Below are 91620 nucleotides of genomic sequence, written 5' to 3'. Positions count from 1 at the left end.
AGGCTTGTTATTTGAAGCAACAGCCTTTGGCTGTGGTTTCTTGAGAAAAACCCGATCAGCAATGGTCGGGTTTTTTTCGTCTGGTGGTTTTGCGGGGTGCTGCGGGTGGTTGTCGGCTGACGCTGCGCTAAGCCGACCTACGCCGGCCTGCGCCGACGGACATCGGCCGACATCGACCAAACCAGGTAGGTCGGATTAGCGCGCAGCGCGTAATCCGACAACATTGTTGGTATCGTGGGATCAGCTACCGCGATAGGTCGAGTATGACCACGGCGATACCACCAGCGGCACATGGTAGTTCTCATCCGTATGCGCAATGCCGAAGGACAGGGTCACCAGATCGATGAAGCGGGGCGAGGGCAATTCCACGCCTTGAGCGGCGAAGTAGTCCCCTGCGTTGAACACCAGCTCATACTGGCCCGCCTTCATGCTGTCGCCTTCCAGCAAGGGTGAACTACAACGGCCGTCGCTATTGGTCATATCCATCTTCAATAACACTTTGCCTTCCGGCGCGACTGAAAACAGGGCCACCTTGACGCCGGCTCCCGGCCTGCCGTGGGCGATATCGAGTACATGCGTGCTGAGTTTTCCCATTTGCTATCCTGTATATAGGGTGAGTGAATGTGCTTATCTTGCAAATCATATACCTGCATCAGCGGCTGGCTATATGATTGGGCATATAACCAACATTGTCTCCTATAGGCGAGCCACCGCATGAGTACTTATGAAAATTATCCGCGCGATTTGATCGGCTATGGCCGCACGCCACCTCACCCTCAATGGCCGGGAAAAGCCCGCATCGCCCTGCAATTCGTCCTCAATTACGAGGAAGGGGCGGAAAACAGCGTGCTGCATGGCGATGCCGCCTCGGAAACGTTTTTGTCGGAAATGATCGGAGCGGCGGCTTTTCCTGCGCGCCACCTGAGCATGGAGTCGATTTATGAATACGGTTCGCGCGCCGGATTATGGCGCTTACTGCGCATGTTCGAGGAGCGGCGCCTGCCGTTGACCGTGTTTGGCGTCTCGATGGCCCTGAAGCGCAATCCCGAGGCGGTGGCCGCCTTCCAGGAACTGGGCCATGAAATCGCCTGTCATGGCTTGCGCTGGATTTCCTATCAAAACATGGATGAAGCGACGGAGCGCGAACACATGCGCGAGGCCGTGCAGATCATCCGTGAATTGACGGGGGCCGCCCCGCAAGGCTGGTACACGGGGCGCGATTCGCCAAATACGCGCAAACTGGTGGTCGAGCATGGCGGCTTCCGCTACGACGCCGATTATTACGGCGATGACCTGCCATTCTGGGAAAAAGTGGCGTACACGGATGTGGCCGGCATGCCGGCCATGCAGCCCCAGCTGATCGTGCCTTATACCCTGGACACGAACGACATGCGCTTTGCCGCCATGCAGGGTTTTAATTCGGGCACACAGTTTTTCGATTATCTGAAGGATGCCTTCGACGTGCTGTATGCGGAAGGCGATCCGAACGGCTTGAACCAGCCCAAGATGTTGTCCGTGGGCCTGCATTGCCGCCTGGTGGGGCGGCCGGGACGGGCCGCGTCGCTGGCGCGCTTTCTCGACTATGTGCAGCGCCATGAGCAAGTGTGGATCACGCGCCGCATCGATATCGCCGAACACTGGCATGCGACGCATCCCTACATTGCCTGAGAGTGTCTGATAAGTATTGATATTGGATGATAAGTAAAATCAGTCTTTGCATATAGTTGTCCCATATGCCGGTGTTAATCTCCTATACTGGGACTATACCGAGGCCAGCATGTCAGAACCGATCCGCTTTTACTACCGTGGTGCCGTACAGGAAGTACGCAACGCCGCCCCTACGCAGACTGTGTTGCAGCACCTGCGCGAGGATTTGCATTGCACGGGCACCAAGGAGGGCTGCGCCGAGGGCGATTGCGGCGCTTGCACCGTCGTCATCGGCAGCCTGGTGGACGGCCAGGTCGAGATGAAGGCCGTCAACGCCTGCATCCAGCTCACGCCGACGCTCGATGGCAAGGCCCTGTTTTCCGTGGAAGACTTGCAACAGCCCGACGGCGCCCTGCACCCGGTGCAGCAGGCGATGGTCGAGTGCCATGGTTCCCAGTGCGGTTTTTGCACGCCCGGTTTCGTCATGTCCTTGTGGGGCATGTATCTGCAGAAAAACGGTGAGACGCCCACGCGCTGCGAAATCGACGATACGCTGTCGGGCAATCTGTGCCGCTGCACCGGTTACCGGCCCATCATCGACGCGGCCAGGCGCATGGGTGAGTTGCCGCATGTCACGTTTGATCGGGATGCCGTGGCGCAGCAATTGCAGGCGCTGCAGCGCGGCAGCCTGAGCACGTATGAACATGGCGGCCAGCACTTCCATGCGCCGCGCAGCATCGACGAATTGGTGGCGTTGCGCGCCGAAAAGCCGCAAGCCTGCCTGTTGGCCGGCTCCACCGACGTGGGCCTGTGGGTGACCAAGCAACTGCGCGACCTGGGCGACATCATTTATGTGGGCAATGTTGCCGCGCTGAAAACCATCGGCATCGTTGACGGCAAGCTGCAGATTGGCGCAGGCGCCAGCCTCAACGATGCGTATGCGGCGCTGTGCGAGCATTATCCGGAAGAGTTGTCGGAACTGTGGCAGCGTTTTGCTTCCTTGCCGATCCGCAACGCGGGTACTTTGGGCGGCAATGTGGCCAACGGTTCGCCCATCGGCGACTCGATGCCGTGGCTGATCGCGTTGGGCAGCGACATCGTGCTGCGCGGCCCGGCCGGGCAGCGCATCATGCCGCTTGAAAAGTTCTATTTGGGCTATCAGAAGAAAGACTTGCAGCCCGGCGAATTCGTCGAAGCCGTGCGCGTGCCCTTGCCCCGCGCCGAGGTGCATTTCCGCACGTATAAACTGGCCAAGCGCTTTGACCAGGATATCTCGGCCGTGTGCGCCGCGTTCGCCTTCCAGCTCGATGGCGAGCGTATCGTCGATGCACGCATCGCCTTTGGCGGCATGGCGGCCACGCCGCAGCGTGCTGCGCAAACGGAAGCGTTTCTGCGGGGACAGGCGTGGACGGAAGACAATTTACTCATCGCCATGCGCCTGCTGGCCGACGATTACGCGCCCCTGTCCGACATGCGCGCGTCGAACACCTACCGCATGACGACGGCGCAAAACCTGTTGCGCCGCTTCTGGCTGGAAACCCGTCCCGGTGCGCCATTGCCACCGACGTCCCTCAACGCCTACGCTTGCCGCGCCTGAAAGGACCCGCATGAACCATCCTGTCACGCCCGAATTGCAAGCGGCCGCCTGGGCCGCCGTGGGCAAGCCCAGCCCCCATGAATCGGCGCAATTGCATGTACTGGGGCAAGCCACCTACACGGACGATATCGCCGAATTGCAAGGCACCTTGCACGCGGCGCTGGGCCTGTCGCAAAAGCCGCACGCGCGCATCACAGCCATGGATTTATCGGCCGTGCGCGATGCGCAGGGTGTCGTCGCCGTCTACACGGCGCAAGATATTCCCGGCACCAACGATTGCGGTCCCATCATCCATGACGATCCCATCCTGGCTGCTGACCTGGTGCAATACGTAGGCCAGCCCATCTTCATCGTGGTGGCCGATACGCATGACCATGCGCGCCGCGCCGCCCGCCTGGCGCAAGTGTCCTATGACGAGTTGCCCGCGATCATGACGCCGCAGGCGGCCAAGGCCGCGCAATCGTATGTGCTGCCGCCCATGCAGCTGACACGCGGCAACTACCAGGCCGCGTTCGAGAAGGCGCCGCATGTGGTCAAGGGCCAGCTGTATGTGGGCGGCCAGGAACAGTTTTATCTGGAAGGACAGATTTCCTACGCCATTCCGAAGGAAGCGCAGGGCATGCTGGTGCTGTGTTCGACCCAGCATCCGAGCGAGATGCAGCACGTGGTGGCGCATGCGCTGGGCGTGCATTCGCACAATATCACCGTCGAATGCCGGCGCATGGGCGGCGGTTTCGGCGGCAAGGAATCGCAGTCGGCCCTGTGGGCGGCGGCCGCATCGATTGCGGCGTCCAAACTGAAGCGTCCCGTGAAACTGCGCGCCGACCGCGACGATGACATGCTGGTGACGGGCAAGCGCCACTGTTTTTACTATGAATACGAAGTCGGTTACGACGACGATGGCCGGATCCTGGCCGCCAAGGTCGACATGACCACGCGCGCCGGCTATTCGGCGGACTTGTCCGGCCCCGTCGCCACGCGCGCCGTCTGCCACTTCGACAACACCTATTATTTGTCCGACGTGGACATCCGCGCCGCCTGCGGCAAGACGAATACGCAGTCGAACACGGCTTTCCGGGGCTTCGGCGGGCCGCAGGGCGCCATCGCCATCGAGTACGTGATCGATGAAATCGCCCGCCATTTGCAACGCGATGCGCTCGATATCCGCCTGCTCAATTTCTATGGCCGCAACGATGCGGAAGGGCGCAACGTCACGCCGTACGGGCAAAAAATCGTCGACAACGTCATCCATGAGCTCGTCGCGGAACTGGAAGAGAGCAGCGACTACCGCGCGCGCCGCCGCGCCATCGATGCGTTCAACGAGGCCAGCCCGGTCTTGAAGAAGGGGCTGGCATTCACGCCCTTGAAATTCGGTATCGCCTTCAACGTCACGCATTTGAACCAGGCCGGCGCCCTCGTGCACGTGTATGTGGATGGCTCCGTGCTGGTCAATCATGGCGGCACGGAAATGGGGCAGGGAATCAATACCAAGGTCATGCAGGTGGTGGCGCACGAGCTGGGACTGGACCTCGAATGCGTGCGCGCCACGGCCACCGACACCAGCAAGGTGGCGAACACGTCGGCCACGGCGGCATCCACCGGCGCCGACCTGAATGGCAAGGCGGCGCAGGATGCGGCGCGCCAGATCCGCGAACGTCTGGCCGATTACGCGGTCAAACTGTACGGTGGCGACGCTGGCACTGTGCGCTTCTTCGACAACCATATCCACGTCCATGGTCACGTCGTGCCGTTTGCCGAGCTGGTGCAGAAGGCGTATCTGGCGAGAGTGCAATTGTGGTCCGATGGTTTTTATGCCACGCCCGGGCTGTCGTGGGATGCGAAAACGATGACGGGCCATCCGTTTTCCTACTATGCCTATGGCGCGGCCGTGGCCGAAGTGGTGGTCGATACCCTGACGGGCGAGTGGAAACTGCTGCGCGCCGATGCCTTGTACGATGCGGGCCAGTCGCTCAATCCCGCGATTGATCTGGGGCAAGTGGAAGGCGCGTTTATCCAGGGCATGGGCTGGCTGACGACGGAGCAGTTGTGGTGGAATGCGGCGGGCAAGCTGATGACGCACGCGCCATCGACCTATAAAATTCCCGGCATTTCCGATTGCCCGGAAGATTTCCGTGTGAAACTGTTCCAGAACCGCAATGTGGAAGACAGTATCCACCGTTCCAAGGCCGTGGGCGAGCCGCCGTTATTGTTGCCGTTTTCCGTGTTCTTCGCCATCCGCGACGCCATTTCCAGCGTGGGTCACCACACCGTGCAGCCACCGCTGAATGCACCGGCCACCAGCGAGGAAATCCTCAAGGCGGTCATGGCCGTCCAAGCGGCGCATGTCGGTGCCTAGGAGAAGAAGATGAGCGACTGGCTGACAGCGATGGACAATGACACGCAGGCATCCGTGCTGGTGACGGTGGCCCTGGTCGAAGGTTCCGGGCCGCGCGAGGCGGGCGCGAAGATGCGCATCACCCTCGATGGCCAGGTCGACACCATCGGCGGCGGTCACCTGGAATTGCGCGCCGTGGAAATCGCCAAGACCATGCTGGCCACGGGCGATACCCGCGTGCGGTTCGAACGTTTTGCGCTGGGCCCCAGCCTGGGCCAATGCTGCGGCGGCGTTGTTTATCTTGCCTTTGAACCTGTCGATGCCAGCTTGAACGATGTATTATCCGCCTTGCGCGAGCGTCGCCAGCAGGACAGCTGGCGTTTGACGGCGCTCGATGGCGAACCCGCCTCTGCGCTGTTCGATGCTGACGGTCGCTTGATCGCCGGCACGCCAGGCCAGGCGCCCGATACGTTTTCACGCGAGCGCGCAACCCATGTCGCGCAGGGGAGTGAAGGGCGGCGCTGGCTGGTCGATCGCTGCCTGGCGCCGCGCGCCCATCTGACCCTGTTCGGCGCCGGCCACGTGGGCGCGGCCATCGTGCGCGCGCTGGCCCACTTGCCCTGCAATGTCACCTGGGTCGATGAACGCGAAGACATGTTTTCCGCAGCGTTGCCTGCGGGGTTGCCCGATAATGTGCGCATCGCCGCCACCGACACGCCCGAGGAATTCGTTGCCATGGCGCCGCCTGGCGGCAGTTTTCTCGTCATGACGCATAGTCATGCGCTCGATCAACGCTTGACGCAAGCCATCATGGAGCGCGAGGATGCGGGCTGGTTCGGGCTGATCGGTTCGCACACCAAGCGCAAGCAGTTCGAGCACCGGCTGCAGGCGCACGGCGTGCCGGACGAGCGCATTGCGGCCATGGTGTGTCCGATCGGCATGCCCGGCATCCGCAACAAGGCGCCGGCCGTGATCGCCGCCTCCGTTGCCTGTCAATTACTGATGGTGTGGGAGGAAGCGGCCGCGGCCGCCTTGGCCGCACCGCTGCGGCTGGCTTCTGCCGGCGCGCCACCGCGCCGCCGGACACGCGCCGCCATTCATCCGTTATAGAAAGAAGTCATGCCGATTGTTCCTGCCACATTGCGAGCCTACCGAGCCAGCTTGCTGCACTTCCACGCCGATCCCGCTTTTAATGAGGATGCGCACGCCTGGCATGCGGATGGCTTGCTGATCGTGGCCGACGGCAAGATCGTCGCGGCCGGCGATTACGCGCAGCTGCAAGCCACTTTGCCGCCTGGCACCGAGATCGTCGATTACCGGGACAAGCTGATCGTGCCGGGTTTCATTGATACCCATCTGCATTTCCCGCAGACGGAAATGATCGCCTCGCCCGCGCCCGGTTTGCTGCCATGGCTGGAAACGTACACCTTCCCTACCGAGCGCGCGTTTGAGAATCCCGAGCATGGGCGCGATGTCGCCGAGTTCTTTCTCGATGAACTGCTGCGCTGCGGCACCACGACGGCCATGGTGTATGGCAGCGTGCATCCGCAATCGGTCGATGCCTTCTTTGGCGCCAGCGAGGCACGCGGCTTGCGCATGGTGGCGGGCAAGGTCATGATGGACCGCAACTGCCCCGAGTTCCTGCGCGACACGGCCGAGTCCGGCGCACGTGAAAGCGAGGAATTGATACGCCGCTGGCACAAGCACGGCCGCTCGCTGTATGCGATCACGCCCCGCTTCGTGCCGACATCGACAAATGAACAGATGCACCTGGCGGGCGAGCTGGCGCGCGCCTATCCGGATACCTATCTGCAAACCCACGTGTCGGAAAACGAGGATGAATGCCGCTGGGTGCGTGAACTGCATCCGCAGGCGCGCAGCTACCTCGATGTGTATGACCACTACGGCATGCTGCGCCCGCGCGCCATGTTCGGCCACTGCATCTGGCTCGATGAGCGCGACCGCGCGCGCATGGCTGAAACGTCCTCGGCGGCCGCCATTTGTCCTACATCCAACCTGTTCCTCGGTAGCGGCCTGTTCGATTTCGAGCGGGCCGACGCGGCGCGCGTGCTGCTGTCGCTGGCGACGGACGTGGGCGGCGGCACCTCGTTCTCGATGTTGCAAACCATGAACGAAGCCTATAAAGTAGCACGCTTGAAAGGCAGCTACCTGCCTGCCTTGCGCATGTTTTACCTGGCGACCCTGGGCGCCGCGCGCGCCATGCAGCTGGAAGGCACCCTGGGCAATTTCACGGCAGGCACGGAAGCGGACTTCATCGTGCTCGACAAGCAAGCGACGCCGCTGCTCGAGCGCCGCACGGCTGGCTGTCAAAGCCTGGAGGAATTGCTGTTTGCCTTCGCGCTGCTGGGCGACGACCGCGCCGTGGCCGCCACTTATTCAGGCGGGCAATGCGTGCATGTGCGGGGGCAGGGCTGACCTACCCGTTGTTCAACACGAATTATCCTGAGCGAGAACGCGAATGCACAAGAAACTCACTGGCCTGGCGCTTGGCGCCGCGCTGGCATTGACCGGAACGGCGCAAGCCGCCAAGGCCGTGGCCACTCCGTCTTCCAACGAAGCGGCCACGGCGCGCCATTTTGCCGCCCTGGTGTCCGGTGCACAGCCGAAGACAGCCGAGTTGAGCCTGTTCTTTTCCATGATGCCCAAGGGCGGTGATTTGCATCACCATTACTCGGGCGCCATTTATGCCGAGCAATTTCTCGACTGGGTCGACAAGGAAAACTATTGCGTCAACAAGACAACCTACCGTATCGAAAGCAACAAGGACGTCGTGGCGGCCGAGCGCGCCAAGCCGGCCGCACAGCGCAGCTGCCTGTCGTCCACGGAAGTGTTTGCCGATGCGGGCCTGTATGCGGAATTGCTGCAGCGCTGGTCGACCAAGGATTTCTATAACCACGGCGCCATCCAGACGCCGCCGGACCGTACCTTTTTTGACACCTTCGGCTACTTCGGTCCCGTGGCATCGACGAATACGGCCGACGGCCTGAAAACCCTGAAGCAGCGTGCCATCGCGGAAAACCTCAGCTACATCGAGACGATTTTCGAGCTGTCGCCCTTCGTGCAAAACGCGCAGTTCGACCAGCAAGTGCTGGCGCCGGGCTTGCCGCCGGCCGCGTTGCAAGCGCTGCTGGCCAAGTGGACCGCCAGCCTGGACCAGGACGCCAGCTTCCAGAAAAGCATCACCGCCTACAACGACAATGTGAACGCCAGCAGCGCCGGCATCGACGATGCGCACTTCACCATGCGCTACCAGGCGTATGTGTTGCGTTTCCTGTCGCCATCGCAAGTGTTCTCGTCCATGGTGGCCGCGTTCAAGGCGGCCAGCCTCAATCCGCTGCTGGTGGGCGTGAACATCGTGGGCCAGGAAAGCGTGAACGTGTCCATGCGCGATTACAGCTTGCACATGGAAATGTTCAAGTTCCTCAAGACAAAATATCCGAACGTCAAGATCGCCCTGCACGCGGGCGAGCTGGCGCTGGGCATGGTGCCGCCGGAAGGCATGGCTTTTCATATCGCCGAAGCCGTCGATGTGGCGGGCGCCGACCGTATCGGCCACGGCATGGATATCGCCTACGAGCACAATGCGCTGGCGACCATGCAAAAGATGCGCGAGCGGGGTATCCCCGTGGAAGTGAACCTGACCAGCAACGATTACATCCTTGGCATCAAGGGCCAGGCGCATCCGGTCACCCTGTACCGCAAGTATGGCGTGCCGTTCGTGATCTCGACGGACGACGCGGGCGTGTCGCGCAACACCTTGTCGAATGAATACGTGCTGTTTGCCAGCCAGTACAAGACCGATTATGCGGAAATCAAAAAGCTGTCGTATAACAGCCTGCGCTATTCCTTCCTGGCGGAAGCGGACAAGCAGCGTTTGCTGAAAGCGCTCGATGCCCGTTTCACCCGGTTTGAAGCGCAAATTGCCGCGGCCGACAAGGCAGGCAAGAGCGGCAAACCGTAAGTTACGCGACGTTCCCAACTGATACTCTCAGGGCGGCCGGATCTTCCGGCCGTTTTCCATTTCTCCCCTCCCTTTCTTGCAATGTGTTTTTGTTAATGTTGTGGCGGCCATGCGACACAATTAACAGCAGATACACGACTTTATCCAATTTCCTGGATGAATCAATTTCAAGTACATATTGCTCATTTATAATCTCGCGCCATAAGCCCGAACGCTGTCAGCACGATATCAATCCAGCTAGTTACCCCATGCTATTTATATTTTAAATATATAAATATGTAAAAAAAATCGTATTTGTCATCCATTTTTTGATGATGCATAGTGAGATGAAGATGATATTAAAAAGTCACAATTCATCTGGGCGATATCGTAAGAAGATGGGTATTTGCAGTAAATAAAGGTGAGATGCAGAGTGAAACAAACAGTCGCGCAGCTAAATGACGACATTCTTCTGCATTTTGCCGCCGTGTCACAGTCTTGAAATATTTAACAATTACACTCGCGGCTTGCCATGTTGGCCGGCTAAGCATGTGGGATGAATGACACAGGTGCTAGCGCCCTGGATCATACGGATCGGTAGCAGTTTTTTTCCACCGTTATTGTCTGGATATAAATAGTTGTGATGTGTGGAGCGGCGTTTTGTGATGGTCTTGTCAGGACCGCAGCCAGTCCCGCCGGCGTAACAGTTGCAGCATCGTAAAGAGGAGATCTTGTGTTTGTGTTGCTGTGCGGCGCAGCCGGACGGTGGGCAATCCAGGATGTTCAAAAATAATAGTCTTTTCTGGGGTTAAAGATGATCAATCACAAGCGACTTCGGCTAACGCAAATCGCGTTCAGCCTGTCTATTGCACTGGCGGCGGCACCATCGTTCGCACAGAACACTACGTCTTCCATCGGCGGCCGTATCTCGGCCACCGACGGCAAGCCGGCAGCTGGTGCCACCGTTACCATCGTGCATACCGAATCGGGTTCCGTCAGCAATGTGACGACCGATGCGGAAGGCCGCTACGTCGCCCGCGGCTTGCGCGCCGGCGGTCCATACACCATCACCATCACCAAGAATGGTGAAGTGGAAAAACGCGAAGGCGTGTACGTGCAGCTGGCGGAAACAGCCAATGTGGACGCGACCCTGGGCGCCCAGATGCAAACCGTGAACGTCACGGGCACGGGCGCACGCGCACAGATTTTTAACCGCAGCAACATGGGTGCGGGCACCAACATTGGCGCGAACGAATTGGCCATGCAGGCGTCGATCCAGCGCAATCTGCAAGATTACGCCCGTTCCGATCCGCGTGTTTCTCAAACGGACAAAGAGCGCGGCGAATTGTCCGTTGCCGGTCAAAACTCGCGCTACAACTCGATGACCATCGATGGCGTGGCCGTGAACGATACGTTCGGCCTGGAATCGAACGGCAGCCCGACGGCCAAGCAGCCGATCTCGATCGATGCGATCCAGTCGGTGCAAGTGAACGTCGCCAACTACGACGTGACGCAAAAAGGCTATACGGGCGCCAACATCAATGCCGTGACCAAGTCCGGTACCAATGATGTCAAGGGCAGCGTCTATTATGTGTTCCGTAATGACAGCATGGCCGGTGACCGTTACGACAACGTCAAAGACAGCTATTACGCACCTGCGCCGTTCCGCGAAACGACCAAGGGTGTTTCCGTCGGCGGCCCGCTGATCAAGGACAAGCTGTTCTTCTTTGCCAACAAGGAAAAGCTGGAAAGCACTCGCACTGCGCCAAACTTTGGTCCCATTGGCAGCGCGATGACGAACGTCGGTATTACCGAGTCCGCTATTGCCGCTTTACAGACGATTGCCAAGGATAAGTACAACTTGCCAGTCGGTACCACGGCCGTCCCCGCAGGCACGAAGTTGACGGTAGATGATGTCTTGCTGAAACTGGACTGGAACATCAACGACAACCATCGCGCGATGGTTCGCTACTCCAAAACCGATCAATCCGAGCCGATGTTTACCGGTGTATCGGATAGCGGCATCGCCTTGAACTCGGCCTGGCGCTCGCAGGAAAAGTCGATCGAAACCATCGTCGGCCAGTGGTTTGCCGACTGGACGCCAAATTTCTCGACGGAATTCAAAGTATCGTCGCGCGACTATGAAAGTCTGCCGAAGAACAATTCCACCCTGCCAACCATGTCCCTCAAGTTTACGGGGGATGTGCCGGCAGGATCGCCTGCAGGCGTGTCGACCAAAGACCGCTACCTGAACTTTGGTACCGACCAGTCGTACCAGTTCAACGTCTTGCGCACCAAGACCAAGGATGCCTACCTGGGCGCCAACTGGGCCTTGGGCGATCATGAAGTCAAGTTCGGCACCGACTTCAGCAAGAACGATGTCTACAATGCGTTCCTGCAGAACATCAACGGCAACTACACCTTCGGCTGTATCAATAATGTCGGATACTCGTTTGTCAAACCGAACCCTGACGGCAGCACTACTTTCAACTGCAACAGCTCGGCCGCTCTTCAGGAACAAGCCGTACTGGAAAATTTCCGTACCGGACGCCCGAGCTCTTACCAGGTGCAAGTACCGTTGCCAGGTGGCTCGCTGGAAAACGCCATTGCTGATTTCAGCCTGAAAAACTATGGCTTCTTCGCTCAGGACGTATGGACCGTCAACAAACAGTTGACCGTGCAGTATGGCGTGCGTGTCGACAAGGCCGGCATCAGCGACCGTCCGCTGTATAACGCTGCTGCGGCTGCACCTATGGTGGCTGCCAACGCGCAGACGGGCAAGGCACAAAGCGGTGGTTTTGGCCTGAACAATACGCAAACCATCGATGGTCAGACACTGTGGCAGCCACGTGTGGGCTTCAACTACAAGTTTGACAGCGCCCGTCCTACCCAGTTGCGCGGCGGCGTCGGCCTGTTCCAGGGCGCGGCAGCCACGGTCTGGATGTCGAACCCGTTCGCCAATCCTGGCGTGGCAACCCGTATCGTCGGTTGCGGCACCAGCGGCTTCAAGGCTTGCCCATCGGTAGGTGGCTTGTTCAATCCTGATCCGAACACCCAGCCGACGAACTTCCCTGATGCCGCCCCTGCAGCCAACGTCGACTTCCTGTCGCCTAACCTGCGCCAGCCATCGATCTGGAAGGGCAACCTGGCATTCGAACATGAGTTGCCATGGATGGGCCTGGTTTTCGGCGCGGAATACCTGCGCACGCAAAACAAGGATGCCATTTACTATGAGCATCTGAACCTGGGCGCGGCGACGCGTACCGGTACCGATGGCCGTGCGTTGTACTATTCGAACACTGCCTACAATACGAACTGCTGGACTTCCACCGGTGGCTTGTCGTCGACCAATGCGGGTTGCGCGGGTTCCTTCGCCAAGGCACTCAAGAACCCTGCGTTCAACAACGTCATGGTTGCGCAGAAAACGGACAAGGGCGCGGGTAATCTGGTGACGCTGTCGGTCAGCCAGCCGATGACCAAGGGCTTTGGCTGGTCGGTTGCCTACACCTATACGGATGCAACGGAAGTGTCGCCGCTGACCTCGTCGGTATCGACATCGAACTTCAACGCCCGTTCGATCTTCAATCCGAATGAAAACGTCGCCGCCAATTCCGGCTACCTGGTGAAAGACCGCTTCAATGCTGTGTTGAACTTCCAGAAACGCTTCTTCGACAACTACAAGACCAGCTTCGGCCTGTTCTATGAAGGCCGCAAGGGCAAACCATACAGCTGGACCTACAGCAATGACTTGAACGGTGACGGCGTCAGCGGCAATGACTTGATGTATATCCCATCGAAACCAGGTTCGGGCGAAGTGGTATTCCGTGGCGATACGGCAAACAACCATGCCAACGAAGATCGTTTCTGGGCATTTGTTAACGCAAACGGCGACCTGCGCAGTTCGAAAGGCGGCGTGGTGAAGCGTAACGACAGCTTCTCGCCTTGGACCAACAGCTTCGATATGCGTGTCAGCCAGGAAGTCCCAGGCTTCTTCAAAGGCAACAAAGGCGTGTTCACGATGGACTTCTTCAACGTGGGCAACATGATCAACCGCAAGTGGGGCCGTATCAATGAAATGGCTTTCCGCTCGGCTGGCGGTCAAACGCGTAACTTTGTTGATTTTGCCGGTCTCGATGCTCAAGGTCGCTACATCTACCAAGTGCGTGACAAGGTAGAAGACTACACCGTGCGTCAACAAAAGGGTGAGTCCCAATGGGCGATCCAGGCGACGGTCAAGTACGAGTTCTAATCTCGACGCTTGATTGACGTTCCGAACGGCTGGTGGCGACACCGGCCGTTTTTTCGTTTATGTTGTGCTTTCTGGTAATACTCTGATGGGCTTGCGGCGCACGGCGTCCCCCCGGATGAGACGGCTTTTTTGAATACTGATAACCATGTGGGGACCATGAAACATCATCCGACACCACTGGCCGCCGCGGCGGCCCTGACTGTGCTGCTGGCCGCCTGTGCCACGCCTCCCGCGCCTAGCGCGACGCCCATCGATATCAACCTGGTCGCCCTGAACGACTTCCACGGCAACCTCGACCGCAGCAAATTCACCTACACGAGCGCCGCCGATGCCGGGAGCAAGACGGTGCAGGCGGGCGGCATCGATACCCTGTCCGGCGCATTGACAGCGTGGCGCCGCGAAGATGCGCAGCTGATTTTTGTCGGCAATGGCGACCTGGTCGGCGCCAGCCCTGCCATGTCGGCGCTGTGGGCGGACGAACCGAGCATCGTCGCCATGAACATGCTGGGCATGAAAGCCAGCTCCGTCGGCAACCATGAATTTGACCAGGGCAAGGCGGAATTGCTGCGCCAGCAGCGCGGCGGTTGCGAGTCCTCGCGCGCCGACAAGGCCTGCAAGTTCACGCCCGACTTCAAGGGCGCCAGCTATACCTATATGGCGGCCAATGTCATCGACACGCAGACGGGCAAGTCCCTGCTGCCCGCCTACCGCATCGAAGAGGCGCATGGCGTCAAGGTGGGCCTGATCGGCGCCGTGCTGAAAGATACGCCGTCCGTTGTGACGGCCGCCGGCATTGCCGGCCTGCAGTTCGGCGATGAGGCCGACGCCATCAACGCCACCTTGCCGCAACTGCGCGCGCAGGGCGTGGGCGTGTTCGTCGTGCTGCTGCACCAGGGCGGCGAGACGAAGGAAGCCGTCGACCAGCCCGACTGCAGCCACCTGAAGGGCGAAGTGGTCGACGTGGTCAAGCGCCTCGACCCGGCCATTCAACTGGTCATCAGCGGCCATTCGCACCAGGGCTATCTGTGCCGCGTCGAGGGCCGGCTGGTGACGCAGGCACAGATGGGCGGGCACATGTTGACGCGCATCAAACTCAAGGTCGATCCCGTCAAGAATGCCGTTGTTGATGCCAGCGCGCAAAACGTCGTCATGTTGCCAGGCATGTATGAGCCGGACCCTGCCGTGGCAGCCTACCTGGAATCGGTCAAGCAGCGCAGCGCGGCCGAATTGTCGCGCCCCGTCGCCGCCATCGCCGTGCCGAACGTGGGCCGTAGCACCAAGGGCGGCGGCGCTTCCGCGCTGGGCGACCTGGTGGCCGACAGCACCCTGTTCGGTGCACGCGCTGCCGGCGCGCAAATCGGCCTGATGAACAATGGCGGCATCCGCAAGGACCTGGAAGCGGGTGCCGGCCTGATGACGAATGTGGGTCAGAACCAGGCAGTGGTGCCGTTTGGCAATACGCTGATCGTCGTGAGTTTGTCCGGCGCGCAAATCCGCACCTTGCTCGAGCAGCAATGGCCGGGCGCCGAAGCGGAGGAGAACAATCTGCTGCAAGTGTCCGAAGGTTTTACTTATCGCTGGGACAGCACGCGGCCGCAGGGCCAGCGTGTGCTGCCGGGCAGCATCATGCTCAATGGTATTCCTCTGGAAGACAATCAACAATACCGTGTCGCCGCCAACAGTTTCCTCGCCGGCGGCGGCGACCGCTTTACCGTGCTGGCGGCCGGCACGCGCCGTCTGGACACGGGCGTGCGCGACATCGACGCCTTCAGCGATTACCTGATCGCCCGCGCGCGGGCCGGCAAGCCCGCTGGCAGCGCCACGGCGGCGGGCCGCATTGTGCGCGTCAAATAATCTACAAGGAATAACCATGCGTCATTTATCTGTTTCCCTGCTCGTCACTACCCTGTTCACGGGCACGGCCCACGCCGATTTCACGATACCCGGCTTTGAGCTGGTGCACACCTCGCCCGTGGAAACGAGCTTGACCAATCCCGACCTGCGCGAGCCCGTCGCCGTGTGGAGCGAGCTGTTCGATTCGGCCAAGAAAGAGATCGTCATCGCCCAGTTCTATGCCGTCAGCAAACCGGGCACGGCCTTTGAAAAGGTGCTGGCCAGTTTGACGGCCGCCGGCCAGCGCGGCGTAAAGATCCGCTTCCTGCTGGACCAGAAGGGCGTGGGCCTGTCGGAAGCGGCGACCATCGCCCGCATCAAGGCGATTCCCAACCTGGACTTGCGCCTCATCGATTTCAATAAAATCACGGGCAACGGCATCGTGCACGCGAAATACCTGGCCGTCGATGGTGAAGTCGCGTACATCGGCAGCCAGAACTTCGACTGGCGCTCGTTCGAGCACATCCATGAAACGGGCTTGAAGATCACGGAACCCGCCATGGTGGGCCAGGTGCAGGCGATTTTTGAACAGGATTGGCAAGCCCAGGCGCTGACGTCGCAAGGCAGCCGCGCCACGGTGCTCAACAGCAAGGTCGTGCCGGCCAATTACGCGCAAAACGCTTTCCTTCTGGCCAGCCCGAACGCCTACAACCCGGCCGGCGTGGGCGACTCGGAAACGGGCTTGCCCGCCCTGCTGGCGGAAGCGAAAAACGAAGTGCGCATCCAGTTGCTCGACTATGCGCCGCTGTCGTATGGCCCGAACCGCACGCGGCCGTACTACGCCGTGATCGACAACGCCGTGCGTGCGGCCGCCCAGCGTGGCGTCAAAATCAAGCTGATGGTGTCCGCCTGGAATACGGAAGCGCCCGCCATCGCCTACCTGAAAAGCCTGGCCCTGGTGCCGAACGTGGAAATCCGCATCGTGACGATTCCCACGGCCTCGACGGGTTTCATCCCGTTTGCGCGCGTGATCCACAGCAAGACCATGAGCATCGATGGCAAGCTGGCCTGGGTCGGCACGAGCAACTGGGCGGGCGGCTATTTCGATTTGTCGCGCAACCTGGAAGTGGTGCTGCGTAACGATGCCATGGCGCAGCGCATTGCCGCGCTGCATGAGCAGACGTGGAGCTCGGCGTATGCGCAACCGATCGACATCAACAAGCGGTATCCGAAGCCGGCGAAAGCCACGCCGCAAGCAAAGGAATAAGCATGAAGAAACTATTCTGCGTGCTGGCGCTGGGCGCCGCATTCGCTTCCAGCAATGTGCTGGCCTGGGGCAACGATGGCCACCGCGCCGTGGGCGCCATTGCCGATCAATTGCTCAAAGGCAGCGCGGCCCAGGCTCGGCTGGAGAAATTGCTGTTGCCGGGCGAAAGCCTGGAAAAGATCGCCAACTGGCCCGATTGCGTGAAGGGCACGTATTGCGGCCCGCAATCGCCGGAGATGTTGAGCTATGTGGCGGCGAATCCCAAGCATGGCGAATATCACTACACGAACGTGCCTTTTCAACATGCGCATTACCACGACCATGGCGTGGGCACGGCCGATGACGATATCGTGCAGACGCTCAAGCGGGCGATCCTGGTGTTGCAGGGCAAGGCCGATGCGGCCAGCAATCCGCACGGCTTCAGCCAGCGCGAAGCCTTGATCCTGATCACGCACCTGGTGGGCGATATCCACCAGCCGCTACATGTAGGCAATGCATTTCTCGGCAAGGATGGCCAGTTCTTCGTGCCCGCCACGCAGGCGCAGATCGACGACGTGGCCATCTTCAATGCGCGCGGCGGCAATGACTTGCTGCTCGACGATGCGAAGATGACGGCCTTGTCGGATGCCGTGATTCCCGCGCCGCTGCCGGCGGAAGCGGGCGATGCCAAGCCTGCCAGCAGCTATCCGAAGTCGCCCACCAGGCCCCTGCATTCGTACTGGGACACGACCGTGGTCGATTACGCCATGCGCCGCCTCAGCACGCGCACGCCGCAGCAGTTCGCGCGCACCGTGATCGCCAGCGCGCCCGTGGTGAGCGCCAACAGCGGCGACCCCGCCACCTGGCCGTATCAGTGGGCCGATGCCGCGCTGGCGGCGTCAAAGCTTGCTTTCACGGATGTGGTGGCTGGTCCCGCCACGCAGCAGACCAGCCGCAAGGGCGAGGTCTACAACGTCTGGACCCTGACGGTGCCGGACAATTACCCGGTACCGAGTTCTGCGCTGGCGAAGCAGCAGCTGACCGAGGCGGGCTATCGCCTGGCCGCCGTGCTGCAGGCGATTTGGCCACAGTAAAGATGTCATGTGAAAGCGGCCTGCGGGCCGCTTTTTTCATGCCAGGGTGATGGCGATTCCCATCTCGCGGAAGGGCGCGACCAGGGCGTCTTCCACGTCGCGATGCACGATGATATCGTTGACCTGGCTCATGGGTGCGATTTGAAACGGCGAAGCCGTGTTGAACTTTTCCGACGAGGCAAGCACGACGGTGCGGTTTGACGCCTCGCTCAGTGCGCGTTTCACGCACGCTTCTTCATAGTCGCCCGTGGTGATGCCCGCTTGCGGATGCAGACTGGATACACCCATGAAATACAGGTCGGCGCGGATGCGACCGATGGCTTCCACGGTGGCCGCGCCGACGCCCACGATCGAGTGCTTGTACAGGCGCCCGCCCAGCATCAGCACCTCGATGAACGGGTGATGCACCAGCTCGACGGCAACCGAGGGGCTGTGCGTGACGACGGTGGCGCGCAAATCGCGCGGCAGCTGGCGCGCCAGCTGCACGGCGGTCGTGCCGCCATCGAGAAACACCACTTGCCCCGTTTGTATCATGGCGCCTGCCGCGCGTCCGATGGCGGGCTTGGCTTCGGGCGAAATCTGTTCGCGGGCCGCAAACGGCGCCAGCGCGGGCGAACTTGGCAGCAAGGGGAGGGCGCCGCCGTGCACGCGTTCCAATAACCCTTCTTTCGCCAATTCGCGCAGGTCGCGCCGTATCGTGTCTTCCGACAAGCCCAGACTATCGCTGACGGCCTTGGCGACGATCTGCCCTTCGCGCTGGAGCAAGTCCAGCAGGTATTGTTTGCGTTGATGTGTCAGCATGGTTTTTCTTGAGTGTTCTTGCATTTTCTTGATATTGCACGAGTTTGCATGATAAAGTCGGCTAAGGCAAGCACATGTAAACACAAGGAGACACTATGCGCGAAGAAAATAGCAAGCAGGAACGGGTCCGCATCCAGCAGGTGCAGACCCTGTCGCATGACTGGTATCTGCTGCAAAAAACCACGTTCGACTATCTGCGCCACGATGGCGAATGGCAGACGCAGACGCGGGAAACCTATGACCGCGGAGATGGCGCCACCATCCTGCTCTACAACAAGGCCAAACGCACGGTGATCCTGATCCGCCAGTTCCGCTTTCCTACCTACCGCGAAGGCCACGACGGTTTTCTCATCGAGTCGGCCGCCGGATTGCTGGAAGAGGCCAGCGCCGAGCAGCGCATCCGCGCCGAAGTGGAAGAAGAAACGGGCTATACAGTGGGCGACGTGCACAAGGTCTTCGAGGCCTTCATGAGTCCCGGCTCCGTGACGGAGCGCCTGCATTTTTTTGTTGCCGAATACGATCCGGCCAGCCGCATCGGCGACGGCGGCGGCCTGGCGCACGAGGGCGAAGACATCGAGGTGCTGGAGTTGCCGCTGGCGCAAGCGCTGCGGATGGTGGCCGATGGGCGCATCTGCGACGGCAAGACCATCATGCTGCTGCAGCATGCGCAGCTGCACTTGATGCCAGGCAAACGGGCGCTGCAGATTCTCGTTGCCGGCCCCTACCGCTCCGGCACGGGCGACGATCCTGCCCTGATGGCGGCGAATGTGGCGGCCATGGAAGCCGTCTGCCTGCCGCTGTATGTCAAGGGACACATGCCCGTGCTCGGTGAATGGCTGGCCCTGCCCATGCTGGCGCTGGCCGGTTCCACCCGGGTGGGCGATGCCGTGTATGAAGACCTGTTCCACGCGCATGCGACGCGTTTATTGAGCCACTGCGATGCCGTGCTGCGTATCGGCGGTGCGTCTGGCGGAGCGGACCAGATGGTGGCCGTGGCGCAGGATCTCGGTTTACCCGTGTATTGCTCGCTGGACGAGATTACCCAGGCGTAAAAAAAGCGAAGCCCAAAGGCTTCGCTTTTTGTCATTTTAGGGAGCGCCTGAAAAATGCCCAGGGCTAGGCGTCTTGCCGAAGGCAGTACGAATGTACGACGAGGCAAGGCAACGACGCCATGGGTATTTTCTCAGGTGCTCTTAACGGGACTTGACGAAGGGGATGCCGATGGCTTTCGGCGCGATGGATTTCGCCATCAAGCCCGCCAGCACGATCACGGTGACTACGTACGGCACCATTTGGATCAAGGAGCCGGGGATGCGGCCCACGACGGGCAAGTCCACGCCTTCAATCTGGATCTGGATGGCGGCGAAGAAGCCGAACATCAGGCAGCCGAGGAAAGTGTAGACGGGACGCCAGTTGCCGAACACCATGGCCGTCAGGGCCAGGTAGCCGGCGCCGGCCGACATGTCGCGCAGGAAGAATCCGCTTTGCACGATGGCCAGATACGCGCCCGAGAACGAGCACAGGATGCCGGCCACCAGCATGGCCAGGTAGCGCGTCGCTTCCACGCTCACGCCGGCCGAGTCGGCCGCATGCGGGTTTTCGCCGCAGGCGCGCAGGCGCAGGCCGAAGCGCGTGTGGTACAGCAGCCAGTGCACGAGCGGAATCAAGAGGAAGGCCACGTAGACGAGGATGGAATGGCCGCCGATCAGATGGGCATACACCCAGCCGATGAACGGAATGTGTTCCACGTACTGCGTGCCCGGCAAGACGACGTCGAACAGGCGCGCCGAGCCGAGGTCGGGCGTGCGGCCGCCTTGCTGGAAGAAAAATTGCGCCAGCACGAAGGTCAGTCCGCTCATGGCGATGTTGATCGCCATGCCGGCCACCAGCTGGTTGCCCTTTTGCGTGATGCTGACGTACGCCTGCAGCAGGGCCAGGGCGACGCACACGAGCATGCCGGCCGCCATGCCGTAATACGGGTTTTGCGTCGTGTAGGCCACGGCGGCGGAAGCGAAGGCGCTGGCCAGGATCTTGCCTTCCAGGCCGATGTCGATCATGCCGCTGCGTTCGGCGAACAGGCCGGCCATGGCGGCAAAGATCAGGACGGGCGCATTGCGCACGGTCGATACCAGGATGCTGGCGAATTGAAAGTCGTCGAGTGTCATGGTGTTAGCCTTTGGTGCGCTTGAGCAGGGCGGAAATGGCCGGTGCGTAGAAGTTTTCCATGGCGCCGCAGAACAGGATGATCAAGCCCTGGATGAAAATGAAAGTTTCAGTTGGGATATTCGGTTTTTCCAGCGACAGGTCGAAGCCACCCTGGATCAGCGCGCCGAACAGCACGGCGGACAAAAAGATGCCGACCGGATGCTGGCGGCCCATCAGGGCGATGGCGATGCCGATGAAACCGGCGCCGCCCACAAAATTGAGCGACAAATAGTGCGTCGAACCCATGATGGAATTGACGGAGCCGAGGCCCGCCAGCGCGCCCGAGATCAGCATGACGATGATGATCATCTTGCTGATCGACACGCCCGCATAGTGGGCCGCGTGCTTGTTGAGGCCCGTGGCGCGCAGCTTGAAGCCCCACGACGAACGCCATACCATCACGCCGTAGATCACCAGCGCGGCGATCGCCAGGATAAAGCTGATGTTCAGCGGCGTGTCGCCCAGCGACGGGAACCAGGTGGAGAGGCGCGGCATTTCGCCGCTTTCCGCAAACACGCGGCTGGCCGTGTTCTGCTCCCCCGGCGGAATCAGGTACTTTACGATAATAAAATTCATCAGGCTGGCGGCGATGAAGTTGAACATGATGGTGGTCACCACGATGTGGCTGCCGCGCTTCGCTTGCAGATAGCCGGGCAAAAAGCCCCACAAGGCGCCGAACAGGGCCGCGCCGATCATGGCGGCAGGAATCAAGAGCCAGGCGGGCAGGGTCTGGTCGAAGGCCAGCATGGCCACCGTCAAGCCCAGGCCGCCGATATACATCTGGCCTTCGGAACCGATATTGAACAGGCCGGCCTGCATGGCCACGGAAACCGACAGGCCCGTGAAAATGAAGGTGCTGGCGTAGAACAGCGTGTAGCTCAAGCCTTCCGGATTGAGGATGGCGCTGTGGACCAGGATCGACAGCGATTCGGCCGGGTCTTCGCCCAGCATATAAATCACCAGGGCGGCGACCAGCAAGGCCGACAGCAGGTTTAACATGGGCATGACAAAGGCTGTCGCCCAGCGTGGCAAGTCGTTATTCATGATTTATGCATTCCCCCCATCAACAGACCGATGCGGGTGGTATCGAATTCTTCAATTTTCAGTTCGCCGGTGATGCGTCCGCCGCACATGACGAGAATGCGGTCGGCCAGCGCCCGCACTTCTTCCAGTTCGACGGACACCAGCAGGATCGCCACGCCCGCGTCGCGCAGGGCCAGCAATTGCGTATGGATGCTTTCGATGGTGCCGATGTCGACGCCGCGCGTGGGTTGCCCCACCAGCATCAGTTTCGGCTTGGCCAGCACTTCGCGCGCGATCACCACCTTTTGTTGGTTACCGCCTGACAATAAGCCGATGCGCAGGTCCGGATTGGCCGGGCGCACGTCAAACGTTTTCAGCAGTTCCGCGCAGCGGGCGCCGATGGCCTTGAAGTTGAACAGGCCCCAGCGGTTTTTCAGGTGGTCCTGGTAACCGAGGATGGTGTTTTGCATGACGGAAAAATTCTTCACCACGCCATCGCGCAAGCGGTCTTCCGGAATGTGGGCGATGCCCAGCTCGCGGAAGGCCAGCGGCAAGCCGTCGGCATCGTGGCGCTTGGCAAACGGCAAGTCCTTGTCGAGAAAACGCAGCTTGCCCGAAGTGGGCAAGCGCATGCCCGACAGAATTTCCAGCAGCTCGCTCTGGCCATTGCCGGAAACGCCCGCGATGGCGACGATTTCGCCGGCGCGCAAGTTGAAACCTATGTCGGCCAGCAATTTGACTTGCTGCGCGTCGGCCAATTGCAGATCAGCCACTTCCAGTACCGTGGCGCCCGGATTGTACGGTGCGCGCGGCAAGTGGCTCTGGATGGGGCGGCCCACCATCATGTTGGCCAGTTCCTCTTTCGAGGTGCCGGCCGTTGCCACGGCGCCCACCACCGTGCCGCCGCGCATGACGGTGACGTTGTCGGTGATTTCCAGGATCTCTTGCAGCTTGTGCGTGATCAGGATGATGGTCTTGCCCTGTTCCTTGAACAGGCGCAGGATTTCAAACAGCGAGGCCGTTTCCTGGGCCGTCAGCACGGCCGTCGGCTCGTCGAGGATCAGAATATTGGCGCTGCGGTAAATCTGCTTGAGGATTTCCACGCGCTGCTGCGCGCCGACGGACAAGTCTTCGATCTTCGCCAGCGGGTCCACGTCGAGGCGGTAGCGCGCGCAAATCTCGCGCAGCTTCGCTTCCGCTTCCGTGCGGTGGCTGGCCAGGCGAAAACCGCCTTCCGTGCCCAGCATGATATTGTCGAGGACGGTGAAGTTCTCGACCAGCATGAAGTGCTGGTGCACCATGCCGATGCCGAGGTTGATCGCTTCCTGGCTGTTGCGGATAGGCTGTACTTTCCCGTCGAGCAGGATTTCTCCGCCGTCGGCACGGTAGTACCCGTACAGGATGCTCATCAAGGTCGATTTGCCGGCGCCGTTCTCTCCCACCAGGCCGTGGATACTGCCCTTGGCGATGGAGAAGCTGACGTCGGCGTTCGCCTTCACATGTCCAAACTGCTTGGAAATGCTGCGAAATTCTACTGCTGGCTGCATAGGTTCATAACTGGATAGTTTCATGGAAACGCGCCGCGCGGAGACAGGCCCCGGCGGCGCGCTAAAAGATACGGAGAAAAATTAAACCGGGCAGCTGCTGCCGACGCGGTAATCGATCACTTTGATCTTGCCATCGATAATGTCCTTACGCGCACCCAACACGCGTTTTTCGATTTCCGGCGTGATCAGCTTGCGGTTGTTCTCATCGAGGGCCCAATCCACGCCGCCCTCTTTCAAGCCTTTATAGCTGACGCCGCCCTTCCAGGTGCCGTTCTTGACTTGCATGAAGCTGTCGTAGACCGTGTTGTCGACGCGCTTGACCATCGAAGTCAGGATGCTGCCTGGATACAAATGGTTCTGGTTCGAATCGACGCCGATCGCCAGCTTGCCTTTTTCCTTGGCCATTTGCAGGGTGCCCATGCCGCTGCCGCCGGCGACGGCGAACACGACATCAACGCCGCGCTCGAATTGCGAGCGGGCCAGTTCGCCGCCCTTGGCCGGGTCATTCCAGGCGCCGGACGTGGTGCCGACCATGTTTTGCGTGATTTCCGTCTTCGGATTGACTGCCTTGACGCCTTGCGCGTAGCCGCAGGCGAAGTTGCGGATCAGGGGAATATCGATGCCGCCGATGAAGCCTACTTTCTTGCTTTTGCTGGCCATGGCTGCAGCCACACCGACCAGGTAGGAGCCTTCTTCTTCCTTGAAGACGACGGAGTTGACGTTGCTGCCGGCGGCCTGGCCGTCGATCAGCACGAATTTTACGTTCGGAAATTCCTTGGCGACCTTTTGCACGGCTTGCGTTTGCGCAAAGCCGATGGCGGCGATCATGTCGAGTTTCTTGCGGGCCAAGCCACGCATGACTTGCTCGGCTTGCGTATCGCTCGATGCCTGGACTTCGATGAAGGAAATGCCCGTGTCTTTTTTGAAGCGCGAGGCGCCTTCGAAAGCGGATTGGTTGAACGACTTGTCGAACTTGCCGCCCGCGTCATACACGACACCCAGTTTTGGGGTAGCCGCGGACGCTTGAGCAGTCAGAAATACGGCTGCGATCGTCAAACTAAATTGTGTAAGTTTCATGAATTGGCTCCTGGAAGATCGATATTGTATATTTTTTATAGGTGAAACATATAATTTGGGGCCGATTTAGCCTGTTTTTGATGCACGAGGTGATAATTCCTTATCAACATTGCACTGTATCGCACAAGATCATTGCTGACCTCGCGTGCTTTCATGTCGACAGTGTGATGCTCATGCAACAGTCGCGCCCCGTCTCTTTTATAGGTACAACATCGAATGGGGCTGCCGGAGCGGGCTGGGATGCGCCGTCAGTGGACGGGCAGGGCAGACACGGAACCGGCGCCGCGATGGGCGTCCGAATCACTATGCATCATGCCAGATATGTATGACAAATACGTTTTTGTTTAGCTATTTATATGATTGCCATATAAATTAGAATGCAAACCCAAAACGAAGGGCTGGGGTCGGACGGGGACGCCGAGTCCCTGAGGGTCCGACCCCGGTCTTGCTGCTTTTCGGGTTGGCGTTGCTTGCTGACGCTTGAGGCTTTGCCTCAATTAGCTGGGGGATTGATGATATTCAGGAAAGCCCGCACGACGGGAGCGTCGTCGAGCGTCGTGTAGCTGATATACAAGTTGGCCGACGGCGGATTGGTCTTGATCGGCAGAAATACCACGCCGGGCCAGCCGATGCGGCTCGTCGTTTCCGGCACCAGGGTCACGCCCAGGCCCGCGCCCACCATGGCCAGCAGGGTCTGCGGTTCGCTTGCTTCCTGGAAGATCATGGGTTCGAAACCGGCATTGATACAGCATTGCACCAGGTAGCGGGGAAACGCGGACTTGTCGAGGTTGAGGGTCAGCATCGGCTCGTGGGCGATGTCGATCAGCTCGATGGCCGTGTTTTTCGCCAGCGGATGGTGTTCATTGACGGCCACGCAGACGTTTTCGCGGAAGCACAGTTCCTGGCGCAGATTGTCGTGGCGCAAGTCGTCGTCGTTGAGCTTGGGTTCGCGCCAGAAACCCACGTCGATCTGTTTGGCGCGCAAGGCTTCGTATTGCACCGTGGGACCGAATTCATGGATGGTCCAGGTGACGCGCGGAAATTTGGTCTGGAATTCTTCCAGCAGGCTGGGGATGGGGCCCCACATGGCCGAGCCGACGATGCCCACGCGCAAGCGGCCCACTTCGCCGCGGTCGATCTGGCGGATGGTATCGATGGTCATGCGCATCTTGGCCAGCAGCTCGGCCGCCTCGTTCATCAACGCCTTGCCCGCCACGGTCAGCTCGAACGTGCGCGTGGTGCGCGCAAACAGGCGCACGCCCAGTTCGCTTTCCAGTTTCATGATCTGCTGGCTCAGGGGCGGCTGCGAGATATGCAGGCGCTCGGCGGCGCGGCTGAAGCTTTTCTCCTCGGCAACGGCAAGAAAATACTTTAACTGTTTCAGATCGATGGACATGCTTTCCTTGGCGTTGCGTGGTGCCTGGCGATGGAACGGCGCGCGGACCGGTAACGGCGCGCGCGCTTTCTTTACAGCAGTCCTATTATCGTGCCACGACCGCCTGCATGGCAATGGCCAGTGCGGTGCCGACTTGGGCATTGTGTTTGACCAGCGCGATATTCGTCGCCAGGCTGCGGCCATCCGTCAGCTGCTTGATGCGCGACAACAGGAATGGCGTGACTTGCTTGCCCTTCACGCCGCCCGCGTCCGCTTCCTGCAAGGCTTGCGTGGTGATCGCATCGATTTCTTCCTTCGGCATCGCTTGCGCGGCCGGCACGGGGTTGCTGACGATCACGCCGCCTTTCAAGCCCAGCTGCCACTTGGTGCCGATGAAGGCGGCCTGTTCCTCAGCCGTGTCGAGGCGGAAATCGGCCTTGAAGCCGCTTTCGCGCGTGAAGAAGGCGGGGAATCCTTCCTGGCCCACGCTGATGACGGGCACGCCGTGGGTTTCCAGGTATTCCAGGGTCAGGCCGATGTCGAGGATGGATTTGACGCCCGCGCAGACGACGGCCACGGACGTGTGCGCCAATTCCTGCAAGTCGGCGGAAATGTCGAAGCTCGTTTCCGCGCCGCGGTGCACGCCGCCGATGCCGCCCGTGACGAACACGGCAATGCCGGCCAGTTCCGCGCAGATCATGGTGGCGGCCACGGTGGTGGCGCCCAGTTTGCCCTGCGACAGGACGAACGGCAGGTCGCGGCGGCTGACCTTCATGGCGTCGGGCGAGGTGCCCAGCAATTCCAGCTGCTCGGGCGACAGGCCCACGCAGATCTTGCCGCCGATGATGGCGATGGTGGCCGGCACGGCGCCGCCGTCACGGATGATCTGTTCCACTTCGCGCGCCATTTCCACGTTTTGCGGATACGGCATGCCGTGCGAAATGATGGTCGATTCCAGCGCCACGATGGCCTTGCCGGCGGCGCGCGCGTCGAGCACTTCTTGCGAGAACGAGAGGAAATTATTCAGTTGCGTCATATGTCAATCCTGTTGAAAGAGGGTAGGGGGAGGCGGCGCCAGGTCGGCGTCGTCGATGTCGTCGAGGGCGCCGGCCGAAATCAGGGGCGAGACGGTGGCAGCCGATTCCAGGGTCATGGCCGCCAGCTTCAGGCCGCGCCGGCAAGCCAGTTTCAAGTCGCTGATGTCGTGGTACAGCGACCAGCAGACGGCGGCGGAAAACGCGTCGCCTGCGCCCGTCACGTCGACGGCGTCCACTTCGCGCGCGGCCAGGTGCACGATGGGTGCATCAAGATGGTCGCCATCCGTGAAATACACGCCTTCGCCGCCGCAGGTGACGATCACCTGACGCGCCCCCTGGCGCTGTACTTCGCGGCAGGCGGCGCGCACCTCGAACGCCGTCGGCAAGGCGCGCGCCACGCGCGTTTCCAGTTCGCCCCGGTTCAGGATCAGCAGGTGCAAGCCCGTCAGGTCTTGCGGCAGGTGCGCCATCTTCGGCTGCGAAACGGCGACGATGACGAGCGGCGTCGCGCGGGCCGCGTCCTGGCGCGCATCGGCCAGCAGTGCCTGCACGCTGTCGTGGCCCAGGTTCAGGTCGCAGACGGTGAGGGCGGCGGCCGCGCGCTGCGGCTGGCGGCTGTGCAAAAAGGCCGGTGTCAGCTGTTCGTACAGCTGCATGTTGGCCATCGCCAGCAGCATTTCGCCATGTTCGTCGAGCACGGCCGTGTAAGTGCCGCTGCTGGTGTTGCTTAAATGCAGGCTGCCGCGCATGTCGATGCCCGCGTCTTCCGCGTGCGTTTGCAGGGCGTGGCCGGCCGCATCGTCGCCCAGGGCCGTCAGCAGGGCGACGGGAATCGACAGCCGGGCCAGGTTTTCCGCGATGTTGCGGCCCACGCCGCCAAACACTTCTTCCGAACGCACGGGGTTCGAGGTGCCCATCTGCAGGGTCGCCAGCGTGCGCATCTTGCGGTCGAGGTTGGCGGCGCCTATGCACAGCACGGGACGGCTGTCGGGCAGCACGTAGGCGCGTCCCAGCAGGCGTCGCTCGCGGATCAGCCCGGCGATATGGCCGGCGACGGCCGAGCGCGACAAGCCCAGCTCGCTCGCCAGGTCTTGCTGCGAGATGAAGGGGTTGTTGCGGATCAGCGCATATAGCTGGTCTTTTTTATTGGTATCGGTCACAAGTTTTCGCTGAAGGTTTAAACATTTGTTTGCGACTTTAAACATTTGTCTTTCTGATGTCAAGCGCGCATAAAAAACCTTCGTATGGAGCTTGTATGCATGCATTTCCCGGCCATGGCGGGCCTGGGCTAGCCTCGACTATAATATCGGCCATTTATATTTGAATTGTATAAATGGGCAAGAAAAATGGTATTTGCCATACATATTCCGTTTGATGCATAGTGGCGGCAAATACAGCCATACGCATTTCGATATACCAGTAACACCATACATACCCGCTACCTGGGCCGCATTCCATACCGGGCACGGCCGCGCAGGCAGCAACCAATCATCATTAGTCAATCAGAGGATAACCATGTCGAACAACACCCCTTTCCACGCCGCCGAAATCATCCGTGCCCGCGCTCCTGAAAATTTCAAGCCGCGCGTGGCGATGATCCTCGGCTCCGGCCTGGGCGTGTTGGCCGAGCAAATGACGGACGCCGTCAGCATCAGCTTTGACGAATTGCCGGGTTTCCCGATCAGCACCGTGCACGGCCATGCCGGCGAACTGGTGGTCGGCACCTTGTCGGGCGTCGCCGTCGTCTGCATGAAGGGCCGTGGCCATTTCTATGAAGGCTATGGCATGGGCGTGATGACGAGCGCCATCCGCACCCTGAAACTGCTGGGCTGCGAAATGCTGTTCGTTACCAACGCCGCCGGTTCCCTGCGCCCTGAAGTGGACGCCGGCAGTCTGGTGGCCATCAGCGACCATATCAACCTGTTGCCAGGCACGCCGATGGTCGGCCCGAACGACGACCGCTTCGGCCCGCGCTTCTTCAGCATGGCCAACGCCTACGATGCGGATCTGCGCAAGCTGGTCAAGGACACGGCAGCCTCGAATGGCATCACCCTGCACGAAGGCGTGTTCGTCGCCTACCCTGGCCCGAACTTCGAGACGGCCGCCGAAATCCGCATGATGGCCCGCCTGGGCGCCGACACGGTCGGCATGTCCGTGGTGCCGGAAGTGGTCTCGGCCCGCCATTGCGACCTGAAAGTGGTGGGCGTGTCCGTCATCACCAACCTGGCCGAAGGCATGTCGCCATTCGCCCTGTCGCACGAACAAACCCTGAAATACGCGGCCATCGGCGCGAAAGACCTGGTCAAGCTGATTCTGGCTTTCCTCTCCAAAGTAGCTGAAAAGCCGCAAGCCTAAGCACTTTTTTATGCAGCAGCGGCGCGCCGGCCATCGGCGCTGCCGCGCGGCAGGCCGGGAAAATCCGGCCTACACTGACCGCATCATCTTTGCATCACTCCATAAAGCGAGCCTTATCATGTCACGCGCATTTATCCTCCTGCTTGATTCCTTCGGCCTTGGCGCGACGCCAGACGCCGCCAAGTATGGCGACGCAGGTGCCAATACCTTTGGCCACATTGCCAGCACTGTCGCCAAAAGCGGCAAGACCTTGAAACTCCCGAACATGGAACGCCTGGGACTGGGCGCCGCGGCGCACCTGGCCAGCGGCGAATGGGCCGCGGGCTTCGACCAGCGCGACGGCTTCACCGGCGCCTACGGCGCGGCGCGCGAGCGCTCCACCGGCAAGGACACGCAGAGCGGCCACTGGGAAATCGCCGGCGTGCCCGTCGAATTCGACTGGGGATATTTTCCCCGCACCACGCCGTCGTTCCCCGCCGACCTGACCGACAAACTGAAAGCCCTGTCCGGCGTGCCGGGCTTCCTCGGCGACTGCCATGCCTCGGGCACGGACATCATCAACAAGCATGGCGACGAGCACGTCGCCACCGGCAAGCTGATTATCTACACCTCGGGCGACTCGGTGATGCAGATCGCCGCGCACGAAGAATCGTTCGGCCTCGAGCGCCTGTACGAAGTGTGCGAAATGGCCTTCAAGCTGGTCGAGCCGTACAACATCGGCCGCGTCATCGCCCGTCCGTTCACGGGCAGCAACGGCAACTACACGCGCACTTCCAACCGCCACGACTATGCGGTGGCGCCGCCAAGCAAGACCCTGCTCGACCACGTCAAGGATGCGGGCGGCGAAGTCGTCGGCCTGGGCAAGATCAGCGACATTTTCGCCACCCAGGGTATTTGCAGAGTCGTGAAGGGTGTCGACAACATGGCGCTGTTTGAAGCGCTGTTGAAGACGGCCGATGAAGTGCAGGACAAGTCGCTCACTTTCGTCAACTTCGTCGATTTCGACCAGGCATTCGGCCACCGCCGCAACGTCGAAGGCTATGCCGACGCGCTGCGCGAAATGGATGCGCGCCTGCCGGAATTCATGGCCAAGCTGAAGGAAGGCGACCTGGTCGTGATCACCGCCGACCATGGCTGCGACCCCACCTGGCACGGCTCCGACCACACCCGCGAACACATTCCGATGATCTTCTTCGGTCCCGGCGTCGCCCCGCGCGCGCTGGGTATTTCCGAGACGTTCTCCGATATTGGCCAAACCCTCGCCAAGCACCTTGGCGTACCACCACTTGCTAATGGAACCAGCTTGTTATGACACTCATGCACCCCGAATTCAAGCGTAACGAGGCCGTTGGCCTCGACCTGGGCTGGATCAACCAGATCCGCGTCAACCGCGCCGCGACGGACCGCCGCGCGGCCAGCCTGGCGAACCGCCGTACCGTGAAAAAGGAATACCAGGCCGCCTGGCTGGTGAAAGCCATCCAGATGATCGACCTGACCACCCTGGGCGGCGACGATACGCCGGGCCGCGTGGAGCGCCTGTGCATGAAGGCCATGCGCCCGTTGCGCGCCGACCTGATGGACGCGCTGGGCCTGACGCAGCTGAGCACCGGCGCCGTGTGCGTGTACCACGAGATGATTCAACCGGCCGTGAAAGTCATCCAGGGCCGCTTGCCCATCGCCGCCGTGTCGACCGCCTTTCCGGCCGGCCTGACGAACATGGAAACGAAGCTGCGCGAGATCGAACTGTCGGTCGCCGCGGGCGCTTCGGAAATCGATATCGTCATCACGCGCCAGCATGTCCTGAACGGCAACTGGCAAGTGCTGTATGACGAAATGCTGGCTTACCGCAAGGCGTGCGGCGAAGCGCACGTGAAGGCGATTCTCGCCACGGGCGACTTGCTGACCATGGAAAACGTGGCCAAGGCGTCGTGGGTGTGCATGATGGCGGGCGCCGATTTTATCAAGACGTCCACCGGCAAGGAAAGCGTCAACGCCACCATTCCCGTGGCCCTGACGATGGTGCGCACGGTGCGCGAATACTATGAACAGACGGGTTTCAAGGTGGGCTTCAAGCCGGCCGGCGGCGTCAGCTCGGCCAAGAGCGCGCTGCAATACCTGACCCTGATGAAGGAAGAGCTGGGCAACGAATGGCTGCAGCCGCACCTGTTCCGCATCGGCGCTTCCAGCCTGCTGACCGACATCGAGCGCCAGCTCGAGCACTACGTCACCGGCAGCTACTCGGCCAATCATCGTCACGCACAACCTTAAAGAACAATCGTCATGCCAACAATTAACGAGATTCTCACTACTATGGACTACGGCCCTGCTCCCGAAAGTCAAAAAGAAGCGCAAGCGTGGCTCGACGGCCACCAGCGCAAGTTCGGCCTGTTTATCGACAATGCCTGGAGCGAGCCGGCCGAGCTGTTCGCCTCGACCAATCCGGCCGACGGCACGCAGCTGGCCGAGCTGACGCAAGCCACCGATGCGGACGTGGAACGCGCCGTGGAAGCGGCCCGCCGCGCGCTGCCCGTATGGCAAGGCATGGGCGGCCATGGCCGCGCCAAGGTCATGTACGCGCTGGCCCGTCTGCTGCAAAGGCATTCGCGCCTGTTCGCCGTGCTGGAAACCCTGGACAACGGCAAGACCATCCGTGAAACGCGCGATATCGACCTGCCGCTGGCCGCGCGCCATTTCTACCATCACGCCGGCTGGGCGCAGCTGCAGTCGGAAGAATTCGCCGACTACCGCGCCGTGGGCGTGGTGGGCCAGATCGTGCCGTGGAATTTCCCCCTGCTGATGCTGTCGTGGAAAATCGCCCCGGCCCTGGCGGCCGGTAACACGGTCGTCTTCAAGCCGGCCGAATTCACGTCGCTGACCGCCATGCTGTTCGCCGAATTGTGCGTGCAGGCGGGCGTGCCGGCCGGCGTGGTCAACATCGTCACCGGCGACGGCAGAGTGGGCTCGGCCATCGTCAACCACCCCGGCGTCGACAAGATCGCGTTTACGGGTTCCACCGAAGTTGGCCGCTTGATCCGCGAAGCGACGGCCGGCAGCGGCAAGAAGCTGTCCCTCGAATTGGGAGGCAAGTCGCCGTTCATCGTCTTCGAAGACGCGGACCTGGACGGCGCCGTGGAAGGCCTGGTCGATTCGATCTGGTTCAACCAGGGACAAGTGTGCTGCGCCGGCTCGCGCCTGCTGGTGCAGGAATCGGTCCAGGAGCGCTTCCTGAACAAGGTACGCGCCCGCATGGAAAACCTGCGCCTCGGCTCGCCTCTGGACAAATCGATGGACGTGGGCGCGCTGGTCGACCCCGTGCAGCGCCAGCGCATCGCCGCGCTCGTCGATTCGGCCCGCGCCGAAGGCTGCGACGTGTGGCAGCCCGCGTGCGAACTGCCGGCTGACGGCTCGTGGTTCCCGCCTACCCTGATCACGGGCGCGTCGACATCGGCCGCCGTGGCACAGGCTGAAATCTTCGGCCCCGTGCTGGTGGCCATGAGCTTCCGCACGCCGCCTGAAGCGGTGCAGCTGGCGAACAACACGGTGTACGGCCTGGCCGCCAGCGTGTGGACCGAGTCGATCAGCCTGGCCCTCGATATCGCGCCCGCCATCAAGGCCGGCGTGGTGTGGATCAACAGCGCCAACCAGTTCGATGCGGCCTGCGGCTTCGGCGGCTACCGCGAATCGGGTTTCGGCCGTGAAGGCGGCCGCGAAGGCATGCTGGAATACATGACGGCCCTGGCCGAAGATGCGCGCCCGGCCTTGCCGGTGGTGGAAGCGAAAGCCAAGGCCAACGTGAAGCCGGCGGCAGCCGACCCCTTCGCCATCGACCGCACGGCCAAGATGTACATCGGCGGCAAGCAGGCGCGCCCTGACAGCGCCTACAGCGCGCCCGTGTTCGGCGCGAATGGCGCCTTGCTGGCCGAAGTGGGCGTGGGCAGCCGCAAGGACATCCGCAACGCCGTCGAAGCGGCCCATAAAGCGTCCGGCTGGACCAGCGCCACGGCGCACAACCGCGCGCAAGTGCTGTACTACATCGCCGAAAACCTGGCGGCGCGCGCCGACGAATTCGCCGCCCGCATCGCCGCCATGACGGGCAGTAAAAATCCCGAGAAGGAAGTGCAGGCATCGATCGAACGCCTGTTCTACTACGCCGCATGGGCCGACAAGTACGACGGCCTGGCGCACCAGCCGCCCACCAAGGGCATCACCGTGGCGCTGAACGAAGCGGTCGGCGTGATCGGCATCGTCTGCCCGAATGAAGCGCCTTTGCTCGGCTTCATCTCGCTGGTGGCGCCGGCCATCGCGCTGGGCAACCGCGTGGTGGTGGTGCCGTCGGAAGCGCATCCGCTGTCCGCACTGGACCTGTACCAGGTCTTCGATACCTCCGACCTGCCGGGCGGCGTCGTCAACATCATCAGCGGCAACGCCGACGAACTGGCGCGCACCCTGGCCACGCACGCCGACATCGACGCCGTCTGGCGCCATGACGGCTCCGCCGACGGTTGCGCGGAAGTCGAGCGCCTGTCGGCCGGCACCCTGAAGCGCACCTGGGTCGGCGGCGCGAAGGGCCGCGACTGGTACAGCGCCGCGCAAAGCGGCGGCCGTGCCGTGCTGGCGCATGCGTCGCAGGTGAAAAACGTGTGGATTCCTTACGGCGTTTAACTGACTGATCGTTGGAATTGCAAAGCTGGGGTCAGACCCGTCGGGGGGATACGCCATTGGGCGTATCCCGATCCCGCAGGGACTGACCCCAAACCTATTTTTATTGGAGTTATTCCATGTTTTTGACCCAGGAAATCATCCGCAAGAAGCGCGACAAGGGCGTCCTGAGCGCCGAGGAAATCCAGTTTTTCGTACGCGGCATCACTGACGGCAGCGTCAGCGAAGGGCAGATCGCGGCGCTCGGCATGGCCGTCTATTTCAACGACATGAACATGGACGAGCGCGTGGCGTTCACCCTGGCCATGCGCGATTCCGGCCAGGTGCTGGACTGGCGCTCGCTGAACCTGCCGGGCCCCATCGTCGACAAGCATTCGACGGGCGGCGTGGGCGACGTGGTCTCCTTGCTGCTGGGTCCCATGGTCGCCGCGTGCGGCGGTTACGTGCCGATGATCTCGGGCCGCGGCCTGGGCCACACGGGCGGCACCCTCGACAAGTTCGACGCCATTCCCGGCTACTGCACGGTGCCGGACAATGCACTGTTCCGCAAGGTGGTGCAGGAGATCGGCGTGGCCATCATCGGCCAGACGGCGCAGCTGGCGCCGGCCGACAAGCGCTTCTACAGCATCCGCGACGTCACCGCCACGGTGGAATCGGTGGCGATGATCACCGGCTCCATCCTGTCGAAGAAACTGTCGGCCGGGCTGGACGCGCTGGTGATGGACGTGAAAGTGGGCACGGGCGCCTTCATGCCCACCTACGACAAGTCGGTGGAACTGGCCGAGAGCATCGTCGCCGTGGGCAATGGCGCGGGCATGCAGACGTCGGCGATCCTGACGGACATGAACGAGTCGCTGGCGCCATACGCCGGCAATGCGCTGGAAGTGCGCGGCGCCATGGATTACCTGACGGGCCGTTCGCGTCCCGCGCGCCTGCACGAAGTCACCCTGGCGCTGTGCGCCGAGATGCTGGTGCTGGGCGGCCTGGCCGCCACCGAAGAGGAAGCGCGCGTGAAATTGACCGCCTCCCTCGATTCGGGCGCGGCGGCCGAGCGCTTTGCGCGCATGGTAGCGGCCCTGGGCGGTCCGGCTGACCTGGTCGAGAACCCGGACAAACACCTGGAACAGGCACCGTTCGTCGTGCCGGCACCGGCGCTGTCGGCCGGCTTTGCCAACGTGCGCGATTGCCGCGCCATCGGCCTGGCAGTCGTGGCATTGGGCGGTGGCCGCCGCCGTCCGAGCGACAGCATCGATTTCGCCGTCGGCCTGACGGACCTCGTGGGCCTGGGCGAGCAAGTGGCCGTTGGCCAGCCGCTGGCCATGGTGCACGCGCGCACGGAAGAGGCGGCGCAGCAAGCCGTCAAGGAAATCCAGGACGCGTATGCAATCAGCGCCGTGGCGCTGGCGGGCAATCCGGTGATTTATCGTACCATTCGACCGTAGTTGAAAACTGGGGTCAGACCCCCGTTTGTGATGGCGCTGAGCTATGTGTGAGCGGTGTTGAGGGTCTGACCCCGGCCTTAATGATTTCAAAGGTATAACAGAAAAAATGAACAACCAAGAACTGATCGCCGAAGCCAACGCCGGCCGTGAACTGGCCTACGCGCCATACTCGCGTTTCAAGGTGGGCGCGGCGCTGCTGTGCAAGGATGGCCGCGTCTTCCGCGGCTGCAACGTGGAAAACGCCGCGTATGGGTTGTGCAACTGCGCCGAGCGCACGGCGTTTTTCAGCGCCATCGCGCATGGCTGCAAACCGGGCGACTTCGCCAGGCTGGCCGTTACGGGCGACACGGCTGAACCGATTTCGCCATGCGGCGCCTGCCGCCAGGTGATCTTCGAGATGGGCGGCGCCGACCTGCCCGTGATCCTGACGAACCTGAAAAACGATGTCATGGAAGTGACTGCGGGCTGGCTGCTGCCGCACGGCTTCGGCAATTCCGACCTGGACATGAAGTAACAGGATCCGCTTGAACAAGACGATCGACATCCAGGCCGCCGTGGCGATAGCCGCGGCCGAAGCCATGGCGGCGAAGACGCAGGGTACTTTTGGCGTGGGCGGCGTGCTGCTCGACGGCGCCGGCAACGTGCTGCAATCGATGCATAACAACGTCGTGCGCCAGGGGCTGGTGTTCGACCCCACGGCGCATGGCGAGCGCCAGCTGGTGGACTGGTATTTCGCCGAGCGGGCCAAGGGCGCGCTCTTGCCGCCGCCGGGCGAACTGACCATCGTCACTTCGCTCGACCCCTGCTGCATGTGCACGGGGGCGATTCTGGCGGCAGGCTTCAACGTGGTGGTGGCCGCGCCCGACGTCAAGGCGGGCATCAATTACGATGGCAGCGCCACGTTTACGGCCTTGCCGGCGCCGCTGCAGGCGCAGGCCGGCCGCAGTTTTTGCTATCCGGCCGTGCGCGGCGCCACCGAGTATGCGCGCCTGCCGTCCGGCGCCGCGCCCAAATCTTTTTTCATCGGCAAGAGCATCCACGAGGCGACGCAGGCACTGTGCTCGCTCGTGTTCGAAGCGACATCGGCGCAGGTGATGCAGCTGCTGAACGCCGGCGACGACGTGCCCCTGCGCGATCCCGCCGCCTTGCCGCCCGAGCATGTCGTGGTGCGCGCCTTGCGCCGCCGCTATCCCGACGCCCTGACTTACCGCTGCGACCCGCACGCGCCCGACGCGGGCCTGGCGCCATTCCTGCAGGCGGCCATGGAGCAGGACGCACGTGATGGCGGCCAGGGCGATGCGGCCGCCTTGCTCGATTCCTTCGGTAACCTGCTGCTATGCATGCCGGGTCAGTTGAGCCAGTCGGCCATACGCACGCCGTTCATGGAATGCACGCGCCAGTACGCGCAGCTGCGTTTTGAATTGATGGCGAATGCGGCGCCGGCGCTGCAGGAGGAAATCAAAAGCTACCTGGGCCACCCCAAGCACGGCACCTTCGTGCTGGCCATCGGCCCGGACGACAGCGCCGCCAGTTTCATGACCCTGGGTGCCTACGGCTCCACCATGGAAGGGGCGCTGCCGGAGAATAATCCCGCACAGTTCCAGTACGTGCGCCCGGCCATGGCGCAAGACGCGCTGCTGGCGCTGTGCGAGTCGATGCCGCCGCTTTACCGCAAGTTGATACGCATCCGGCCGCGCCAGGTGGCGGACCAGGCCCTGGTTCAGGCGCTAGGCTAGTCTAGGCGTCATCGTCCGGCAGGTTCTTCAGCAGGAAGTCGCGCACGTTTTCGCCTGCCACGCGGCGGATCTGCGCTTCCGACAGGCCAGCATCCAGCAGCGCCTGCGTCAAGCGCGGCAAGCCGGCCGCGTCGATGGCCGTGGTGACGGCGCCGTCGAAGTCCGAACCATAGGCCACGTGTTCGGCGCCGATCAGCTTGACCGTGTACTTGATGGCGCGCGCGATCGAGGCCACGTCCTTGCCGCAGACGGCCGTATTCCAGAAGCCGATACCCACCAGGCCGCCCTGGGCGGCGATGCGTTTCAGCTGGGCGTCGCTCAGGTTGCGCCCGTTGGCGCAGGTGCCGCGCACGCCCGTGTGCGACACCATCACGGGGCGTTTCGCCAACGTCAGTACGTCGTCGATGGTGGCCGGCGAGGCGTGCGCCAGGTCGACGATCATCTTGCGCTGCTCCATGGCGCGCAGCCATTGCTTGCCCAGCGGCGTCAGGCCGCCTTTTTTCAGGCCGTGCTGGGAGCCGGACACTTCCGTGTCGAAGAAATGCGTGGGCGCGGCCATGCGGTAGCCGGACCGGTACAGGGTGTCGAGATTGTCCAGCTTGCCTTCGAGCGCATGCGCGCCTTCCAGTGTCAGCCAGCCGGCTAGCAGGGCGGGGTCTTTTTCGCGCGCGGCGATGAAGCTGCGCAACTGGGCGCGGCTGCCGATGACGCGCACCTTGCCATGGCTTTTTACCGCTTGCTGGCGCAGCTCGTCGGCCTGCCAGGTGGCGCGCGCCAGCAGGCTGTTCCACGTGGTGGGCGGCAAGCCTTGCGCCACCACCAGGGCCGTGATGTTGTCCGTGTCGCTGCCATTGCGCTCGATATTCATCTTGCGCGGCGTCTTGGTGACGACGGAAAAGGCTTGCAGCGCCACGTTGGCCCGCTGCAGGCGGGGAAAGTCGACGTGGCCGCGCTGGCTGTCGCGGTTCAGGTCGCGTTGCCACAGCAGGCTGTCGGCGTGCAGGTCGGCGATCCACAGGCTCTGGTGCAGGGCCACAGTGGCTGCCGACGGCGCCTTGCCGGACGGGGCATGAATGCGGTTGAGATGTTCGTCGACGAGGACGGGAGCGGACAGGAAACCGCCGATCAGCGCAAGGCTGGCGGCGGTGAGGGTAGCGACAATCATTGTTCTCCGTTTTACCATGGATCGTAGGTGCCCAGGCTCCAGATGTGGCCTTCCGGGTCGCGGCAGGTAAAGCCCCGTCCGCCGTAATCTTCATCCTTGATGTCGAGCACGATCTCGGCGCCGGCTTCGCGCGCGCTGCGGTAGACGGCGTCGGCGTCGTTGACGACCAGGTAGCAGTTTTGCGTGTTGGCGCCGCCGATGTCGCTTGGCAGTTTCATCAGCCGGCCATAGTCGCTGTCGAGTGCGGGTGCCACCATGACCATGCCATTGCCAAAGCTCAGTTGCGCATGGGCGACACCACCATTGCCGTCAGGCACGATCAATTGTTTTTCGAAACCGAGTGCCTTGCACAGCCATTCGATGGCGGCGGGCGCGTCGCGGTAGCGCAGGCAGGGAATGGTCGTATTTACTGTAGCTTTTGCTGTCGTGGTCATCAGAAAACTCCTATGGCTGAGGGGGAGTAGCTTCGATCATGGATACTGCGTAGCGTTCCGTATCAAATCCCTCCATTTGGATGGTTTTGATGCCCGTCAGTGCCGCGCCCATCCATAGTGCCATAGAACCATCATTGCACTCTTGCCACGACGCAAATTTTTATTGCGGCGAATGCTGCGAAGCCGACGCTTTCTGATCTGCGCCGGCATCGTCGTTGTTGCTTGCCCATCTCAGCAGCATGACGAGGGCAAACAGCATGATGGCCAGCGGCAAGATGGTGATCAGGAACGCCAGGCCCAGGCAGCAGACCAGCAGCATGGGCCAGGACATGGTGCGCAAGGCAGCCATCCCCTGGCGCGCGTAAGCGCACAGCTCGTTCCAGAAAGCGCTGAAGGAAGTGCTGCCCGGTGCCGAATTGATGTCTTTCATGCCGTTCTCCTGTCGTGTGGGTGCCGCTGCCGTATGCATGCTGGCAATGAAACCACTATAGGCAAATCCTTGCTGCCGGGTATGGCGTATGCGACGAATGGCAGGAATGGCGGACCGAACGGCGACAGGCAACGACAAACGGTTACTCGAAGACCTTCAGTTTCAGCTGGAAACTGAGCGCGCCATACAGGCGGTCCTTGTAAGACGGCACGATGGCGATATTCACGCCCACGCGCTGGTATTCATAGCTGATGGTGGGGACCAGGGCCGGGAACCAGCCGCCATCGCGCATCTTCGGATAGCCGCTGAAGCCGCCAACGACGGCGCCGATGCGCAGCGGGCCCACCTTGATCGGCTGGTAGTACACGCCCAGGTAATTCGAGTAGGCGCGGTCGCTATTGTAGAAGCGGCCGGCCGTGGCCGACGCGACCGTGGAGAAGCGATATTCGGCGCCCAGGCCCGGATTGCTGTCGTTCAGGTTCTTGTCGCGCTGAAAGTGATACGAATAAAAGCCCGCGTTGAGCCAGGTTTCGCTGAGCGGCTGGTTGTCGATCATGTTAAACACGTCGGCTTGCGCGCCGCAGGCATATGCCAGCATCAGTGCGCCTAGGGACAATCGTTTCATGCGTGCTTCATCCTTATGATTTCATACTTCGTGGGCTCGCCTGGTCTGGCGCTGCCGCGATCGTATCACCAAGTTGGCTGCGCTTCTAAGCAATATTGAAAGTGCAGAACAGACGCCTGTTTGCCCGTCTGTTTTCAGCGTCAGCCGGATGGCTGGGGCGTTCTCCGGGCAGCGCCAGGAGAATGATTCCCGCCGAGCAACTATGTTTTCATTATTGTTACAAAAGTTGTTGGTTTGCGACATATCAAAGCGAATGGATATGATATTCTGGCGTCAAGTTAATTTTCTTTTTGGAAATAAAATGTCAATCATGCCTAAATCATCATTCGTTCTCGTTTTGTCGACCGTGTTTGCCGCCGGCGCCGCGCAAGCCGGTGTTGTCGATTTGGGCATCGGTGGCGCCAATTTGTATTCCCTCAGTAACTTCAGCGCGTCCGGCAGCGATGTCGAAGGCGGCGTGCTGGTGGCCGGCAATCTGACGGCATCGAACTATTCGGTCAATGACAAGAACAAGGATGCCTACGTCACGCATGGCAACACCGGCTATGCGCTGGTGGTTGGCGGCAACCTGAACTACAGCTCCGGCTCGATCAAGAACGGCAATTACTATGTGGGCGGCAGCACGACGACGAGCAGCGTGGGCCTGAACACGGCTAGCAAGACCACGGTGTCGCCCGTGTCGTTCGCCACGACGTCGGCGCAGCTGAAAAACACCTCGACCTCGCTGGCCAACGTGGCAGCGACGGGCAGCAGCTCGGTGGCCTATGGCGGCATGACCCTGAAGGGCGGCACGGGCAATGTGCAAGTGTTCGACCTGACTTCCGCGGCGCTGGGCTCGGTGAACAACTTCAAGTTCAGCAATCTGCACACGAACGACACCCTGATCCTCAATATCAGCGGCACGAATGTGAACCTGTCCGGCGGCTACGGCGATTTCAGCAAATACAATGTGCTGTACAACTTCTATGAAGCGCAAACCATCACCTTGAACGGCGTGGGCCTGTACGGCAGCGTCCTGGCGCCGCTGGCGACCCTGGCCGGTGGCAATGGCCAGATCAACGGCAGCGTCGTGGTGGGGAACTGGGCCTCGAACATCCAGGTCAATGCGAACCATTATTTCAACGCTACCAACGTGTCCGGTTATGTGTCGGCCGTGCCGGAACCGGAAACCTATGCGATGCTGCTGGCAGGCCTGGGCATGATCGGCTTCATGGCGCGCCGCCGCAAGAACAAGACGGCTGCGTAAGCGTTCGCGCCGTTCAGAAAACCGCCTGTCGAGGCGGTTTTTTTTCGTCCGCTGGCGGCATGGCCACCGCCGCCAGCACCATGTGCGCGATCAGGGCTTCCGCATCCTCATAGTCCTTGCGCGTGAGCTGCTTGCGTTCCAGCACCAGGGCCATCTGCGCCGAAAAATCCGCATACGATTGGGTCATGGCCCAGATGGCGAACATCAGGTGCGTGGCGTTGACGGGCGCGATCCGGCCGGCGGCGATCCACGCTTCGAAGACGGCGATATCCTTGCGCAGCAGGGGCACGACCCGGTCGCGTATCTGCGCGCCGTACAGGGGCGCGCCATTGATCACTTCCAGCGCATACACGCGCGAGGCCCATGGCTGTTCGCGCGAAAAACGCAGCTTGGCGCCGATATACGCGCGCAGCACGTCGCGCGGCTCGTCGTGTTCATTGGCCAGCATGTCCATGCGCGCCAGCCAGTCGTCTAGCACGTCGTCGAGCACGCGCTGGTACAGCAGCTGCTTGGACGGGAAGTAATACATCAGGTTTTGCTTCGACAGGCCGGCCCGCTCGGCGATGGTGGCGATCGAGGCGCCCTCATAGCCGCATTCCGCGAACGCGCGCACGGCTTGCTCCAGGATGTCCGCTTCCAGGCGATCGCGGTTTTGCAAACGCCGGCCGCCGGCATTTTTCACGGAAAGGGCAGGGGATTTGTCGCTGGCCATGGCGGTTTCTTTAGCGTGGGCGTATCGATTGCAGGAATGCCTGCAGCACGGGGGTATCGGTGTAGGCCACGTTGAAGCGGAACCACACCGTCTCGGGCGCGCGCAGCATGAAAAATTCGTTCGGCGACAGCAGGATGCCCGCCTTCAAGGCCATGTCGGCGATGACCTTGCCATTCCATTCCGGCGTTTGCACGTCGGGCCAGCCTGCGCTGACGAACATGCCGCCGCGGGGCCGCGCCACGGGCGCCATGCCCGTTTGCGCCAGGCAGTCGATGCTGCGCTCGCGGGCCGCATCGAGTTGCGCCACGAGCCGTTCGACCATGCGCTTGTAGGGCCGCGCGCAGATGGCGTGGTAGACGGCGCGCTCGTTGATTTCCGACGTCGTCAGTCCCGCCAGCATTTTGACGCGCACCAGTTCGGCCACCAGCGGCGGCGAGGCGCAAATCGATCCCACGCGCAGCACGGGCGACAGAGTCTTGGAAAAACTGCCCACGCGGATCACGCGGCGCAAGCCGTCCATCGCCGCCAGCGACGCTTCGCCGCGCGCCGCCAGTTCGCGGTAGATATCGTCTTCCACCAGCCAGAAATCGAATTGTTCGGCCAGCGCCAGCAGGCGGTGCGCCTGCGCCTGGGTGAGCGATGTACCGAGCGGATTTTGCAGCACCGTGTTGACGAACATGAGCTTCGGCTGGGTGCGCGCGGCTTCAACGGCCAGCGCATCGAGATCGAGGCCCGCTTCGCCGCGGTGGACGCCCACGGGGATGCAGCCATGGTGGCGTATCAGCGACTGCAGGTTGCTGTAGCCGGGGTCTTCCACCAGCACCGTGTCGCCCGGCTTGGTCAGGCTGCGCAGGATCAAGTCAAAAGCATGCGTGGCGCCGTGCGTCAGCAGGACCTGGTCCGGCTCGACCTGGAACAGCTCTTCCGACAGGCTGCTTGCCAGGTGCTGGCGCAGCGAGGGAAAGCCGAGAGGGTGGCCATAGCCGCGCAGGCGGCTGGCGGGAATGCGCATGGCCTGGCGCACGGCGTCGAGCACGGTCGCTTCGCCATACATCTCGGGCGGCAGCCAGCCCGCCCCCACGGGGAGGGCGTCGGACACGCCCGAATACAGGTCCGGCGTGAGGGCGTCGATGGCCGTGGGGCTGGCGTGCACAGCCAATTGCGGCGAGGCGGCGATATCGTGGCGCGCGACGAAATAGCCGGAACCGCGCCGCGACGACAGCAAACCGAGGTTGACCAGGCGGTCATACGATTCGACGACGGTAAACGTCGACACGCCATTGCAGCGGGCGAACTGGCGCACGGACGGCATGCGCGTGCCGATGCGCAGGGCGCGGCTGCCCACCATGACGCTGATGGCGATGACGATCTGCTCGACCAGGCCGCCCTTTTTCTGGCGGTCGATGTCGAGCACGGGCCAGCCGCTGGCTTGCTCGGGAGCATCGTCTGTGCTGTCGCTGTGCTTCACGGTGGCTCCTTATGCTGCCTTGCACAAAAAAACTGTAGTGGTTTTTCGACCTGTACGGTTGGGATACTTTGCCGTTTGTGTATCTGTGCCATTGGGGATGGCCTGTCTATTATTACATCAGCTTTTTGCCAACTGGTAAATTATTTTACGCTTCGTCAAAAACGATCCTGGCCCCCGCGCCAGCCCATTCCAAGGAGAAGGTCATGAACGAAACAAGGCCGGAATCGATGTCGGCATTCTGGATGCCGTTTACGAACAACCGCGATTTCAAGGCCAACCCGCGCCTGCTGGTATCGGCCGAAGGCATGTATTACAAGGATGTCGATGGCAACGCCATCCTCGATGGCACGGCGGGCCTGTGGTGCGTGCCGTGCGGCCATGCGCAGCCGAAAATCGTCGGCGCCATCCGCGACATGGTGGGCCAGCTCGACTTCGCCCCCACTTTCCAGATGGGCCATCCGGCCGCCTTCGACCTGGCGGAAAAACTGATGGACTACACGGGCCACAAGTTCGGCCATGTGTTTTATACGAATTCCGGCTCCGAAGCCGTCGATACGGCGTTGAAGATCGCGCTGGCCTACCACCGGGCGCGCGGCGAGGGCGCGCGCACGCGCCTGATCGGCCGCGAACGCGGTTACCACGGCGTCGGTTTCGGCGGCATTTCCGTGGGCGGCATCGGCGGCAACCGCAAGACCTTCGGCCCCCTGCTACCGGGTGTTGACCACCTGCCGCACACGCACAACCTGGATAAGAACGCCTACACGGTGGGCGAACCCGAATACGGCACCCACCTGGCCGACGAGCTGGAACGCATTATCGCCCTGCACGACGCCTCGACGATCGCCGCCGTCATCGTCGAACCGGTGGCCGGTTCCACGGGCGTGCTGATCCCGCCGAAAGGCTATCTGAAACGCTTGCGCGAACTGTGCACCAAGCACGGCATCCTGTTGATTTTCGATGAAGTGATCACGGGTTTCGGCCGCATGACGACGCCTTTCGCCGCCGACTATTTCGACGTCGAGCCGGACCTGATGACGACGGCCAAGGGCCTGACCAACGGCATGGTGCCGATGGGCGCCGTGTTCAGCAAAAAGTATATCCACGATGCCTTCATGGATGCGCCACCGGGCATCGAACTGTTCCACGGCTATACGTATTCCGGCCACCCGCTGGCCTGCGCCGCCTCGCTGGCCACCTTGCAGGTGTTCGAGGAGCAGGACATCCTGGGCCACGCGAAAGCGATGCAGGCGTACTGGAGCGACGCCGTGCATTCCTTGAAAGGTTTGCCGCACGTGATCGACCTGCGCAGCATCGGCCTGATCGCCGGCATCGAGCTCGATCCCATCGCCGGCAAGCCCGGTACGCGCGCCTTCAGCGCCTTCAAGCAGGCCTTCGCCGACGGTGTGCTGATACGCACGACGGGCGACATCATCGCGCTGTCGCCGCCGCTGGTGCTGGAGAAGCAGCATGTCGACGAGCTGTTCGGCAAGCTGGCCACGGTGCTGAAGAACCTTGATTAAGCCCCGGGGTCAGACCCGCCGGGTCTGACCCCAGAATTTGCCCTTGGGGTAAAGAGAGGAAATAACGTGAACCAAATTAACACACAGCTCGACACCATCACCCACTACATCAACGGCGCCAAAGTCGACACCCAAAGCGGCCGCTACGGCGACGTCTACAACCCGGCCCTGGGCGAGCCTGTGGCGCGCGTGGCGCTGGGCACCGTGGAAGACGTGGACGCGGCCGTGCAGGCGGCGGCGGCCGCCTTTCCCTCGTGGTCGGCCACGCCGCCGCTGACGCGCGCCAGGGTCCTGTTCCGCTACCTGCAGCTGTGCCAGCAGCACACGGATGAATTTGCCGCCATGCTCACGCGCGAGCATGGCAAGACCTTTGCCGATGCGCAGGGCGAAGTGGCGCGCGGCATCGAGATGGTGGAATTTGCCGTCGGCATACCGCAACTGCTGAAGGGCGAATTCACGGACCAGATTTCGCGCGGCATCGACGCCTGGTCCATGCGCCAGGCACTCGGCGTGGTGGCCGGCATCACGCCATTCAATTTTCCCGTGATGGTGCCGATGTGGATGTTCCCGGTGGCGATTGCCTGTGGTAATACCTTTGTCTTGAAACCGTCCGAGCGCGATCCGTCCGCGTCCCTGCTGCACGCGAAACTGCTGAAAGAAGCGGGCTTGCCCGACGGCGTCTTCAACGTGGTACAGGGCGACAAGGTGACGGTCGACGCCTTGCTCGACCACCCCGTGGTGCAGGCGATCAGCTTTGTCGGCTCGACGCCGATCGCGGAGTATATCTATGCGCGCGGCAGCGCCAGCGGCAAGCGTGTGCAAGCCCTGGGCGGCGCGAAGAACCACATGGTGGTGATGCCGGACGCGGACATGGAGATGACGGTCGACGCGCTGATCGGCGCGGCTTACGGATCTGCGGGCGAGCGCTGCATGGCCATCTCCGTCGTCGTGGCCGTGGGCGACGCGGGCGACAAGTTGATCGATGCACTGGCAACGCGCACGGCCGCACTGAAAGTGCGCGACGGTATGGAAGATGGTGCGGAAATGGGCCCGGTCGTGTCGCTGGCGGCCAAGCAGCGTATCGAAAAACTGATCGCCTCGGGCGTGGAGCAGGGCGCGACTTTGGTGGTCGATGGACGCAACCATGTGGTGCCTGGCCGCGAGAACGGTTTCTTTGTCGGCGGCACCTTGTTCGATCACGTCACGCGTGACATGAATATCTACAAGGAAGAGATTTTCGGCCCCGTGCTGTGCGTGCTGCGCTGTCCAGACGTGGTGCACGCGGTGGAGCTGATCAACGCCAACGAGTATGGCAACGGCGTGGCCATTTACACGCGCGATGGCGGCGTGGCGCGCGAATTCGTGCGCCAGATCCAGGTCGGCATGGTGGGCGTCAACATCCCCTTGCCCGTGCCGATGGCCTTCAACAGTTTTGGCGGCTGGAAGCGCAGCATGTTCGGCGACCACCACGCGTATGGCCCCGAAGGCGTGCGTTTCTACACGCGCCACAAGGCCGTGATGCAGCGCTGGCCGAACACGGCAAGCGCTGGTGTGGAATTTGCTTTTCCCCAGATGAAGTAAGGGTTTTAAATCAAACATCGGCCGCACAAAAAAAGGAAACCGCGATGATCGAGTCCTTGAGTTATTTACCGCATCCCGCCCTGCCCAACGAGGAATTGGCGGGCCACTTCACGGACCTGGCACCGCCCCTGACGGCGCGCCAGGCCGTCATCGAAAGCGCCCGCTGCCTGTATTGCTACGACGCGCCGTGCAGCCGTATCTGTCCGTCGGAAATCGACGTGGCCAGCTTCATCCGCAACATCCACGACAAGAACATCAACGGCGCCGCCGCCGGCATCCTGAAGCAGAACATCCTGGGCGGCAGCTGCGCGCGCGTCTGCCCGACGGAGATTCTGTGCGAAGACGTCTGCGTGCGCAACCACGACGCCGAAGGCCAGCCCGTCAAGATTGGCCTCTTGCAGCGCTATGCCGTCGACCACATGCATTTTACGGCGCACCCTTTCAAACGGGCGGCCGCCACGGGCAAGACGATCGCCATCGTCGGCGCGGGACCGGCGGGACTGTCGTGCGCGCACCGCCTGGCCATGCTGGGCCACGACGTGGTGATCTTTGAAAAAGAGGGCAAGGCGGGCGGCCTGAATGAATACGGCATCGCCAAGTACAAGCTGACGGACGATTTCGCGCAAAAGGAAATCGACTTCCTGCTCGATATCGGCGGCATCGCCATCCGATGTCGCCAGGCGCTGGGTGAAAACGTGCAGCTGCGCGACTTGCATGCGCAGTACGACGCCGTCTTCCTGGGCCTGGGCCTGGGCGCCAGCCGCAAGCTGGGCTTGACGGGCGAGGAGGCGCCGGGCTTGCTGGCCGCCGTCGACTACATCGCCGCGCTGCGCCAGGCGGACGACCTGACCGCGCTGCCCGTGCCGAAACGCGCCATCGTCATCGGTGCCGGCAATACGGCCATCGATATGGCCGTGCAGATTCAAAGGCTCGGCGCCGAGGAAGTCACGCTGGTGTACCGGCGCGGCTTCGACGCCATGACGGCCACCCACCATGAACAGGAGATCGCCAAGGCGAACCAGGTGCGCATGCTGACGTGGGCCCAGCCGCAGCAGGTGCTGCTCGATGGCGAGGGCAAGGTGGCCGGCATGCGTTTCGAAAAAACCGCCATGCAGGGCACGCGCCTGGCTGGCACGGGTGAGACCTTCGACGTGGCGGCCGACGCCATCTTCAAGGCCATCGGCCAGAGCCTCGACACCGAGGTGCTGATTGACCCGATGGCGTCGTTGCTGCAGCGCGAAGGCGACAAGATCGCCGTCGACGCGGGTTTCCGCACGGTGCTGCCGGGGATCTACGCGGGCGGCGACTGCGTGGCGCCGGGGCAGGACTTGACGGTGCAAGCCGTCCAGCATGGCAAGCTGGCCGCACTGGCCATCCATTCCGATTTGTTGAATAAAGTGGAGGCTGCATAATGGCTGATCTCAGCATCGAATTTTGCGGCATCAAGGCGCCGAATCCCTTCTGGCTGGCGTCCGCACCGCCGACCGACAAGGCGTATAACGTGGTGCGCGCCTTCGAGGCGGGGTGGGGTGGCGTCGTGTGGAAAACGCTGGGTGAAGACCCTGCCGCCGTCAACGTCTCGTCGCGCTATTCCGCCCTGTACGGCAAGAACCGCGAAGTGGTGGGCTTCAACAACATCGAGCTGATTACCGACCGCTCTCTGGAGATCAACCTGCGCGAAATCACGCAGGTGAAAAAGGATTGGCCCGACCGCGCCATGATCGTCTCCCTGATGCTGCCTTGCGAAGAGCACTACTGGGCCGACATCCTGCCCAAGGTCGAGGCGACGGGGGCAGACGGCATCGAGCTCAATTTCGGCTGCCCGCACGGCATGCCGGAGCGCGGCATGGGCGCGGCCGTGGGCCAGGTGCCCGAGTACGTGCAGATGGTGACCGCCTGGTGCAAGAAACACAGCCGACTGCCCGTCATCGTCAAGCTCACGCCCAACATCACGGACGTGCGCATGCCGGCGCGCGCGGCCAAGGCGGGCGGCGCGGACGCCGTCTCGCTGATCAACACCATCAACTCGATCACCTCGCTGGACCTGGACCGCATGGTGGCCTTGCCGATTGTCGGTGGCGCCAGCACGCACGGCGGCTATTGCGGCGCGGCCGTGAAACCCATCGCCCTGAACATGGTGGCGGAGATCGCGCGCGATCCGCAGACGCGCGGCTTGCCCATTTCCGGCATCGGCGGCATCGGCAACTGGCGCGACGCGGCCGAATTCCTCGCCCTGGGCGCCGGCTGCGTGCAGGTGTGCACGGCCGCCATGCTGCATGGCTTCCGCATCGTCGAAGAAATGAAGGATGGCCTGTCGCGCTGGATGGACGAGAAGGGCTATGCACGCATCAGCGATTTTTCCGGCAAGGCCGTGGCCAACACGACGGACTGGAAATACCTGGACATGAATTACCAGGTGATCGCGCAGATCAACCAGGACGACTGCATCAAATGCGGCAAGTGCTACGTGGCTTGCGAAGATACGTCGCACCAGTCGATTGCGCAACTGATCGACGCGGCCGGTACGCGCACGTATGAGGTGATCAAGGAGGAATGCGTGGGCTGCAACCTGTGCGAAATCACCTGCCCGGTGCAGGGCTGCATCACGATGGTGCCGCAGGCGACGGGCAAGCCGTACATGAACTGGACGCAGGATCCGCGCAACCCCAGGGCATTGGCGGAATCGGTATAGGGCACGTTTTTTGCGTACGCATATTTTATAAACAGTTGCCCAACTTTGCAGTAAGCTAGGCCGCAGCCGTTTTTAAAACGCCCAACCTCCCAACCGATGGAGCAACCCTGTGAACCACGACTATTCAGGCAACACGCAACTCTGGAATGAAGACCTGGCGCCCACCACGGCGGCGCAGCGCACCTGGCGCTGGTATCACTTTGCCGCGCTGTGGGTGGGCATGGTGATGTGCATTCCCGCCTACACCCTGTCGGCCAGCCTGATCGACAGCGGCATGTCCGGTTACCAGGCCGTGCTCACGGTCTTTCTCGCCAATGCCATCGTGCTCTTGCCCATGCTGCTGATCGGCCATGCGGGCACCAAGTACGGCATCCCGTATGCCGTGCTGGCGCGCGCCTCGTTCGGCACCATGGGCGCGCGCCTGCCGGCATTGATGCGCGCCATCGTCGCCTGCGGCTGGTACGGCATCCAGACCTGGTTCGGCGGGCAGATGATCTACACGCTGATGGGCGTGCTGATGGGCCATGAACTGGGCGGCGAGAAGATCGCGGGCCTGGGCATCAACGGTAGCCAGTTGCTGTGCTTCCTGGCCTTCTGGGCCATCCAGTTCTATTACATCCTGCATGGCATGGAATCGATCCGCAAGCTCGAAACCTATACGGCACCCCTGAAAATCCTGATCTGCTTCGTGCTGCTGTACTGGGTGCACAGCAAGGCCGGCGGCGTGGCCAGCCTGCTGGACCAGCCATCGCAATTCATCCCCGGCGGTAAGAAGGCGGGCCAGTTCTGGAGCGTCTTCTGGCCGTCGCTCACCGCCATGGTGGGTTTCTGGGCCACCTTGGCATTGAACATTCCCGACTTCACGCGCTTTGCCAAGACGCAGCGCGACCAGATCGTGGGCCAGTCGGTCGGCTTGCCCGTGCCCATGGGTTTGCTGGCCATGCTGGCCGTGATCGTCACTGCCGGTTCGGTCGTCATGTACGGCAAGGCCATCTGGGACCCCGTCGACCTGGCCAGCCGCATGACGGGGGCCGCCGTGCTGATCGCCCTGATCATCCTCCTGATCGACACGGTCAGCGTCAATCTGGCGGCCAACCTGGTGGGGCCGGCCTACGACTTTTCCTCGCTGGCGCCGAAGCAGATTTCGTACAAGATGGGCGGCTACATCACGGCCTTCATCGCCATCGTCATGATGCCGTGGAAGGTGCTCGAGTCGACGCAGGGCTATATCTTCACTTGGCTGATCGGCTACTCGGCCCTGCTGGGCCCCATCGCCGGCATCCTTATCGTCGACTATTACTTTGTGCGCAAGACGCAGCTCGACGTCAAACAGCTGTACCGCGACGACGGCGTCTACTCGTATGGCAATGGCTGGAACATGGCGGCGCTGATCGCCTTTGTCATCGCCGTGCTGCCGAATATCCCGGGCTTTTTGAACGCGGCCTTTCCCACGGCGTTTCCCGGCGTGGGCGAAGGCTTTAAAACCATCTACACCTACGCCTGGTTCGTGGGCGTGGCCATCGCCGCCGTCGTCTACGGCGTCATGATGAAGGGCAAGGTAGCTGCGCGCGTGCAGCAGGCGACGCAGTCCTGATCTTTTCGAGAAGGAGACAAGATGACTACACTGATACGTGGCGGTACCGTCGTCAACGCCGACCGCGCGTTTCGCGCCGATGTGCTGATCGAGGGCGACACGATTGCCGCCGTCGGCGAGAACCTGGCGCTGCCGGCCGGCGCCACCGTGATCGACGCGGGCGGCCTGTACGTGATGCCGGGCGGGATAGACACGCACACGCACATGAACCTCCCTTTCATGGGCACCGTGACGGCCGACGATTTTTTCACGGGCACGGCGGCGGGACTGGCGGGCGGCACCACCACCATCATGGACTTCGTCATCCCCGCGCCGAAGCAGTCGCTGATCGAGGCCTATCACCAGTGGCGCGAGTGGTCGGCCAAGGCGGCTGGCGACTACACCTTCCACGTGGCGATCACCTGGTGGAGCGAACAGGTACATGAAGAGATGGGAGTGCTGGTGCGCGAGCATGGCGTGAACAGCTTCAAGCATTTCATGGCCTATAAAAACGCCATCATGGCCGACGATGAAACCCTTGTGAAAAGCTTTACCCGCTCGCTGGAACTGGGGGCGCTGCCCACCGTCCATGCGGAAAACGGCGAACTGGTTTTCCAGTTGCAGCAAGCCCTGCTCAAAAAAGGCATCACCGGGCCGCAGGCGCACCCGCTGTCGCGCCCTCCCGCCGTGGAAGCGGAGGCGGCCAACCGCGCCATCGCGATCGCCAACGTTTTGAATACCCCCGTGTACATCGTGCACGTCTCGTGCGCGGAGTCGCTCGACGCCATCACGCGGGCGCGCGCCAATGGCCAGCGCGTGTATGGCGAGGCACTGGCGGGCCACCTGGTGATCGACGACAGCGTCTACCAGGGCGATGATTTCGACTACGTGGCAGGCCACGTCATGAGCCCGCCGTTTCGCGGCAAGCACCATCAATCGGCACTGTGGCACGGCCTGCAAAGCGGCAACCTGCACACGACGGCCACCGACCACTGCACCTTCTGCGCCGAGCAGAAGGCGGCTGGCAAGAATGACTTTACGCGCATCCCGAACGGCTGCGGCGGCGTCGAGGAACGCATGGCCGTGGTGTGGGATGCTGGCGTCAATTCGGGCATGCTCACCCCCTCAGAATTCGTCAAGGTGTCGTCCACCAATGCGGCGCAGATCTTCAATATGTATCCGCGCAAGGGCGTCATCGCCGCAGGCAGCGATGCAGATATCGTGCTGTGGGACCCGCAAGGCACGCGCACCATTTCCGCCGCCACCCAGTTCGCCAAGGGAGGCTTCAATGTCTTCGAAGGGCGCACCGTGCGCGGCATCCCCAGCACCACGATTGCCGCCGGCAAGGTGGTGTTCCACCAGGGCGAACTGACGGCCGTCGAAGGGGCGGGGCGCTATATCGAGCGTCCCGCGTTTGCCGCCACGACCGCATAAGGAGTTGACGATGGATGCATTGCGTATCAATGGTGAGCGCCTGTGGGCAGCCCTGATGGAACTGGCGCGTATCGGCGCGACAGCGAAGGGCGGCGTCAAGCGCCTGGCCCTGACGGATCTCGACAAGGAAGGCCGCGACCTGGTGGTGCGCTGGGGCCGCGAGGCGGGCATGAGCATCACGATCGACCAGATCGGCAATGTGTTCATGCGCCGCGACGGCATGGACAATACCTTGCCGCCCGTGATGACGGGCAGCCACATCGACACGCAACCCACGGGCGGCAAGTTCGATGGCAATTACGGCGTGCTGGCGGGCCTGGAAGTGGTGCGTACCCTGAACGATCTGAAGATCAAGACGCAGGCACCGATCGAAGTGGCCTTCTGGACCAACGAGGAAGGCTCGCGCTTCGTGCCCGTGATGATGGGCTCGGGCGTGTTTTGCGGCGCCTTTTCGCTGGAGACCGCGTATGCGGCCAGGGACACGGAAGGCAAGACCGTGGGCGAGGAGCTGGCGCGCATCGGATACAAGGGCGAGCAGGTGCCGGGCGACCATCCCATCGGCGCCTATTTTGAAACGCATATCGAACAGGGCCCCGTGCTGGAAGACGCGGACACGGTTATCGGCGTGGTGCCGGCCGTGATGGGGCTGTCCTGGTACGACTGCGTGGTGACGGGCATGGAAGCACATGCGGGCCCCACGCCCATGGGCTTGCGCAAGGATGCGCTGCAGGTGGCCACCACCATCATGCAGGAAGTGGTGGCGATTGCCAACCGCTACCCGCCGTACGGGCGGGGCACGGTGGGCATGGTGCAGGTCTTCCCGAACAGCCGCAACGTGATCCCCGGCGAAGTCAAATTCAGCATCGACCTGCGCAACGTGAACGACGAGCTGCTCAACACCATGCACGGCGAGATCACGGCTTTCATCGATGCCACGCGCGAAAAAACAGGCTTGGGCATTTCACTGGAAAGAGTCTCCTACTACCCGCCATGTCCGTTCCACCCCGACTGCGTGGGCGCCGTGCGCAACGCCACGGCCAAACTCGGCTACTCCGTGATGGATGTGGTGTCCGGTGCCGGCCACGACGCCATCTACGCAGCCCGGCTGGCCCCGGCCGGCATGATCTTCGTGCCGTGCAAGGACGGCATCAGCCACAATGAAATCGAGGACGCCAGGCCCGAGCACCTGGAAGCGGGCTGCAACGTGCTGCTGCACGCGATGCTGGAGCGGGCCGTGGCCGTGTAGCCACGACCGCTATCCCTGCGGCTTGGGCTGGAAGTTGCGCAAAAACGCCAGCAGCGCGCGCGCCGCGATGTCGGCGTCGTCGGCCGTCATGGTTTCCAGCGGGTTGTGGCTGATGCCGCCATTGCCGCAGCGGGTAAACAGCATGGCCACGTCGGTGATGGCGGCCATGGCCATGGCGTCGTGGCCGGCGCCCGACAGCAGCGCATACGGTGCGATGCCGACGGATTCCACGGCTTGCGCCAGCTGCGCCATCAGCCACGGCGCGCATGGCGCCGCGCGCGCCGACAGCAGCAGTTCCAGCTGGTAGTCGATCTGGCGCCGCGCGCAGATGGCGGCGATGCCATCCAGAATATCGTCGACGGCTGCCTGGCGCACGGCGTCAACGGCCGCGCGTATATCGAGCGACAGGGTGCAGGCGCCGGCGATCACGTTGACGGAGCCGTTGGGCACCTGCAGCTGGCCCACGGTGCCCACCAGCGCTTCGCCGTGGCTGCAGCGCTGTTCCACCAGCAGGATGATTTCGGCGGCCGCGCTGGCCGCGTCCTTGCGCATGGTCATGGGCGTGGTGCCCGCGTGGCTGGCCACGCCGCCCAGGCTGACCAGGTAGCGCGAGCTGCCGGCGATCGCCGTGACGATCCCCAGCGGCAGGTCGCGCTCAAGCAGCACGGGGCCCTGTTCGATATGCACCTCCACATAGCCGAGCAGGCTGGCCGGATCGCGCGCGATGGCGCCGATGGCGCTCGCCTCGTGGCCGGCGGCGGCCAGCGCGTCGCGCATGCTCACGCCATCCGCATCCAGCTGCTCCAGCAGCGACACGTCGAACTTGCCTGTCACGGCCGTGCTGCCCAAAAACGTGCTCTTGAAGCGCACGCCTTCCTCTTCGGCGAAACCGACGACCTCGAAATGAAATGGCAGTTTTTCGCCCCGTTCGTGCAGGTGGCGCACGACGGCGATCGGCAGCACGATGCCCAGCCGGCCATCGTACTTGCCGCCGTTGCGCACCGTGTCGTAGTGCGATCCCGTCATCAGGGTCTTCGCGCCCGGTGCGTCGGACAGATAGCGCCCGACGACATTGCCGACGGCGTCGATGTGCACCTGCATGCCCGCGTCCCGCATCCAGTCGGCCAGCTGCGCGGCCGTTTTGCGGTGCGCCGGCGTCAGGTAGGCGCAGGTCAGGTTGTAATCGCTGTCGCTCCAGCCGGCCAGCGTTTCCGCCTGCTGCATGATGGCGGGGCCGAAGTCCAGGCGCACGTCGAGCAGGTCGTTCAGGCGCAGTTCGGCGATGCGCTTGATCTGCCGCAGCGATTCGGCCAGTTCATCGGCGCGCCGGTTTTTCAGGCGCCGCGCAAACGTGGCGATGATGTCCTGGCGCGTCAGGCCCTCGCCCGTCGGACCCTTGACGGCCAGGATGAAGGGAAAGCCGAACTTGGCGTTGTATTCGCTGTTGAGGCGCTGCAGGGTGGCGAATTCATCAGGGCTGCACAGGTTCAGGCCCGACTTGGCCTGTTCGCGCGTCGATTCCGCCGTCAGCTGCCCGGCGATGGCGGCCTTGCCGGCCAGCTCGGGGTGGGCGCGTATCAGTCCCAGCTGCTCTTCGGGCGAGGCTTGCGCCAGCACGCGCTGCAGCTCCGTCTTGAGGGCCGTCTGGCTGGCAAACGGCCGGGCGGCGGCCGCGCGCTGGGCGATCCAGGGCGAGTGTTCGTAGATGCCATGCAGGTGCGCGATAAAATCGGCCTGGCTGCCGGCGTTCAGGTCTGAAAGGGTGGTCATGGTTTTCCGATCATGCAAGCGGTGATGATAGCGCCCCGTTCCTGCCTCCATTATATGCGCGCGTTGATAGCGGCTATCGCTGCACCAGCGCCTTGGCCGCTGCGCTGACCTGGTCGCGCAGCCATTTGTGTTCGGGCGCCTGGTGCACGCGCTGGTGCCACAGCTGGTAAAAGCGCATCGGCGGGAATTTCAAGGGCACGGTATACGTTTTCAGCGGCAGGGTCTTTTCATAGAAGCGCATGAATTGCCGGCCCGTGGTGAGCACCAGATCCGTCTGCGTCAGCATGTAGGGGATCAGGCCGAAATACGCCGACTCCACCACCACGTTGCGCTGCAGGTTTTGCCGTTCGAGGAAGGAATCGATCACGCCGTGGTAGCCGGGCATCATCTGCGACGGTGCCACGTGGGGCAGGCTCAGGTAGTCGTCGAGCGTCATGGCGTCGCTGGCCGTACGGCGCGCATAGGCGTTTTCCGCATGCATGGCGCAGATGATGGGGTCTTCGAACAGCTTCGAGATGTGCAGGTGCGCGGGCGGCTCGTCCCAGTTGGCGATCACCAGGTCCAGGCCACCATCGGAGAGCTGGCGGATATGGTCGATGCCCGGCCCCAGGCTGTGCAGCACGACGCGGCTTTTCGGCGAGCCGCGGCGCAGCAGGGCCACCACGTTGGGCAGGAACTGGCTGTCCAGGTAGTCGGGCGCGGCGATATGGAAGGTGCGCGCCTCTTCCTGCGCCACGAACGGCGTCTTCTTGACGAACAGGCTTTCCGTCTGGTCGAGGATGCGCTTGGCCGGATTGAGCAGGCTTTCGCCATGCTGGGTCGGCACCATGCCGCGCGCGCCGCGCACGAGCAGCGGGTCGCCCGTCAATTCGCGCAGCTTGCGCAGGGAGGCGGAAATCGAGGGCTGCGGCTGATTGAGCTTGAGCGCCACGCGCGAGACATTCTTTTCCACCAGCAGCAGGTAGAGGATGCGGATCAGGTGCAGGTCGAGGTGTTGCGGCAGGCTGGACATGTGGCGGCGGCTCTGTTGTATATCGATTTGAATATGTCAAATATACGATATTTTTCATGTGATGGGCGGTAAATCCGTTTATCTTGTGTAGATTGGCACGAATATGGGTTCGGTCTGACTAGAGGAAATTTATGGAAGTATTTGCCTACCTGATTCCGTACGGCCTGGAGTGGCTGAACCTGATCGTCCGCTGGCTGCACGTCATCACGGGCATCGCCTGGATCGGTGCTTCCTTTTATTTCGTCTGGCTCGACAATTCCATACGTCCACCCGCGCCCGGCTCCGAGCTGGCGAAGAAGGGCGTGTCGGGAGAATTGTGGGCCGTGCATGGCGGCGGCTTCTATAACCCGCAAAAATACCTGGTGGCGCCCGCGGAACTGCCGAAAGAGCTGCACTGGTTCAAGTGGGAAGCGTATTCCACCTGGCTGTCCGGCTTTGCGCTGCTCACCATCGCGTATTACTTCAATGCGCAGGCCATGATGATCGACAAGGCCGTGGCCGATATCTCCAGCGGCCAGGCCGTCGGCATCGGCATCGCCACCCTCGTCATCGGCTGGACCGTGTACGACCTGCTGTGCCGCTCGAAGCTGGCGCAATATGAACTGTGGTTCGGCGTGACGGTGTTCGCGCTGATCGTCGGCGCCGCGTACGTGCTCACGCATTTGCTCAGCGGGCGCGCCGCCTACATCCACGTGGGCGCCATGATCGGCACCATCATGGTGGCCAATGTGCTGATGCTGATCATTCCAGGCCAGCGCAAGATGGTCGAGGCCATGGCCGCCGGCAAGCTGCCCGATCCCAAACATGGCCTGAAAGCCAAGCAGCGCAGCGTGCATAACAATTATTTTACGTTACCCGTGCTGTTCATCATGATCAGCAACCACTACGCGATGACTTACCGCAACGACCACGCGTGGCTGGTGCTGGCACTGATCATGGCGGCCGGCGTCTTCATCCGCCACTTCTTCAACCTGCGCCACAAGGGCCGCGTCGAGTGGCGTTATCCTGCCCTTGGCGTGGCCCTGCTGGTGGCCGTGGCCGTGGCCATCGCGCCGAAAGCGCCCGTGGCCCTGGCGGCCGCGCCGGCGGTGGACCCGGCGGCGCAGTTCACGAGCGTGCACGCCATCATCGCCCAGCGCTGCGCCACCTGCCATTCGGCCCAGCCCACGCAGCCGGGCTTCGCCACGGCGCCGGCCGGCATGATGCTGGATAATGAGACGCAAATCCGCCAGCACGCGGCGCAAATCTACAAGCAGGCCATCGAGCTGAAGGCCATGCCAATCGGGAACCTGACCAATATGACGGAGGCCGAGCGCAGCGAACTGGGCGCCTGGCTGCAACAGACCATGCAAGGAGCAAAATGACTACGCACGCAGAAAAAATCACGGCCTGGATCGACGAGCACTTCGACGAGGAGATCGCCTTTTTACAGAAGGTGGTGCAGCAGCCGACGGATACGCCGCCCGGCAATAACGCGCCCCATGCGGATCTGGTGGCGCAGCTGCTGCAGGCGTATGGCTGGAACGCGGAAAAACACGCCGTGCCGGCGGACCAGGTCGAGGCGTACGGCATGCAGAGCATCACCAACCTGATCGTGCGCCGCCCGTATGCGGCAGGCGGGCCGACCGTGGCCCTGAATGCGCATGGCGACGTGGTGCCGCCCGGCGACAACTGGACGTATCCGCCGTACGGCGGCCAGATCGACGGCGGCTATATCTACGGCCGCGCGACGGCCGTGTCGAAAGGCGATTTCGCCACCTATGTGTTTGCCGCGCGCGCGCTCGAAGCGCTGGGCATTCCCCTGAAGGGGCAGCTGGAACTGCATTTTACCTACGACGAGGAATTCGGCGGCTTGCTGGGGCCGGGCTGGCTGCTGGAACAGCAGCTGACGAAGCCCGATTTCGTCATCGCCGCCGGTTTCAGCTACGGCATCGTCACGGCGCACAACGCCTGCCTGCAGCTGGAAATCACCGTGCACGGCAAGTCGGGCCACGGCTCGATGCCGGAAACGGGCCACGATGCGCTGCAGGCGGCCAACAAGATCCTCAACGCCATTTACGGCCAACTGCCGGAACTGAAAAAGATCAAATCGAAAGTGGCCGGCATCGACTCGCCCACCATGCTGGTGGGCCGCATTGACGGCGGCACGAATACCAATGTGGTGCCGGGCAAGGTCGTCATGAAGATGGACCGCCGCATGATTCCCGAAGAAGACCCGGTGGCGGTGGAAGCGCAGGTGCGCGCGCTGATCGAAGACGCGGTGCGCGGCGAGCCTGGCATCCGCATCGAGATCCGCCGCCTGCTGCTGTCGCATGCGCTGCGGCCCTTGCCCGGCTCCGAGCAGCTGGTCGGCAGCCTGCAGAAAAATGCGCAAGCGATTCTGGGCGAGACGATACCCGCCGTCGGCACGCCCCTGTATGCGGATGCGCGGCTGTATGGCGAACATGGCATTCCCGCCGTGCTGTATGGCGCCGGCCCGCGCACGGTGCCCGAGTCGAATGCGAAGAAGGCCGACGAGCGCCTGGTGCTCGACGACTTGCGCAAGGCCAGCAAGATCGTCGCCCTGACCTTGCTCGATTTCCTGGCGCAGAAATAGGGCGGGGCGCTTTGGCTTACAATGGGGCGACCACACTCTAGGTGAAGAAGAGCTCCATTGAATACCCGTTTTCTCGAAGCGTTTGTCTGGGCTGCGCGGCTGGGCAGCTTCCGCACGGCGGCCGACAAGCTGCACATCACGCAGGCGGCCATTTCCAACCGCATCGCCTCGCTGGAGCAGGATTTCGGCACGCGATTGTTCGACCGCGATGCGCGTGACATCCGCCTGACCTTCGCCGGGCGCAACCTGCTCGTGTACGCCGAGCGCATGCTGGAACTGTGCCGCGACATGTATGCGGCCAATTCCTCGCCCGCGCAGATCACGGGCGAAGTGCGCATCGGGGTCATCGAAACCATCGTGCATACCTGGCTGATCCCGTTCCTGCAGCGCGTGCAGGAGCGCTATCCGGGCATCGAAATTCAATTGACGTCGGAATCGACGCGCCGCCTGCACGAACAGCTGCAGCAGGGCGAACTCGATATCGCGCTGCAGACGGACATGCTGACGGGCGACCATATCCGCAGCACGGGCAGCGGCGCCATCGCCATGGGCTGGGCCGGCAGGGCCGCCGACTGGCCCGACACGGGCGTGCCGTTCACGGTGGCGCAACTGGCGCAGCATCCGATCATCACCATGAACCGCGGTTCGCAGCCGCATTCCGCCTTGAAGGCGCTGTGCCAGGACGAGGGCGTGCAGCTGGGAAGGGTCCATTGCGTCAGCTCGATTTCCGCCATCGTGCGCCTGGTCAAAGCGGGCTTCGGCATCGCCGTGCTGCCGCTGGCGCCCCTGCGCGAGGAAATCGAGCAAGGCAATATCGCGCTGATTCCCTGCGCCAGCAGCCTGGCGCCGCAGCGCATCGTCATCAGCTACAGCGAAGACATCACGACGGAAGCGATTCAACTGGTCGCCATGCTGGCATGCGAAGAGGCGGCCAGGTTCACGCTGGCGCTGGGCGAGGAATATGGTGCCGGGTGATATCACGGCGTAGGTCGGATTAGCGCCCCGGCGCGTAATCCGACAACATTGTTGGCCCGTCCCCAACGCGACCCACAAGAAAAACTTATCAGTCGCGTTCAGAATAACCCGTTTGCCAAGTGATGGCGTGCCACCTATTCTGGGTTGGCACTCCACTTACAACGCAAACGGAACCCTCATGACGACGTCCACCACCACCTTGCCCGGCATCCTGTTCGTCTGGACCAGCGCCGACCCGGAACACGAGCTTGATTTCAACCGCTGGTATGACCGCGAGCACGTGGAAGAGCGCGTGCGCATTCCCGGCTTCGTCAGCGGCACGCGCTACCAGAGCGTGCGCGGTCCGCGCAAATACCTGGGCCTGTACCGCACCGTGTCGCTCGCCGCCTTCCAGACGCCCGACTACTTCAAGGCCTTCGGCCAGCAGACGCCATGGTCGCTGACGAACTTGCAGCGCATGGTCGACCCGATGCGCCGTGTATGTGCCATCGAGGCGGAAACGGGCATGGGCACGGGCGCCTGGCTGGCCGTGCTGCGTCTGGGCGCGCCAGCCATCGGCCAGGACGCGCAAGCCGTGGCCGGCTTGGCCACGCTGGGAGCGACGCTGCTGCAGATCGACGGCGTCATTGCCACGCGCTTGCTCACGCCCGACGCCAATCTGTCCGGCCCCCTGCCGGAGGAACGGACGGAGGGCCGCGTGCTCGATCCGATCTTCCTGATCGACGCATCGTCCGAAAGTGCCGCCGTGGCGGCCGCCGATGCCGCCAGCGCGGCGCTGGGGCTCGACGGGGAACAGGCAGCCATCCTGCAACTGTCCTGGCAGCTGCGCGAGGCGGACCTGCACGCTGCCTGACGCGCCGCAAGCGCATCTTGCCGGCACTGATAACACGAGACACGGGCCACGGCGCAGGGCAAAGCATCCTGCGCCGGGCCTGCAATAAAACTGACGAGAGAGGTAGGCTATGACCACATATACGAACGCCGCGCATCCGGCAGCCCAGGCACCGGGCGAGAAGGCCACGACGGCCAAGACGGGCCGCCTGGCCACGGCCAGCATGGTCGGCACGACCCTGGAATGGTATGACTTCACCGTCTACAACACCATGGCCGCGCTGATCTTCAATCACCTGTTCTTCCCTTCCTTCGATCCGCTGACGGGCACCATCCTGGCCTTTTCCACGTATGCCGTCGGCTATATCTCGCGTCCGATCGGCGGCGTGATCTTCGGCCACCTGGGCGACAAGCTGGGACGCCGCTGGGTGCTCGTGGTGACCCTGATGCTGATGGGCGTGACGACGGGCCTGATGGGCCTCTTGCCCACGTACGCGACGGCCGGCATCTGGAGCCCCGTCCTGCTGGTGGCGCTGCGTTTCGTGCAGGGCATCGCTTTGGGCGGCGAATGGGCCGGTGCCGTGCTGATCTCCGTCGAACACGGTGCGCCGGACAAGCGTGGCCGCAACGCCTCGTGGACGCAGGTGGGGCCGTCGTTCGGCACCTTGCTGGCAACGGGCTGCATCGGCCTGATCACCTATCTGCTGCCGCATGAAGCGTTCATGGACTGGGGCTGGCGCATGCCGTTCATCGCCAGCCTGCTGCTGGTGGCGTTTGGCATGTGGATACGCAGCGGCATCGAGGAAACACCGCTGTTCAAGGAACTCGACCAGCAGGATGCCAAGGCGGAAGCGCCGATCGGCGACGTGCTGCGCCTCTACTGGCGCCGTCTGCTGATCGCCGGCGGCGTGCGCATCGGCTCGGACGTGCTGTATGCGCTGGTGGTGGTGTTCACCCTGACGTATGTGACGACGGTGCTGCATCTGTCATCGACCCTGGCGCTCACCGCCATCATGATCGGCACGGCTTGCAATGCGCTGTCGGTGCCGCTGTTTGGCGCGCTGTCGGACAAGATCGGCCGCCGCCCCGTGTATGCGCTGGGCGCAGCGCTGGGTCTCGTGTGGGCGTTTGCCTTCTTCACCTTGTTAGACACGGCCAGCCCGGCCGCCATCGTCACGGCCGTCGTCGTGGGCCTGGTCATCCACGCCATCATGTACGGCCCGCAAGCGGCCTTCGTCATCGAGCAATTCCCGACCAAGGTGCGCTATGCGGGTTCCTCGCTGGCCTATACCCTGGCCGGCGTCATCGGCGGCGGCTTCGCGCCGCTCGTCATCGCCAGCCTGTATCGCTCGTACAACAGCACCATGGCCGTCTCGCTGTACGTGGCGGCGGCCTTGCTGATCACCGGCGCGGCAGTGTTTGCCGCACGCGAAACGGGCCGCGGCCCCCTGGAGGAATAAAATCATGACGACATTGCATTTTCAACTGGCCGGCCACGGCCCCGTCACCTTCGACATCGATAACTTGATCATCGCCGGCTGGACGGGCCGCGACATGGCGATGGTGGAACACCACATCGCCGAGCTTGAAGCGATCGGCGTGGCGCGCCCGAAAAGCGTGCCCACGTTTTACCGCGTGGCGGCGGCGCTGCTGTCGAGCGACGCGGCCATCGAAGTGCCGGGCGGCGACTCGTCGGGCGAAGCGGAATTCGTGCTGTTTTCCACGGAATACGGCCTGCTGGTGGGCATCGGTTCCGACCACACGGACCGCAAGGTGGAGAGCTACGGCGTGACGGTATCGAAGCAGATGTGCGGCAAGCCCGTGGGCGACACCCTGTGGCGTTATGCCGACGTGGCCGGCCACTGGGACCAGCTGCAGATGCGCTCCTGGCGCGAACGCGCCGGTGTGCCGGCCCTGTACCAGGACGGCCCCGTGACGCGCATGCTGTCGCCGGAAGACCTGATTTTGCGCTACACGGGGCAAGCGACGCTGCCGGTGGGCAGCGCCATGTTCTGCGGCACGCAGCCGATCATCGGCGAGATGGGCCATGGCGACGCGTTTGAGCTGGAGCTGTATGATCCAGCCTTGCAGCGCCGCCTGCAGCACCGCTATGCCGTGCAAACCCTGCCCGTGGAAGGATAAGAGAATGACCGAACTGACCAAGACCATCCGCGAACTGGCGGCCGACCTGGCCGCTGGCCGCATCACCAGCGTGGCACTGACGGAGCGGATGCTGGCGCGCGCCGAGGCGCACCGGGCGCAGGGCGGCCATGCCTATGTCAGCCTTGATGGCGAACAGGCCCTGGCCGAGGCCCGTGCCAGCGATGCGGCGCGCGCCGCCGGCATCATTGCCTCGCCGCTGGCCGGCATCCCCATTTCGATCAAGGACCTGTTCGACGTCAAGGGGCAAACCAGCAGTGCCGCCTCGCTGGCGCTGGCCGACGCGCCGCCCGCCGTGGCCGATGCGCTTGCCGTGGCGCGCCTGCGCGCAGCCGGCGCCGTTCTGCTGGGCCGCACCAACATGAGCGAATTCGCGTTTTCCGGCCTGGGCTTGAATCCCCATTACGGCACGCCGCGCAATCCGCACGACGGCGCGCGAGTGGCCGGCGGCTCCACCTCGGGCGGCGCCGTCACCGTGGCCTTGGACATGGCGGCCGGCGCGCTGGGCACGGATACGGGCGGCTCGATCCGCATTCCATCGGCTTTTTGCGGCCTGACGGGCTTCAAACCGACGGCGGCGACTGTGCCGCTGGCAGGCACGGTGCCCTTGTCGCGCTCCCTCGATTCGGCCGGCCCCATCGCCCGCAGCGTCGATTGCTGCGCCATTTTGTATGCAGCGCTGTCGGGCCATGATATCGGCGCGCAGGCGCCGGCACTGAAAGGCTTGCGCTTCGGCTTTACCCTGGACTACGTCGGTACGCACGTGGCGCCGCAGGTGCAGCAGGCTTTCGACGCCGCGCTGGACAAGCTGCGGCAAGCCGGCGCCCTGGTGGAACAGTTCGATTTTCCCGAATTGCTGGCGCTGCCGACGATTAATGGCGGTGGCGGCCTGGTGGCGGCGGAAGCGTGGCACTGGCACAGGGCGTTACTGGAAGAGAAGGGCGCGCAGTATGACCAGCGCGTGGCGGCGCGCATCCGCCGCGGCCAGCAGCAGGGCGCGTTTGACTACATCGACCTGCTCGATGCGCGCGCGCGCCTGATCGCCATCGCCCGGCGGCGCCTGGCGCCGTTCGATGCCTGGCTGATGCCCAGCGTGGCCATTCTGGCGCCGCAGGTCGCGCCGCTGGAAGCAGATGACGCCACCTTCTTTGCCACGAACGGCCTGGTGCTGCGCAACGCCAGCGTGATCAACTTCCTCGACGGCTGCGCGCTGTCGCTGCCTTGCCATGCCGACGGCGAGCTGCCCGTGGGGCTGGGCATCTGCGGCCTGGCCGGCGCCGACGATACGGTGTTGCAGATCGGCCGCGCCGTGGAGGCGTTGTTGCGGGGGAGTGGAAAAGAATAGTGCCGTAGTGCAGGAAAATGCCAATTCTGTCATGATGGCTGGCATTGACATGGGATAGTCGCGCTGCGGGCGCCGGCAAACTTCACACTGTGCACCGATACGACCTGATTAGCTGTCATGACTGCGGCGTGCTGTACCGCAAACGTCCGCTGCGTCCCCGCGAAAAGGCGCGCTGCATCCGTTGCCGCTCGGTGCTGTACCGCGGCGCCCACGCGCGCGGCGCATCGGCCGAATTGAGCAAGGTGGTGGCGCTCACCCTGGGCGCCGCCTTTGTCTTCCTGATTGCCCAGTTTTTCCCTATCGTCGAACTCGACGTCAATGGCCTCACTTCCAGTGCCACCTTGCTCGGCTCCATCCGCGTGCTGTGGTACGAGCAGATGCACATCGTGGCGACGATGGTCTTCCTGTTTACCATCCTCTTTCCCGCCATCGAACTCGGTTCGCTGCTGTATGTGGCGCTGGGCTTGCGCGGCGGCGTCAAGGTGCCCGGATTTAACCGCGTGCTGCGCGCCGTGCAGACGGCGCGCGAATGGGGCATGACGGAGGTGCTGATGATCGGCATCCTGATCACCGTTGTCAAGATGACCAGCCTGGCCACGGTGCTGCCGCAACCGGGCTTGTTCGCGTTTGGCGCGCTCACCGTGCTGCTGGCCATCGTCGTCTCGTTCGACCCCAAGGCCCTGTGGAACCTGGGCGACGACCTGACCCGGCAAGCGCTGCCCGGCATCCGCTACAAGGCTTTCGCGCCCGGTGAAAAGGTGGTGCCCTGCCATGCCTGCGGCCTGGTGGCGCCGCCCGTGGGCACGGGCAGGCACCTGGCGTGCGTGCGCTGCGGCACGGCCCTGCACGTGCGCAAGCCGGACAGCATCAACCGCACCTGGGCCTTGCTGATCGCCGCCATGATCCTCTACATTCCCGCCAACCTGCTGCCCGTGATGGTGACGCAATCGCTGTTCGGCGCGCAGGACGACACCATCATGAGCGGCGTCGTGCTGTTCTGGACCAGCGGCTCGAAGGGCCTGGCCATCATCATTTTCATCGCCAGCGTGGTCGTGCCCATGCTCAAGCTGGGCGTGCTGGCGCTGCTGGCGTTTACGGCGCAGCGGCGTTCGCGCTGGCGGCCGCGCCAGCGCACCATCTTGTACCGCATGGTCGAATTCATCGGCCGCTGGTCCATGCTCGACATCTTTGTCGTCACCCTGACGGTGGCGCTGGTGCGCTTCAAGTCGCTGGCCGTGATCACGGCGGGACCCGGCGCGCTGGCCTTCGGCGCCGTGGTGGTGCTGACCATGCTGGCGGCGATGCAGTTCGACCCGCGCCTGATCTGGGACCCCGTCGACGGGCAGGTGCCTGGCGAGGAAGAACCCGTGGTGGTGGCAAATACCGGAAACAATACAGTGATTGGAGAACAGCATGTCTGACAAAGAAGCGGGCGGCCTTGCCGAAACGGGTGGCCAGGGCGTCCCCCCGTTGCCGGAACCCGATGTGGAACAGGGCAGCCGCTGGCTGCCGTCGCTGGTATGGCTCATTCCGCTGCTGGCAGCGCTGATCGGCGCCGGCCTGGCCGCCAAGTCCATCCTCGACCAGGGACCCACGGTGACGGTCAGCTTCAAGAGCGCCGAAGGCCTGGAGCCGGGCAAGACCAAGGTCAAGTACAAGGATGTCGACATCGGCCAGGTGCGCGCCATCACCCTGGGCGACGACTTGAGCAAGGTACTCGTGACGATCGACATGAGCAAGGAAGCGCGCCGTTTCGCCACCGCCGATTCGCGCTTCTGGGTGGTGCGCCCGCAGATCGGCGCCAGCGGCGTGACGGGCCTGGGCACCTTGCTGTCGGGCGCCTACATCGGCGTCGACACGGGCAAGTCGGAGCAGAAGAAGGAGAGCTTCATCGGCATGGAGAGTCCGCCCGCCGTGGCAGGGGACCAGAAGGGCAAGCTGTACACCCTGCATGCGGACAGCCTCGGCTCCGTCGACGTGGGCTCGCCCCTGTTCTTCCACCGCCTGAGGGTGGGCAAGGTGGTCAGCTTCGCGCTGGACAAGGATGGCAACGGCATCACCATGTCGGTCTTCGTGAATGCGCCGTACGACCAGTTCGTCGGCAAGGATGCGCGCTGGTGGCATGCCAGCGGCGTTGACGTGCGCCTCGATTCCAACGGCTTCAAATTGAATACGCAATCGCTGGCTGCCATGCTGGTGGGCGGCATCGCCTTCGAGGCGGAAAACGGCCGCAAGCCCGTCGAACCGGCGCCGGCCGGCACCAATTACCGCCTGGCGGCCGACGAGGCGAGCGCCATGCGCGAGCCCGATGGCGAGGCGATCACCACCGTGTTCTATTTCGACCAATCGCTGCGCGGCTTGCAGCCTGGCGCCACGGTCGATTTCCGCGGCATCGTGCTGGGCGAGGTGCGTTCGGTCGGCATCGAGTTCGATCCCGTGAAGAAGAACTTCCGCATGCCCGTCACCGTCAACCTGTACCCGGCCCGCCTGGGCATGCGCTTCAAGGCCGCCGTCGACGATGAGGAAGGCTCGGCCGGCCACCAGCTGCTCGAACGCATGGTCAGCCGCGGCTTGCGCGCGCAGCTACGCACGGGCAACCTGCTGACCAGCCAGTTGTATATCGCGCTGGACTTCTTCCCGAAAGCGCCGAAGGTGGCGCTCGATCCGAACAGGTATCCGCTGGAAGTGCCGACCGTGCCGAACACCCTCGATGAATTGCAGACGCAGATCGCCAGCATCGCCCGCAAGCTCGATCAGGTACCGTATGCGGAGATCGGCAACAACCTGAACGCCACGATCAAGCAGGCCAATACCCTGTTCAAGCAGCTCGATGGCCAGGTGGTGCCGGAAATGCGCGATACCCTGACGGCGGCGAAACAGACGTTCGGCACGGCCGAACAGGTGCTGCAAAAGGATTCGCCGCTGCAGTCGGACGTGCGCCAGGCCCTGCAGCAGCTGACGCAGACCCTGCAATCGCTCAATGCCCTGTCGGATTACCTGGAACGCCATCCCGAGTCCCTGATCCGCGGTAAAAAAGGAGATGAAAAAAAATGATGAAGCCGATGTTTTCCGCGCTGCTGGCGGCCAGCCTGCTGGGCGCCTGCTCCACGCCCCAGCCCGAGCATTTCTATACGCTGAGCGGCGGCGCCGACGCGCAGCCGGCCAAGCCCGTGAAATACTATGTCGAGGTGCTGGCCGTCAGCGTGCCGCAGCAGGTGAGCCGCAACCAGTTTGTCGTGACGGCGCCGTCGGGCCGCATCGAATTGCTGGAGCAGCAGCGCTGGGCGGGGCCGCTGGCCGGCGAGATCGGACAGGCCCTGTCGACGGCCGTGACGAACGACCTGGGCGCCATCGACGTGTTCCGCACGCCGCATCCGGACAATCTGCCCGTGTACCGCATCAGCACCAATGTGCAGCGTTTCGAGTCCGTGATGGGCCAGTATGCGCTGATCGATGCCGTGTGGAGCGTGCGCCAGCTGGCCAGCGGCAAGGTGGTCACTTGCCGTACGATCGCCAATGAAAAGGTGGGCGCCGGCTATGATGAACTGGTGCTCGGTCACCGCCGCGCCGTGAACCGCATCGCCGCCGATGCGGCCAGCGTCGTGCGTGCTTTTGACAACGGCAGCGCCGCCTGCCCGGCCGCCTGAGCCCCTTTCCGCTACCCAGTCCCGGCGGCCGCTGGTAAAATGCGGCCATGGGAATGACCTTGTTCACGCGCCGCTTTGCCGCCTGGATCGCCTGTTTCGCGATCCTGCTGGCGGCGCTCGCGCCATCGATTTCCCGGGCCGTCGCCAACGCCAAGCAGGAATCCGGCTCCGGCTGGGCGGAAATCTGCTCGGTGGCCGGCATCCGTTTTGTGCAGCTTGATCAGGCCGATGACGGCGCCGCCGATGGCAAGTCCGGCGGCAAGGCCATGCAGATGGAGCATTGCGCCTTCTGTTCCACGCATGCGGGTTCCGTCGGCTTGCCGCCGGCCAGTCCAGTGCTGCCGCTGCTTGTGGCCAGCGGCACGGCCATCTTCCCGGCCCTGTACTACCAGTCCCCATCCCCGCTGTTCATCTGGTCCACCGCGCAGTCGCGCGCGCCGCCCGGTCTCATTTAAGTTTTTGCATTTTCAATGCTGGCGCTGTCCACCTTGCGGTGTGACGCCCCGCATCCGCACACTTAAACGAGAATCACATGAACAAGAAATTATTGATGCTGGCGGCAGCCATTGCCCTGGCCTATCCCTGCGCGCAGGCGCAGCAACTTGACCACGCCATCGACACGGTCGTCGTTTCCGGCTCGCGCGCGCAATCGTGGCTGTCCGAGACGCCGCAGGCGATCGGCGTCGTCAATGCCAAAACGCTGGAGCGCGACAAGCCCAGGACCATGGGCGATATCCTCAACCGCATCGCCGGCGTGTACTGGAATGACCTGGGCAACGAGCAGCACAGCATGAGCATCCGCCAGCCCATCGGCACGAATGCCGTCTACCAGTACCTGGAAGACGGCATACCCATCCGCCCGCTGGGCGTCTTCAACCACAACTCGCTCAACGAGATGAACATGGCGGGCGCCAGCGGCGTGGAAGTGGTGAAGGGCGCCGCCTCGTCGCTGTACGGCAGCAATGCCGTGGGCGGTGCCGTGAATTTCCTCACGGCCGGCGCCAGCGCCACGCCGACGGCAAGCGCGGGCGTGCGGCGCGACAACGTGGGCGGTTTCACCCGCTACGACACGGCCGCCAGCGATACCTGGGGGCCGCTGGGACTGCGCTTTTCCCATTACAGTTCGCGCCGTTCGCGCGACAACTGGCAAGAGTACAGCTATGGCGACAAGGATTCGTTCTCACTGCGCGCCGACTATGCGCTCGGCCCTGCCTCGCAGCTGCGCGCCACCCTCGTGCATACGGATCTCGATGCGGCCATGACGGGCAGCCTGTTCGAGAACGATTACCGCAGCAATCCCGGCAAGAGTCTCAATACATTCACCTACCGCAAGGACAAGACCACGCGCATGAACCTGGCGTGGGAGGGCGCGACGACAGCCAATGGCACGAGCACCGTCACGGTGTTTACGCGCAAGAACGACCATGGGCAGCTTCCCGCGTATTCCATCGGCAGCTGCGCGGGCATGCTGTGCAAGGGCGTCATCAACAACAACCATGTCGATTCGCTGGGGCTGGACGTGAAACACCAGCAGGAATTCGCGTGGCTGCGTTCGCGCCTGGTCGCCGGCGTGTACGTGGACAAGAGCGACAATCCCTTTGTCAGCGACAATCTCTCCATCGTGCGCGATGCGGCCACGGGCCGCTATCTGCGCTACACCCTGGCCAATGCCAGCAACCCGCAGGGCGTGCGCGACTACCAGACGGACATCTTGAACACGGCCGTCTTCGCGCAGTGGGAATTTTCTCCGCTGGCGGGCACGCGCGTGGTGCTGGGTGGACGCTCGGACGCCATCCGCTACGACTATCATAACAATCTGGCGCCCGGCGGCAGCGTCAACTACGGCGCGCCCGACGAGTCGCGCAGTTTTTCCCATGTGAGCCCGAAGCTGGGCGCCACCTACGCCATCGGCCATGCGGGCAGCGCATATGCCAACGTCAGCCAGGGCTTTACCCCGCCCGAAGTGAGCCAGCTGTATGGCAAGACGGGCATCGCCGACCTGCAGCCGTCCGTCTACAACAACTATGAACTGGGCTTGCGCTGGGCCTTTTTGCAGGGCCGATTGAAACTCGACACGGCACTGTACCGGCTCGACGGGCGCGACACCATCGTCAGCTACACGCTCTCGCCGGGCAACAGCGAAAACCGCAATGCGGGCCGCACGCGCAGCGAAGGGCTGGAGCTGGGTTTGAACTACGACAGCGGGTCGTTCGACGCGCGCTTCGCCACGGCCATCGCGCGCCACCGCTACCTGCGCTACCAGGTCTCCAGTACCCTCGATTACAGCGGCCGCATCATGCCGCAGGCGCCGCGCGACATCACCTCGTTCGAGATCGGCTACAAGCCCGTGACGGGCGCGCGTATCGCGCTCGAAGCCGTGCATCAGGGCCGCTACTGGATGAACAACGCCAACACGCTGGAGTATGGCGGCCACGCGCTGCTGAACCTGCGTGCCAGCTACCGGCTCGCGCGCGGTCTGGAAGCGTGGGCGCAGGTGCGCAATGTGGCCGATAAGCGCTATGCCGATTCGGCCAGCAGCAGCTATGCGGGCACGGGCAGCTATGCGCCGAACAGCCAGAACCAGTACACGCCCGGTGCGCCGCGCAGCGTGATGCTGGGCCTGGCCTATACCTATGACGGACTGTGAGGATGGCCATGGACGACGCAACTTTTCTTGTGGCACGGCGCAAAAGCCTGTACTGGCGCATCCACTTCTGGGCCGCGCTGATCGCCTCGCCGTTTGCGCTGGTGGCCACCCTGACGGGCATTTTGTATGTGTTCACGCCGCAGATCGAGGCGCGGCTGTACCAGCACCTCGACCATGTGGCGCCGCAAGCGTCCATGCTGCCGCTGGACGCCGCCGTGGCGGCAGCGGAGCGGGCGGCCCCGCATGGCTGGACGGTGCAGCACGTGGTGCCGCCATTCCAGCAGGACGACGCGGTGCAGGTGGCGTTCGCGCCGCCCGGCGGCGCGCCCGATGAACATGCGGGCCATGGAGGACATGCCGCACCGGTCAAGCCGAAGTTCGGCCTGCCCGCGCAAGCCGTGATCGTCTACGTGAATCCGTATGACGCGCGCGTGCTGGGCAGCCTGGCCAGCAGCGAACGTTTCGGCAACTGGGCGAAAAAGCTGCATTCGCGCCTGCTGCAAAACGATGGCTGGCGCTGGATGATCGAGCTGGCCGCCAGCTGGCTGACGGTGATGCTGGTGACGGGCGTGGTGCTGTGGTGGCCGCGCGGCGCGCAATCGGGCTTGCCGAAGCGGGGCGCGCAGGGCCGCAACGGCTGGCGCCAGTGGCATGCTTTTCTCGGCGTGGCGCTCGGCATCGTCAGTGTCGTGATCCTGACGACAGGATTGACGTGGAGCCAGCAGGCGGGCGGGCGCATCCGCACGCTGCGCGACGTCAGCGGCCAGGCGCCGCCGCCCGTGCCGCGCGGCCTGCACTCAAGCGAAGAGGGCGCTCCGCTCGACTGGCAGGATGCGTGGCAAGTGGCGCGCAGTCACGCGCCCGCCATCGCCGTGCAGCTGACGGCGCCGGCCAGTCAGGACGATGTGTGGCGCGCCACCATGGCCGACCGCAGCCAGCCCACCTTGCGCTTCGACCTGCAATTCGACGCCTACAGCGGCAAGCCTTTGTACTATGCGGGCTGGGACGCGCAGACGGCGTTCGGCAAGGCCACCGCCATCGGCATCCCGTTCCACCGCGGTGAATTCGGCTGGTGGAACCAGGCCTTGCTGCTGCTGTTCGGCGCCAGCGTGCTGTTTTCGCTGGTGTCGGGCTGGGTGATGTTCTTCAAGCGGCGCCTGCCGGGCTCGCTGGGCTTGCCCAAGCTGCTGCCGGGCGCCTGGACCTCGCCGTCCGCGCTGGCCTGGCTGGTGGCGGCCGGCATGTGCGCGCTGATGCCGCTGCTGCTCGTGTCGGGCGGCATGCTGGTGCTGCTGGAATTGGGGCTGGCAAAATGTGGGCCGCGTGTCGGCCGCATGTGGCTGCGCTAGAATAAGGGATGCGGCCAGGCTCGTTGCCAAGGGCCGCGCCTTTGTAATGGCTGAACCATGGTATTCATCGATTTTCCCGCCTTGTCCGCACTGGCCGCCGCGTCGGCCGGTGTCACGCAAAAATGCAGCTGCTGCACCGTTCCGCTCGATGCCTGGCAGCGGCTGCCCACGTCGCTGGAACTTGACCGTTTCGAGGAGGTCGGCACCCTGCGCGCAGATCCGTACGAGGAACCGACGTTTGACGAGTACCACCCGCACGGCACGCGCTACGACAGCGTCGACGCGCCCATCGCGCCGCGCTTTTATCCCGCGAACCTGAGCCAGGTGGCCCGCTGCCTGAACTGCGGCCGCCACTACCTGCGCTACAACGAGGCGGGCGGCTATTTCACGGAGCTGCGCATCCGCGCGCTGCGCCCGGCATTGCTGGCCGATGCACCGCTGTCAAAGTGAGCGCTACAGGCTTTCCTTGACGTGCGCGATGCCGTGTTCATCGTAGATCGAGTACACGGCAGCGAGAAGGTTTTCCAGTTCCGGCGAGCGGTCCATATGCCGCATGCTGAATAAAATGGGCGAGAACGCATGCTTGTCGTCCAGCTTGCGGTACACGACGTTTCGGTGATGCATGGCCTGCACGCTTTCCGGCACGATGGAAATGCCCTGGCCGGCCGCCACCAGTCCCATGGAAATCTGCAGCTCGCGCACTTCCGTGACGGGACCGGGTGTGACATTGCCTTCGCTGAACATGGCCAGCACCTGGTCGGCAAAGCTGGGGCGCGGCGCTTTCGGATACACGAGCAGGGTCTCGTGGATCAGGTCTGTCAGGCGCAAGCCGCCTTCCCCCTTGGCCAGCCGGTGGCCGGGCGGCAGGGCCACCACGAGCCGCTCTTCGCGCAGCAGGATGCGGCGGATGCTGGGGTCTTCGCTTTTCAAGCGTCCGAAACCCACGTCGATGCGGCCTTCCTTCAGGGCCTTCAACTGCTGCACCGTCGTCATTTCATGCAGGGTCACGTCGACCTCGGGATGGCGTTCGCAAAAGCGGTGCACGATGTCGGGCAATTCCCCATACAGCGTCGAGGCGACGAAGCCGATCGACAGGGTGCGTTCCAGCTTGCCCACGCGCTGCGTCATCGCCTGCAGGTCGCGCACCTGGTCGAGCAGGGGGCGCGCATGGGCGAGGAAAAACTCGCCCGCTTCCGTCAGCCGCAAGGGCCGCGACCCTTTTTCGATCAGCGCCACGCCCAAGGTTTCTTCCAGCTGCTGCATCTGCCGGCTCAGCGGCGGCTGCGCGATATGCAGGCGCGCGGCGGCCCGAGTGAAGTTCCTTTCCTCTGCGACCGCAACGAAGTAGCGCAAGTGCCGTAATTCCATCTTCATACCTTTCAGGTATAGGTTTGATACCAACTCGGTGTTGGACGCGGGGGCATTCGGGGAATATCGTGTCACCACTCCACAGAATTATACGGAATAAATATGATTCAAAATATCGAGACCTACCTGGTCGATGTGCCAACCATTCGCCCGCACCGGATGTCCGTCGCCACCATGAATACGCAAACCCTGGTGCTGGTGAGGCTGCGCTGCGCCGACGGCATCACGGGCTGGGGCGAGGCCACCACCATCGGCGGCTTGAGCTACGGCGGCGAAAGCCCGGAAAGCATCAAGACGAATATCGATACCTATATCGCCCCGCTGCTGGTCGGCATGGAAGCGAGCGAAGTGGCCAAGGCCATGGCCCTGGTGCGCAAGGTCATCCAGGGCAACCGCTTCGCCAAGTGCGCGATCGAGACGGCGCTGCTCGATGCGCAGGCGCGCCGCCTGAACGTGCCGCTGTCGGAATTGCTGGGCGGCCGCGTGCGCGATGCGCTGCCCGTGGCCTGGGTGCTGGCCAGCGGCGACACGGCGCGCGATATCGCCGAAGGGGAAAAGATGCTGGACCTGCGCCGCCACCGCATCTTCAAGCTGAAGATCGGCCTGCGCGACGTGATGGACGACGTGGCCCACGTGCTGGAGATCAAGCGGACGCTGGGCGAACGGGCCAGCGTGCGGGTCGACGTCAACCAGGCCTGGAGCGAGACGGACGCCGTGCGCGGCATCGCCGCGCTGGAAGCGGGCGGCATCGACCTGATCGAACAACCGGTGAAGGCGGGCAACCGTGCCGCGCTGGCGCGCCTGAAGCGGCGCTTCGATGTGGCCATTATGGCCGACGAAGCCTTGCACGGCCCCGCCGATGCGCTGGCGCTGGCGCAGGCCGATGCGGCCGACGTGTTTGCCGTCAAAATCACCCAGTCGGGCGGCTTGCTGCCCGCGCTGGAAGTGGCCACCGTGGCGCGCCTGGCCGGCGTCGGCCTGTACGGCGGCACCATGCTCGAAGGCGGCGTCGGCACGGCCGCCACGGCCCACGTGTGCTCGACGTTTGCCGAACTGGCCTGGGGCACGGAATTGTTCGGGCCTTTGCTGCTGACGCAGGAAGTCTTGCGCGAACCGCTCGTGTACCGCGACTTCATGCTGCAGGTGCCGACGGGCCCGGGTTTGGGCGTCGAGATCGACCTGGACAAGCTGCGTTCCATGCAACGCCAATAAGGAGAAACCATGTTATTCCATGTACGCATGAACGTGAACCTGCCGTTGAACATGCCCGCCGAGCAGGCGGCGCAGCTCAAGCAAACGGAAAAGGAACTGGCGCAGCGCCTGCAGCACGAGGGCAAATGGCGCCACCTGTGGCGCATCGCCGGCCAGTACGCCAACGTCAGCGTCTTCGACGTGGACAGCGTGGACGAGCTGCATAATTTGCTCACTTCGCTGCCGCTGTTCCCCTACATGCAGATCGACGTGATGCCGTTGTGCCGCCATCCTTCGTCGGTGCGCGGCGACGATTCCTGAGGAGACATGCAATGACGCAGATAGGCAACGACACTGCCGGGAAAACGTGCGAGGTCGACGGTATCGGCCTGCATTACCGCACGGATGGCGAGCGCGGCAAGCCCTGCCTCGTCCTGTCGAATTCCCTCGGCACGGATCTGTCCATGTGGGATGCGCAGGCGGCCGCGCTGGCGGGCGACTTTTTTGTCGTGCGTTACGATACGCGCGGCCATGGCCAGTCCGCCAGCGCCGGCGCGCCGTTCGGCATCGAGCGCCTGGGCCTGGACGTGGTGGCGCTGCTCGACCACCTCGATATCGCGCGCGCCGCCTTCTGCGGCATTTCCATGGGCGGCTTGATTGGCCAGTGGCTGGGCATACACCAGCCGCGGCGCTTGACGCAGCTGGTGCTGGCAAATACGGCGGCGCGCATCGGCGGCGCCGCGCCGTGGCAGCTGCGGGCGGAACAGGTGCGCCGCGACGGCATGGCCGCGGTGGCCGATGGCGCCGCCGCGCGCTGGTTCACGCCCCAGTTTATCGCGCGTGAAGCGGACACGGTGGCGCGCCTGGTGGCCACCTTGCGCAGCCAGGATGCCGGTGGCTACGCGGCCTGCTGCGACGTGCTGGCCCAGACGGACTTGCACGCCGGCGTCGGCACGATCAGCGTGCCCACCCTGATCATCGCGGGCGAGCACGATCCCGTGACCACACTCGACGACGGGCGCTGGCTGCAGCGGCAGATCGCGGGTGCCCGCCTGGCAAGCGTGCCCGCCTCGCATATCTCGAACGTCGAAGCGGCGGACTTGTTCACGGCGCAGTTGCGGACCTTTTTGTTGTGAGGCTTGCTGTACCGTATAGGTATGGCAGGAATTTGACTTTCCCCTGAGCACCGCCACCGGCTCGTCCGGCATGCGGCAGGGGAAGCTTTCTTGAAAAATAATAATAAGAAAAGCAGACTTGGAGTAGACGGATGGAAAACAGATTGATCATCATCGCTGCGATCACGGTGGGCTATTTCGCCCTCATGTCGTACATTACCTACAGCGTGCGCAAGCATGCCAACAGCGCCGAGGGCATGACGGCGGGCGGGCGCAATTATCCCGCTTACCTGATCGGCGCGCTGTTATTGTCGGAATTCATCGGCAGTTCGGTCAGCATCGGCACGGCCCAGAAGGGCTATGAACTGGGCATTTCCGCCGCCTGGAATCTGGTGGCGCTGTCGCTGGGCTTCTTGCTGCTGGCCATCGTGCTGGTCAAGAAATACAAGGAAAGCGGGCAGTCGACGATTTCCGGCATCCTGGCGCAAACGTACGGCGAACCCGTGCGCTATGCGGCGTCCATCCTCACCATCGTCGCGCTGAGCATCGTCGCCGTGGCCCTGTATGCGAGCGGCGGCGCCGTGCTGGCGGCCGTGCTGCACATCAACAAAACGGTGGCCATCTTGCTGGTCGGCGCCATCACCGTGATCTATGTCAGCCTGGGCGGCATGCGCTCGGTCGTGTACACGAACTTTGCCCACTCCATCGTCAAGTACCTGGGCGTGATCCTGGCGCTCGCGTATGCGCTGGAAGCCTCCGGCGGCATCGGTGCGCTGCAGGCGCAGCTGCCCGCCAAGATGTTCAACTGGGTCGAGATCGGCTGGGGCCAGATCATCGCCTGGATGATCGGCGGCATCGGTTCCATCTTCGCCACGCAATACGTGATCCAGGCCCTGGTCAGCACGGACAACCCTGCCGTGGCCAAGCGCGCCTGTTATTACGTGTCCTCGCTGATGATCCCGTTCGGCCTGATGGCGGCCCTGATCGGCATGTGCAGCGCCGTGCTGTATCCGGGCATGAAGTCGATCGACGCGTTTCCGACATTGATCGCCCACATGCCCGCGTTTTCCGCCAGCATCATGATCGTCGGCCTGGCCGGCGCCCTGTTCGGCGGCATTTCCGCCACCACCCTGGCATCGGCTACCCTGGCCATGAAGGATTTTTATGATCCCTGGTACAACAAGGCGAAGAATGACGCGAAATCGCTGATGTTCCTGCGCATCGCCATCGTCGTGGCCGGCCTGCTGCCGCTGGTGCTGGCGCTGTATGCGGAAAAACTGCTGATGATCGCCTTCCTCGGCAAGGCCCTGCGCGCCACCCTGGCCGTGCTGGTGCTGATGGCCTTCTATGCGCCGAAATTCGGCACGCCGCGCGGCGCCTTCGTCGGCGTGATCGTTTCCGTGATCGCCACCATCGGCTGGTTCCTGGCGGGCAATCCGTATGGCGTCGACAGTTCCTACCTGGCGCTGGCCGGCCCGCTGCTGACCATGGGCATCAGCCACCTGTTCAAGCCGGCGCACGCTGTGGCGAAGCCGGCATCGTCGTCGCGCCTCTAGGTCAGACCAGTCCTGTCATGTAATAGATGGCAATGACGAGGAACACGGCCACCGTTTTGATGACGGTGATGCCGAAAATATCGCGGTAGGACTGGCGGTGCGTGAGGCCCGTGACGGCCAGCAGGGTGATCACGGCGCCATTGTGCGGCAGGGTATCCATGCCGCCGCTGGCCATGGCCACCACGCGGTGCATGACTTCGAGCGGGATATGCGCCTGTTGCGCGGCCTGGATAAAACTGTCCGACATGGCGGCCAGCGCAATGCTCATGCCGCCCGATGCCGAGCCCGTGATGCCGGCCAGGGTCGTGACGGAGACGGCCGCGTTGACGAGGGGATCGGGTACGCTGCGCAAGGTGTTGCTGACGGCAAGAAAGCCGGGCAGGGCGGCGATGACGCCGCCAAAGCCGTATTCGGACGCCGTATTCATGGCCGCCAGCAGGGCGCCGCCCACGGCCGCCTTGGTGCCTTCGGCAAAAGCGGCGCGGATACGCCCGAAGGCCGTCACGCACACGAGCAAAATCCCCAGCAACAAGGCGCCTTCCACGGCCCAGATACCGGTCACGGAAGCGATCGACGTGGACACGGGCGCATGCAGGCCCGGCAGGGCCTCGGCGGTGAGCACGTAGCTGGCGCCATACCAGTGGGGAATCAGCTTGGTCAGCGCAAAGTTGGCCACGCCCACCAGTACCAGAGGTGCCACCGACAGCAGCGGATGGGGCAAGTCGCCCGCGTCGGCCGTGGCCTTTTCGGCCTCGGCCCCATACCCTTCGCCCGTCGCCATGACGGAACGGCGGCGCCATTCCAGGAAGGCCAGCCCCATGATCACCGTCAGCACGGCGCCGATGGTGCCCAGCCATGGCGCGGCCCAGCCGGTCGTGTTGAAAAAAGTGGTGGGGATGATGTTCTGGATTTGCGGCGTGCCCGGTAAGGTGTCCATGGTGAACGAAAACGCGCCCAAGGCGATGGCGCCCGGCATCAGCCGCTTGGGGATATTGCTCTGGCGGTACAGTTCCGCCGCAAACGGATACACGGCAAACACCACCACGAACAGCGACACGCCGCCATAAGTGAGTGCGGCGCACACGGCGACGATCACGGCATTCGCTCGCGCGCTGCCGATGTAGCGGATGGCGGCCATGACGATGGACTGGGAAAAACCGGACAGCTCGATGAGTTTACCGAACACGGCACCGAGCAAAAAGACGGGGAAATACAGCTTGATGAAGCCCACCATCTTGTCCATGAAGATGCCGCTGAAGACGGCCGGCACGGCGGACGGATCGGTGAGCAATACGGCACCGAGCGCGGCGACGGGCGCAAACAGGATCACGCTGTAGCCGCGGTAGGCGGCCAGCATCAGGAAGGCCAGTGCGGCCAGAACTATCAGGAAAGACATCGGTCAGGCCCTTGCGCGAGAAGTGAACAGGACATTAATGATGTAATTAATATCATATTTCTCGGCAACACACCAACGCGCAGGTCAAGGTACGGGCAGCTTAAGCCGGCACAGCAAGGGGAAACGGCTGGTCGGGGTGAGAGGATTCGAACCTCCGGCCTCTGCGTCCCGAACGCAGCGCTCTACCAGGCTGAGCCACACCCCGCTTTCCTTCATTACAGCAGATGGCGGGGCGGGTTTCAAGCGGCTGCGTCAAGGGCTATTTCTTTTCCTGCTGTGCCTTGTTGATGTCCGCTTCGCTGACTTTTTTCGCCGGCGCATTCGTTGCCGGCGAAGCAGGGGCCTTGCGCGTGGCATTGGCTTGCGCCATGACGGCGGCGCAATCCGTGTCGGGGGCTTTGTCGACGTTGACCAGCGGCAGCAGGGCGGCCAGCGGGGTGACGACGGTGGCCAGGGCCACGGCGGCGCCGGCCTTTAATGCCAGCGGGCCTTTTTGCGGGCCCACGTCCGGGTTCTTGAACGTGCCTTTCGCATACAGCGGCGTGCGCAGGGTGATGATGCGCGCGCCCTTGGTGCGGGGGCGCACGTCGAGGTCCAGGGTTTCTGTTGCCAGGTTGACGTTGCCCGTGATATTCACCACGGCCGTGTCCGTATCGAGCACGAAGCGGCGCACGTCGGCCTGGCCATTCGTGACGGCGAAATCGCTGGCCAGGCAGTTCAGATGGACTTGCTTGTCGCCGAAGATCTTCACGAAGACGGCGTTGGCCAGGTTCAGGCCGGCCAGTTCCAGCATGAACTGGCTGACGGAGCCTTCGCTGACGGTGGCCGCCAGTTCGCCATTCGCGCTGGCCAGCATGGCGGAAACGGAGTTGCCGTGGCCCGTCAGCGCCGCATCGCCATACACTTCACCGAAGCTCGCCTGCATCGATTGCAGCTTGGGAAACAGTTCGCGAATCTTGAGGTGGCGCGCCGCCACCTTGGCTTGCGCGGCGATGGTTTTTTGACGGCCGTCGAGCGTGATGTTCGAGGTGATGTCGCCGCCGGCCATGCCGAAATTGAGCGGTGTCAAACTCAGCACCTTGTCTTTCATCTGGATGGTGGCGACGATATCGTTGAGCGGGATATCGTGCGTGCGCACCAGTTTCTTGCCCGTGAATTTCACGTCGGCGTCGAGCGCATCCCATTTCGCCGTATTGAACTGTTCCACCGGCAAGGCTTTATTGTCGGGCTGCACGGGCGTCTTGCCGCGCGCCTGTTTCTTGGCATTGCTGTCGGCGCCGATGGCGGGGCCCAGGTCTTCCAGGCGCAGCTGCTGCGACGTCACTTCACCGCGCAGCAAAGGGCGGGGCCGGCGCGGCAGGTATTGCAAGGTGCCGGCCAGGTCGCTCTGTCCCACCGTGCCCTTGAAGTTCTGGTAGGTCCAGTTCCAGCTGGCACCGTCCTTCTTGCCCAGCAGGCGGCCTTTGGTGGCGTAGTCCGGCGTTTCCGGCAGCAGCACGCCCGTCAGCGGATACAGATCGGCCATGCTGGCGCCTGCCAGGCTCAGCTGCAAATCGATGCCGGACAGCGAGCGCGGGTCCGTCAGGGTGCCATCGATGCTGGCCTTGTTCTTGCCCAGTACGGCATGCGCCTGCACGGGATACACGGTGTTATTGTCGGTCAATGACAGCACGGCGCCCGCCTTGCCGCCGCCCGTCACGGGCGCCTTGCGGTAGCTGCCACCCAGGGTAAAGGCGATGCCGTATTTCTGCACGGGGACGTTGCCCTGCGCGTCGCCCGGCGTGGCGTCGGGCGCCGTCGAGCTGACCTTGGCTTGCACGTCGAGCGCGATGCCTTCGTCCAGGTAGCGGATGGCGCCGTCGGCGAAGGCCATGCGCTGGATTTCCACGTCCCATGCCGAAGGACCGTTATCCTTCAAGGTCCAGCTGTTGCTGCCGTCGGCGCGCCGCTGCAAGGCGATATTGGGTGCGTCGAGCGCCAGGTCTGTCAGCACCACGCGGTGCTGCAACAGGGGCAAGGGATGGATGGCCAGGTCGATGCGTTTCGCGCTGGCCAGTTGCGGGCCGGCTGTCGCCCAGTCCGGGTTGCTCATGCGCACATCGTGGGCGCTGATGACAGGCCGCGGCACGTAGCGGCGCCAGCCCGGTTCCGTTTTCAGGCCTTGCTTCCATGTCACCTGCAGGTCGCCGCCGATGACGAAGCTGCGGCCCGTGCTTTCCGACACTTTTTCGTTGATGTAGGGACGGGCGCGGTTCCAGTCGAAGGTCAGCATGAAGATGACCACGATGGCGATGAGGGCAAGCAGGGCGGCCAGACTCCAGCCGAGGATGTTGAGCGGGGTTGAGCGTGTCATGGGAATGCCGATCGCAATGATTTTTCATCAAGGTAGACCGATAGGCCAGGACAGTCGGTGCGCTGGGTTACGTAAGACGCCGCGCTTGAAATGATTCAATAATTCGACTATTATTGAAATATGAAAAATGAAAAGTCAATAGCGAACCAGGCGACGCCGCTGACGAGCGCTTCCGCCATCGTGGCCCTGGCTGCGCTGGCGCAGGAATCGCGGCTGGCCGTATTCCGCCTGCTGGTGCAAGCGGGGCCGGAAGGCATGGCCGCGACGAAAATCGCCGACGCGCTGGCGATTGCGCCATCGTCGCTGTCATTTCACTTGAAAGAACTGGCGCACGCCAATCTGGTGACGGCGAACAAGGCAGGCCGTTCCATCATCTACGCGGCCAATTATGCGGGCATGAACGGCTTGCTCGCCTTCCTGACCGAGAACTGCTGCGCCGGCGCACCTTGCTGCGTCAGCGAACCCAATGTAAAGGACATCACACCATGACGATCACGATTTATCACAACACGGCATGCGGCACGTCGCGCAACACCCTGGCCCTGATCCGCAACACGGGCGTCGAGCCCGTCATCATCGATTACGTCAAGCATCCGCCTTCGCGCGAGGAACTGGTCGACCTGATCGAGCGTGCGGGCTTGTCCGTGCGCGCCGTCATGCGCGACAAGGGCGCCCTGTACGACAAGCTGGGCCTGGCCAATCCTGCGCTGAGCGATGCGGCCCTGCTGGACGCCATGCAAGCCCATCCTATTTTGATCAACCGCCCCATCGTCGTCACGGCACTGGGCGTGCGCCTGTGCCGGCCGTCGGAAAAGGTGCTGGAGATCCTGCCGCTGCCGCAGCAAGGGGCATTTGCCAAGGAAGATGGCCAGGCCGTCGTCGGCGCCGACGGCAAGCCGGTGAAATGAGCGGAGTATAAAAAACGGCGCCAGTGGCGCCGTTTTGTATTGCATATAAGTACAACGCGATCAGTGATTGCGGTCCACGGCAAACGAGCACAGTTGCAGCATCGATTGCTTGTAGATGCTGTCGGGCCAGCCGGCGATGGCATCGGCGGCGCGCTGGCCGGCGATTTCCGCCTGCTTGCGCGTGTAGTCGAGGGCGCCGCTGCTGGTGATGGCCGTCAGGACCGTATCGAAATGCTGTTCGTCGCCTTGCTCGATGCAGCTGCGCACCAGTTCGCGCTGTTCCGGCGTGCCGTTTTCCATCAGCCAGATCAGCGGCATGGTCGGTTTGCCTTCGCGCAAGTCGTCGCCCACGTTCTTGCCGATTTCGGCGGCGTCGCCTGCATAGTCGAGCACGTCGTCGATCAGCTGGAAAGCCGTGCCCAGCGAGCGGCCGTATTCGGCGGCCGCTTCGATATCGTCTTCGCTGGCGCCGGCGATCAGGGCGCCCAGTTGCGCCGACGCTTCGAACAGCTTGGCTGTCTTCGAGCGGATGACGTTCAGGTAGCTTTCCTGTGTCACGTCCGGATCGTGCATGTTCAGCAATTGCAGCACTTCACCTTCGGCGATCACGTTGGTGGCGTCGGAGAGGATTTGCATGACGCGCATATTATTGAGCGACACCATCAGCTGGAACGAGCGCGAGTGTAGGAAGTCGCCCACCAGCACCGAAGCGGCATTGCCGAACAGGGCATTGGCCGTCTGGCGTCCGCGGCGCATCGACGATTCGTCGACGACGTCGTCGTGCAGCAGGGTGGCCGTGTGGATGAATTCAACCACGGCGGCCAGTTCATGGTGCGCCGTGCCGCGATAGGCGTGGGCATTGGCCACCAGCAAAATCAGCACGGGACGGATGCGTTTGCCCCCTGCGCTGATGATGTACTCAGCGATCTGGTTGATCAGAATGACATCGGAGTGCAGCTTTTGGCGGATCACCGTATTGACTGCATCCATATCGGCGGCAATCGTTTGCACGATGGTGTTTTGGTTAACGTGTTTGTTAGCGTCAGACAAGGCGAACCTGCATTAGATTGTGGGTGCCGCGATTATACGACAAGGCTTGCGCACGCGTGATGTTTGCCTATGGCTGTAAGGCAATTGTTTGATCTTGTTGGCACTGCCGCGCGTTTTCCTGTCTGCCTGGCGCGAGCCTGACATGATGGTCAGGTTGTCGACATACCACGATCGTCAAGCTTTGTGAATACTTTTTGACGCAATTTCTCAGTCCGTGTATAATCGCTGGTTCCCCCTGTTGTGTACGGCTTGCTTTGCGTGACAGTGGGACAAATTCTTTCAACATTTGATGAGGTTTCAAATCATGTACGCGGTCATAAAAACCGGTGGCAAACAATACAAAGTTGTCGCTGGCGAAAAACTTAAAGTAGAACAGATACCGGCAGACATTGGTTCCGAAATCACCATCGATCAAGTTCTCGCAGTAGGCGCGGGCGACAGCATCAAGTTTGGTGCTCCATTGGTCGAAGGTGCAACGGTACTGGTTACGGTTGTGGCGCATGGTCGCCATGATAAGGTCAAAATTTTCAAGATGCGTCGTCGTAAGCACTACCAAAAGCATCAAGGCCATCGCCAGAATTTTACCGAAATCCAAATCGTTTCGATCAACGGCTAATCGCCGCTGTTTGAATTAATCAGCTATCAAGGAGTCTTAAATGGCACATAAAAAAGGCGGCGGCACAACGCGAAACGGCCGTGATTCAGAATCAAAGCGTCTGGGCGTTAAAGTCTACGGCGGCCAAGCTATCAATGCTGGCGGCATCATCATTCGTCAACGCGGCACCCCAGTGCGCGCCGGCGAAGGCGTAGGCATGGGCAAGGACCATACGTTGTTCGCGCTGATCGCGGGCAAAGTGAAGTTCGTTGTCAAAGGTGCCGGCTCGAAGCAATTCGTGACCGTTGTACCAAACGAAGCAGTACCAGCGTAATTCATTGGCGGAGCGCCAGTTCGCTCCGCAATGATCGCATGATGTAAGGCGCAAGCCTTCAATCGAAAGGCTCTGCCCAAGGTAGAGCCTTTTTAGTTTTATGGCGGCAAAATTATGAAGTTTATCGACGAAGCAAAAATCGAAGTCATCGCGGGCGATGGCGGCAACGGCTGCGCCTCTTTCTGCCGTGAAAAATTCCGGCCTTTCGGCGGTCCCGATGGCGGCGATGGCGGCAAGGGCGGCACCATTTGGGCAGTCGCCGACCGCAATATCAACACGCTCGTCGATTTCCGCTTCTCCAAAATGCACAAGGCTCGCAATGGCGAGCCTGGCCGTGGCGCAGATTGCTATGGCAAGGGCGCCGATGACATCCACCTGCGCATGCCGGTTGGCACCTTGATCATCGACAACGCGAGCGGCGAAATCCTGGCCGATCTGACCGAACACGGCCAGACCGAAATGCTGGCCAAGGGCGGCGAAGGCGGCTGGGGCAATATTCACTTCAAGTCCTCGACCAACCGCGCACCGCGCCAAAAAGGCGAGGGCAAGGAAGGCGAACGCCGCGAATTGCGCCTGGAACTGAAAGTGCTGGCCGACGTGGGCCTGCTGGGCATGCCGAACGCCGGCAAATCGACGTTCATTTCGGCCGTCTCGAACGCGCGTCCGAAAATTGCCGATTATCCATTTACCACCCTGCACCCGAACCTGGGTGTGGTGCGCGTGTCGCACGAGAAGAGCTTTGTGATCGCCGATATTCCCGGCTTGATCGAAGGCGCTTCCGAGGGCGCGGGCCTGGGCCATCAATTCCTGCGCCACTTGCAGCGCACGGGTCTGCTGTTGCACATCGTCGACCTGGCGCCGTTTGAAACCAACGTCGACCCTGTCAAGGAAGCCAAGGCGCTGGTCAAGGAATTGAAGAAGTACGACGAGTCGCTGGTCGACAAGCCGCGCTGGCTGGTGCTGAACAAGCTCGACATGGTGCCGGAAGAAGAGCGCAAGAAGATCGTCAAGGACTTCCTCAAGCGTTTCGCCTGGAAAGGTCCCGTCTTCGAGATTTCCGCGCTGAACCACCAGGGTTGCCCGGAACTGGTCAATGCCATCTACCAGCATCTGGAAGAGAAGAAACACAGCGAAAGCCGTGCCGAAGAAACGCAGATGACCGAAGAAGCACGCGGTATCTCGTCGATCGACCCGGATGATCCGCGTTTCAAGATCCTCGACTAAGCGCCTTACCCTGATGTCGGTACAGACGGTCGCTGCCGCGTTCGCACGCAAGCAAGCGTGGCAGCGCCGTGTATTGCATCTGATCGCGTATGCTTACGGGCTGAGCGCGGTCGCCTGTCTGCTGTTCGCCGATGAAATGGCGGCCGGCATGGGCATCTTCCTCAACGGCGTCGATGGCTACAGCCAGTTCTACGCTTCCCATGTCGGTGTCTGGGGCGCTACCGCGCTCCTGGCGCTGTTCGCGGCACGGCAGGGCGAACCGCCTGTCCTCGGCGATATCACTGCAATGTTGGTCCTGGCGCAGCCCGCCGGCCGTCTGTTCGCGGCCATCAGCTTCGGCTTGCCCCAGGGTTTTGTGTTGTTCATGTGCGCAATGGAGTTGACGGCGGGGCTGGCCTTGCTGCTGCTGCGTCCTGCGCGCTGACGTCTATTAAGTGAAGAGCGCCGCCCCATGGATTCCGTGATTCAAAAAGCTACCCGCATCATCATCAAAGTCGGCTCCTCGCTGGTCACCAACGATGGCCGCGGACTCGACCATGCTGCCATCGCGCGCTGGGCTGCGCAGATTTCTGGCTTGCGCGCCCTCGGCAAGGAAGTGGTGCTGGTGAGCTCCGGCGCCATCGCCGAAGGCATGCTGCGCCTCGGTTTCGAGCAGCGCCCCACCGATATCCATGAATTGCAGGCGTGCGCCGCCGTCGGCCAGATGGGCCTGGCGCAAATCTATGAAAGCAGCTTCCGCGCCCACAGCCTCGGCACGGCGCAAGTGCTGCTCACGCATGCCGACCTGGCCGACCGCGAACGCTACCTGAATGCCCGCTCCACCCTGACGACCTTGCTGCGCCTGGGCGTGGTACCGATCATCAATGAAAACGATACCGTCGTCACCGATGAAATCAAGTTCGGCGACAACGACACCCTGGGCGCCCTGGTCGCCAACCTGATCGAGGCCGATGCGCTGGTCATTCTGACGGACCAGCACGGCCTGTTTTCGGCCGACCCGCGCAAGGACCCGAACGCCTGCCTGATCACGCAAGGCATCGCCGGCGATCCGGCCCTGGAAGCGATGGCCGGCGGTGCCGGCAGCAGCCTGGGCCGTGGCGGCATGCTGACGAAAATCCTCGCCGCCAAGCGCGCCGCCAAGTCTGGCGCCCATACCATCATCGCCTGGGGGCGCGACAGCGACGTGCTCAGCCGCCTCGCCCAGGGCGAAGCGATCGGCACGCAGTTGCTGGCGCAAACGGGCCAATTGACGGCGCGTAAGCAGTGGATGGCCGATCATCTGCATACGGCCGGCGCCGTCGTGCTCGATGCGGGTGCCGTGCAAAAGCTGCGCCAGGAAGGCAAGTCGCTGCTGCCGATCGGCGTGACGGGCGTGAACGGCGAATTCGGCCGTGGCGCCGTCATCACCTGCGTCGACGCGCACGGCGTGCCCGTGGCGCGCGGCCTGTCGAACTACACGAGCGGCGAAGCGCGCCGCATCATGCGCAAGCCGTCCACCGAGATCGAATCGATTCTCGGCTACATGGAAGGCCATGAGCTGATTCATCGCGACAATATGGTGTTGTTGTAGGTCGGATTAGCGGCGAACGCCGCGTAATCCGACGCCACCACCGGCCAACAAGGTCGTCGGATTACGGCGCCTTGCGCCTAATCCGACCTACGCAGCAACGACATCGGCCCTATTCGGGCCGTTGCTTTACACCACGGCCGGCACCGGCGATTTTTCCTTGTAGTCACACAGGTCGGCGATCATGCAGTTCCAGCATTGCGGCTTGCGCGCCGTGCAGGTGTAGCGGCCGTGCAGGATGAGCCAGTGGTGGGCGTCGTGCAGGAATTCCTTGGGCACGAATTTGAGCAGCTTTTGCTCGACGATATCGACATTCTTGCCCGGCGCAATGCCGGTGCGGTTCGAGACGCGGAAGATATGCGTGTCCACCGCCATCGTCGGTTCGCCAAACGCCGTGTTCATGACTACATTGGCCGTCTTGCGGCCCACGCCGGGCAAGGCTTCCAGCGAAGCGCGGTCGCGCGGCACTTCGCCGCCGTGCTGATCGAGCAGGATCTGGCAGGTGGCGATGACGTTCTTCGCCTTGGTGCGGAACAGGCCGATGGTGCGGATGTAGCTGGCCAGCTCGTCGACGCCCAGGGCCAGTATCTTGGCCGGCGTATTGGCGACCGGATACAGCAGGCGCGTGGCCTTGTTGACGGACACGTCTGTTGCCTGCGCCGACAGCAGCACGGCGATCAGCAGCTCGAACGGCGTCGTGTATTCGAGTTCCGTTTTCGGGGAAGGATTGGCGGCGCGGAAGCGCGTAAAGATTTCCAGGCGTTTGGCAGCGTTCATGCGTCTTTTTTCGGCGTGTTGGGGGCGGGCGGTTCGGTCTGGGTGCTGGCGGCGGCCTTGGCGCGCGCGCGCTCCATGGCGGCGGCGATGATGGCGCGCTTGCGCTCCTTTTCCGCCAGTTCATCTGGCGTGACCGGCACTTCCTGCGTCACTTCCTGCATCTTGGCGACGGCCTTGGCTGCCAGGCGCGCATCGTTGGCCTCGGCTTCGCGGCGCAGCCGCTGCGTGCGGAAATCGTGGCGCGCGCGCGCGTCGTCCGCATCCATCTGGCTCCAGGCATCCCAGCCCGTGGCGTCACCGCTGACCGGGTACATGACGATGCAGTCGACGGGGCAAGGCGCCACGCACAGGTCGCAGCCCGTGCACAGGCTGGTCACTACCGTATGCATCTGCTTGGCGGCGCCGACGATGGCGTCCACGGGACAGGCCTGGATGCACAGGGTACAGCCGATACACAGCGATTCGTCGATATAGGCGACAGATCGCGGACGTTCGAGGCCGTTGACGGGATTGAGAGGAATAACTTTTTTGCCCAGCAAGCCGGCCAGGCGCACGATGCCCTGCGCGCCGCCCGGTGGGCACTGATTGATGTCGGCGCTGCCTGCGGCTATCGCTTCCGCATACGGGCGGCAGCCGTTGTAGCCGCATTTGGTGCATTGTGTTTGCGGCAGCAAGTCTTCGATCTGGTCGGCAAGTGAGGCAGGGGCAGGGTGCGGCACGGTCATCTTCCACGGTAAAACGTCATTATCGGCCATCTGGGCCGCGCACAAGTAAAAACCTGTTTTGTAGGAGGGGATAGCGGGTGCCAGGGCCAGCTGTTGCAGGCGCGCCGCAATCGTATTTTATTTCCCTTGGGAATGTCAAAGTGCAAATAAACAACTTTGCAATTCCTTTTTTTTGTGGGAGCATGATTTTCATCAAGCTACTAATCAAAAAGCCGACCGCCAGTCCTGTTGTCGCCCCCTGTGAGGCGTACCAGGTCATAGGAGCAAAACATGCGTTTCCTCCGGACAGTTGGTTTGCCCTTCTGTTTATTCATGCACTCCACACTTGCCCTTGCATACGGGCAGGCTGGCTCTCCCATGGCGGCGCCGGGCGCTGCCAGCTCGCGCATCGTCCGCTTCGCGGCGGAAGACTGGCCTCCCTTTATTTCCCGCAGCCTGCCTGCCGACGGCATGTCGGGCGCCATGGTCAGCGCCGTCTTCGAACGCATGGGCTATGTCGTCAAATATGAGTATTTTCCCTGGAAGCGCGCCATGCAGTTTGGCCTGGCCAGTCCCCGCTACGCAGGTTTCCTGGCCGTCTGGCGCACGCCCGAACGGGAAAAACTCTGTCATTTTTCTGTTCCGGTTGGCAACACGCAAGGTGTGCTGGCCTACCTGAAGGAGGATGGCGTGCCCGGCGCCGCCCTGACTGATCTGGGCAAGCTGCGCATCGGCACCGTGGCCGGTTATTCGAACGGGGAGCAGTTCGATGGCATGGTGGCGCGTGGCGAGCTGAAGACGGAAGAGGGCTTGAACGATGCGACGAATCTGAAGAAGCTGTTGATCAAGCGCTACCGCGTGATCGTCATCGAGCGCCATGTGCTGCAGCACTTGCTGATGGGACGCAACTTCAGCAAGGCTGAACGGGAACGCATCGCCATCATCGATACCGTCTTCAAGGAGCGCCCCGTGCATGTGTGCTTCCAGCGCGATGCCGAGGGAGCGGCGCGGCAAAAGCGCTTCAACGAGGCGGCGCGCGACATCGACACGGCCCGTCTGGAACGCGATTACTGGAAGCGGCTCGACCAGAGCCTGGCGACGGCGACAGCCCATCCCTGACACTGCGCGCCGTTGTTGTTCGTTGCCAAAACGAAATATCTAAATACGAAACCATTCGTTCTTGTTTGTTTGTCCATCCTTTAGTCTGCAGCCACTGTGTTGACGACTTTGAAAGGATGTTTTCGTATGCCGGAATTGATTCACAAGCAAGAGCCCGTCCCCCGTTTGCTGCAATTGGCGCACGCCGTCTCGTTGGCCGTGCTCGTGCTGGGAGCGCCTGGCGCGGCTCATGCGCAAGCGCCGCTGGACACCGTCATCGTCACGGGTGCGCGCGGCACGGGCCGCACAGTGGCCAACAGCGCCGCGCCGATCGACGTGATCAGCGCGCAGCAATTGCAGGCCACGGGCAAGTTGAACCTGCTCGACGCGCTCGATACGGCCTTGCCATCGTTTAACTTGCCGGCCCGCGTGCAGCCCGATCTGGGCAGCATCGTGCGCGCGGGCCAGCTGCGCAACCTCGACCCATCGCATACCCTGGTGCTGGTCAACGGCAAGCGCCGGCATACGACGGCCATCGTCAATGAGGATGGCTTTCCCGGCTCCGTCGCCACCGACCTGGCCCTGATCCCCACGGGTGCCATTGCACGTGTGGAAATCCTGCGCGACGGCGCCTCCGCCATCTACGGTTCCGACGCCATCGCCGGCGTCATCAACATCATCCTGAAAGCGGATGACAAGGGCAGCTTCAGCACGCAGCTCGGTTCCACCTACGATGGCGACGGCACCAACGGTTCCGCGCGCATCGATGGCGGTACGCGCCTGGGCGAACACGGCTTTGCCCACTTCGGCGCCGAAGTCCAGCGCCAGGGCATTGCCGTGCGTAACTTCGGCTTGAATCCCGGCTACCTGTCGTATCCGGCCGTGCGCAACAGCGATGGCCAGCTGGTCAAACTGGGGCCGAACAACAGCTTGCCGGCCGGCGCTTCGCCGAACCCGGCCGAAGCGACGCGCAACAGCAATCCCTGGCGCAATACGGGCGTGCCGCAAAGCACGACCGCCTCGCTCAGCGCCAACCTCGGTTATGACGTGTCGAACGAGGTGCAACTGTACGGCTTCGGCACCTACGCGCACCGCAATGCCCGCTCGGCGCAGAATTTCCGTCTGCCCAATACCATTTTCAATAACAACAAGGGCTTGCTGGCCGTGTATCCCGACGGCTTCACGCCGTATGAAACGACGAACGAAAACGATTTTTCCTTGACGGGCGGCATCAAGGGCGAGACGGCCGGTTGGAGCTGGGATATCAGCAGCACCTATGGCCGCGACGATATCGACGTGGGCGTGGAACACTCGGCCAATTACTCGCTGACCTATCCGGGCGGTAAGACGGATTTTGACATCGGCAATCAGCGCTACAGCCGCTCGACGACGAATGCGGACGCACGCCGTCCCGTGCAGCTGGGCTTGAGCGAGCCGGCCGATCTCAGCATCGGTCTCGAGTACTCGCATGAAACGCAGCAGCGCAGCCCGGGCGAACCCGCTTCCTGGCAGGGCAGCGGTTCGTCGGCATTGGCTGGCTACCTGCCCGTCGATGCGTCCGACACGGCGCGCCACAGCTATGCGGCGTACGTCGGCCTGGGCGCGAAGCTGACGCCGCAATGGCTGCTCGACACGGCCTTGCGCGCCGAAAAATATTCCGATTTCGGCAGCAAGACGACGGGCCGTTTGTCCGCCCGTTATGACGTCACGCCCGCCGTGGCGTTGCGCGGCACCGTCAGCAACGGTTTCCATGCACCTAGCCTGGTGACGCAGTCATATTCGAACACGTCCGACCATGCGGGCGTGCCCTACACCCTGGCACAGCCCAATTCCGTTGCCGCGCGGGCCCTGGGCGCGCAAGCGTTAAAACCTGAAAAATCGACGAATCTGTCGGCCGGGTTGACCTTCAACCCCACGCCGACCCTGCGCCTTGCCGTTGACGCGTATCAAATCAAGGTCAGCGACCGCCTGGGCGTGTCGTCGAATATCGGCATCGACCGCAGCTCGGGCATGGCGCTCGATGGCAGTGGCCGGCCGCTGACGGCGGCGCAAGCGGGCGTCATTGAAAACCTGCTGCGCTCGGCGGGTTTGACGGTGGGCAATGGCCTCGTCGCGCATTACTTTGCCAACGTGGGCGACACGCGCACGCGCGGCATCGACTTCACGGCCGAGGATGTGCTGCGCGTGGCCGACGGCAAGCTGCGCTGGACGGCGGCCGCGAACATCAACCATACGAGCCTGGTGGGCAAGGCGGACCTTCCCGCCGTGCTGCAAGGCTTGCCGAACATCGGCACCCTGAGCAAATCGGCCGAGTACGACTTGCTGTACCGCGCGCCGCGCGACAAGGAAATCCTCACGCTGGCGTATGAAAAAGCCGGCTGGACATTCAATGTACGCGAGACGCGCTACGGCAAGCTCAAGCGCCTGAACGCCATTACGGGCGGCGACTACCAGCTGAAAGCGGCCTTCGTGACGGATGTCAGCGTCGGCTACGACATCAGCAAGCGCATCAACGTGACGGTGGGCGCCAACAATGTCTTCGACCAGAAGCCGAACCAGGTGCCGCGCGAAGCGCGCAGCGCCGCCAGCCTGGCGCAGTACGCGGGCGCGTATGACAACACGGGACCGCTGGGCGTGCTGGGCGGCTATTACTACGCCCGCGCCACCGTCTCGTTCTGATTTTCCCCATCCCTCTACCGATCATCAA

At 62.8% G+C, this 91620-nt stretch carries 75 protein-coding genes, 1 tRNA gene and 1 pseudogene; 53 read left to right on the top strand and 24 right to left on the bottom strand.

Translation table 11 applies throughout. The features are described from left to right. Positions 1-240: 240 nt before the first annotated feature. Positions 241-594 (bottom strand): hydroxyisourate hydrolase, encoded by a 354-nt coding sequence (gene uraH / locus AC1Q6X_RS22625; RefSeq protein WP_034785620.1) that lies wholly within the window; start codon positions 592-594, stop codon positions 241-243. 120 nt (positions 595-714) lie between these two features. Between uraH and puuE the strand changes: the two genes are divergently transcribed. The 10 genes from puuE (at position 715) to AC1Q6X_RS22575 (ending at position 17962) form a co-directional block, all read left to right on the top strand. Beyond that, positions 715-1668, top strand: coding sequence for an allantoinase PuuE (puuE, locus tag AC1Q6X_RS22620; RefSeq protein ID WP_492498448.1), 954 nt, complete (start codon positions 715-717; stop codon positions 1666-1668). Between the two features lie 109 nt (positions 1669-1777). After that, on the top strand, positions 1778-3244 hold the full coding sequence (xdhA, locus tag AC1Q6X_RS22615; protein WP_492498447.1) for a xanthine dehydrogenase small subunit: 1467 nt from the start codon (positions 1778-1780) through the stop codon (positions 3242-3244). A 10-nt stretch (positions 3245-3254) separates the two neighbouring features. Further along, on the top strand, positions 3255-5600 hold the full coding sequence (gene xdhB / locus AC1Q6X_RS22610) for a xanthine dehydrogenase molybdopterin binding subunit (protein WP_492498446.1): 2346 nt from the start codon (positions 3255-3257) through the stop codon (positions 5598-5600). 9 nt (positions 5601-5609) lie between these two features. After that, positions 5610-6689, top strand: coding sequence for a xanthine dehydrogenase accessory protein XdhC (gene xdhC / locus AC1Q6X_RS22605; protein WP_492498445.1), 1080 nt, complete (start codon positions 5610-5612; stop codon positions 6687-6689). A gap of 9 nt (positions 6690-6698) precedes the next feature. Then, on the top strand, positions 6699-8015 hold the full coding sequence (guaD, locus tag AC1Q6X_RS22600) for a guanine deaminase (protein WP_492498444.1): 1317 nt from the start codon (positions 6699-6701) through the stop codon (positions 8013-8015). A 43-nt stretch (positions 8016-8058) separates the two neighbouring features. Further along, entirely contained in the window at positions 8059-9561 is a 1503-nt protein-coding gene (locus AC1Q6X_RS22595) for an adenosine deaminase family protein (protein ID WP_070311908.1), read from the top strand. Positions 9562-10354: 793 nt separating this feature from the next. Further along, complete coding sequence (locus AC1Q6X_RS22590) at positions 10355-13789, top strand: TonB-dependent receptor (RefSeq protein WP_492498443.1); 3435 nt, start codon at positions 10355-10357, stop codon at positions 13787-13789. Between the two features lie 156 nt (positions 13790-13945). Beyond that, a complete protein-coding gene (locus AC1Q6X_RS22585; protein ID WP_492498442.1) occupies positions 13946-15643 on the top strand; it encodes a bifunctional metallophosphatase/5'-nucleotidase in 1698 nt (565 codons plus the stop codon). A 16-nt stretch (positions 15644-15659) separates the two neighbouring features. Beyond that, positions 15660-16889 carry a phospholipase D-like domain-containing protein gene (locus AC1Q6X_RS22580; protein ID WP_230506678.1) on the top strand — a complete coding sequence of 410 codons (1230 nt, stop codon included), beginning with the start codon at positions 15660-15662 and terminating at the stop codon, positions 16887-16889. Between the two features lie 2 nt (positions 16890-16891). Continuing rightward, on the top strand, positions 16892-17962 hold the full coding sequence (locus AC1Q6X_RS22575; protein WP_230506677.1) for a S1/P1 nuclease: 1071 nt from the start codon (positions 16892-16894) through the stop codon (positions 17960-17962). Positions 17963-17998: 36 nt separating this feature from the next. Here AC1Q6X_RS22575 and AC1Q6X_RS22570 read toward each other — a convergent pair whose 3' ends face one another. Then, the gene (locus AC1Q6X_RS22570) at positions 17999-18763 is read right to left on the bottom strand and encodes a DeoR/GlpR family DNA-binding transcription regulator (protein ID WP_492498441.1); all 765 of its coding nucleotides are present in this window, start codon (positions 18761-18763) and stop codon (positions 17999-18001) included. A 95-nt stretch (positions 18764-18858) separates the two neighbouring features. Here AC1Q6X_RS22570 and AC1Q6X_RS22565 point away from each other — a divergent pair. Next, positions 18859-19443, top strand: a pseudogene (locus AC1Q6X_RS22565) (NUDIX domain-containing protein); the annotation flags it as partial. Between the two features lie 513 nt (positions 19444-19956). On the opposite strand, the gene AC1Q6X_RS22560 reads toward AC1Q6X_RS22565, so the two are convergent. The 7 genes from AC1Q6X_RS22560 to AC1Q6X_RS22530 all read right to left on the bottom strand — a co-directional run bounded on the left by AC1Q6X_RS22560 (position 19957) and on the right by AC1Q6X_RS22530 (position 28187). Beyond that, entirely contained in the window at positions 19957-20928 is a 972-nt protein-coding gene (locus AC1Q6X_RS22560) for an ABC transporter permease (RefSeq protein ID WP_034754516.1), read from the bottom strand. Between the two features lie 4 nt (positions 20929-20932). Beyond that, positions 20933-22012 carry an ABC transporter permease gene (locus AC1Q6X_RS22555; protein ID WP_034754518.1) on the bottom strand — a complete coding sequence of 360 codons (1080 nt, stop codon included), beginning with the start codon at positions 22010-22012 and terminating at the stop codon, positions 20933-20935. Beyond that, a complete protein-coding gene (locus AC1Q6X_RS22550; protein WP_230506675.1) occupies positions 22009-23538 on the bottom strand; it encodes an ABC transporter ATP-binding protein in 1530 nt (509 codons plus the stop codon). The genes AC1Q6X_RS22555 and AC1Q6X_RS22550 overlap by 4 nt, the downstream gene beginning before the upstream one ends. Positions 23539-23619: 81 nt before the next feature. Next, entirely contained in the window at positions 23620-24615 is a 996-nt protein-coding gene (locus tag AC1Q6X_RS22545) for a BMP family lipoprotein (protein ID WP_070219322.1), read from the bottom strand. A 493-nt stretch (positions 24616-25108) separates the two neighbouring features. After that, positions 25109-26011, bottom strand: a complete 903-nt coding sequence (locus AC1Q6X_RS22540; RefSeq protein ID WP_121668536.1) for a LysR family transcriptional regulator — start codon at positions 26009-26011, stop codon at positions 25109-25111. 85 nt (positions 26012-26096) lie between these two features. Beyond that, entirely contained in the window at positions 26097-27026 is a 930-nt protein-coding gene (locus AC1Q6X_RS22535) for a pseudouridine-5'-phosphate glycosidase (RefSeq protein WP_492498440.1), read from the bottom strand. 3 nt (positions 27027-27029) lie between these two features. After that, a complete protein-coding gene (locus tag AC1Q6X_RS22530) occupies positions 27030-28187 on the bottom strand; it encodes a carbohydrate kinase (protein ID WP_492498439.1) in 1158 nt (385 codons plus the stop codon). A 355-nt stretch (positions 28188-28542) separates the two neighbouring features. Here AC1Q6X_RS22530 and xapA point away from each other — a divergent pair, with 355 nt between their 5' ends. The 7 genes from xapA (at position 28543) to AC1Q6X_RS22495 (ending at position 37219) form a co-directional block, all read left to right on the top strand. Beyond that, entirely contained in the window at positions 28543-29382 is an 840-nt protein-coding gene (gene xapA / locus AC1Q6X_RS22525; RefSeq protein WP_492498438.1) for a xanthosine phosphorylase, read from the top strand. Between the two features lie 118 nt (positions 29383-29500). After that, positions 29501-30694: a phosphopentomutase gene (locus AC1Q6X_RS22520; RefSeq protein WP_492498437.1), complete on the top strand. Its 1194-nt coding sequence runs from the start codon at positions 29501-29503 to the stop codon at positions 30692-30694. Beyond that, entirely contained in the window at positions 30691-31650 is a 960-nt protein-coding gene (gene deoC, locus AC1Q6X_RS22515; RefSeq protein WP_070219318.1) for a deoxyribose-phosphate aldolase, read from the top strand. The genes AC1Q6X_RS22520 and deoC overlap by 4 nt, the downstream gene beginning before the upstream one ends. Positions 31651-31662: 12 nt before the next feature. Beyond that, complete coding sequence (locus AC1Q6X_RS22510) at positions 31663-34044, top strand: aldehyde dehydrogenase family protein (RefSeq protein WP_492498436.1); 2382 nt, start codon at positions 31663-31665, stop codon at positions 34042-34044. A gap of 116 nt (positions 34045-34160) precedes the next feature. Beyond that, a complete protein-coding gene (deoA, locus tag AC1Q6X_RS22505) occupies positions 34161-35483 on the top strand; it encodes a thymidine phosphorylase (RefSeq protein ID WP_492498435.1) in 1323 nt (440 codons plus the stop codon). 106 nt (positions 35484-35589) lie between these two features. After that, positions 35590-35997 carry a cytidine deaminase gene (locus AC1Q6X_RS22500; RefSeq protein ID WP_034785574.1) on the top strand — a complete coding sequence of 136 codons (408 nt, stop codon included), beginning with the start codon at positions 35590-35592 and terminating at the stop codon, positions 35995-35997. A 4-nt stretch (positions 35998-36001) separates the two neighbouring features. Beyond that, positions 36002-37219: a nucleoside deaminase gene (locus tag AC1Q6X_RS22495; RefSeq protein ID WP_492498452.1), complete on the top strand. Its 1218-nt coding sequence runs from the start codon at positions 36002-36004 to the stop codon at positions 37217-37219. A gap of 1 nt (position 37220) precedes the next feature. Here AC1Q6X_RS22495 and AC1Q6X_RS22490 read toward each other — a convergent pair whose 3' ends face one another. From AC1Q6X_RS22490 to AC1Q6X_RS22475, 4 genes are all read right to left on the bottom strand, one after another. Beyond that, positions 37221-38384, bottom strand: a complete 1164-nt coding sequence (locus AC1Q6X_RS22490; RefSeq protein ID WP_492498434.1) for a dipeptidase — start codon at positions 38382-38384, stop codon at positions 37221-37223. An 11-nt stretch (positions 38385-38395) separates the two neighbouring features. Then, the gene (locus tag AC1Q6X_RS22485; protein WP_230506668.1) at positions 38396-38818 is read right to left on the bottom strand and encodes a VOC family protein; all 423 of its coding nucleotides are present in this window, start codon (positions 38816-38818) and stop codon (positions 38396-38398) included. Positions 38819-38978: 160 nt separating this feature from the next. Continuing rightward, complete coding sequence (locus tag AC1Q6X_RS22480) at positions 38979-39248, bottom strand: hypothetical protein (RefSeq protein WP_070219312.1); 270 nt, start codon at positions 39246-39248, stop codon at positions 38979-38981. A gap of 142 nt (positions 39249-39390) precedes the next feature. Further along, complete coding sequence (locus tag AC1Q6X_RS22475) at positions 39391-39873, bottom strand: hypothetical protein (protein WP_492498433.1); 483 nt, start codon at positions 39871-39873, stop codon at positions 39391-39393. A gap of 310 nt (positions 39874-40183) precedes the next feature. On the opposite strand from AC1Q6X_RS22475, the gene AC1Q6X_RS22470 reads away from it, so the two are divergent. Beyond that, positions 40184-41119 (top strand): choice-of-anchor A family protein, encoded by a 936-nt coding sequence (locus AC1Q6X_RS22470; RefSeq protein WP_070291200.1) that lies wholly within the window; start codon positions 40184-40186, stop codon positions 41117-41119. A 13-nt stretch (positions 41120-41132) separates the two neighbouring features. Here AC1Q6X_RS22470 and AC1Q6X_RS22465 read toward each other — a convergent pair whose 3' ends face one another. Further along, on the bottom strand, positions 41133-41831 hold the full coding sequence (locus AC1Q6X_RS22465; RefSeq protein ID WP_230506666.1) for a TetR/AcrR family transcriptional regulator: 699 nt from the start codon (positions 41829-41831) through the stop codon (positions 41133-41135). A gap of 10 nt (positions 41832-41841) precedes the next feature. After that, the gene (locus AC1Q6X_RS22460; RefSeq protein ID WP_492498432.1) at positions 41842-43299 is read right to left on the bottom strand and encodes an aminotransferase-like domain-containing protein; all 1458 of its coding nucleotides are present in this window, start codon (positions 43297-43299) and stop codon (positions 41842-41844) included. A gap of 203 nt (positions 43300-43502) precedes the next feature. On the opposite strand from AC1Q6X_RS22460, the gene aptA reads away from it, so the two are divergent. From aptA to AC1Q6X_RS22425, 7 genes are all read left to right on the top strand, one after another. Continuing rightward, complete coding sequence (gene aptA / locus AC1Q6X_RS22455; RefSeq protein WP_492498431.1) at positions 43503-44819, top strand: omega-aminotransferase AptA; 1317 nt, start codon at positions 43503-43505, stop codon at positions 44817-44819. A gap of 75 nt (positions 44820-44894) precedes the next feature. Next, on the top strand, positions 44895-46400 hold the full coding sequence (locus AC1Q6X_RS22450) for a CoA-acylating methylmalonate-semialdehyde dehydrogenase (RefSeq protein WP_492498451.1): 1506 nt from the start codon (positions 44895-44897) through the stop codon (positions 46398-46400). Positions 46401-46444: 44 nt separating this feature from the next. Next, a complete protein-coding gene (locus AC1Q6X_RS22445) occupies positions 46445-47812 on the top strand; it encodes an NAD(P)-dependent oxidoreductase (protein WP_492498430.1) in 1368 nt (455 codons plus the stop codon). Then, complete coding sequence (gene preA, locus AC1Q6X_RS22440) at positions 47812-49092, top strand: NAD-dependent dihydropyrimidine dehydrogenase subunit PreA (RefSeq protein ID WP_492498429.1); 1281 nt, start codon at positions 47812-47814, stop codon at positions 49090-49092. The genes AC1Q6X_RS22445 and preA overlap by 1 nt, the downstream gene beginning before the upstream one ends. 109 nt (positions 49093-49201) lie before the next feature. Next, positions 49202-50686, top strand: coding sequence for an NCS1 family nucleobase:cation symporter-1 (locus AC1Q6X_RS22435; RefSeq protein ID WP_492498428.1), 1485 nt, complete (start codon positions 49202-49204; stop codon positions 50684-50686). Between the two features lie 21 nt (positions 50687-50707). Further along, positions 50708-52099: a dihydropyrimidinase gene (gene hydA, locus AC1Q6X_RS22430; protein ID WP_492498427.1), complete on the top strand. Its 1392-nt coding sequence runs from the start codon at positions 50708-50710 to the stop codon at positions 52097-52099. Between the two features lie 10 nt (positions 52100-52109). Further along, positions 52110-53345, top strand: a complete 1236-nt coding sequence (locus AC1Q6X_RS22425; protein ID WP_492498426.1) for a Zn-dependent hydrolase — start codon at positions 52110-52112, stop codon at positions 53343-53345. A gap of 9 nt (positions 53346-53354) precedes the next feature. Here the strand turns inward: AC1Q6X_RS22425 and AC1Q6X_RS22420 are convergent, their stop codons facing one another. After that, positions 53355-55115, bottom strand: coding sequence for an allantoate amidohydrolase (locus AC1Q6X_RS22420; protein ID WP_492498425.1), 1761 nt, complete (start codon positions 55113-55115; stop codon positions 53355-53357). Between the two features lie 73 nt (positions 55116-55188). Next, a complete protein-coding gene (locus AC1Q6X_RS22415; protein ID WP_034754583.1) occupies positions 55189-56127 on the bottom strand; it encodes a LysR family transcriptional regulator in 939 nt (312 codons plus the stop codon). Between the two features lie 131 nt (positions 56128-56258). Here AC1Q6X_RS22415 and AC1Q6X_RS22410 point away from each other — a divergent pair, with 131 nt between their 5' ends. The 14 genes from AC1Q6X_RS22410 (at position 56259) to AC1Q6X_RS22345 (ending at position 72127) form a co-directional block, all read left to right on the top strand. Beyond that, on the top strand, positions 56259-57491 hold the full coding sequence (locus AC1Q6X_RS22410) for a urate hydroxylase PuuD (RefSeq protein ID WP_492404557.1): 1233 nt from the start codon (positions 56259-56261) through the stop codon (positions 57489-57491). Beyond that, a complete protein-coding gene (locus tag AC1Q6X_RS22405; RefSeq protein ID WP_492498424.1) occupies positions 57488-58723 on the top strand; it encodes a M20/M25/M40 family metallo-hydrolase in 1236 nt (411 codons plus the stop codon). Before AC1Q6X_RS22410 ends, AC1Q6X_RS22405 begins: the two co-directional genes overlap by 4 nt. Positions 58724-58780: 57 nt before the next feature. Then, entirely contained in the window at positions 58781-59698 is a 918-nt protein-coding gene (locus AC1Q6X_RS22400) for a LysR family transcriptional regulator (protein WP_121668553.1), read from the top strand. A gap of 178 nt (positions 59699-59876) precedes the next feature. Beyond that, on the top strand, positions 59877-60551 hold the full coding sequence (locus AC1Q6X_RS22395; RefSeq protein ID WP_492498423.1) for a hypothetical protein: 675 nt from the start codon (positions 59877-59879) through the stop codon (positions 60549-60551). A gap of 109 nt (positions 60552-60660) precedes the next feature. Continuing rightward, positions 60661-61989 carry an MFS transporter gene (locus AC1Q6X_RS22390; protein ID WP_492498422.1) on the top strand — a complete coding sequence of 443 codons (1329 nt, stop codon included), beginning with the start codon at positions 60661-60663 and terminating at the stop codon, positions 61987-61989. Positions 61990-61993: 4 nt separating this feature from the next. After that, complete coding sequence (locus tag AC1Q6X_RS22385; RefSeq protein WP_492498421.1) at positions 61994-62671, top strand: DUF2848 domain-containing protein; 678 nt, start codon at positions 61994-61996, stop codon at positions 62669-62671. Between the two features lie 4 nt (positions 62672-62675). Next, positions 62676-64034 (top strand): amidase, encoded by a 1359-nt coding sequence (locus AC1Q6X_RS22380; RefSeq protein WP_492498420.1) that lies wholly within the window; start codon positions 62676-62678, stop codon positions 64032-64034. A 128-nt stretch (positions 64035-64162) separates the two neighbouring features. Then, on the top strand, positions 64163-65455 hold the full coding sequence (locus AC1Q6X_RS22375; RefSeq protein WP_492498419.1) for a paraquat-inducible protein A: 1293 nt from the start codon (positions 64163-64165) through the stop codon (positions 65453-65455). After that, positions 65448-67088, top strand: coding sequence for a PqiB family protein (locus AC1Q6X_RS22370; RefSeq protein WP_492498418.1), 1641 nt, complete (start codon positions 65448-65450; stop codon positions 67086-67088). Before AC1Q6X_RS22375 ends, AC1Q6X_RS22370 begins: the two co-directional genes overlap by 8 nt. Beyond that, positions 67085-67681 (top strand): PqiC family protein, encoded by a 597-nt coding sequence (locus AC1Q6X_RS22365; RefSeq protein WP_070312761.1) that lies wholly within the window; start codon positions 67085-67087, stop codon positions 67679-67681. Before AC1Q6X_RS22370 ends, AC1Q6X_RS22365 begins: the two co-directional genes overlap by 4 nt. Before the next feature lie 47 nt (positions 67682-67728). Beyond that, on the top strand, positions 67729-68136 hold the full coding sequence (locus AC1Q6X_RS22360) for a DUF2946 domain-containing protein (protein ID WP_227742105.1): 408 nt from the start codon (positions 67729-67731) through the stop codon (positions 68134-68136). Between the two features lie 77 nt (positions 68137-68213). Continuing rightward, positions 68214-70328, top strand: a complete 2115-nt coding sequence (locus AC1Q6X_RS22355) for a TonB-dependent receptor family protein (RefSeq protein WP_492498417.1) — start codon at positions 68214-68216, stop codon at positions 70326-70328. An 8-nt stretch (positions 70329-70336) separates the two neighbouring features. Continuing rightward, positions 70337-71677, top strand: a complete 1341-nt coding sequence (locus AC1Q6X_RS22350; RefSeq protein WP_492498416.1) for a PepSY-associated TM helix domain-containing protein — start codon at positions 70337-70339, stop codon at positions 71675-71677. Positions 71678-71734: 57 nt separating this feature from the next. Then, on the top strand, positions 71735-72127 hold the full coding sequence (locus AC1Q6X_RS22345) for a hypothetical protein (RefSeq protein ID WP_492498415.1): 393 nt from the start codon (positions 71735-71737) through the stop codon (positions 72125-72127). Positions 72128-72130: 3 nt separating this feature from the next. Here the strand turns inward: AC1Q6X_RS22345 and AC1Q6X_RS22340 are convergent, their stop codons facing one another. Next, positions 72131-73045 (bottom strand): LysR family transcriptional regulator, encoded by a 915-nt coding sequence (locus AC1Q6X_RS22340; RefSeq protein ID WP_070291203.1) that lies wholly within the window; start codon positions 73043-73045, stop codon positions 72131-72133. Positions 73046-73147: 102 nt separating this feature from the next. On the opposite strand from AC1Q6X_RS22340, the gene AC1Q6X_RS22335 reads away from it, so the two are divergent. From AC1Q6X_RS22335 to AC1Q6X_RS22320, 4 genes are all read left to right on the top strand, one after another. Next, positions 73148-74257, top strand: a complete 1110-nt coding sequence (locus AC1Q6X_RS22335) for a muconate/chloromuconate family cycloisomerase (protein ID WP_492498414.1) — start codon at positions 73148-73150, stop codon at positions 74255-74257. A gap of 9 nt (positions 74258-74266) precedes the next feature. Beyond that, positions 74267-74557, top strand: coding sequence for a muconolactone Delta-isomerase (gene catC / locus AC1Q6X_RS22330; protein ID WP_070291119.1), 291 nt, complete (start codon positions 74267-74269; stop codon positions 74555-74557). Between the two features lie 11 nt (positions 74558-74568). Next, on the top strand, positions 74569-75372 hold the full coding sequence (gene pcaD / locus AC1Q6X_RS22325; protein ID WP_492498413.1) for a 3-oxoadipate enol-lactonase: 804 nt from the start codon (positions 74569-74571) through the stop codon (positions 75370-75372). 131 nt (positions 75373-75503) lie between these two features. After that, positions 75504-76907 carry a sodium:solute symporter family protein gene (locus AC1Q6X_RS22320; RefSeq protein WP_070219286.1) on the top strand — a complete coding sequence of 468 codons (1404 nt, stop codon included), beginning with the start codon at positions 75504-75506 and terminating at the stop codon, positions 76905-76907. Position 76908: 1 nt separating this feature from the next. On the opposite strand, the gene AC1Q6X_RS22315 is transcribed toward AC1Q6X_RS22320, so the two are convergent. The 3 genes from AC1Q6X_RS22315 to AC1Q6X_RS22305 all read right to left on the bottom strand — a co-directional run bounded on the left by AC1Q6X_RS22315 (position 76909) and on the right by AC1Q6X_RS22305 (position 80656). Next, positions 76909-78303, bottom strand: a complete 1395-nt coding sequence (locus AC1Q6X_RS22315) for a GntP family permease (RefSeq protein WP_492498412.1) — start codon at positions 78301-78303, stop codon at positions 76909-76911. A 128-nt stretch (positions 78304-78431) separates the two neighbouring features. Beyond that, positions 78432-78508 (bottom strand) — tRNA-Pro (locus tag AC1Q6X_RS22310). Positions 78509-78562: 54 nt separating this feature from the next. Then, positions 78563-80656: an AsmA family protein gene (locus AC1Q6X_RS22305; protein WP_492498411.1), complete on the bottom strand. Its 2094-nt coding sequence runs from the start codon at positions 80654-80656 to the stop codon at positions 78563-78565. Positions 80657-80776: 120 nt separating this feature from the next. On the opposite strand from AC1Q6X_RS22305, the gene AC1Q6X_RS22300 reads away from it, so the two are divergent. Beyond that, positions 80777-81145 (top strand): ArsR/SmtB family transcription factor, encoded by a 369-nt coding sequence (locus tag AC1Q6X_RS22300; RefSeq protein WP_175445220.1) that lies wholly within the window; start codon positions 80777-80779, stop codon positions 81143-81145. Next, the gene (gene arsC / locus AC1Q6X_RS22295; protein ID WP_070219283.1) at positions 81142-81564 is read left to right on the top strand and encodes an arsenate reductase (glutaredoxin); all 423 of its coding nucleotides are present in this window, start codon (positions 81142-81144) and stop codon (positions 81562-81564) included. The genes AC1Q6X_RS22300 and arsC overlap by 4 nt, the downstream gene beginning before the upstream one ends. 60 nt (positions 81565-81624) lie before the next feature. Here the strand turns inward: arsC and ispB are convergent, their stop codons facing one another. Further along, positions 81625-82614 (bottom strand): octaprenyl diphosphate synthase, encoded by a 990-nt coding sequence (ispB, locus tag AC1Q6X_RS22290; protein WP_070219282.1) that lies wholly within the window; start codon positions 82612-82614, stop codon positions 81625-81627. 304 nt (positions 82615-82918) lie between these two features. Between ispB and rplU the strand changes: the two genes are divergently transcribed. The 5 genes from rplU to proB all read left to right on the top strand — a co-directional run bounded on the left by rplU (position 82919) and on the right by proB (position 86337). Further along, positions 82919-83230, top strand: a complete 312-nt coding sequence (rplU, locus tag AC1Q6X_RS22285) for a 50S ribosomal protein L21 (RefSeq protein ID WP_034754730.1) — start codon at positions 82919-82921, stop codon at positions 83228-83230. A 40-nt stretch (positions 83231-83270) separates the two neighbouring features. Continuing rightward, positions 83271-83543: a 50S ribosomal protein L27 gene (gene rpmA / locus AC1Q6X_RS22280; protein ID WP_070219281.1), complete on the top strand. Its 273-nt coding sequence runs from the start codon at positions 83271-83273 to the stop codon at positions 83541-83543. Positions 83544-83657: 114 nt separating this feature from the next. Next, entirely contained in the window at positions 83658-84767 is a 1110-nt protein-coding gene (obgE, locus tag AC1Q6X_RS22275; protein WP_034754647.1) for a GTPase ObgE, read from the top strand. Further along, positions 84739-85191, top strand: a complete 453-nt coding sequence (locus AC1Q6X_RS22270) for a hypothetical protein (RefSeq protein ID WP_492498410.1) — start codon at positions 84739-84741, stop codon at positions 85189-85191. The genes obgE and AC1Q6X_RS22270 overlap by 29 nt, the downstream gene beginning before the upstream one ends. Positions 85192-85218: 27 nt before the next feature. Next, a complete protein-coding gene (proB, locus tag AC1Q6X_RS22265; RefSeq protein WP_070219279.1) occupies positions 85219-86337 on the top strand; it encodes a glutamate 5-kinase in 1119 nt (372 codons plus the stop codon). A 126-nt stretch (positions 86338-86463) separates the two neighbouring features. On the opposite strand, the gene nth is transcribed toward proB, so the two are convergent. Beyond that, on the bottom strand, positions 86464-87111 hold the full coding sequence (gene nth, locus AC1Q6X_RS22260) for an endonuclease III (RefSeq protein ID WP_409027152.1): 648 nt from the start codon (positions 87109-87111) through the stop codon (positions 86464-86466). Continuing rightward, the gene (gene rsxB / locus AC1Q6X_RS22255; protein ID WP_254670476.1) at positions 87108-87866 is read right to left on the bottom strand and encodes an electron transport complex subunit RsxB; all 759 of its coding nucleotides are present in this window, start codon (positions 87864-87866) and stop codon (positions 87108-87110) included. The genes nth and rsxB overlap by 4 nt, the downstream gene beginning before the upstream one ends. A gap of 327 nt (positions 87867-88193) precedes the next feature. Here rsxB and AC1Q6X_RS22250 point away from each other — a divergent pair, with 327 nt between their 5' ends. Further along, on the top strand, positions 88194-88934 hold the full coding sequence (locus AC1Q6X_RS22250) for a substrate-binding periplasmic protein (protein WP_492498409.1): 741 nt from the start codon (positions 88194-88196) through the stop codon (positions 88932-88934). A 126-nt stretch (positions 88935-89060) separates the two neighbouring features. Then, positions 89061-91592, top strand: coding sequence for a TonB-dependent receptor plug domain-containing protein (locus tag AC1Q6X_RS22245; RefSeq protein ID WP_492498408.1), 2532 nt, complete (start codon positions 89061-89063; stop codon positions 91590-91592). Positions 91593-91620 lie beyond the last annotated feature (28 nt).

It is taken from the genome of Janthinobacterium sp. GW823-FHT06H09 (assembly GCF_058794735.1).
Note: the sequence above shows the minus strand (reverse complement) of the source record. Positions and strands in the feature narration are given on the sequence as shown.

Excerpts from the sequence above, each read along its gene's own strand:
- uraH (WP_034785620.1), bottom strand. The coding sequence starts at position 594 with ATGGGAAAACTCAGCACGCATGTACTCGATATCGCCCACGGCAGGCCG.
- puuE (WP_492498448.1), top strand. The coding sequence starts at position 715 with ATGAGTACTTATGAAAATTATCCGCGCGATTTGATCGGCTATGGCCGC.
- xdhA (WP_492498447.1), top strand. The coding sequence starts at position 1,778 with ATGTCAGAACCGATCCGCTTTTACTACCGTGGTGCCGTACAGGAAGTA.
- xdhB (WP_492498446.1), top strand. The coding sequence starts at position 3,255 with ATGAACCATCCTGTCACGCCCGAATTGCAAGCGGCCGCCTGGGCCGCC.
- xdhC (WP_492498445.1), top strand. The coding sequence starts at position 5,610 with ATGAGCGACTGGCTGACAGCGATGGACAATGACACGCAGGCATCCGTG.
- guaD (WP_492498444.1), top strand. The coding sequence starts at position 6,699 with ATGCCGATTGTTCCTGCCACATTGCGAGCCTACCGAGCCAGCTTGCTG.
- AC1Q6X_RS22595 (WP_070311908.1), top strand. The coding sequence starts at position 8,059 with ATGCACAAGAAACTCACTGGCCTGGCGCTTGGCGCCGCGCTGGCATTG.
- AC1Q6X_RS22590 (WP_492498443.1), top strand. The coding sequence starts at position 10,355 with ATGATCAATCACAAGCGACTTCGGCTAACGCAAATCGCGTTCAGCCTG.
- AC1Q6X_RS22585 (WP_492498442.1), top strand. The coding sequence starts at position 13,946 with ATGAAACATCATCCGACACCACTGGCCGCCGCGGCGGCCCTGACTGTG.
- AC1Q6X_RS22580 (WP_230506678.1), top strand. The coding sequence starts at position 15,660 with ATGCGTCATTTATCTGTTTCCCTGCTCGTCACTACCCTGTTCACGGGC.
- AC1Q6X_RS22575 (WP_230506677.1), top strand. The coding sequence starts at position 16,892 with ATGAAGAAACTATTCTGCGTGCTGGCGCTGGGCGCCGCATTCGCTTCC.
- AC1Q6X_RS22570 (WP_492498441.1), bottom strand. The coding sequence starts at position 18,763 with ATGCTGACACATCAACGCAAACAATACCTGCTGGACTTGCTCCAGCGC.
- AC1Q6X_RS22560 (WP_034754516.1), bottom strand. The coding sequence starts at position 20,928 with ATGACACTCGACGACTTTCAATTCGCCAGCATCCTGGTATCGACCGTG.
- AC1Q6X_RS22555 (WP_034754518.1), bottom strand. The coding sequence starts at position 22,012 with ATGAATAACGACTTGCCACGCTGGGCGACAGCCTTTGTCATGCCCATG.
- AC1Q6X_RS22550 (WP_230506675.1), bottom strand. The coding sequence starts at position 23,538 with ATGCAGCCAGCAGTAGAATTTCGCAGCATTTCCAAGCAGTTTGGACAT.
- AC1Q6X_RS22545 (WP_070219322.1), bottom strand. The coding sequence starts at position 24,615 with ATGAAACTTACACAATTTAGTTTGACGATCGCAGCCGTATTTCTGACT.
- AC1Q6X_RS22540 (WP_121668536.1), bottom strand. The coding sequence starts at position 26,011 with ATGTCCATCGATCTGAAACAGTTAAAGTATTTTCTTGCCGTTGCCGAG.
- AC1Q6X_RS22535 (WP_492498440.1), bottom strand. The coding sequence starts at position 27,026 with ATGACGCAACTGAATAATTTCCTCTCGTTCTCGCAAGAAGTGCTCGAC.
- xapA (WP_492498438.1), top strand. The coding sequence starts at position 28,543 with ATGTCGAACAACACCCCTTTCCACGCCGCCGAAATCATCCGTGCCCGC.
- AC1Q6X_RS22520 (WP_492498437.1), top strand. The coding sequence starts at position 29,501 with ATGTCACGCGCATTTATCCTCCTGCTTGATTCCTTCGGCCTTGGCGCG.
- deoC (WP_070219318.1), top strand. The coding sequence starts at position 30,691 with ATGACACTCATGCACCCCGAATTCAAGCGTAACGAGGCCGTTGGCCTC.
- AC1Q6X_RS22510 (WP_492498436.1), top strand. The coding sequence starts at position 31,663 with ATGCCAACAATTAACGAGATTCTCACTACTATGGACTACGGCCCTGCT.
- deoA (WP_492498435.1), top strand. The coding sequence starts at position 34,161 with ATGTTTTTGACCCAGGAAATCATCCGCAAGAAGCGCGACAAGGGCGTC.
- AC1Q6X_RS22500 (WP_034785574.1), top strand. The coding sequence starts at position 35,590 with ATGAACAACCAAGAACTGATCGCCGAAGCCAACGCCGGCCGTGAACTG.
- AC1Q6X_RS22490 (WP_492498434.1), bottom strand. The coding sequence starts at position 38,384 with ATGATTGTCGCTACCCTCACCGCCGCCAGCCTTGCGCTGATCGGCGGT.
- AC1Q6X_RS22485 (WP_230506668.1), bottom strand. The coding sequence starts at position 38,818 with ATGACCACGACAGCAAAAGCTACAGTAAATACGACCATTCCCTGCCTG.
- AC1Q6X_RS22480 (WP_070219312.1), bottom strand. The coding sequence starts at position 39,248 with ATGAAAGACATCAATTCGGCACCGGGCAGCACTTCCTTCAGCGCTTTC.
- AC1Q6X_RS22475 (WP_492498433.1), bottom strand. The coding sequence starts at position 39,873 with ATGAAACGATTGTCCCTAGGCGCACTGATGCTGGCATATGCCTGCGGC.
- AC1Q6X_RS22470 (WP_070291200.1), top strand. The coding sequence starts at position 40,184 with ATGCCTAAATCATCATTCGTTCTCGTTTTGTCGACCGTGTTTGCCGCC.
- AC1Q6X_RS22465 (WP_230506666.1), bottom strand. The coding sequence starts at position 41,831 with ATGGCCAGCGACAAATCCCCTGCCCTTTCCGTGAAAAATGCCGGCGGC.
- aptA (WP_492498431.1), top strand. The coding sequence starts at position 43,503 with ATGAACGAAACAAGGCCGGAATCGATGTCGGCATTCTGGATGCCGTTT.
- AC1Q6X_RS22445 (WP_492498430.1), top strand. The coding sequence starts at position 46,445 with ATGATCGAGTCCTTGAGTTATTTACCGCATCCCGCCCTGCCCAACGAG.
- preA (WP_492498429.1), top strand. The coding sequence starts at position 47,812 with ATGGCTGATCTCAGCATCGAATTTTGCGGCATCAAGGCGCCGAATCCC.
- hydA (WP_492498427.1), top strand. The coding sequence starts at position 50,708 with ATGACTACACTGATACGTGGCGGTACCGTCGTCAACGCCGACCGCGCG.
- AC1Q6X_RS22425 (WP_492498426.1), top strand. The coding sequence starts at position 52,110 with ATGGATGCATTGCGTATCAATGGTGAGCGCCTGTGGGCAGCCCTGATG.
- AC1Q6X_RS22420 (WP_492498425.1), bottom strand. The coding sequence starts at position 55,115 with ATGACCACCCTTTCAGACCTGAACGCCGGCAGCCAGGCCGATTTTATC.
- AC1Q6X_RS22415 (WP_034754583.1), bottom strand. The coding sequence starts at position 56,127 with ATGTCCAGCCTGCCGCAACACCTCGACCTGCACCTGATCCGCATCCTC.
- AC1Q6X_RS22410 (WP_492404557.1), top strand. The coding sequence starts at position 56,259 with ATGGAAGTATTTGCCTACCTGATTCCGTACGGCCTGGAGTGGCTGAAC.
- AC1Q6X_RS22405 (WP_492498424.1), top strand. The coding sequence starts at position 57,488 with ATGACTACGCACGCAGAAAAAATCACGGCCTGGATCGACGAGCACTTC.
- AC1Q6X_RS22395 (WP_492498423.1), top strand. The coding sequence starts at position 59,877 with ATGACGACGTCCACCACCACCTTGCCCGGCATCCTGTTCGTCTGGACC.
- AC1Q6X_RS22390 (WP_492498422.1), top strand. The coding sequence starts at position 60,661 with ATGACCACATATACGAACGCCGCGCATCCGGCAGCCCAGGCACCGGGC.
- AC1Q6X_RS22385 (WP_492498421.1), top strand. The coding sequence starts at position 61,994 with ATGACGACATTGCATTTTCAACTGGCCGGCCACGGCCCCGTCACCTTC.
- AC1Q6X_RS22380 (WP_492498420.1), top strand. The coding sequence starts at position 62,676 with ATGACCGAACTGACCAAGACCATCCGCGAACTGGCGGCCGACCTGGCC.
- AC1Q6X_RS22370 (WP_492498418.1), top strand. The coding sequence starts at position 65,448 with ATGTCTGACAAAGAAGCGGGCGGCCTTGCCGAAACGGGTGGCCAGGGC.
- AC1Q6X_RS22365 (WP_070312761.1), top strand. The coding sequence starts at position 67,085 with ATGATGAAGCCGATGTTTTCCGCGCTGCTGGCGGCCAGCCTGCTGGGC.
- AC1Q6X_RS22360 (WP_227742105.1), top strand. The coding sequence starts at position 67,729 with ATGGGAATGACCTTGTTCACGCGCCGCTTTGCCGCCTGGATCGCCTGT.
- AC1Q6X_RS22355 (WP_492498417.1), top strand. The coding sequence starts at position 68,214 with ATGAACAAGAAATTATTGATGCTGGCGGCAGCCATTGCCCTGGCCTAT.
- AC1Q6X_RS22350 (WP_492498416.1), top strand. The coding sequence starts at position 70,337 with ATGGACGACGCAACTTTTCTTGTGGCACGGCGCAAAAGCCTGTACTGG.
- AC1Q6X_RS22345 (WP_492498415.1), top strand. The coding sequence starts at position 71,735 with ATGGTATTCATCGATTTTCCCGCCTTGTCCGCACTGGCCGCCGCGTCG.
- AC1Q6X_RS22340 (WP_070291203.1), bottom strand. The coding sequence starts at position 73,045 with ATGGAATTACGGCACTTGCGCTACTTCGTTGCGGTCGCAGAGGAAAGG.
- AC1Q6X_RS22335 (WP_492498414.1), top strand. The coding sequence starts at position 73,148 with ATGATTCAAAATATCGAGACCTACCTGGTCGATGTGCCAACCATTCGC.
- catC (WP_070291119.1), top strand. The coding sequence starts at position 74,267 with ATGTTATTCCATGTACGCATGAACGTGAACCTGCCGTTGAACATGCCC.
- pcaD (WP_492498413.1), top strand. The coding sequence starts at position 74,569 with ATGACGCAGATAGGCAACGACACTGCCGGGAAAACGTGCGAGGTCGAC.
- AC1Q6X_RS22320 (WP_070219286.1), top strand. The coding sequence starts at position 75,504 with ATGGAAAACAGATTGATCATCATCGCTGCGATCACGGTGGGCTATTTC.
- AC1Q6X_RS22315 (WP_492498412.1), bottom strand. The coding sequence starts at position 78,303 with ATGTCTTTCCTGATAGTTCTGGCCGCACTGGCCTTCCTGATGCTGGCC.
- AC1Q6X_RS22305 (WP_492498411.1), bottom strand. The coding sequence starts at position 80,656 with ATGACACGCTCAACCCCGCTCAACATCCTCGGCTGGAGTCTGGCCGCC.
- AC1Q6X_RS22300 (WP_175445220.1), top strand. The coding sequence starts at position 80,777 with ATGAAAAATGAAAAGTCAATAGCGAACCAGGCGACGCCGCTGACGAGC.
- arsC (WP_070219283.1), top strand. The coding sequence starts at position 81,142 with ATGACGATCACGATTTATCACAACACGGCATGCGGCACGTCGCGCAAC.
- rplU (WP_034754730.1), top strand. The coding sequence starts at position 82,919 with ATGTACGCGGTCATAAAAACCGGTGGCAAACAATACAAAGTTGTCGCT.
- rpmA (WP_070219281.1), top strand. The coding sequence starts at position 83,271 with ATGGCACATAAAAAAGGCGGCGGCACAACGCGAAACGGCCGTGATTCA.
- obgE (WP_034754647.1), top strand. The coding sequence starts at position 83,658 with ATGAAGTTTATCGACGAAGCAAAAATCGAAGTCATCGCGGGCGATGGC.
- AC1Q6X_RS22270 (WP_492498410.1), top strand. The coding sequence starts at position 84,739 with ATGATCCGCGTTTCAAGATCCTCGACTAAGCGCCTTACCCTGATGTCG.
- proB (WP_070219279.1), top strand. The coding sequence starts at position 85,219 with ATGGATTCCGTGATTCAAAAAGCTACCCGCATCATCATCAAAGTCGGC.
- nth (WP_409027152.1), bottom strand. The coding sequence starts at position 87,111 with ATGAACGCTGCCAAACGCCTGGAAATCTTTACGCGCTTCCGCGCCGCC.
- rsxB (WP_254670476.1), bottom strand. The coding sequence starts at position 87,866 with ATGGCCGATAATGACGTTTTACCGTGGAAGATGACCGTGCCGCACCCT.
- AC1Q6X_RS22250 (WP_492498409.1), top strand. The coding sequence starts at position 88,194 with ATGGCGGCGCCGGGCGCTGCCAGCTCGCGCATCGTCCGCTTCGCGGCG.
- AC1Q6X_RS22245 (WP_492498408.1), top strand. The coding sequence starts at position 89,061 with ATGCCGGAATTGATTCACAAGCAAGAGCCCGTCCCCCGTTTGCTGCAA.